The 111,515-nt window shown below is 70.7% G+C and carries 113 protein-coding genes, 4 tRNA genes and 1 other RNA gene (1 of these 118 cut by a window edge); 35 read left to right on the plus strand and 83 right to left on the minus strand.

Going from position 1 to position 111,515, the window contains the following annotated elements:
* Positions 1-1,660: the 3' portion of a maltotransferase domain-containing protein gene (locus AB0N80_RS15300; protein ID WP_363579400.1), read on the plus strand. It extends 308 nt beyond the left edge of the window; 1,660 of the gene's 1,968 nt are visible here — the last part of the coding sequence; its start codon lies off the left edge, out of view; it ends in the stop codon at positions 1,658-1,660.
* Complete coding sequence (gene glgB / locus AB0N80_RS15305) at positions 1,657-3,795, plus strand: 1,4-alpha-glucan branching protein GlgB (RefSeq protein ID WP_363579229.1); 2,139 nt, start codon at positions 1,657-1,659, stop codon at positions 3,793-3,795. The genes AB0N80_RS15300 and glgB overlap by 4 nt, the downstream gene beginning before the upstream one ends.
* A gap of 180 nt (positions 3,796-3,975) precedes the next feature.
* Here the strand turns inward: glgB and AB0N80_RS15310 are convergent, their stop codons facing one another.
* A complete protein-coding gene (locus AB0N80_RS15310) occupies positions 3,976-4,920 on the minus strand; it encodes a tetratricopeptide repeat protein (RefSeq protein ID WP_363391916.1) in 945 nt (314 codons plus the stop codon).
* Entirely contained in the window at positions 4,917-6,728 is a 1,812-nt protein-coding gene (locus AB0N80_RS15315; RefSeq protein WP_363579230.1) for a glycosyl transferase, read from the minus strand. Before AB0N80_RS15315 ends, AB0N80_RS15310 begins: the two co-directional genes overlap by 4 nt.
* Positions 6,729-6,899: 171 nt before the next feature.
* Here AB0N80_RS15315 and AB0N80_RS15320 point away from each other — a divergent pair, with 171 nt between their 5' ends.
* Positions 6,900-7,976 carry an AI-2E family transporter gene (locus tag AB0N80_RS15320; RefSeq protein WP_315995539.1) on the plus strand — a complete coding sequence of 359 codons (1,077 nt, stop codon included), beginning with the start codon at positions 6,900-6,902 and terminating at the stop codon, positions 7,974-7,976.
* Positions 7,977-7,978: 2 nt separating this feature from the next.
* Here the strand turns inward: AB0N80_RS15320 and AB0N80_RS15325 are convergent, their stop codons facing one another.
* From AB0N80_RS15325 to rpsB, 9 genes are all read right to left on the minus strand, one after another.
* Positions 7,979-8,701 carry an alpha/beta hydrolase gene (locus tag AB0N80_RS15325; RefSeq protein WP_363579232.1) on the minus strand — a complete coding sequence of 241 codons (723 nt, stop codon included), beginning with the start codon at positions 8,699-8,701 and terminating at the stop codon, positions 7,979-7,981.
* Entirely contained in the window at positions 8,701-8,988 is a 288-nt protein-coding gene (locus AB0N80_RS15330; RefSeq protein ID WP_315995537.1) for a hypothetical protein, read from the minus strand. The genes AB0N80_RS15325 and AB0N80_RS15330 overlap by 1 nt, the downstream gene beginning before the upstream one ends.
* A gap of 9 nt (positions 8,989-8,997) precedes the next feature.
* Positions 8,998-9,597: a transglycosylase SLT domain-containing protein gene (locus AB0N80_RS15335; RefSeq protein ID WP_363391924.1), complete on the minus strand. Its 600-nt coding sequence runs from the start codon at positions 9,595-9,597 to the stop codon at positions 8,998-9,000.
* 178 nt (positions 9,598-9,775) lie between these two features.
* A complete protein-coding gene (locus AB0N80_RS15340) occupies positions 9,776-10,351 on the minus strand; it encodes a DivIVA domain-containing protein (RefSeq protein WP_315995535.1) in 576 nt (191 codons plus the stop codon).
* Positions 10,348-11,394 carry a phosphatidate cytidylyltransferase gene (locus tag AB0N80_RS15345; protein ID WP_315995534.1) on the minus strand — a complete coding sequence of 349 codons (1,047 nt, stop codon included), beginning with the start codon at positions 11,392-11,394 and terminating at the stop codon, positions 10,348-10,350. The genes AB0N80_RS15340 and AB0N80_RS15345 overlap by 4 nt, the downstream gene beginning before the upstream one ends.
* Before the next feature lie 5 nt (positions 11,395-11,399).
* Positions 11,400-11,954 (minus strand): ribosome recycling factor, encoded by a 555-nt coding sequence (gene frr, locus AB0N80_RS15350; protein WP_315995533.1) that lies wholly within the window; start codon positions 11,952-11,954, stop codon positions 11,400-11,402.
* 74 nt (positions 11,955-12,028) lie between these two features.
* On the minus strand, positions 12,029-12,748 hold the full coding sequence (gene pyrH / locus AB0N80_RS15355) for a UMP kinase (protein ID WP_315995532.1): 720 nt from the start codon (positions 12,746-12,748) through the stop codon (positions 12,029-12,031).
* A gap of 131 nt (positions 12,749-12,879) precedes the next feature.
* Positions 12,880-13,707 (minus strand): translation elongation factor Ts, encoded by an 828-nt coding sequence (tsf, locus tag AB0N80_RS15360; protein WP_136585461.1) that lies wholly within the window; start codon positions 13,705-13,707, stop codon positions 12,880-12,882.
* Positions 13,708-13,862: 155 nt separating this feature from the next.
* Entirely contained in the window at positions 13,863-14,756 is an 894-nt protein-coding gene (gene rpsB / locus AB0N80_RS15365; protein WP_315995531.1) for a 30S ribosomal protein S2, read from the minus strand.
* 315 nt (positions 14,757-15,071) lie between these two features.
* Between rpsB and AB0N80_RS15370 the strand changes: the two genes are divergently transcribed.
* Entirely contained in the window at positions 15,072-15,587 is a 516-nt protein-coding gene (locus AB0N80_RS15370) for a M23 family metallopeptidase (RefSeq protein WP_363579234.1), read from the plus strand.
* 346 nt (positions 15,588-15,933) lie between these two features.
* On the opposite strand, the gene AB0N80_RS15375 is transcribed toward AB0N80_RS15370, so the two are convergent.
* Entirely contained in the window at positions 15,934-16,233 is a 300-nt protein-coding gene (locus tag AB0N80_RS15375; protein WP_315995529.1) for a hypothetical protein, read from the minus strand.
* Positions 16,234-16,255: 22 nt separating this feature from the next.
* Here AB0N80_RS15375 and AB0N80_RS15380 point away from each other — a divergent pair, with 22 nt between their 5' ends.
* Positions 16,256-16,480: a hypothetical protein gene (locus AB0N80_RS15380; protein ID WP_315995528.1), complete on the plus strand. Its 225-nt coding sequence runs from the start codon at positions 16,256-16,258 to the stop codon at positions 16,478-16,480.
* A gap of 164 nt (positions 16,481-16,644) precedes the next feature.
* Here AB0N80_RS15380 and AB0N80_RS15385 read toward each other — a convergent pair whose 3' ends face one another.
* From AB0N80_RS15385 to AB0N80_RS15425, 9 genes are all read right to left on the minus strand, one after another.
* Positions 16,645-17,661, minus strand: a complete 1,017-nt coding sequence (locus AB0N80_RS15385; protein WP_315995527.1) for a tyrosine recombinase XerC — start codon at positions 17,659-17,661, stop codon at positions 16,645-16,647.
* Positions 17,662-17,805: 144 nt separating this feature from the next.
* Positions 17,806-18,999 (minus strand): DNA-processing protein DprA, encoded by a 1,194-nt coding sequence (gene dprA / locus AB0N80_RS15390; protein ID WP_363579236.1) that lies wholly within the window; start codon positions 18,997-18,999, stop codon positions 17,806-17,808.
* A complete protein-coding gene (locus AB0N80_RS15395; protein WP_363579238.1) occupies positions 18,996-20,522 on the minus strand; it encodes a YifB family Mg chelatase-like AAA ATPase in 1,527 nt (508 codons plus the stop codon). The genes dprA and AB0N80_RS15395 overlap by 4 nt, the downstream gene beginning before the upstream one ends.
* Complete coding sequence (locus AB0N80_RS15400; protein ID WP_363579240.1) at positions 20,519-20,881, minus strand: YraN family protein; 363 nt, start codon at positions 20,879-20,881, stop codon at positions 20,519-20,521. Before AB0N80_RS15400 ends, AB0N80_RS15395 begins: the two co-directional genes overlap by 4 nt.
* 93 nt (positions 20,882-20,974) lie before the next feature.
* Positions 20,975-21,298 (minus strand): DUF2469 family protein, encoded by a 324-nt coding sequence (locus AB0N80_RS15405; protein WP_055836674.1) that lies wholly within the window; start codon positions 21,296-21,298, stop codon positions 20,975-20,977.
* A gap of 74 nt (positions 21,299-21,372) precedes the next feature.
* A complete protein-coding gene (locus tag AB0N80_RS15410) occupies positions 21,373-22,026 on the minus strand; it encodes a ribonuclease HII (RefSeq protein ID WP_315995523.1) in 654 nt (217 codons plus the stop codon).
* Complete coding sequence (gene lepB, locus AB0N80_RS15415) at positions 22,023-22,775, minus strand: signal peptidase I (protein WP_363579242.1); 753 nt, start codon at positions 22,773-22,775, stop codon at positions 22,023-22,025. The genes AB0N80_RS15410 and lepB overlap by 4 nt, the downstream gene beginning before the upstream one ends.
* A 139-nt stretch (positions 22,776-22,914) precedes the next feature.
* Positions 22,915-23,262: a 50S ribosomal protein L19 gene (gene rplS / locus AB0N80_RS15420; RefSeq protein ID WP_094736597.1), complete on the minus strand. Its 348-nt coding sequence runs from the start codon at positions 23,260-23,262 to the stop codon at positions 22,915-22,917.
* Between the two features lie 182 nt (positions 23,263-23,444).
* Positions 23,445-23,936: an MFS transporter permease gene (locus AB0N80_RS15425; protein ID WP_315995521.1), complete on the minus strand. Its 492-nt coding sequence runs from the start codon at positions 23,934-23,936 to the stop codon at positions 23,445-23,447.
* Between the two features lie 116 nt (positions 23,937-24,052).
* Here AB0N80_RS15425 and map point away from each other — a divergent pair, with 116 nt between their 5' ends.
* Entirely contained in the window at positions 24,053-24,835 is a 783-nt protein-coding gene (gene map / locus AB0N80_RS15430) for a type I methionyl aminopeptidase (protein WP_315995520.1), read from the plus strand.
* Positions 24,836-25,001: 166 nt separating this feature from the next.
* Here map and trmD read toward each other — a convergent pair whose 3' ends face one another.
* Genes trmD through rpsP form a run of 4 tightly spaced genes read right to left on the minus strand, consistent with a single transcriptional unit; the run spans position 25,002 to position 27,001 of the window.
* Complete coding sequence (gene trmD, locus AB0N80_RS15435) at positions 25,002-25,691, minus strand: tRNA (guanosine(37)-N1)-methyltransferase TrmD (protein ID WP_315995519.1); 690 nt, start codon at positions 25,689-25,691, stop codon at positions 25,002-25,004.
* 1 nt (position 25,692) lies between these two features.
* On the minus strand, positions 25,693-26,352 hold the full coding sequence (rimM, locus tag AB0N80_RS15440; protein ID WP_363579245.1) for a ribosome maturation factor RimM: 660 nt from the start codon (positions 26,350-26,352) through the stop codon (positions 25,693-25,695).
* The gene (locus AB0N80_RS15445) at positions 26,352-26,582 is read right to left on the minus strand and encodes an RNA-binding protein (RefSeq protein WP_315995517.1); all 231 of its coding nucleotides are present in this window, start codon (positions 26,580-26,582) and stop codon (positions 26,352-26,354) included. The genes rimM and AB0N80_RS15445 overlap by 1 nt, the downstream gene beginning before the upstream one ends.
* Positions 26,583-26,587: 5 nt before the next feature.
* Positions 26,588-27,001, minus strand: a complete 414-nt coding sequence (gene rpsP / locus AB0N80_RS15450; RefSeq protein WP_315995516.1) for a 30S ribosomal protein S16 — start codon at positions 26,999-27,001, stop codon at positions 26,588-26,590.
* A gap of 222 nt (positions 27,002-27,223) precedes the next feature.
* Here rpsP and AB0N80_RS15455 point away from each other — a divergent pair, with 222 nt between their 5' ends.
* A complete protein-coding gene (locus AB0N80_RS15455; RefSeq protein WP_315995515.1) occupies positions 27,224-28,387 on the plus strand; it encodes a glutamate--cysteine ligase in 1,164 nt (387 codons plus the stop codon).
* Positions 28,388-28,436: 49 nt separating this feature from the next.
* A complete protein-coding gene (locus AB0N80_RS15460; RefSeq protein ID WP_363579248.1) occupies positions 28,437-29,180 on the plus strand; it encodes an SGNH/GDSL hydrolase family protein in 744 nt (247 codons plus the stop codon).
* Positions 29,181-29,198: 18 nt separating this feature from the next.
* Here AB0N80_RS15460 and ffh read toward each other — a convergent pair whose 3' ends face one another.
* Both ffh and AB0N80_RS15470 read right to left on the minus strand, forming a co-directional pair.
* Positions 29,199-30,743 carry a signal recognition particle protein gene (ffh, locus tag AB0N80_RS15465; RefSeq protein ID WP_363579250.1) on the minus strand — a complete coding sequence of 515 codons (1,545 nt, stop codon included), beginning with the start codon at positions 30,741-30,743 and terminating at the stop codon, positions 29,199-29,201.
* 70 nt (positions 30,744-30,813) lie between these two features.
* Positions 30,814-31,359, minus strand: coding sequence for a helix-turn-helix domain-containing protein (locus tag AB0N80_RS15470; protein WP_315995512.1), 546 nt, complete (start codon positions 31,357-31,359; stop codon positions 30,814-30,816).
* A 63-nt stretch (positions 31,360-31,422) separates the two neighbouring features.
* Between AB0N80_RS15470 and lipB the strand changes: the two genes are divergently transcribed.
* Together lipB and lipA are read left to right on the plus strand one after the other, a co-directional pair.
* Positions 31,423-32,061 carry a lipoyl(octanoyl) transferase LipB gene (gene lipB / locus AB0N80_RS15475; RefSeq protein WP_315995511.1) on the plus strand — a complete coding sequence of 213 codons (639 nt, stop codon included), beginning with the start codon at positions 31,423-31,425 and terminating at the stop codon, positions 32,059-32,061.
* Positions 32,058-33,092, plus strand: a complete 1,035-nt coding sequence (lipA, locus tag AB0N80_RS15480; protein WP_315995510.1) for a lipoyl synthase — start codon at positions 32,058-32,060, stop codon at positions 33,090-33,092. The genes lipB and lipA overlap by 4 nt, the downstream gene beginning before the upstream one ends.
* Positions 33,093-33,161: 69 nt before the next feature.
* On the opposite strand, the gene AB0N80_RS15485 is transcribed toward lipA, so the two are convergent.
* The 4 genes from AB0N80_RS15485 to smc form a co-directional block, all read right to left on the minus strand.
* Complete coding sequence (locus AB0N80_RS15485) at positions 33,162-33,590, minus strand: MSMEG_6728 family protein (RefSeq protein ID WP_315995509.1); 429 nt, start codon at positions 33,588-33,590, stop codon at positions 33,162-33,164.
* A 2-nt stretch (positions 33,591-33,592) separates the two neighbouring features.
* Complete coding sequence (locus tag AB0N80_RS15490; RefSeq protein WP_315995508.1) at positions 33,593-34,093, minus strand: DUF2004 domain-containing protein; 501 nt, start codon at positions 34,091-34,093, stop codon at positions 33,593-33,595.
* Between the two features lie 73 nt (positions 34,094-34,166).
* Positions 34,167-35,039 (minus strand): signal recognition particle-docking protein FtsY, encoded by an 873-nt coding sequence (gene ftsY / locus AB0N80_RS15495; protein WP_315995507.1) that lies wholly within the window; start codon positions 35,037-35,039, stop codon positions 34,167-34,169.
* 4 nt (positions 35,040-35,043) lie between these two features.
* Positions 35,044-38,583, minus strand: coding sequence for a chromosome segregation protein SMC (gene smc, locus AB0N80_RS15500; RefSeq protein WP_363579253.1), 3,540 nt, complete (start codon positions 38,581-38,583; stop codon positions 35,044-35,046).
* A 425-nt stretch (positions 38,584-39,008) separates the two neighbouring features.
* Here smc and AB0N80_RS15505 point away from each other — a divergent pair, with 425 nt between their 5' ends.
* Both AB0N80_RS15505 and AB0N80_RS15510 read left to right on the plus strand, forming a co-directional pair.
* A complete protein-coding gene (locus AB0N80_RS15505) occupies positions 39,009-39,296 on the plus strand; it encodes a hypothetical protein (protein ID WP_315995505.1) in 288 nt (95 codons plus the stop codon).
* Between the two features lie 63 nt (positions 39,297-39,359).
* Positions 39,360-40,442 carry a GNAT family N-acetyltransferase gene (locus AB0N80_RS15510; protein ID WP_363579255.1) on the plus strand — a complete coding sequence of 361 codons (1,083 nt, stop codon included), beginning with the start codon at positions 39,360-39,362 and terminating at the stop codon, positions 40,440-40,442.
* A 75-nt stretch (positions 40,443-40,517) separates the two neighbouring features.
* On the opposite strand, the gene mutM is transcribed toward AB0N80_RS15510, so the two are convergent.
* The 6 genes from mutM to AB0N80_RS15540 all read right to left on the minus strand — a co-directional run bounded on the left by mutM (position 40,518) and on the right by AB0N80_RS15540 (position 45,708).
* Entirely contained in the window at positions 40,518-41,408 is an 891-nt protein-coding gene (gene mutM, locus AB0N80_RS15515) for a bifunctional DNA-formamidopyrimidine glycosylase/DNA-(apurinic or apyrimidinic site) lyase (RefSeq protein WP_363579257.1), read from the minus strand.
* The gene (gene rnc / locus AB0N80_RS15520) at positions 41,401-42,093 is read right to left on the minus strand and encodes a ribonuclease III (RefSeq protein ID WP_315995502.1); all 693 of its coding nucleotides are present in this window, start codon (positions 42,091-42,093) and stop codon (positions 41,401-41,403) included. The genes mutM and rnc overlap by 8 nt, the downstream gene beginning before the upstream one ends.
* A gap of 10 nt (positions 42,094-42,103) precedes the next feature.
* Positions 42,104-42,313 carry a 50S ribosomal protein L32 gene (gene rpmF, locus AB0N80_RS15525; protein ID WP_013586329.1) on the minus strand — a complete coding sequence of 70 codons (210 nt, stop codon included), beginning with the start codon at positions 42,311-42,313 and terminating at the stop codon, positions 42,104-42,106.
* A 2-nt stretch (positions 42,314-42,315) separates the two neighbouring features.
* A complete protein-coding gene (locus AB0N80_RS15530) occupies positions 42,316-42,810 on the minus strand; it encodes a DUF177 domain-containing protein (protein ID WP_315995897.1) in 495 nt (164 codons plus the stop codon).
* Between the two features lie 177 nt (positions 42,811-42,987).
* Entirely contained in the window at positions 42,988-43,485 is a 498-nt protein-coding gene (gene coaD, locus AB0N80_RS15535) for a pantetheine-phosphate adenylyltransferase (RefSeq protein ID WP_298872270.1), read from the minus strand.
* Between the two features lie 42 nt (positions 43,486-43,527).
* Positions 43,528-45,708, minus strand: a complete 2,181-nt coding sequence (locus tag AB0N80_RS15540; protein WP_315995500.1) for an ATP-dependent DNA helicase RecG — start codon at positions 45,706-45,708, stop codon at positions 43,528-43,530.
* 114 nt (positions 45,709-45,822) lie between these two features.
* On the opposite strand from AB0N80_RS15540, the gene rsmD reads away from it, so the two are divergent.
* Positions 45,823-46,386, plus strand: coding sequence for a 16S rRNA (guanine(966)-N(2))-methyltransferase RsmD (gene rsmD / locus AB0N80_RS15545; RefSeq protein ID WP_363391962.1), 564 nt, complete (start codon positions 45,823-45,825; stop codon positions 46,384-46,386).
* A gap of 110 nt (positions 46,387-46,496) precedes the next feature.
* On the opposite strand, the gene thiL is transcribed toward rsmD, so the two are convergent.
* Positions 46,497-47,501: a thiamine-phosphate kinase gene (thiL, locus tag AB0N80_RS15550; RefSeq protein ID WP_363579259.1), complete on the minus strand. Its 1,005-nt coding sequence runs from the start codon at positions 47,499-47,501 to the stop codon at positions 46,497-46,499.
* 25 nt (positions 47,502-47,526) lie between these two features.
* Between thiL and AB0N80_RS15555 the strand changes: the two genes are divergently transcribed.
* Positions 47,527-48,030, plus strand: coding sequence for a DUF3515 family protein (locus AB0N80_RS15555; protein WP_315995497.1), 504 nt, complete (start codon positions 47,527-47,529; stop codon positions 48,028-48,030).
* Positions 48,031-48,339: 309 nt separating this feature from the next.
* Here AB0N80_RS15555 and AB0N80_RS15560 read toward each other — a convergent pair whose 3' ends face one another.
* From AB0N80_RS15560 to leuC, 6 genes are all read right to left on the minus strand, one after another.
* Positions 48,340-49,425, minus strand: a complete 1,086-nt coding sequence (locus AB0N80_RS15560) for a D-alanine--D-alanine ligase family protein (protein ID WP_363579261.1) — start codon at positions 49,423-49,425, stop codon at positions 48,340-48,342.
* Positions 49,325-50,467 (minus strand): NAD(P)H-dependent glycerol-3-phosphate dehydrogenase, encoded by a 1,143-nt coding sequence (locus AB0N80_RS15565; protein WP_315995495.1) that lies wholly within the window; start codon positions 50,465-50,467, stop codon positions 49,325-49,327. Before AB0N80_RS15565 ends, AB0N80_RS15560 begins: the two co-directional genes overlap by 101 nt.
* A complete protein-coding gene (locus AB0N80_RS15570; RefSeq protein WP_315995494.1) occupies positions 50,457-51,197 on the minus strand; it encodes a lysophospholipid acyltransferase family protein in 741 nt (246 codons plus the stop codon). The genes AB0N80_RS15565 and AB0N80_RS15570 overlap by 11 nt, the downstream gene beginning before the upstream one ends.
* Positions 51,198-51,202: 5 nt before the next feature.
* Positions 51,203-52,576 (minus strand): UDP-N-acetylglucosamine 1-carboxyvinyltransferase, encoded by a 1,374-nt coding sequence (gene murA, locus AB0N80_RS15575; RefSeq protein ID WP_363391969.1) that lies wholly within the window; start codon positions 52,574-52,576, stop codon positions 51,203-51,205.
* Between the two features lie 63 nt (positions 52,577-52,639).
* Positions 52,640-53,236, minus strand: coding sequence for a 3-isopropylmalate dehydratase small subunit (leuD, locus tag AB0N80_RS15580; RefSeq protein ID WP_315995492.1), 597 nt, complete (start codon positions 53,234-53,236; stop codon positions 52,640-52,642).
* A 1-nt stretch (position 53,237) separates the two neighbouring features.
* The gene (leuC, locus tag AB0N80_RS15585) at positions 53,238-54,719 is read right to left on the minus strand and encodes a 3-isopropylmalate dehydratase large subunit (RefSeq protein ID WP_363579263.1); all 1,482 of its coding nucleotides are present in this window, start codon (positions 54,717-54,719) and stop codon (positions 53,238-53,240) included.
* A 229-nt stretch (positions 54,720-54,948) separates the two neighbouring features.
* Here leuC and AB0N80_RS15590 point away from each other — a divergent pair, with 229 nt between their 5' ends.
* Positions 54,949-56,259, plus strand: a complete 1,311-nt coding sequence (locus AB0N80_RS15590; protein WP_363579265.1) for a PLP-dependent transferase — start codon at positions 54,949-54,951, stop codon at positions 56,257-56,259.
* Positions 56,256-57,569, plus strand: coding sequence for an LLM class flavin-dependent oxidoreductase (locus AB0N80_RS15595; RefSeq protein ID WP_363579267.1), 1,314 nt, complete (start codon positions 56,256-56,258; stop codon positions 57,567-57,569). The genes AB0N80_RS15590 and AB0N80_RS15595 overlap by 4 nt, the downstream gene beginning before the upstream one ends.
* Before the next feature lie 151 nt (positions 57,570-57,720).
* Here the strand turns inward: AB0N80_RS15595 and AB0N80_RS15600 are convergent, their stop codons facing one another.
* Entirely contained in the window at positions 57,721-58,782 is a 1,062-nt protein-coding gene (locus tag AB0N80_RS15600) for a TerC/Alx family metal homeostasis membrane protein (RefSeq protein WP_363579269.1), read from the minus strand.
* A 175-nt stretch (positions 58,783-58,957) separates the two neighbouring features.
* Between AB0N80_RS15600 and AB0N80_RS15605 the strand changes: the two genes are divergently transcribed.
* Together AB0N80_RS15605 and AB0N80_RS15610 are read left to right on the plus strand one after the other, a co-directional pair.
* Positions 58,958-59,512 carry a sigma-70 family RNA polymerase sigma factor gene (locus tag AB0N80_RS15605; protein ID WP_315995487.1) on the plus strand — a complete coding sequence of 185 codons (555 nt, stop codon included), beginning with the start codon at positions 58,958-58,960 and terminating at the stop codon, positions 59,510-59,512.
* Positions 59,509-60,582, plus strand: a complete 1,074-nt coding sequence (locus AB0N80_RS15610) for a DUF4349 domain-containing protein (protein ID WP_363579272.1) — start codon at positions 59,509-59,511, stop codon at positions 60,580-60,582. The genes AB0N80_RS15605 and AB0N80_RS15610 overlap by 4 nt, the downstream gene beginning before the upstream one ends.
* Before the next feature lie 286 nt (positions 60,583-60,868).
* On the opposite strand, the gene AB0N80_RS15615 is transcribed toward AB0N80_RS15610, so the two are convergent.
* Positions 60,869-60,944 (minus strand) — tRNA-Glu (locus tag AB0N80_RS15615).
* A 187-nt stretch (positions 60,945-61,131) separates the two neighbouring features.
* On the opposite strand from AB0N80_RS15615, the gene AB0N80_RS15620 reads away from it, so the two are divergent.
* Positions 61,132-61,770, plus strand: coding sequence for an MBL fold metallo-hydrolase (locus AB0N80_RS15620; RefSeq protein WP_363579274.1), 639 nt, complete (start codon positions 61,132-61,134; stop codon positions 61,768-61,770).
* A gap of 163 nt (positions 61,771-61,933) precedes the next feature.
* Here the strand turns inward: AB0N80_RS15620 and AB0N80_RS15625 are convergent, their stop codons facing one another.
* The 9 genes from AB0N80_RS15625 to AB0N80_RS15665 form a co-directional block, all read right to left on the minus strand.
* Positions 61,934-62,203 (minus strand): HPr family phosphocarrier protein, encoded by a 270-nt coding sequence (locus tag AB0N80_RS15625; RefSeq protein WP_058623374.1) that lies wholly within the window; start codon positions 62,201-62,203, stop codon positions 61,934-61,936.
* A gap of 27 nt (positions 62,204-62,230) precedes the next feature.
* Positions 62,231-64,291 (minus strand): fructose-specific PTS transporter subunit EIIC, encoded by a 2,061-nt coding sequence (locus AB0N80_RS15630; RefSeq protein ID WP_363579276.1) that lies wholly within the window; start codon positions 64,289-64,291, stop codon positions 62,231-62,233.
* A 17-nt stretch (positions 64,292-64,308) separates the two neighbouring features.
* A complete protein-coding gene (locus tag AB0N80_RS15635; protein WP_363579278.1) occupies positions 64,309-65,274 on the minus strand; it encodes a 1-phosphofructokinase family hexose kinase in 966 nt (321 codons plus the stop codon).
* Positions 65,271-66,056 carry a DeoR/GlpR family DNA-binding transcription regulator gene (locus AB0N80_RS15640; protein ID WP_363391989.1) on the minus strand — a complete coding sequence of 262 codons (786 nt, stop codon included), beginning with the start codon at positions 66,054-66,056 and terminating at the stop codon, positions 65,271-65,273. The genes AB0N80_RS15635 and AB0N80_RS15640 overlap by 4 nt, the downstream gene beginning before the upstream one ends.
* 229 nt (positions 66,057-66,285) lie before the next feature.
* Entirely contained in the window at positions 66,286-66,750 is a 465-nt protein-coding gene (locus AB0N80_RS15645) for a hypothetical protein (RefSeq protein WP_363579280.1), read from the minus strand.
* Positions 66,751-66,754: 4 nt separating this feature from the next.
* Positions 66,755-66,958 (minus strand): hypothetical protein, encoded by a 204-nt coding sequence (locus tag AB0N80_RS15650; protein ID WP_363579282.1) that lies wholly within the window; start codon positions 66,956-66,958, stop codon positions 66,755-66,757.
* A gap of 89 nt (positions 66,959-67,047) precedes the next feature.
* Positions 67,048-67,119, minus strand: a tRNA-Gln gene (locus AB0N80_RS15655).
* A gap of 100 nt (positions 67,120-67,219) precedes the next feature.
* Positions 67,220-68,728, minus strand: a complete 1,509-nt coding sequence (gltX, locus tag AB0N80_RS15660; protein WP_363579284.1) for a glutamate--tRNA ligase — start codon at positions 68,726-68,728, stop codon at positions 67,220-67,222.
* A gap of 10 nt (positions 68,729-68,738) precedes the next feature.
* Positions 68,739-69,689 (minus strand): LysR family transcriptional regulator, encoded by a 951-nt coding sequence (locus AB0N80_RS15665; RefSeq protein ID WP_363579287.1) that lies wholly within the window; start codon positions 69,687-69,689, stop codon positions 68,739-68,741.
* Between the two features lie 80 nt (positions 69,690-69,769).
* On the opposite strand from AB0N80_RS15665, the gene AB0N80_RS15670 reads away from it, so the two are divergent.
* On the plus strand, positions 69,770-70,858 hold the full coding sequence (locus tag AB0N80_RS15670) for an aminotransferase class V-fold PLP-dependent enzyme (RefSeq protein ID WP_315995475.1): 1,089 nt from the start codon (positions 69,770-69,772) through the stop codon (positions 70,856-70,858).
* 68 nt (positions 70,859-70,926) lie between these two features.
* Here the strand turns inward: AB0N80_RS15670 and AB0N80_RS15675 are convergent, their stop codons facing one another.
* From AB0N80_RS15675 to AB0N80_RS15695, 5 genes are all read right to left on the minus strand, one after another.
* The gene (locus tag AB0N80_RS15675; RefSeq protein ID WP_363579289.1) at positions 70,927-72,168 is read right to left on the minus strand and encodes an MFS transporter; all 1,242 of its coding nucleotides are present in this window, start codon (positions 72,166-72,168) and stop codon (positions 70,927-70,929) included.
* The gene (locus AB0N80_RS15680) at positions 72,161-72,928 is read right to left on the minus strand and encodes a fumarylacetoacetate hydrolase family protein (RefSeq protein ID WP_363579291.1); all 768 of its coding nucleotides are present in this window, start codon (positions 72,926-72,928) and stop codon (positions 72,161-72,163) included. The genes AB0N80_RS15675 and AB0N80_RS15680 overlap by 8 nt, the downstream gene beginning before the upstream one ends.
* A 173-nt stretch (positions 72,929-73,101) precedes the next feature.
* The gene (locus AB0N80_RS15685; RefSeq protein WP_363392004.1) at positions 73,102-74,208 is read right to left on the minus strand and encodes a branched-chain amino acid aminotransferase; all 1,107 of its coding nucleotides are present in this window, start codon (positions 74,206-74,208) and stop codon (positions 73,102-73,104) included.
* Positions 74,209-74,262: 54 nt separating this feature from the next.
* The gene (locus AB0N80_RS15690; protein WP_363579293.1) at positions 74,263-75,312 is read right to left on the minus strand and encodes a 3-isopropylmalate dehydrogenase; all 1,050 of its coding nucleotides are present in this window, start codon (positions 75,310-75,312) and stop codon (positions 74,263-74,265) included.
* A gap of 25 nt (positions 75,313-75,337) precedes the next feature.
* Complete coding sequence (locus AB0N80_RS15695; RefSeq protein WP_363392008.1) at positions 75,338-76,861, minus strand: MFS transporter; 1,524 nt, start codon at positions 76,859-76,861, stop codon at positions 75,338-75,340.
* Between the two features lie 94 nt (positions 76,862-76,955).
* Between AB0N80_RS15695 and AB0N80_RS15700 the strand changes: the two genes are divergently transcribed.
* Positions 76,956-77,498 (plus strand): TetR/AcrR family transcriptional regulator, encoded by a 543-nt coding sequence (locus AB0N80_RS15700; RefSeq protein ID WP_315995469.1) that lies wholly within the window; start codon positions 76,956-76,958, stop codon positions 77,496-77,498.
* A gap of 92 nt (positions 77,499-77,590) precedes the next feature.
* Here the strand turns inward: AB0N80_RS15700 and serA are convergent, their stop codons facing one another.
* The 9 genes from serA to otsA all read right to left on the minus strand — a co-directional run bounded on the left by serA (position 77,591) and on the right by otsA (position 88,313).
* Positions 77,591-79,195 (minus strand): phosphoglycerate dehydrogenase, encoded by a 1,605-nt coding sequence (gene serA / locus AB0N80_RS15705; protein ID WP_363392010.1) that lies wholly within the window; start codon positions 79,193-79,195, stop codon positions 77,591-77,593.
* A gap of 381 nt (positions 79,196-79,576) precedes the next feature.
* Positions 79,577-79,915, minus strand: a complete 339-nt coding sequence (locus AB0N80_RS15710; protein WP_363579295.1) for a bacitracin resistance protein — start codon at positions 79,913-79,915, stop codon at positions 79,577-79,579.
* Positions 79,912-80,487 carry a DNA polymerase III subunit gamma/tau gene (locus tag AB0N80_RS15715; protein ID WP_363579297.1) on the minus strand — a complete coding sequence of 192 codons (576 nt, stop codon included), beginning with the start codon at positions 80,485-80,487 and terminating at the stop codon, positions 79,912-79,914. The genes AB0N80_RS15710 and AB0N80_RS15715 overlap by 4 nt, the downstream gene beginning before the upstream one ends.
* Positions 80,488-80,630: 143 nt before the next feature.
* On the minus strand, positions 80,631-81,656 hold the full coding sequence (gene ilvC, locus AB0N80_RS15720) for a ketol-acid reductoisomerase (protein ID WP_363579299.1): 1,026 nt from the start codon (positions 81,654-81,656) through the stop codon (positions 80,631-80,633).
* A 169-nt stretch (positions 81,657-81,825) separates the two neighbouring features.
* Positions 81,826-82,335: an acetolactate synthase small subunit gene (ilvN, locus tag AB0N80_RS15725; protein ID WP_315995464.1), complete on the minus strand. Its 510-nt coding sequence runs from the start codon at positions 82,333-82,335 to the stop codon at positions 81,826-81,828.
* A 1-nt stretch (position 82,336) separates the two neighbouring features.
* Complete coding sequence (locus AB0N80_RS15730) at positions 82,337-84,145, minus strand: acetolactate synthase large subunit (RefSeq protein WP_363579301.1); 1,809 nt, start codon at positions 84,143-84,145, stop codon at positions 82,337-82,339.
* Positions 84,146-84,189: 44 nt separating this feature from the next.
* Positions 84,190-85,908 (minus strand): dihydroxy-acid dehydratase, encoded by a 1,719-nt coding sequence (ilvD, locus tag AB0N80_RS15735; protein ID WP_315995462.1) that lies wholly within the window; start codon positions 85,906-85,908, stop codon positions 84,190-84,192.
* Positions 85,909-85,996: 88 nt separating this feature from the next.
* On the minus strand, positions 85,997-86,776 hold the full coding sequence (gene otsB, locus AB0N80_RS15740) for a trehalose-phosphatase (protein WP_363579303.1): 780 nt from the start codon (positions 86,774-86,776) through the stop codon (positions 85,997-85,999).
* A gap of 49 nt (positions 86,777-86,825) precedes the next feature.
* Complete coding sequence (gene otsA, locus AB0N80_RS15745; RefSeq protein ID WP_315995460.1) at positions 86,826-88,313, minus strand: alpha,alpha-trehalose-phosphate synthase (UDP-forming); 1,488 nt, start codon at positions 88,311-88,313, stop codon at positions 86,826-86,828.
* A gap of 150 nt (positions 88,314-88,463) precedes the next feature.
* Between otsA and AB0N80_RS15750 the strand changes: the two genes are divergently transcribed.
* Complete coding sequence (locus AB0N80_RS15750; protein WP_315995459.1) at positions 88,464-88,718, plus strand: hypothetical protein; 255 nt, start codon at positions 88,464-88,466, stop codon at positions 88,716-88,718.
* A gap of 62 nt (positions 88,719-88,780) precedes the next feature.
* On the opposite strand, the gene AB0N80_RS15755 is transcribed toward AB0N80_RS15750, so the two are convergent.
* From AB0N80_RS15755 to AB0N80_RS15765, 3 genes are all read right to left on the minus strand, one after another.
* Complete coding sequence (locus tag AB0N80_RS15755) at positions 88,781-89,968, minus strand: acetyl-CoA C-acetyltransferase (protein WP_363579306.1); 1,188 nt, start codon at positions 89,966-89,968, stop codon at positions 88,781-88,783.
* Entirely contained in the window at positions 89,965-90,642 is a 678-nt protein-coding gene (locus AB0N80_RS15760; protein ID WP_363392023.1) for a CoA transferase subunit B, read from the minus strand. The genes AB0N80_RS15755 and AB0N80_RS15760 overlap by 4 nt, the downstream gene beginning before the upstream one ends.
* 138 nt (positions 90,643-90,780) lie before the next feature.
* Positions 90,781-91,554 carry a CoA transferase subunit A gene (locus AB0N80_RS15765; protein WP_315995456.1) on the minus strand — a complete coding sequence of 258 codons (774 nt, stop codon included), beginning with the start codon at positions 91,552-91,554 and terminating at the stop codon, positions 90,781-90,783.
* A gap of 172 nt (positions 91,555-91,726) precedes the next feature.
* Here AB0N80_RS15765 and AB0N80_RS15770 point away from each other — a divergent pair, with 172 nt between their 5' ends.
* From AB0N80_RS15770 to AB0N80_RS15780, 3 genes are all read left to right on the plus strand, one after another.
* A complete protein-coding gene (locus AB0N80_RS15770) occupies positions 91,727-92,509 on the plus strand; it encodes an IclR family transcriptional regulator (RefSeq protein WP_363579308.1) in 783 nt (260 codons plus the stop codon).
* Positions 92,510-92,620: 111 nt separating this feature from the next.
* The gene (locus AB0N80_RS15775) at positions 92,621-93,139 is read left to right on the plus strand and encodes a MarR family transcriptional regulator (protein ID WP_315995455.1); all 519 of its coding nucleotides are present in this window, start codon (positions 92,621-92,623) and stop codon (positions 93,137-93,139) included.
* Positions 93,136-94,383 carry an MFS transporter gene (locus AB0N80_RS15780; RefSeq protein WP_363579310.1) on the plus strand — a complete coding sequence of 416 codons (1,248 nt, stop codon included), beginning with the start codon at positions 93,136-93,138 and terminating at the stop codon, positions 94,381-94,383. Before AB0N80_RS15775 ends, AB0N80_RS15780 begins: the two co-directional genes overlap by 4 nt.
* A 5-nt stretch (positions 94,384-94,388) precedes the next feature.
* Here the strand turns inward: AB0N80_RS15780 and AB0N80_RS15785 are convergent, their stop codons facing one another.
* The gene (locus tag AB0N80_RS15785) at positions 94,389-95,279 is read right to left on the minus strand and encodes an alpha/beta hydrolase (protein ID WP_363579312.1); all 891 of its coding nucleotides are present in this window, start codon (positions 95,277-95,279) and stop codon (positions 94,389-94,391) included.
* Positions 95,280-95,492: 213 nt separating this feature from the next.
* Here AB0N80_RS15785 and AB0N80_RS15790 point away from each other — a divergent pair, with 213 nt between their 5' ends.
* The gene (locus AB0N80_RS15790) at positions 95,493-95,819 is read left to right on the plus strand and encodes a hypothetical protein (protein ID WP_363579314.1); all 327 of its coding nucleotides are present in this window, start codon (positions 95,493-95,495) and stop codon (positions 95,817-95,819) included.
* Between the two features lie 14 nt (positions 95,820-95,833).
* Here AB0N80_RS15790 and AB0N80_RS15795 read toward each other — a convergent pair whose 3' ends face one another.
* Together AB0N80_RS15795 and AB0N80_RS15800 are read right to left on the minus strand one after the other, a co-directional pair.
* Complete coding sequence (locus AB0N80_RS15795; protein ID WP_363579316.1) at positions 95,834-96,418, minus strand: NUDIX hydrolase; 585 nt, start codon at positions 96,416-96,418, stop codon at positions 95,834-95,836.
* Between the two features lie 111 nt (positions 96,419-96,529).
* A tRNA-Lys gene (locus AB0N80_RS15800) sits at positions 96,530-96,605 on the minus strand.
* Positions 96,606-96,708: 103 nt separating this feature from the next.
* Between AB0N80_RS15800 and AB0N80_RS15805 the strand changes: the two genes are divergently transcribed.
* On the plus strand, positions 96,709-97,533 hold the full coding sequence (locus AB0N80_RS15805; RefSeq protein WP_363579318.1) for an inositol monophosphatase family protein: 825 nt from the start codon (positions 96,709-96,711) through the stop codon (positions 97,531-97,533).
* Complete coding sequence (locus AB0N80_RS15810; RefSeq protein WP_363579320.1) at positions 97,533-98,147, plus strand: hypothetical protein; 615 nt, start codon at positions 97,533-97,535, stop codon at positions 98,145-98,147. Before AB0N80_RS15805 ends, AB0N80_RS15810 begins: the two co-directional genes overlap by 1 nt.
* A gap of 37 nt (positions 98,148-98,184) precedes the next feature.
* Here the strand turns inward: AB0N80_RS15810 and AB0N80_RS15815 are convergent, their stop codons facing one another.
* On the minus strand, positions 98,185-98,481 hold the full coding sequence (locus tag AB0N80_RS15815; protein WP_363579322.1) for a hypothetical protein: 297 nt from the start codon (positions 98,479-98,481) through the stop codon (positions 98,185-98,187).
* A gap of 100 nt (positions 98,482-98,581) precedes the next feature.
* Between AB0N80_RS15815 and AB0N80_RS15820 the strand changes: the two genes are divergently transcribed.
* Positions 98,582-99,121, plus strand: a complete 540-nt coding sequence (locus AB0N80_RS15820; RefSeq protein ID WP_315995447.1) for a YaeQ family protein — start codon at positions 98,582-98,584, stop codon at positions 99,119-99,121.
* A 166-nt stretch (positions 99,122-99,287) separates the two neighbouring features.
* Here the strand turns inward: AB0N80_RS15820 and ssrA are convergent.
* Positions 99,288-99,657, minus strand: a transfer-messenger RNA (tmRNA) gene (gene ssrA, locus AB0N80_RS15825).
* Positions 99,658-99,906: 249 nt separating this feature from the next.
* On the opposite strand from ssrA, the gene AB0N80_RS15830 reads away from it, so the two are divergent.
* Complete coding sequence (locus AB0N80_RS15830; protein ID WP_363392036.1) at positions 99,907-100,563, plus strand: SIMPL domain-containing protein; 657 nt, start codon at positions 99,907-99,909, stop codon at positions 100,561-100,563.
* A gap of 6 nt (positions 100,564-100,569) precedes the next feature.
* Here the strand turns inward: AB0N80_RS15830 and smpB are convergent, their stop codons facing one another.
* From smpB to prfB, 4 genes are all read right to left on the minus strand, one after another.
* A complete protein-coding gene (smpB, locus tag AB0N80_RS15835; RefSeq protein ID WP_076676126.1) occupies positions 100,570-101,046 on the minus strand; it encodes an SsrA-binding protein SmpB in 477 nt (158 codons plus the stop codon).
* Positions 101,047-101,122: 76 nt separating this feature from the next.
* Positions 101,123-102,040, minus strand: a complete 918-nt coding sequence (gene ftsX, locus AB0N80_RS15840) for a permease-like cell division protein FtsX (RefSeq protein ID WP_315995445.1) — start codon at positions 102,038-102,040, stop codon at positions 101,123-101,125.
* Entirely contained in the window at positions 102,037-103,062 is a 1,026-nt protein-coding gene (gene ftsE, locus AB0N80_RS15845) for a cell division ATP-binding protein FtsE (protein ID WP_363579324.1), read from the minus strand. The genes ftsX and ftsE overlap by 4 nt, the downstream gene beginning before the upstream one ends.
* A gap of 124 nt (positions 103,063-103,186) precedes the next feature.
* A complete protein-coding gene (gene prfB / locus AB0N80_RS15850; protein WP_363579326.1) occupies positions 103,187-104,299 on the minus strand; it encodes a peptide chain release factor 2 in 1,113 nt (370 codons plus the stop codon).
* A 71-nt stretch (positions 104,300-104,370) separates the two neighbouring features.
* Here prfB and AB0N80_RS15855 point away from each other — a divergent pair, with 71 nt between their 5' ends.
* From AB0N80_RS15855 to AB0N80_RS15865, 3 genes are all read left to right on the plus strand, one after another.
* Entirely contained in the window at positions 104,371-105,603 is a 1,233-nt protein-coding gene (locus tag AB0N80_RS15855; protein ID WP_363579403.1) for an MFS transporter, read from the plus strand.
* 117 nt (positions 105,604-105,720) lie between these two features.
* Positions 105,721-106,359: a DUF1275 family protein gene (locus AB0N80_RS15860; protein ID WP_363579328.1), complete on the plus strand. Its 639-nt coding sequence runs from the start codon at positions 105,721-105,723 to the stop codon at positions 106,357-106,359.
* Between the two features lie 188 nt (positions 106,360-106,547).
* A complete protein-coding gene (locus AB0N80_RS15865; protein ID WP_363579330.1) occupies positions 106,548-108,332 on the plus strand; it encodes a M20/M25/M40 family metallo-hydrolase in 1,785 nt (594 codons plus the stop codon).
* Positions 108,333-108,393: 61 nt separating this feature from the next.
* Here AB0N80_RS15865 and AB0N80_RS15870 read toward each other — a convergent pair whose 3' ends face one another.
* Complete coding sequence (locus tag AB0N80_RS15870) at positions 108,394-109,419, minus strand: NADPH:quinone reductase (RefSeq protein ID WP_363579332.1); 1,026 nt, start codon at positions 109,417-109,419, stop codon at positions 108,394-108,396.
* A gap of 148 nt (positions 109,420-109,567) precedes the next feature.
* On the opposite strand from AB0N80_RS15870, the gene AB0N80_RS15875 reads away from it, so the two are divergent.
* Together AB0N80_RS15875 and AB0N80_RS15880 are read left to right on the plus strand one after the other, a co-directional pair.
* Positions 109,568-109,649: transfer RNA gene (locus AB0N80_RS15875), tRNA-Leu, on the plus strand.
* A 51-nt stretch (positions 109,650-109,700) separates the two neighbouring features.
* Positions 109,701-110,447 (plus strand): VTT domain-containing protein, encoded by a 747-nt coding sequence (locus AB0N80_RS15880; RefSeq protein ID WP_315995894.1) that lies wholly within the window; start codon positions 109,701-109,703, stop codon positions 110,445-110,447.
* Between the two features lie 56 nt (positions 110,448-110,503).
* On the opposite strand, the gene AB0N80_RS15885 is transcribed toward AB0N80_RS15880, so the two are convergent.
* Positions 110,504-111,355, minus strand: coding sequence for a Ku protein (locus AB0N80_RS15885; RefSeq protein ID WP_363579334.1), 852 nt, complete (start codon positions 111,353-111,355; stop codon positions 110,504-110,506).
* Positions 111,356-111,515 lie beyond the last annotated feature (160 nt).

Here is a 111,515-nt window from a genome sequence, read left to right on the forward strand (position 1 = left end):
CGACACCGCGCTCATGCGCGAGATGGGCGCCCAGCTGTTCGACCGCGCCCGTGGCGAGAAGAAGCGCCCCGGCAGCGACAAGGACCGCCTGTACGACGCCGCCCGCGCGCTGCGCGACCCGGAGGTGCACGACGACACCGCCCTGCAGATCGTGCGTGACCCCGCGATCGCCGCGCTGTTCGAGGTCCGGCCGATGATGGGACTCGTCTCGGTCGGTAAAGACGCCGAGCTGCTCGTCGAGCGCGAGCGCGCCGGTGTGGGCGCCTGGTACGAGTTCTTCCCGCGCTCGGAGGGCGCCACGCGCCGCGACGACGGGTCCGTGGTCAGCGGCACGTTCCGCACCGCCGTCGATCGCCTCCCCGGCGTGGCCGACATGGGCTTCGACGTGCTCTACCTCCCGCCGATCCACCCCATCGGCGTGACCAACCGCAAGGGTCCGAACAACACGCTCGTCACGCAGCCGGGCGACCCGGGCTCGCCGTGGGCCATCGGCGCCGCGGAGGGCGGGCACGACACGGTGCACCCCGACCTCGGCACGCTCGAGGACTTCCGCGCCTTCGTCGCCGCCGCGCGCGAGAACGGCGTCGAGGTGGCGCTCGACCTCGCGCTGCAGGCCTCGCCCGACCACCCGTGGGTCGCAGAGCACCCCGAGTGGTTCACGACGCTCCCCGACGGCTCGATCGCGTTCGCCGAGAACCCGCCCAAGAAGTATCAGGACATCTACCCGGTCAACTTCGACAACGACCCCGAGGGCATCCGCGCCGAGGTGCTGCGCATCGTGCGCCACTGGATCGCGCAGGGAGTCACCATCTTCCGCGTCGACAACCCCCACACCAAGCCGCTGCAGTTCTGGGAGTGGCTCATCGCCACGGTGAGCGCGGAAGAACCCGACGCCGTCTTCCTGGCGGAGGCGTTCACGCGTCCGGCACCCCTGCAGGGTCTGGCGATGGCCGGGTTCCAGCAGAGCTACACGTACTTCACCTGGCGCAACACGAAGGAGGAGCTCGAGGAGTTCCTCGGCGGCCTCGCCCACGAGACCGACGACTTCCTGCGGCCCAACCTCTTCGTCAACACCCCCGACATCCTCACGGAGTACCTGCAGTTCGGGGGGCGCCCGGCCTACAAGATCCGCGCCGCGATCGCCGCGACGGCCGCCCCCACCTACGGCGTCTACGCCGGGTACGAGCTCTACGAGAACATCGCGCGCCCGGGCTCCGAAGAGAACATCGACAACGAGAAGTACGAGTACAAGTTCCGCGACTGGGCGGGCGCCGAGGCGGCGGGCGACTCTCTCGCCCCCTACCTGCGCATGCTCAACGCCGCGCGCCGCGCCCATCCGGCCCTCCGTCAGCTGCGCAACCTGCAGGTGCACTGGAGCGACGACGACGCCATCCTCGTGTACTCCAAGCACCTGGATGCCGCCCTCAGCCCCACGGGCACCTCCGACACGGTGATCGTCGTCGCCAACGTCGACCCGCACTCGGCGCGCGAGACCACCGTCCACCTCGACACGACCTTGTTCGGCGTCGAACCCGGCGCGTCGTACGACGTCGAAGACCTCGTGACCGGCCAGGTCTGGACCTGGGCCGACCACAACTTCGTCCGCCTCGACGCCTTCAGCGAGCCCGTGCACATCCTGCACGTCAAGGAGAACCGATGACCTCCCTCTCCCCCGAGATCCTGGATGCCGTGGCCCACGGCTCCCACCACGACCCGCACAGCGTGCTGGGCGTGCACGAGACCGGCGACGGGTGGGTCATCCGCTCGCGGCGCCCCCTCGCCGCGACCGTCGTCGCCGAGCTCGCCGACGGTACCCCGGTTCCGCTCGAGCACGTGCGCGGGGGCATCTGGGAGGCCGCGGTCGACGCCTTCCCCGGGGCATACCTGGTACGTGCGTCGTACGACGGGTCGGAGCATGCGGCCGATGACGGCTATCGCCACGCCCCCTCCATCGGCGAGCTCGACCTGCACCTCATCACCGAGGGACGTCACGAGGAGCTGTGGCGCGTGCTCGGAGCGCACGTCCGCGAACTCGACGGGTCCTCGGGCACCGCCTTCACCGTGTGGGCGCCCGACGCCCGTGCGTTGCGCGTGATCGGCGACTTCAACGGCTGGGACGGGTCGGGCAGCGCGATGCGCTCGATGGGCGGAAGCGGCGTCTGGGAGCTCTTCATCCCCGGCGTCGGGATCGGCGCACGCTACAAGTTCGAGATCCTCACCCGCGGTGGCCAGTGGATCGAGAAGGCCGACCCGATGGCGCGCCTCGCCGAGGTCCCCCCGGCCACCGCGTCGGTCGTCACCGACTCCGCCTACGCCTGGGCCGACGACCGCTGGATCGACGAGCGCTCCCGCACCGCGCCGATCGACCGCCCGATGTCGATCTACGAGCTGCACCTCGGCTCATGGAAGCAGGGCCTCTCGTACCGCGACGCGGCCGACGAGATCATCGCCTACGTCGGCGCTCAGGGCTTCACCCACGTCGAGTTCCTTCCGCTCGCCGAGCACCCCTTCGGTGGGTCGTGGGGCTACCAGGTGTCGGGCTACTACGCCCCCACGAGCCGCTTCGGCTCCCCCGACGACCTGCGTTACCTCATCGACCGTCTTCACCAGGCCGGCATCGGCGTCATCATGGACTGGGTCCCCGGGCACTTCCCGAAAGACGACTTCGCCCTGGCCCGCTTCGACGGCGAGGCCCTCTACGAGCACCCCGACCCCCGCCGCGGCGAGCACAAGGACTGGGGCACGCTCATCTTCGACTACGGCCGCAACGAGGTGCGCAACTTCCTCGTCGCGAACGCGCTGTACTGGTTCGAGGAGTTCCACGTCGACGGTCTGCGCGTGGATGCCGTGGCATCCATGCTCTATCTCGACTACTCCCGCAACGACGGCGAATGGGCACCGAACCAATTCGGCGGTCGCGAGAACCTCGAGGCGATCCGCTTCCTGCAGGAAGTCAACGCGACGTCCTACAAGCGCTACCCCGGCATCGCCCTCATCGCCGAGGAGTCGACGAGTTTCCCCGGCGTCACCGCCCCGACGTCGCACGCCGGACTCGGTTTCGGCTTCAAGTGGAACATGGGGTGGATGAACGACTCGCTGCAGTACATCGGTCGCGATCCGATGTACCGGTCGCACCATGAGGGCGAGCTGTCGTTCTCGTTCGTCTACTCCTTCAGCGAGAACTTCGTCCTGCCCATCAGCCACGACGAGGTCGTGCACGGCAAGGGGAGCCTCTTCGGCCGCATGCCGGGAGACCACTGGCAGAAGCTCGCCAACATGCGCGCCTTCCTGGCGTACATGTGGGGCCACCCGGGCAAGCAGTTGCTCTTCATGGGCCAGGAGTTCGGCCAGATGTCGGAGTGGTCCGAGTCCCGGTCGATCGACTGGTGGATGCTCGACCAGCCCTCCCACAAGCAGCTGCACGAATTCGTCGCCGAGCTGAACCGCGTGTACAAGGATCAGGCGGCCCTCTGGTCACGCGACCACGACGGAGCGGCCTTCTCGCGTCTCGGCGCGCCCGCGTGGAACCCGAACGTGCTCGCTTTCGCCCGTCGTGACCACCACGGCAACACGATCGCGGTCGTGTGCAACTTCTCCGGCGTCCCGCTCACCGACTTCCCGCTCGACCTGCCCGAATCCGGGTCGTGGACCGAAGTGCTCAACAGCGACGCGGAGGTGTTCGGCGGTTCTGGCCAGGGCAACCTCGGCACGGTCACGACCGATAGCCGCGGGAGCGCGACCCTCACCCTCCCGCCGCTCGGGGTGCTCTGGCTGCACCACCGCGCCGGGTCCTGACCCGCGGAGTCCGACGCCCCGTCCCGATCACCGGGGCGGGGCGTTCGCGTGCCCGGGGTCCGTGACCGGCCTCCGGTGGGAGGGGACACCCGCGTGTTGATCGACGATCGCATCTCGCGCCGGCTAGGACGAACGACGGCCCGGACCCCCGAGAGGGACCGGGCCGCGTCGTCGGTCGTGTCAGAAGAGCAGGGATGCCAGTCGCGCGCGCGCCCGTACGACGCGGGCGTCGTCGTCGCCGATGATCCCGAACAGCTCGAGCAGGCGCTCGCGGACCGGGGCGCGCTCGTCGGCAGGGAGCGCCGCGAAGAGATCGAGCAGACGCCCGAATGCGTCATCGACGTGTCCGCCGACGACATCGAGGTCGGCGACGACGAACTGGGCGTCGACGCCCGTGGGATCGGCCGCCGCCGCGGCGCGCGCCGCCTGCAGGTCGGCGCCCTGCACGCGGTCGAGCAGGCGCACCTGACCGAGGCCCGCACGGGCGTCGGAGTCACGCGGATTCTCGGCGAGAGCCTTCTCGTACGCCGTGATCGCGCGGGCGTAGTCGCCCTCCTCGATCGCGGCGAACGCCTCGGCGTGCAGCGGCGGCAGCGGGGGCTCCTCTGCCGGAGCCGCATCGGCCGCCCCGGCGACGGGAACGGTGCCGGTGACGCCGTGCTGGGCGGCGAGCTGCAGCAGCTGAGCGAAGACGTCGCGCACCTGCTGCTCGGGCACCGCGCCGGTGAACAGCGGAACGGGCTGACCCGCGACGAGCGCGAGGACCATCGGAATGGACTGCGCGCGGAAGCCCTGCGCCAGCTGCGGGTTGGCGTCGACGTCGACCTTCGCCAGTACGAGGCGTCCGGCCAGTTCGGTGACGACCTTCTCGAGCACCGGGCTGAGCTGCTTGCACGGCCCGCACCACTCGGCCCACAGGTCGATGACGACGGGAACCGTGCGCGAGAGCTCGAGCACCTCGCCGAAGGTCGCGTCGGTCACATCGAAGACCAGGGGCAGGGCACCGGCCGGGGCGGCGCCCTCGGCGGGAGGGGTCGCGGGGGCCGCGGGGGCGGCGGGACGGTTGCGCAGCGACGAGAGGTCGACGGCACCGCGCATGACGGAGCCGGGGGCGGGAGTGCTCACGGGGACACCTTCGCTTCGAGGAGGCTGGAACGGTAGCCGAGCAGGCGGATCTTGTCGTCGGAGCCCTGGCTGGGCACGTAGAAGAACACCTGGTCGGAGTAGGTCGTGGTGAAGCCTGTCGCGGACTGGTCGACACCGGTCAGGGCCTTGACCGCCGGATTGTTGTCGAGCTTGATGACCGCGTCGGCGTTCGTGGGCTTCGCCGTGTCGCTCTCGTAGACATTCACGGCGACGATCGCGCCGGTGTCGAGCGTCGCGAGGGCGATGGGGGCGGCGGGCCCCGCCGAGGCGGCGAAACTGATCTCAGCCGTTCCGGCGCCGGTCTGGTTGAGCTCGTCGGTGCGCTTCGTCTTGTTGTCCTGGATCGCGGAGAGCAACAGGTCGTTCGCGGTGTCGAAGAGCGCGGCCGAGGTGCTGTTCTCGCCGTTGTTGATGATGTCGGCGTAGGCGGCGGCGACCTTCTCGGGAGCGAGGGTGAGGAACGAGGAGTCCGGCGGCACCTGCGTCGCGCCCACGTAGGGGGCGGCGAGCTCCGGCAGGTTGGTGGAGGCCTCGAGGTTCCCGACGTACGACGCCTTGTACTCGTCCCACGGCGTCTCTTGCGTCATCATCATGATCGTCGTGGTCGGGGTCGCGGCATCCGCCGACTCCACCACGGTCATGAGCGTGCGCGGCCAGGTGCCCGTCGTCTGCGGCAGCACGATCTGAACCGGCTCCGCGGGAATGGCCGGGAGCGCCGGGCGGTCGGGCAGAGCCGCACGCAGCGTGTAGTTGGTGGCGCGCTCGGCGAGCGCCGGTCCGGACAGGCGTTGGGCGGCGGCGTTCTGATCGAGCGCCGCGTCGGCCGAGGAAACAGTGCTCGACACGCGCGCGACGATCCGCTTCGCCTGCGCCTCGGTCACGGCGGGCGGGAATTGCCCCTCGGGAACGACGACCGTGGGCGTCGGGCTCGGAGTCTCGGATGCCGCCAACTGCGGCCAGGCGTCCGCCGAGCAGCCGGCGAGCAGCGCGACGGAGACGCCGAGGGCCGGGACCGCGACGAGTGCGCGCCGGCCGCGCGAGCCTGTCCCGCGGCGCGCGGGGCTCTCGCTCACGACCCCCTTGGACGCGGACGCGTCGCGAGCTGCGGCATCCGACTCGGCGATGGAGATGGGCTCCGTGACCGGCAGGGGCAATCCCTTCCGGCGCGGGCGCCGCGAACGGCGCACGTGCCGGATGCCGAGCAGGTAGAGCACGAGGCCCGCGAGCAGGGCGATACCGCCGCCGACAATGAGCGGACCCGCCCAGGGCGTCGAGTCGTCGATGGGCCACGTGACGCTGATGTTCGACGGCGCGGGAGCCGTGCCGTCGGATGCCACGAGCACGCTCATGTCGTCCGGCAGCTGCAGGGTGGTGGACAGCGACCCGGTCTGCTCGTACTCGTCCAGCCACAGGTCGTTGTCGATCGGACTCCGCCCCGCGGCGGCGTGGGAGGTGGGTGTCACGGTCGGGGCCTGATCGGCGGTCTGCACCGTCCCCTCACCGTCCACGGTCACCGCGGTGTAGTCGACGTCGGCGAGCCACGCCTTGAGGTCGGCCGTGCGCCCGTAGGAGACGAACACCGCGCCGTCGCCCTCGACGCGCAGCGTCTGGGCGCCCGGGACGCTCGTGAGCACGGAGCCGTCGATCAGCGTGTACGCCGCCGACCCCTCCGTCTGCACCGACGTGGTGGTCTCAGATGGACCCTGGAAAACCGTGCGCTGAGCGATCCCGGCACCGATCATGGCGGCGGCGATGACGAACGCCACCACGGCCCAGACGAATCTCACGCTTCACACCATCCCCACCGGCAGCTCGGGCGCCACCGAAGAATCGACGTTTCAGACTATCGGAGGGCGGCTGAAAGTTCGCGGCGAGGCTCGCGCCTCGCCGATCCCGCCCGCACGGTCACTATCCTGACGAGACGGGCGCGTGCCCGGCTGAGGCGGGAGTCGTTCGGCATGAAGATCCACAACCCCTTCCGGGTCGCACTCCTGGCGACTCTCGGAGTCGGCGTCGGCCTGCTGCTCATCGGGAGCGTGCAGAACCTCTCGACGATCCTGCTGTACGTCGGGACGGCCCTGTTCCTGTCGTTGGGCCTCGACCCCGTGGTGTCTTTCCTGGAGCGGCGCGGTCTGCCCCGCTGGGCGGCCGTCCTCGTGACGATCCTCGCGGTGCTCGGCGTCTTCGCCGGCATCATCTTCATGGTCGTGCCGATCATCGTCAGCCAGATCGCCCAGCTGATCTCCCAGGTCGAGCAGCTGCTGCAGCCGGGACGCTGGAACGAGATCGTCACGCAGGTGCAGCAGTGGGTGTCCGACTCCCTTCCCTGGCTCAAGATCGACGACGTCTGGGCCGGCATCCAGCACTGGTTCACGACCCTCGACGTCGGCTCGATCTCCACGGTCATCGGCAACAGCCTGCTCACGGGCGCCGGCGCCGTGGCAGCAGGTCTCGGCGGCGCGTTCATCGTGCTGATCCTGACCATCTACTTCACGGCATCCACTCCCTCGCTCAAGTCGGCGGTGTACCAGCTGGTCCCGGCGTCCAAGCGCGCGCGCTTCATCGAGCTCGCCGAGAAGATCACCGACTCCGTGGGTTACTACGTCATGGGGCAGGTGAGCCTGGGCGTCATCAACGGCGTGCTCAGCGCCATCTTCCTCACCATCATCAACGCGCCGTTCCCGGCCGTGCTCGCCGTGATCGCGTTCTTCTTCTCGCTCATCCCCCTGGTGGGAACGCTGACGGGCTCGACGATCATCGTGCTCACCTGCCTCATTCCGGGTCTCGGAACGCCGGGGTGGGCGATCATCGCGGCGGCGATCTACTACCTCGTCTACATGCAGATCGAGGCGTACGTCATCTCCCCGCGTATCATGAACCGCGCGGTGTCGGTGCCGGGCTCGGTCGTCGTGATCTCGGCGCTGGCCGGCGGCGCACTGCTCAACCTGCTGGGCGCCCTCATCGCGATCCCCGTGGCCGCGAGCATCCTCATCATCTACCGCGAGGTCATCATCCCGCGGCAGAACGAGCGCTGAGCTCAGCCGACGACGTCGCCGTCCCACTCGGTGGGGAGCGGAAGGGCGTCGGGGGCGACCGCGGCGACGATCTCGGTGAGCACGCGGCGCGTCTGCGTCTCGCCGACCCACAGATGCTTCCCGCCTTCGACGGCGATGAGCGTGGCATCCGGAATCGACGCGAAGCGCTCGCGGGCCTCGTCGGGTCGCAGGTAGTCGTCGAACTCGGGAACCAGCACGACCACCCGGCGCTCGTCTCCCGCCCACGCCGCGACCTCGTCGGCGGTCGCCCGATGCAGCGGGGGCGACAGCAGGATGACGCCCTCGATGTCGTGGTCGCGGCCGTACTTCAGCGCGAGCTCGGTGCCGAACGACCACCCCACCAGCCAGGGGCGGGGCAGACCGCGCTCGCGCACGAAATCCATCGCCGCCGCCACGTCGAAGCACTCGTTCGCTCCCCCGTCGAAGGCGCCGTCGCTCGTGCCGCGGGGAGACGTCGTGCCCCGGGTGTTGAACCGCAGCACCGCGAGATCGGCGAGGGCCGGCAGGCGGCCGGCCGCCTTGCGCAGGATGTGCGAGTCCATGAACCCGCCTGCCGTGGGCAGCGGGTGCAACGTCACAAGGGTCGCCACCGGCTCGCGGTCGAGGGGCAGGGCGAGCTCGCCGACGAGGGTGAGCTCATCGACCGTGTGCAGGGCGACGTCTTCCCGGCGTGCGGGCAGAAGGACGGGTCCGCGAATCTCCATCAGGCGATCCTCCAACAGTGGGTGTGCCAGTGCCGACGTGCGGCGAGATCCGCCGCGTCGCCGAGCACGCCGTCGGCGCGCCAGACGACGAGGTGGGGGGTGCCGGAAGCGACCGTGCGTCCGCATCCGGGGCAGATGTAGTCCTTGACCGCCTGCGGCCCCGAGAGCGGCTGCACGGTCCATTCCGATCCGCGCTTGACCTCGGTGCGCTTCCACCCGGCGATCAGACGATCGAGCGAGTCGTCGCCGCGACCCGGATCGGGGCGGCGCTTACGTGAGCGGGGCATGGATGCCGCTCACCACCAGTGGTTGCTCGTCCAGAACGCGTACGCGCCCGCCCAGCTGCCGTATCGGCCCGTGGCGTACCCGGTCGCCCAGCGCAGGTTGTCGACCGGGTCGTACCCGTTGCCGGGGACCTTGCTGCACGGCAGGGCCTGCACGAGACCGCACGCTCCCGAGGAGCGGTTGGTGGCGTTCGGATTCCACCCGCTCTCGCGGCTGACGATGTAGTCGACGTAGCCCATGTCGGCATCCGAGATGCCGGCGGCGGCCATCCATTCCGCGGGCGCTCCCCCGCCGGAGTAATACAGCGGCCCTCCGCCACCGCCACCGCCGTCCCCGCCGGCCGACGAACCCGAGTCGCTGCTGCGCGTCTGCGTGGGCGTCGGGGTGGGGGTCGGCTTCGGCTTGACGTACACGTTGTAGCTCGAGCGTTGCAGGTCGGGGGCCTGCTTCTCGCCCGAGGTCGACACCGCCTGCGTGTCACCGAGGCCCTCCGCGTAGAGGGTGACCGTGCGGGGCTCCTCGGCCTGCGCCGGCGAGAACGCGGCGCTCATGGGCCCGACGTAGGCGGCCGCGAACAGGACCGCCGCGCACGCGCCGAACACGCCGACCACGCCGCGACGACGGGACCAGCGTGGCGCCGAGCGGCGCGGAAGAGCGGGGGGTACCACGTCGACCGACCCGACGCCTCGACGGGCGACGCGGTCCGATGATCTACGCGAGAGTTCCGAGCCAGAAGTCACAGTGCGGCCGAGTCTACCGACGAGTCGGAACGGGTGTCATCCTGATGCCTCATCCGACGGCGAGCATGACCTCGACGACGGCGTCGAGCACCGCATCGACCTGGGTCTCGCGGTATCCACCGCGCTGCAGGCGGAATGCGACGGCGCGTACCTGGTCGGGCGTCACGGGGTCGCCCGCCGCGAGGTAGCGCGCGACGCGGTCGGCGACGACGTCGACTTCGTCGACCCGGTACCCGTAATGCAGCAGCGACACGCGCTCGAAGCGCTGTCCGCGCGGCCGACCGAGACGGTCGAGCACGACCTGGGCGGTGTCGCGCGTCTCCGCGACCCAGGCCCGCGCCCCGAGCCGGGAGAGAGCGTGCTCGCGCTCTCGTGCGGCGAAGGCGTCTTCGACCCGACCCAGGGCCGCGTCGACGGATGCCACGGCGTAGCCGCCCTTGACCAGCGGGAACGACACCGCGCGAACCTCCGACGAGCGCAGGACGCCGGGGTCGTCGGCTTCGAACGCGTCGCGCGCGCGGGCGAGGAATGCGTCGACGGCGCGCTTCTCGTAGCCCTTGGTGCGTCCCGTCGTCTCGGGGAAAGGGGTCGCGGCGACCTTGTCGTGGATCGGGGTCTCGGTCATGACACTCCCAACGGGGCGAGCAGATAGAACATCACCAGAGCGGCCGTCGCCGACGGCAGGATCGAGTCGAGGCGGTCGAGCACCCCCCCGTGTCCGGGTAGCCACGAGCTCATGTCCTTGATGCCGAGGTCGCGCTTGACCATCGACTCGCCGAGGTCGCCGACGGTCGCCGTGGCCAGCACGGTCGCGCCGAAGATGAGCCCGGCCCACCACGGGACCTGGAGCATGAACACGGCCAGAAGCGCCCCGGCGACCAGAGCCGCCACGCACGCGCCCGCGAAACCCTCCCAGGTCTTCTTCGGGCTGATGCGCGGAGCCATCGGATGCCGCCCGCCCCGACCGAATGTGAGGCCCGAGATGTACGCACCGGTGTCGGCCGCGACGGCGAGGATGAGGAACGCGAGAACCCACCACTCCCCACGCGGCTGAGCGAGCAGGATCATGGCGACGCTGGTGAGGAACGGAACGTACAGCTGCACGAACCCCGCGACGAGCACATCGCCGATGACGTCGATGCGCAGCCGTCCGTCGGCGGCGAAGAGCTGCGCCACCAGCCGCCACACGACGACCACGACGACCGCGACGAGGGTGGCGATCCAGTGCACCCAGGCGCCGAGGAAGAACCCGCTGAGCAGCAGCACGAACCCCATGACCAGCTGCGGGACGACGTCGACGCGCCGCCCGGCGACCTGCAGGGCTCGGCTGAACTCGACGACCCCCAGCACCATCGCGGCCGCGGCGAAGAGGACGAAGGCCCACTTCACGAAGATCAGCGAGGCGATCACGATCGCACCGATCCCCACGCCGATGAGCGTCGCGACGATCAGGTCGCGCCCCGTGCGCTGCTTCAGACGCTCGTTCGCCTGGTCGAACTCGGCGCGCGCGTGCGCGATGTGCTGCTCGGCATCCGATCGCATGGCACGCAGCTGCGACTCGATCGCCGTGACCCCCTCGCCCGTCGTCGGACGGCGCGTCGGATCGGCACGACGGACGTCGAGCGGGTCGACCGGCTCGGCGTCACCGGTCTCAGGGGCGTCGGGCATGCGGGTCAGACCTCGAGAAGCTCGGCCTCTTTGCGCTTGAGCGCGTCGTCGATCAGGTCGACGTGCGTGCGCGTGACGGCGTCGAGCTCCTTCTCGGCCCGAACGAGCTCGTCCTCGCCGACGTCGCTCTTCAGGGCGTCGAGGTCGTCCTTCGCCTTGCGGCGCAGGTTGCGCACCTGCACCTTCGCGTCTTCTCCCTTGCCGCGCACGATCTTGACGTACTCCTTGCGGCGGTCCTGCGTGAGTTCCGGCATGGTGACGCGGACGATCGTGCCGTCGTTGGTGGGGTTGACGCCGAGGTTCGGCATGTCGCGGATGGCCTGCTCGATGGCCTTCAACGCGGACTTGTCGTAGGGGTTGATGACGAGGGTGCGCGCCTCGGGGTTGTTCAGCGACGCGAGCTGCGCGAGAGGGGTGGGCGACCCGTAGTAGTCGACCAGGACCTTCTGGAACATCTGGGGGTTCGCGCGTCCGGTGCGGACGGTCGCGAAGTCCTCCTTCGCGGCCTCGACGGCGCGATCCATTCGCGCTCCGGCATCGGCGAGGACATCGGCGATCACGGTGACTCCATTCGTTGGACTGAGGTGCCAGTCTAGTCGCGCGCGGGCCCGGCTCCCCGGGCCCGCGCGGCGCGTCACGCGGTGACGAGGGTTCCCATCTCGTCGCCCAGCAGCGCACGGGTGACGTTGCCGGCCGGCTCCATGCCGAACACGCGCATGTCGATGCCGTTGTCCATGCAGAGGCTGAACGCCGTCGAGTCCACGACCTTGAGGCCCTTCTGCAGCGCGTCGCTGTAGGTGAGGTGGTCGAGCTTGGTGGCACTGGGGTCCACGCGCGGGTCGGCCGTGTACACGCCGTCGACGCCGTTCTTGGCGACCAGCACCTCGGTCGCACCGATCTCGAGCGCGCGCTGGGCGGCGACGGTGTCGGTGGAGAAGTACGGCAGGCCGGCGCCGGCGCCGAAGATCACGACGCGGCCCTTCTCGAGGTGACGCACGGCCCGTCGCGGGATATAGGGCTCGGCCACCTGCGTCATCGAGATCGCCGACTGCACGCGCGTGGCGGCTCCCGCCTGCTCGAGGAAGTCCTGCAGGGCCAGGGAGTTCATCACGGTGCCGAGCATGCCCATGTAGTCGGCGCGGCCGCGATCCATGCCGCGCTGGCTGAGCTCGGCGCCGCGGAAGAAGTTGCCGCCGCCGACCACGATCGCGATCTCGACCCGGTCCACCGCCTCGGCGATCTCGCGTGCGATCTGGCTGACGACGTCGGGATTGACACCCAGTTGGCCTCCGCCGAACGCCTCCCCCGACAGCTTCAGCAGAACCCGGCGGCGCTTGGTGGCTTCATCGATCACGTGTGGTGTCCTCTCGTCTTGAACAAACTATCCCCCCGCCGACGCCGACCGATACGGGCCGCGGGCAGGGAAAAGGCCCGGGATGCCATGGCATCCCGGGCCTCATGACGGGCCCTGAGCCTGTCGAAGGGTTACGCGCCGACCTTGAAGCGGGCGAAGTCGGTCAGGGTGAGACCGGCGTCGGACGCGACCTTGGCGACGGACAGCTTGTTGTCCTTCGCGTAGTCCTGGTCGAGCAGGGCGACCTGCTTGAAGAACGCGTTAACGCGTCCCTCGACGATCTTCGGCAGGGCGGCCTCGGGCTTGCCCTCGTTGCGGGAGATCTCGGTGACGATCTCGCGCTCCTTCTCGACGTCGGCCTCGGGCACGGCGTCGCGGGTGAGGTACGAGGGGTTGGCGAACGAGATGTGCTGCGCGATGGAGCGAGCGGTCTCGGCGTCGTCACCGGTGTAGGCGAGGACCACGCCGACCTGCGGGGGCAGGTCCTTGCTGGTCTTGTGCAGGTAGACCTCGAACTTGTCGCCCGAGATGGTGCGCACGCGGCGCAGTTCGACCTTCTCGCCGATGATCGCGGCCTCGTCGGAGATGAGCTGCTCGACGGTCTTGCCCTCGGCGTCGGCGGCCAGAGCGGCCTCGACCGAGTCGGCACCGGCGGCGGCCGCCGCGTCGACGACCTTGTCGGCCAGAGCGATGAAGCGCTCGTTCTTGGCGACGAAGTCGGTCTCGCAGGCGAGCTCGAGCAGCGTGACCGAGCCGGCGTTCTCGCGAGCGACCACGAGGCCCTCGCTCGTCGAACGGTCGGCGCGCTTCGCGTTGCCCTTGGCGCCCTTGAGGCGCAGGATCTCGACGGCCTTCTCGACGTCGCCGTCGGCCTCTTCGAGCGCCTTCTTGGTGTCGACCATGCCGGTGCCGAGCTGCTCGCGCAGCGCCTTGATGTCGGCGATCGTGAAGTTTGCCATGGTGTGGCGGTCTCCTTGTCGTTTGCGTTCTAGATGTGGGCCCGGCGGGGCCGTGTCGCCGCCCTCACGAGAAGGGGGCTGTCACGACCCCGCCGGATCGTAGCCTGTGCGGGTGACGCGCCGTGCACGCGGGGGTGACGGCGGCGTCGTGCGGCTTACTTGCTGTCGGTGGCCTCGGCGTCCGCGACCTCGGTCGCGGTCTCGCCCGACTCGGCGGCGACGGCCTCGTCGTGAGCCTCGGCGCCGGCGGCGTCGTCAGCCGACTCGGTCGCGGCCTCGGTGGTCTCGGCGTTGGTCTCGAGCAGCTCGCGCTCCCACTCGGCGAGAGGCTCGGCGGCCTCTTCCTCACCGGCGGGCTGGTGACGCTGGATGAGGCCCTCGGCCGCGGCGTCGGCGATGATGCGCGTGAGCAGGCTCACCGAGCGGATCGCGTCGTCGTTACCGGGGATCGGGTACTGGAACTCGTCGGGGTCGGCGTTCGTGTCGAGGATGCCGATCACGGGGATGCCGAGCTTCTTGGCCTCGTCGACCGCGAGGTGCTCGCGCTTGGCGTCGACGACCCAGATGGCCGACGGGGTCTTCTGCAGGTTGCGGATACCGCCGAGCGACTTGTGCAGCTTGTCGAGCTCGCGCTTCTTGAGCAGGAGCTCCTTCTTGGTGAAGCCGCTCTCGGCCGGGTTCTCGTAGTCGAGCTCCTCGAGCTCCTTCATGCGGGCGAGGCGCTTCGACACCGTCTGGAAGTTGGTGAGGAGGCCACCGAGCCAGCGCTGGTTGACGTAGGGCTGGCCCACGCGGGTCGCCTGCTCGGCGAGGACTTCCTGCGCCTGCTTCTTGGTGCCGACGAAGAGGATGGTGCCGCCGTGCGCGACGGTCTCCTTGACGAACTCGTACGCCTTGTCGATGTAGCCGAGCGACTGCTGCAGGTCGATGATGTGGATGCCGGAGCGCTCGGTCAGGATGAAGCGCTTGACCTTCGGGTTCCACCGGCGGGTCTGGTGTCCGAAGTGAACGCCGCTGTCGAGCAGCTGGCGGATGGTGACGACGGCCATGGTCGTACTCCTGTTTCTGGGCGCTTTCGCGCCGTGGTTGCGGTTATTCGCGCCGGACGGACCGTCCGGCGAGCCTGGTGCCCGGCGCACACCCGCCACCCGCCGGAGCGGAGGACCATGGGGTGTGGATGCCGCGCGGTGCGGCTTCTGGGAAGAAGACGCGATGCGCTGTGGGCACGCGGAGTCATCCCGACGTGCGGGATGCATCCCCCAGCATACAGGACGCCTCCTCCCCACCGCGTGCGCGCACGGGTCCGTCCCGATTCGCGCCGCGGCCGCCACGCGGAGGTGACGGGGAGGGGCAGACTCCCCGCCATGACTCCTCCTTCCGCGCGCCGACGCCTCGCTGCGATCGTCGTGATCCTGACCCTGTGCGCAGCGCTCGTCGGCATGAACGCCCCGGCTCGCGGGGACGGTGCGGCCCCCCTCGCCGAGCGCGGCTGGGTGTGGCCGGTCTCTCCGGTGAGGATCGTGCGCGGGTGGGAGGCCCCCGCGCACCCCTACGGTCCGGGCCATCGGGGCGTCGACCTCGCCGGCACGGAGGTGCGCGCTCCCGCCGACGGGGTCGTCGCCTTCGTCGGCGCGGTCGCGGGGCGCGGGGTGCTCACGATCGACCACGGCGGGGGCCTGGTGAGTTCGTTCGAGCCGGTCGTCTCGGACCTGGCGGTCGGTGAGCACGTGGCGCCGGGCCAGCCGCTCGCGATGGTCGCCGAGGGCGGGCACACCGCGCCCGCGACGGTACACCTGGGGGTCCGCCTCGACGGCGAGTACGTCAATCCGCTCCGTCTTCTCGGCGGCGTGCCACGCGCTGTGCTCCTGCCGTGCTGCTGAGCGGCGGAGGATGACTCGCGGTGTCGTTCCGGGGCGCTCCTCCCCGTGTCGGCGTCACCCCGGGCCCCTGCCTCGGGTCCCCGTCCTGCCCCGCTTCGGGCCAAGATCGGCTCACCGGCGCCCGGTCGCAGGGCGCCGCTCGGACATCCTGGTGCTCCCCCGTGTCGGGCGAGGATCGGGTTCACCGGCTGCCGTTCGGGGCGCTGCAACAGGGCTCGTGTGCTCCCCCGTGTCGGGCGAAGGTCGGCCTCACCGCTCCCGTTCGTGGGGCGCCGCCTCGGGCCCCGTCGTGCTCCCCCGTGTCGGGCGAAGATCGGCCTCACCGGCGCCCGGTCGAGGACCGGCATCACCCGATCTGATTGCCGCGACCCTCGATCGTCGTCGTTCCGATGCCCCCACCGGCGCGCACCACGTTGTCCTGCCCGCGAACGGTCACCGCCGAGATGGCACCCGCCGCCTGCATCGACGTACGGTCGCCGCTGAGGTCGACGCTTCCGATCCCGCCCGAGGATTCGACCGAGCCGTCGTTCCCCTGCACCACGACCATGTCTATTCCGGCGGCGACGACACGCGCCCGGTCGCCGGAGATCCGGAGCGTGCCGATGGACGCCCCGGAGGCGTCGACGGTGAGGGCCGACCCCGACACGGTCACTTCCGAACACGTGCCCGTGACACGCACGGATCGCTCGGAGCCCGAGATGTTCTGGCTGCCGCCGTCGCCGCACGAGAGCGCGCCGGGGTCGGCGACGGGGCTCGAGGGCTGCGGAGTGACGGTGACCAGCGGCGCGGATGTCGCATCGGCGTCCGGGGCCGGCGAGCGCGTCACGACCGAGGGCGACGGAACGGATGCCGTCGGGACGGATGCCGTCGGCGAAGCGTCCGAGGCTCCGTAACCGGGCGGGAGTCGCGTCTCGACCGGTTGGGGTTGCATCGCACACGCGGTGAGCGCACCGCAGGCGAACAACGCACCTGCGACAGCGGCGACGACTCGACGGGACGGCACGGCTCCCACGCTACGGGGTGCGGGGTCGCGCACGCCAGCCGGGGGCCGCCGGGCTCAGGCTCGAGGGTGGGCGAGACGGTACGCCTCCCGGAGCCTCTCCGCCGAGACGTGCGTGTAGATCTGAGTGGTCCCCAGACTGGCGTGGCCCAGGATCTCCTGCACGGCCCTCAGATCGGCGCCGCCGTCGAGGAGGTGTGTGGCGGCGGAGTGCCGGAGCGCGTGCGGGCCCAGCACGTCGGTCCCCAGCCGCGGACCGACGGTGCGCGACACGAGCGCATGGACGGCGCGCGGTCCCAGGCGCGACCCCTTCGCTCCGAGGAACACAGCTCGCGCGTCGCGGTCCGTGCCGTGTGCGGCGCCGCCCGAGCTGGAGCGGGCCGCCCGACCGCCATCGCCACGGGCTGCGTCGGGGCGCCCCCGGTCGCTGCGGGGGAGATCGTCGGACGCCTGCGCTTCCCTCCGGGCGCGGAGGACCGGCCGAGCCCGGACGAGGTAGGCCTGGAGGGCGCGCTCGGCCGGCAGTCCGAACGGCACGACGCGCTCCTTGTCGCCTTTTCCGCGTAGCCGGAGGGTCCGCCGTTCGTGGTCGATGTCGTCGAGGTCGAGTCCGCATGCCTCGGAGACCCGCGCCCCGGAGCCGTAGAGCAGTTCGAGAAGGGCGTGATCGCGGAGAGCGACGGCATCGCCCTGCGTCGCCGACTCGGCCACCGCGGCGAGCACCTCCGAGAGCGCGTCCTGCGTGGCCACGGCGGGGAGCGTCCGCCCGCGCTTGGGGGAGACGAGCCGTTGGGACGGATCGACGGTGACGAGGCCGGCGTCGCCCGCCCAGGCGAACATCCCGCGCACCGTCGAGGTGCGTCGAGCCGCGGTGGCTTTGCTCTTGCCCGCTTGCGAGGCGCGCCACTGCCATTCGCGAAGGTCGTCGACCCCGATCTCGGCGATCGGCGGATCGTTCAGGACGCGCACCAGGTCGTCGAGATCCGACCGATAGGCGCGGACCGTCGCGGCCGAGAGGCGGCGCACCTCCGCCAGGTGGGACAGATAGCCCTCGACCACCGCGGATGTACGCACCCTCCCACTTTGACTCCCGCCGTCGCCGAGCCGCGGGTGACGCGCGGGAAGCGCGCGAGCCGGTGCCCCGGCCCTCGGCCCGTCGCCGACGATGCGCTCCGCCCAGGACCGCCGCGCAGCAGCCGGACGCGGCGTCGCCCCCTCTCATGACCGAGTACTCCCCCGCGTCACCGAACGCCACGCGCCGTCGTCGTCGCGGACGGCACGACCCTCCAACTCCGCGAAGCCGAGCAGGACGGCGGCATCGTCACGGGCGAGTCCGCTCCGTCGTGCCACATCGTCGACCGACCTCGCCGATCGAGGCGACAGCGCGTCGAACAGCCTCGTGGTGTCATCGGTCCTGTCGGCATCGGCGGCGCGCCCACTGTCGCCCGCGGGAGCGCCGCCCGCGCCCAGCATTTCGAGGACGTCCGCCGCCGACGTCACGCACACGCCGTCGAATTCGCGCAGCACCCGATGGCATCCGGCCGACGCCGCACTCGTGATCGGACCGGGCACCGCCCCGAGCCGCCTGCCGAGCATCGCGGCGTGGCCGGCGGTGTTCAGGGATCCGCTCCGCCAGCCGGCCTCGATGACGACGACCGCGTGGGCCATCGCCGCAATGAGGCGGTTCCTCCCGAGGAACCGCCACTTCGTCGGCGCCGCTCCGCACGGGGTCTCGCTCCACACGGCCCCCGTCGCCGCGATCCGCTCCAGAAGACCCTCATGTCCGCGGGGGTACGGGCGGTCGACCCCTCCGGCGAGGAAGGCCACCGTCGTGCCACCCATCGACAGCGCACCCCGGTGGCACGCGCCGTCGATGCCGTAGGCGGCGCCGGAGATCACCACCGCACCTGCCGCCGCGAGCTCGGCGGCGAGATCGGCCGCCACACCTTCGCCGTACGCGGTCGCGGCGCGCGCGCCCACGAGAGCGACCGCGGGCGCATCCGACGGCGTCCCTCTCCCCCGTCGCCAGAGGGCGACCGGGGCGTGCGCCTCGAGATCTCCGAAGCGCGCTGGCCACGCCTCATCTCCGGGAACCACGAGGCGAGCGCCGCATCGCCGAGCCGCGTCGAGAGCGGCGTCGACCGCCGAACCCTGGAGTCTCGGCATCCATCGCGCTCGTGCCCGGTCGAGGGCGTCACCGCGGCCGTCCATCACCACACGGAGCGCTGCGGCGGCGCCGACGGCCGCGATCAGCACGCCCGCCTCGCTGTCTCCCGGCTCGACGAGCACGCTCCACACCGCGCGCGCATAGACCTCCGCCGGGTCGAGCGGTTCGTCGCCGAGGTCGACGCCCTCGCGAAGCCCGTCGAGCGCGCGGCGCGCCGACGCCTCGGACAGTTCGATGGGGATCATGAGGCGTTCGCTCCGCGCCGCAGGAAGAGCGCTCGACCGACGTCGGCTGCCTCCAAGCGGTCGTGGCCGGCGATGTCGGCGACCGTCCAGGCGACGCGCATGAGGCGGTCGTATCCGCGCAGCGTCAGGGCGCCTCGTCGCAGCGCGACGTCGAGCGGCGCGAGCACCTCGGAGCTCGGCGCAGCGGGTCCGCGCAGCCAGGTTCCGGGGACATCGGCGTTCCGCCGCCACGGCGTCTCGTCCCACCGTCGCGCGGCACGGGCGCGTGCCTCCGCCACCAGCGACCGGGCATGCGCCGTCGTCATCGTCGCGCCTGCGAAGTCGCGGCGCACCGACGAGACGCGTTGCAGGCGAAGGTCGATGTCGATGCGGTCCAGCAGCGGTCCCGACAGGCGCCGGGTGTAGCGGCGGATCGCTTGCGGGGCGCATTCGCACGTGGCTCCCGGGACGCCGTACTGCCCGCACGGACACGGATTGGTGGCCACCACCAGCTGGAACCGCGCCGGATAGGTCGCCGCCACGCCGGAGCGATGCACCTGGATCACCCCGCTCTCGAGCGGTTGCCGCAGGGCGTCCAAGACCGAGGCCGGGAATTCCCCGCCCTCGTCGAGGAACAGAACGCCCTCACTCGCCCGCGCGATCGCGCCCGGGCGGATCACTCCGGAGCCGCCCCCGATGAGCGCGGCCGCCGTCGCCCCGTGGTGGGGACTCTCGAACGGCGGTACGCGCGTCAGACGGGTCACGGTCTCGCCGGAGAGCGAGCGCACCGACGCGACGGACAGGGCCGCCTCGTCGTCGAGCGGCGGCAGGATGCCGGGCAGTCGGCGGGCCAGCATGGTCTTACCGGCCCCCGGTGGTCCGCTCATGAGGACGTGATGCCCGCCCGCGGCCGCCACCACGAGGGCCTCGACCGCCTCGCGCTGGCCCACCACGTCAGCCAGATCGAGCACGGCGTCGGCCGGTTCGGCAGATTCGGGCAGCTCGACGGCGGCCAGGTCGGGCGCCTCGCTGCTGCCCCCGTGCCAGCGCACCACGTCGGCGAGGCAGACGGCCGGGTACACCTCCATGCCGTCGACCAGTGCCGCCTCCGCCGCGTTCGCCTTCGGTACGGCGACCCGGGTCAGCCCCGCGGCGCGGGCCGCCACGACCGCGGGGAGCACCCCGGCCACGGGCCGCAGCCGACCGTCGAGTCCGAGCTCGCCGATGTGGACCGTGTCGGCGACGTGAGCGGCATCCATCCGCACGGAGGTCGCGAGGGCCGCGACGGCGATCGCGACGTCGAAGCCCGAGCCGCGCTTGGGCAGACTCGCCGGGGAGAGGTTGACGGTGATCCGCCGCTTGGGGAGGTCCAGGCCACGGTTGGCGCACGCATTGCGCACCCGCCGGCCCGCTTCGCCCAGGGCCTTGTCGGCCAGGCCGATGATCGCGAACTCGGGAGTCTGCGACGACACGTCCGCCTCGACCTCGACCAGGTCGCCGCGCAGTCCCGTCAACGCCACCGCCCACGTGCGCGCAACCGTCACAGGGCGTCCTCGAGGTGCTCGAGGCGCGCGTCGGCGGGATCGTCACCGATCAGGCCGATGACGTCGACCCGCAGACGACGCCCGCGCGCGTGCTGCGGATGCTCGGCGAGCCAGGCCATCGACAGCCGCCAGAGGCGCTCGGCCTTCCGTCGATCGACTGCCTCGAACGGGTGACCGTAGTCCTCACTGCGTCGGGTCTTGACCTCGACGATGACGAGCGTGCCGCTGCGCTCGGCCACGACGTCGATCTCCCCCTGTGGACATCGCCAATTGCGCGCCAGGATGCGGTAGCCGTCGCCGATCAGATAGGCGACCGCGCGGTCTTCTCCGGCTCTGCCGAGGTCGTCTTTCGCTGCCATGCCCGAGAGCGTGGCAGCAGGCTCATCCTCCCCGTGGAGCCCGGAGCCCTGTCGGTGGATGGATCGAGGGAAGGCCGGAGTGGGGAGGAGGCGTCAGTTGTCGAGCGACAGTTCGTCGGGCAGCTGGAAGTCGTGGCGCGAGAGCTCCTCGACGTTGACGTCCTTGAACGTCAGCACGCGCACGGACTTCACGAAGCGGTCGGCGCGGTAGATGTCCCACACCCACACGTCGGTCATCGAGATCTCGAAGTAGAAGTCGTGCTCGGTGTCGCGGCGGACGACGTTGACGTCGTTCGCGAGGTAGAACCGGCGCTCGGTCTCGATCACGTAGGTGAACTGGCGCACGACATCGCGGTACTCGCGGTACAGGGCCAGTTCGAGTTCGCGGTCGTAATCCTCGAAGACGTCGTCATCCATGGTTTTCCCATCCTAGGCGCGCGCGACGACCGCAGCCGCACGGGAGCACCCGCCCGGGCGCGTCCACCCGGGTGTCAGAACAGCGTCGGCGCCGCCGCGATGGCCCACGAATGGCGATGGTGCGTGCTCATGCCGTGCAGGGAGATGGCCTCGCGGTGATCGAGGCTCGCGTAGCCCTTGTTCCGCGCCCACCCGTACACGGGCAGGTCGTCGTGCAGCCCGGTCATGAGGGCGTCGCGCGCGACCTTCGCGATGACGGACGCCGCGGCCGCACTCGCGCAGTCGCGGTCGGCCTTGATGACCGGGCGCACCGTCAGACCCGACTCCCCCGCCGGCGTGATGTAGTCGTGATTGCCGTCGAGGATGACGACGGCCTCCTCCGGGACGACGCCGTGAGCGCGCAGGTCGGCGATCGCGCGGACCGCGGCGAGCCCGAGCGCGCGGATGATGCCGATCTCATCGACCTCGACCGAGCTCGCCCACCCGACCGCGCTGTGCTGCACGAACGCCGCCGCGCGGGAGGCGACCTCCGGCCGGCGCGCCTCGGGAACGAGCTTCGAGTCGCGCAGACCCGCCGGCACGCGCTTACGCGAGCGGGCCGGATCGACCACGGCGGCGCCGACGGCGACCGGGCCTGCGAGGGCCCCTCGGCCGACCTCGTCGCACGCGATGACGATCGCGTGCTGCTTGAGCAGTCGGCGTTCCAGGGTGAGGGTCGGCTCGATCACTGCTGCCCCGGCGCGGGGACCCCCGCGAACACCTCGTGATGGAAATCGATCAGCCCGAACCGGTCGAAGGGCCAGGTGATGACGAACGCGCGGCCGACGACGTTGTCGATCGGAACGAAGCCCTGCCCCGGCTGCGCCTGGTTGAAGCGCGAGTCGCGCGAGCTGTTGCGGTTGTCGCCGAGGACCCAGAGGGAACCGTCGGGCACGGTGACGTCGTAGGGAACGGGTTCGGGAGCCGTGGCTCCCGGCGCCAGGCGCACGTAGCTCTCGTCGAGCGGCACGCCGTTGACGGTTGTCTGCCCCAGGGCGTTGCAGCAGACGACGTGGTCGCCCGGCGTGCCGATGACGCGCTTGATGAGGTGGTCGTCGCTGTCGGGGGCCGAAAGGCCGAAGAGGGACAGCACCCAGTCCACGCCCTCCACGAACGCGGACCGCTCCGGGGCCGGGGCCGTGTCAAGCCATCCACCCGGATCGCGGAACACCACGACGTCCCCCCGGGAGTACTCGCCGAAGCGCGGGGTGAGCTCGTCGACGAGGATCCGATCCTTGATCATCAAGGTGTTCTCCATCGACGCCGACGGGATGTAGAACGATCGCACCACGAACGTCTTGACCAGGAACGACACCAGCAGCGCGATGACCACGATCACGACGAGGTCGCGCAGGAACGACCCCCAGCCTCGACGGCGGACGGCGGAACGGGATGCCGGGGACACGGCATCCGGGGTCGAGGCGGTCTGGTCGCTCATGTTTCCTTCACCGGGTTCCCGCACACCGGAGAACCGCAGCAACAAGGGTCGCACACCCGCGTGCCGCACCGTGACCGCGTCGCCGCGAAAACGCCGAACGCCCCGTGGGGAAACCCACGGGGCGTTCGAGAGAGTCGACTCAGCGGTCGCGCTTCTCCTTGATCTTGGCCTTCTTGCCACGCAGGCTGCGCAGGTAGTAGAGCTTCGCGCGACGCACGTCACCACGGGTGACGACCTCGATGTGGTCGATCACGGGGCTGTGGACCGGGAAGGTGCGCTCGACGCCGACCTGGAAGCTGACCTTGCGGACGCAGAAGGTCTCGCGCACGCCGTCGCCCGAGCGACCGATGACGACGCCCTGGAACACCTGAATACGCGAGCGGTTGCCTTCGGTGATGTTGACGTGCACCTTGACGGTGTCGCCGGGGGCGAAGACGGGGATGTCGGAGCGGAGCGAAGCCGCGTCGACGGAGTCGAGGATCTGCATGATCGTCACTTCCTGCGACCGCCACAGGTCGATCGCACGATGAAAAGGGAAAAGGTGAGGCGTGCCCGAGCCGCGGATGCGGCGGACTCCCCTGAGGCAGAGCCGGTCAGGGCACAAAGGATCATTCTGCCATGTTCCGGCGTCGCGACCAAAACGTGCGTGCGCCAGCGGCGCCGCGGCGATCACTCCGCGCGTCGCGACTCCGACACGACGATGACGTCACCGTCGACCCTCTGCTGCGGACGCTCCTGCGGCGCCGGGATGTACGCGGTGCCATCGGTCGCGTGCAGCACGGTCACGGCGCCGCGGGCCTCGTTCCACACCTGAGCGAGCGATGACCAGAACAGCACGAGCGCTCCCACGACCGACAGCACGAGGAGCGGGAAGAACACCCGCGAGTCGAACAGTCCGAGCGCGACGATGACGAGGTGCCAGAGCCCGATGCCGACCGCGTCGCGCCAGGACACCGCGCGGGATTCGCGGACGCTCCCCCGTGCGCGGACCAGCAGCGACAGCAGCAGCTGCGAGACGAAGACGGCGGGCATGGCGACGAACAGCCAGAGCAGCGCCCACCCGCTCCCGCCCGAGAAGACGATCCAGCCGACGAACAGCCACAGCGGCAGCACGACGGCGGCCGGGAACATCCAGCGGAAGAACAGACGGCGCAGCACCATGAGCCGATGCTAGGGCGCGACCATGTGCGGCACCTTTGAGAAGTCCATGGCCGCGCCCGAGCCCACGGCATCCGCATCGATCGGGGAGAATGGAAGCTCGACGAAAGGGAACCACCATGATCGAACTGCGTACGCCGGCCGAGATCGACGCGATGCGCCCCGCGGGTCGCTTCGTCGCGGAGGTGCTGGCCACGCTGCGCGACGAGACCAAGGTGGGCACCAACCTCCTGCACCTCGATCGTCGCGCGCACGACATGATCCGTTCGGCCGGGGCGGAGTCCTGCTACATCGACTACCACCCGTCGTTCGGCGCGAGCCCGTTCGGCAAGGTGCTGTGCACCTCGATCAACGACGCCGTCCTGCACGGGCTCCCCCACGACTACGTCCTGCGCGACGGAGACCTCGTCTCGCTCGACTTCGCCGCCTCCGTCGACGGGTGGGTCGCCGACTCCGCCGTATCGTTCGTGGTCGGCACGCCCCGCGACGAGGACCTCGCCCTCATCGACACCACGCAGCGCGCCCTCGCCGCGGCGATCGACGCCGCGACGGTAGGTCACAAGATCGGCGACATCTCCGCCGCCGTCGCCGCAGTGGCGCACGCCGAGGGCCTGAGCATCAACACCGACTTCGGCGGCCACGGCGTGGGGCGCACGATGCACGGCGACCCGCACGTCGCGAACGACGGCAAGGCGGGTCGCGGGTATCCCCTCCGTGACGGCCTGGTCGTCGCCCTCGAGCCGTGGTTCCTCCAGACGACCGACGAGCTCGTGACCGACCCCGACGGCTGGACGCTGCGCAGCGCCGACGGCTCCCGCGGCGCGCACTCCGAGCACACCGTCGCGATCACCGCCGCCGGCCCGATCGTGCTCACCGACCGGTCGTTCCTCGGCGTCGACTGAGTTCGTGTTCCGGATGCCGCGGCCCCGGGGTCGCGGCATCCGTCGCGTTCGGGCCGCGCAGCACCGCACGGCAATCGCGGCGTCCGCCGGTCGCGGAACGCGCCGACGTCGGGCGCGGCCAACACGAGGTGGCGGCTGGACGCCGCCGGAGCCGGAACGCGGACGCTCAGTCGGCGAGCAGATCGGGGCGACGCGTCCGCGTGCGCTCGAGCTGCTGCTCACGGCGCCAGCGCGCGACGGCGCCGTGGTTGCCGCTCAGCAGCACCGGGGGTACCTCGCGCTCGCGCCACGTCGCGGGTTTCGTGAAGGACGGGTACTCGAGCAGGCCGTCCTCGTGCGACTCCTCGACGAGGCTCTCGGGGTTGCCGACCACGCCGGGCACCAGTCGGCCGATGGCCTCGATCATCGCCATCACGGCGACCTCGCCGCCATTCAGGACGTAGTCGCCGAGCGAGAGAAGCCGTACGTCGCCGAGCTCGGACGCGTAGTCGAAGACGCGCTCGTCGATGCCCTCGTACCGGCCGCATCCGAAGACCAGGTGCGGGGCCGTGGACAGCTCGCGGGCTATCGACTGGGTGAAACGCTCGCCCGCCGGAGAGGGGAAGACGATCACGGGGCGCGGATCGGCCTCGCCGACGATGGCGTCGAGGGCCTCGCCCCACGGCTCCGGCTTCATCACCATTCCGGCGCCGCCGCCGTACGGGGTGTCGTCGACCGTTCGGTGTCGATCGTGCGTGAACGCACGGAGATCGTGCACCTGCACGTCGAGGAGACCACTCTGCCGGGCCTTGCCGAGGAGGGAGACCTCGAGCGCGTCGAAGATCGTCGGGAAGATCGACACGACGTCGATGCGCACGTCAGTCCTCGGAGTGGGTGGGAGCGTCGTCGGCGGGTGCGTCGTCGGCGGAAGCCTGCTCGGACGTCGGCTCCTGCTCGTCGTCCGGCTCCGGGGGAAGCTCTTCGAACAGCCCCGCCGGGGGCGTGACCACGACGCGGCCGCCCGCGATGTCGACCTCGGGCACGATCGCGCTCACGAAGGGGACGAGCACCTCGCGGTCGTCGCCGGACTGCTTGACGATCAGCAAGTCCTGCGCGGGGAAGTGGTCGACGCGCGCGACGCGGCCGATGACCGCCCCGTCACGGACCACGTCGAGGCCGACGAGCTGGTGGTCGTACCACGCGTCGTCCTCGGCGGGCGCCTCGGAGGTGTCCTGATCGATCCAGAGGATCGCCTTGACGAGCTCCTCCGCCGCGGTGCGGTCGTCGACGCCCTCGAAGAAGGCCACCGGGTGCGAGTTCATCCAGCGGAACTCGCGGACCGTCAGCTCGCGGCCGTGCCACGGCGAGGACTCCGGAACCTGGAGGGTGAACGTGCTCCCCGGCGCGAAGCGTCCATCGGGGTCGTCGGTGTAGAGCTCGAGCTTGAACGCGCCCTTGAGGCCGTGGGCCTTCACGAGGCGTCCGACGCGGAGCTGGGTCTTGGCGGGCTGGGCGCCCGCGGTCTCGCCGTTCGTCATCAGTCGTCGGCGACGTCGACGCGCACGCGGCGGCCGTCGGCGAGAGCCGACACCACCGTGCGAAGTGCTTTGGCGGTGCGTCCGCCGCGCCCGATCACGCGGCCCCGGTCATCGGGGTGCACGCGAACCTCCAGCACGTCGCCGCGAGGCGAGGTGCTGGAACGGATGGTGACGGCATCCGGGTGATCGACGATCCCCTTGACGACGTGTTCGAGCGCGGCAGACAGCACGGGGATTACTCGGCCGAGGTCTCGGCGGCGTCCTCAGCGGGCGCCTCGGCGGGAGCGTCGGCCTTCTTCTCGGCCTTGGGCTTGACGACCGACTTCTTCGAGGCGTCGGCCTCGAACGCGGCCTTGGGCTCGCGGACCTTGACGGTCGAAACGGCGTCCTTGTCGCCCTTGAACTTGCCCCAGTCGCCCGTGAGCTTGAGGATGGCGGCGACCTGCTCGGTGGGCTGGGCGCCGACCGACAGCCAGTACTGCGCGCGGTCCGAGTCGACCTCGATGAACGAGGGCTCCTCGGTCGGGTGGTACTTGCCGATCTCCTCGATGACGCGACCGTCGCGCTTGGTGCGCGAGTCGGCGACGACGATGCGGTAGTAGGGCGCGCGGATTTTTCCGAGGCGCTTGAGACGGATCTTGACAGCCACGATGACTCCAAATGATGAAAATGAACGAACCGAACGCCTGGAGAGTGGGGTGCACACCCGGCGGAAGCTCAAAAGGGTGGACCGACACTGGATAGAGGGTCGAGTGGCGGGTCCAGCCCTCTATTCTGCCAGACGCGCGGACCTCGCGGTGACAGGCGACACGCCGCGACACGGAGGGTAGCGGAGGATCCGCGCGTCGGGGCCCCGTGTCAGACTGACCGCATGAGGCTCCCGTTCGCTGCATCGACGCGTTCGTCCGTGGGTCTGGAGTGGGAGCTCATGCTCGCCGACCGCGAGACCGGCGACCTGGTCCCGCGCGCCCCTGAGGTCCTCGAGGAACTCGAGGAGAAGTCGGCGCTCGAGCGCTTCACGGTCACCGGGGAGCTGCTCACCAACACCGTCGAAGTGACCAGCGGCGTCGGCCACACCGTCGCCGAGGCCGTCGACGACATCGGCGACGCGATCTGCGCGCTGCGCGAGGAGACCGAGCCGCGCGGCGTCGAGCTGCTCTGCGCCGGCAGCCACCCGTTCGCGCAGTGGTACGACCAGCAGGTGACCGACAAGACGCGCTATCACACGCTCATCGAGCGGACCCAGTGGTGGGGCCGCAACATGATGATCTGGGGCATCCACGTGCACATCGGCGTCGACGACGTCGACAAGGTCATCCCCATCGTCAACGCCCTCACCGTGTTCCTCCCCCACCTGCAGGCGCTGTCGGCCTCGAGCCCGTTCTGGGCCGGCGAACGCACGGGGTACGCCTCGAACCGCGCCCTCGTCTTCCAGCAGCTCCCGACCGCGGGACTCCCCTGGCAGCTGCAGACCTGGGACGACTTCGAGGGCTACCTCGACGACATGGTGCGCACCGGCGTCATGGCGGATGCCAGCGAAGTGCGGTGGGACATCCGTCCGGCGCCGAAGTGGGGAACGGTGGAGATCCGCGCGTGCGACGGGATGTCGACGCTGCCGGAGCTCGCCGCCGTCGCGGCCCTCGCGCAGACACTGGTCGAGCACTTCTCGCGCCTGCTCGACGAGGGGCGCGAGTTGCCCGGCATCCCGCCCTGGTACGCGCGCGAGAACAAGTGGCGTGCCGCTCGCTACGGGCTCGACGCCCGGGTGATCGTCGACCGCGAGGGCACGCAGCGCCCGGTGGTGGAGCACCTGCGCGAGACCATGGAGGAGCTCGCCGAGGTGGCGCTGGAGCTGAAGTGCGCGCGCGAGTTCGCGAGCCTCGAGACCATCCTCGCCACCGGGGGCAGCTCCGCTCGACAGGTCGCGGTGGCCGACGCGGCCGACGGCGACCTGCGCGAGGTCGTGCAGCATCTCATCCGCGAGTTCCGGGGTGGCCCCACGCTGCGCGAGCACCTCGCCGCGCTGCGCGTCTAGAGGGCGGTCTCCGCGCGTGTTCATAGGCGCGCGCTCGTAGGATCGCGTCATGCATTCTGCGCGCCGCGTCCGGGCGACCTCGCTGGTGGCCCTCTGCGCGGGAGCGGTGGCCCTGCTCGCCGGGTGCGCGGCCGAACCGGTCGGTGCAGCCCCCACGCCGTCCTTGGCGGCCCCGCAGCTGCCGGCGCCGAAGGCCACCGCCTCCGTCACGCCGAGTCCCGCGATCACCCCCGCGCCGGTGCGCACCGTCGCCCTGGGCGACTCGCTCATGTCGGGTTTCGGTCTCGATCCCGCCGAGGCGTGGCCGGTCATGCTGGCCGCGCGCGGCGAGGTGGCCATGACGAACCTCGCATGTGCCGGGACGGGCTTCGTCGTGCAGGGCGACTGCGGAACCACCTACGCGGGCTTCGTCCCCGCGGTCGCCGCTCTGCAGCCTCAGCTGCTCATCGTCGAATCCTCGAGCAACGACTTCTGGGAGGATGCCGACGAGATCCGCGCCGACACCCAGGACACGGTGGCCGAACTGCACGACGCCGCCCCCGATGCGCGCATCGTCGGGCTCAGCACCATCTGGAACGACGAGGACGACGTGCCCGACGACACGGCCGTCACCTCCGACGCGTTGCGCGAAGCCGTCGACGCGGTGGGCGGGACCTATCTCGACATCGGCCAGCCGCTGCGAGGTCACCCCGAGTGGATGCAGGAGGACGACGTCCACCCCACCCCCCGCGGGCAGCGGGCGATCGAGCAGACCGTCATGTCGGCGTTGCAGGACGCCGGCATTTTGCCCTAGGGCCTCGGATCGCGCCGGTCAGCCCCGACCGAGCATCTTCTGCAGCTCGGCGAGGTCGGCCTCGCTCGGTGCGTTCTGACCGCCGAGACCGAACCCCGAACCCGTGGGGGCGGTGGTCGCCGCGATCCCGGCGTTCTCGGCCGCCCGCTTGGCGGGGTTGCCCGAGCGCGACCCCTTGGCCTTCTGCTGCTTGCCGCGCTTCGACGAGGCGCCGGGCTTTCCGCCCACCGGCCCCATGCCGGGGATGTTGGGCACGCCGCCGCGCGCGACGGTCTTCATCATCTTCGCGGCCTGGTCGAATCGCTGGACGAGCTGGTTGACGTCGGTGACGGTCATGCCCGAACCGCGCGCGATGCGCAGACGGCGCGAACCGTTGAGGATCTTGGGGTTGCGACGCTCGGCCAGCGTCATCGAGCGGATGATGGCCTCGGTGCGGTCGATCTCGCGCTCGTCGAAGTCCTCGAGCTGCTGCTTCATGTTCCCCATGCCCGGGAGCATCCCGAGCATCTTCTTCATGGAGCCCATCTTCTTCATCTGCTGCATCTGCTCGAGGAAGTCCTCGAGCGTGAAGGTCTCCGTCGCGAGCTTTTCGGCGACCTTCATCGCCTCGGCCTCGTCGAAGGCCGACTGCGCCTGCTCGATCAGGGTGAGGATGTCACCGAGGTCGAGGATGCGGGACGCCATGCGGTCGGGGTGGAAGGGCTCGACGTCGTCGAGACCCTCACCGGTCGACGCGAAGATGATCGGGCGTCCGGTCACCGAGGCGACCGAGAGGGCGGCGCCACCGCGGGCGTCACCGTCGAGCTTCGACAGCACCACGCCGGTGAAGTCGACGCCGTCCTGGAAGGCCTTGGCCGTGTTGACGGCATCCTGACCGATCATCGCGTCGATGACGAAGAGCACCTCGTCGGGCTGGGTGGCCGTGCGGATGTCGGCTGCCTGCTTCATCAGCTCGGCGTCGACGCCCAGACGTCCGGCGGTGTCGATGATGACGATGTCGTGCTGCTGACGCGTCGCGTAGGCGACGCCGTCGCGGGCGACCTTGACCGGGTCGCCGACGCCGTTACCCGGCTCGGGGGCGTAGATGGTGGCACCGGCGCGCTCGGCGACGACCTGCAGCTGGTTGACGGCGTTGGGACGCTGGAGGTCGCACGCCACGAGGAGGGGCGTGTGGCCGTCCTTCTCGAGCATCTTGGCGAGCTTGCCGGCGAAGGTCGTCTTTCCGGAGCCCTGGAGGCCGGCGAGCATGATGACGGTCGGCGGGTTCTTGGCGAACTGCAGACGGCGCTGCTGTCCGCCCAGGATGCCGATGAGCTCGTCGTTGACGATCTGCACGACCTGCTGCGCGGGGTTCAGCGCCCGGTTGACCTCGTCGCCGAGGGCGCGCTCGCGCACCGCGGCGGTGAACTCCTTGACCACGGGCAGCGCGACGTCGGCGTCGAGGAGGGCGCGGCGGATCTCGCGCACCGTCCCGTCGACATCGGCGGGCGTGAGCTGGCCCTTCTTCCGGAGGTTGCGGAAGGTCTCTGTGAGCCGGTCGGAAAGGGTGCCGAAAGTCGCCATGATGAGTCGAGTTTACGCGGCGACGGCCCGGACCGCCGCCGGGGACGGCCCGACACCGGATGCCGGCCCCTCACGCCGCGGCCAGGGCCTCCGACATCGCGTCGGTCAACGAGCGGCCGGCGGTGTGATCGGCCCATGCCCAGACGGCGGCGAGGACGGCCGCCGACAGAGCGCCCGCGCGCACCTGCGCGGCCAGGGGTGCGGCGCCCTCGCGGACCAGCCGCGCGGCGGCCTCGCGCTGCAGGCGGAACTGGCGGATCGCACGATCGCGATCCAGCTCGGCGGCGATCCCCATGGCATCCGCGTTGACGATGGCGAGTGCGAGGGCGTCCGGGGCGAGCCCGTCGCCGATCGCGGCGAGGACCTCGAGAGGGGCGCCCCCGTCGCGCAGGTCGGCGACCGCCGCGTCGACCCGTTCGTCGAAGCCCGACCACAGCACATCGCTCTTGGCGGAGAAATAGTTGAAGAAGCTCGAGCGGCTCACGCCGGCACGGCGGGTGATGTCCGAGACGGAGGTCGCGTCGTACCCCTGCTCGAGGAACAGCTCGCACGCGGCCTCCGACAGCACTTCGCGCGAGGAGGCGCGCGGTCTGCCGCTGCGGGGCTCGGGGGTCACCGCTCCAGACTATGTCGCGACCCGGGATGTATTGTTGGACTCAATCCAACATCGGAGGGGTCGATGATCGACATCCACGACGCCGGCCTCGCGCCGCACTACGTCCCGTATCTCGACGGCTGGGCACACCAGCGTCGCATCCACGCGGACGTCGTGGCCGGCACCCGCGCCGACACCCTGCTCCTGCTCGAGCACGAGGCCGTCTACACGGCGGGGAAGCGCACCGAGGCGCACGAGCGCCCCGACGACGGCACCCCCGTGGTCGACGTCGACCGCGGAGGCAAGATCACCTGGCACGGGCCGGGGCAGCTCGTGGGATACCCGATCGTTCGCCTGCCCGAGCCGATCGATGTCGTCGCGCACGTCCGGCGCCTCGAGGCGCTGCTGATCGACGCCCTCGGTGCGAACGGCGTCGACGGGTTCCGCGTGGAGGGACGCAGCGGCGTCTGGGTCCGACGCCCCCTCGGCGTCGACAAGATCGCGGCGATCGGTGTCCGCGTCGAAAAAGGAGTGACGATGCACGGCTTCGCCGTCAACTGCGACAACACCCTGGCGGGGTTCCGGCACATCGTGCCGTGCGGGATCTCGGATGCCGGCGTCACCACCGTCAGCGAGGTGCTCGGGGCCGACGTCTCCCCCGCCGACCTCGTGCCCGCCATCGAACGCGTCTTCCGCGCCGAGTACGCGGCGGTCGCCGCATGAGCGCCTGCGGGACCGGCGGCGCCGGGGCTCCGGCATCCACCGCCCCGAACGGGCGGAAGCTGCTGAGGCTCGAGGTGCGCAACGCCGAGACACCGATCGAGCGCAAGCCCGAGTGGATCAAGACCAAGGCCAAGATGGGCCCCGAGTACACCGCGCTGCAGAACCTCGTGAAGACCGAGGAGCTGCACACCGTGTGCCAGGAGGCCGGGTGCCCCAACATCTTCGAGTGCTGGGAGGATCGCGAGGCCACCTTCCTCATCGGCGGCTCGCAGTGCACGCGCCGCTGCGACTTCTGCCAGATCGACACCGGCAAACCCGCCGATTACGACCGCGACGAGCCGCGCCGCGTGGCCGAGAGCGTCACGCGCATGCAGCTGCGCTACGCCACCGTGACCGGCGTCGCGCGCGACGACCTCCCCGACGAGGGCGCCTGGCTGCACGCCGAGACGGTGCGTCGCATCCACGCCGAGAACCCCGGCACGGGAGTGGAGATCCTCGCGACCGACTTCTCGGGCAACCCCGCGCACCTCGACGAGGTGTTCTCTTCGCGCCCCGAGGTGTTCGCGCACAACGTCGAGACGGTGCCGCGCATCTTCAAGCGCATCCGTCCCGCCTTCCGGTACGACCGCTCCCTCGGGGTGCTGAGCGCCGCGCGCGATGCGGGACTCATCACGAAGTCGAACCTCATCCTCGGCATGGGCGAGGAGCCCGAGGAGGTCGTGCGGGCGCTCGAAGACCTGCACGCAGCGGGTACGGACATCATCACGATCACGCAGTACCTGCGCCCCACCCCGCGCCACCTCCCCGTCCAGCGCTGGGTGAAGCCCGCGGAGTTCGTGGAGTTCAAGGAAGAGGCGGAACGCATCGGCTTCCTCGGCGTACTGGCGGGCCCGCTGGTGCGCTCGTCGTACCGCGCGGGGCGCCTGTGGGCGCAGTCGATGGTGTCGAAGGGGCGCGAGATCCCCCCGCACCTCGCTCACCTCGCGAAGGACATCGCCTCCGCCGACGCCGGCTTCGCGCAGGCGGTGTGAGCCGACGGATGCCGGGAGCGTCCGCCCCGCAGCGGATGCCGCGGCATCCGCGAGCCGAGGCGTGACGCGTCAGACCGGCCAGACGTACGGCAGGTCGTCGGCGACGTCGCCGAACCGCGGGACGTAGAACTCCGGGTCTTTGCGGACGAGGTTGGAGCGGTGCGCGAGGTGGAACGCCTCGTCCCCGATCCAGGGCGGGAGGTCGAGATCGCTCTGCGCGGTGCCGTCGACCTCGGGTGCGAACGCCAGGATCTTCTCGCGCACCGTGTCGGCGTGGCCCTGGGCGATCCACTCGTCGGACATCACGAGACCGTAGGCGACCAAGGCCGGCAGGTGGCCGTCCCACATCTTCGCGGCCGGGTGGTGGCGCCAGCCGTGACCGGGCACGGTGAGCGCTCGGAGCAGCTGGAACGTCTCGACGCGCTGCTTGCCGAGGCGCTTCGGGTCGAGGGCGGCGGCGGAGTCGCGGAACGACGGGTACGGCAGGAAGGTCTGCACGATCAGTCGGCGCTGGTGACCGACTGCACCCGCCCGTCGGAGGCGAGGTTGACCAGGAGCACGTCGTCGGTGGCATCGGGATCGAGCGCGTACTCGAGCACCGCGAACGGGTCGGCGCCGCCGTGCTCGTCGGCGAGGATCGTCATGCTCATCAACTGCAGGGCCTTGATGACGTCGATATGGGTGTCGCCTGACGCGTCGAGGAGCAGGTCGTCGAGCTCGTCGCCCAGGGTCGCCTGCTGCTGGAGGATGTACTCGGTCACCTCGCTGGTGCGCGAGTCGAGCTCGTTGACCATGGCATTGCGGGCGGCGAGATCGACGGCCTCGAGCGACGAGATGAGCGAGGCGGCGACGTCGAGGGCCTCGGTCGACACGTCGTCCTGGTCGGGCGCGGTGAGGTCGACCGTCACGCTCTGGTCGCCGAACTCGACGTTCTCGCTCCAGAAGATCGACCCGTCGGGGCCCGACTCGAGGAGTCCGAAGAAGTCGTGCTCGATCGCCATGAGTCCCATGTAAGCATCACGCGCGGGCTTCGGGAAGGAGACCCGCCCGGAGCCGACGGTGCGGTATGGGCGCTCAGTCGACGAGCGACGCGGCGAACACGTGCGGGGTGAAACCGGTGAGATCGCCGATGCCCTCGCCCTGGCCGAGCAGCTTGACGGGAATGCCGGTGCGCTCCTGCACCGCGAGGACGAACCCGCCTCTCGCGGAACCGTCGAGCTTGGTGAGCACGAGCCCGGTGACGCCCGCGCTGTCGAGGAACGCCTGCGCCTGCATGAGCCCGTTCTGGCCCGTCGTGGCATCGAGCACCAGCAGCACCTCGCTGATGGGGGCCTGCTTCTCGACGACGCGCTTGATCTTGCCGAGCTCGTCCATGAGTCCGCCCTTGGTGTGCAGGCGCCCAGCCGTGTCGATGAGCACGATCTCGGTGGCGGTCTCCTTGGCGTGGGCGACGGTCTGGAAGGCGACGGATGCCGGATCCTGACCCTCGTGCTGCGGGCGCACGATCGTGGCTCCCCCGCGCTCGGCCCACGTCGCGAGCTGGTCGACGGCGGCGGCGCGGAACGTGTCGGCGGCTCCGACCACCACGGTACGGCCGTAGCGCTGAAGGAACTTGGCGAACTTGCCGATCGTCGTCGTCTTGCCGACGCCGTTCACGCCGACCACGAGCACGACGGCGGGACGCTCGGTGAGGCGCAGCGTGGTGTCGAACTTCGCGAAGTGCTCCTCGAGCGTCTCGCGCAGCATGCGCTGCAGATCTCGGGGATCGGTGGTGCGATAGCGGTCGACCTTCTCGCGCAGTTCGTCGATGAGGCGCTCGGTGACGTCGGGACCGAAGTCCGCGGTCAGCAGCGCCGTCTCGAGGTCGTCCCAGGTCGTCTCGTCGATGGTGGGTTTGACGAACAACCCGCGCAGCGCGCGGCCCAGCGACCAGGAGTTCTCAGCCATTGCTTCAGCTTACGGGGGCGGCCTCGTCGCGGGCGGCGGCGGGGGCAGCCGGTCGCGACGCCGCGCGGTCGCCCACGCGCTGCCCCACCACAGCCGACACCCCGTCCTGCCGCATCGAGACGCCGTACAGCGCGTCGGCGATCTCCATCGTGCGCTTCTGATGGGTGATGACGATGAGCTGGCTGCTGGCGCGCAGCTTCTCGAACACCCCGAGGAGCCGGCCGAGGTTCGCGTCGTCGAGGGCCGCCTCGACCTCGTCGAGGATGTAGAAGGGGCTCGGGCGCGCCGTGAAGATCGAGGTCAGGAACGCCACCGCCGCGAGAGAACGCTCCCCGCCGGAGAGAAGGGACAGCCGCTCGATCTTCTTGCCGACGGGCCGCACAGCCACCTCGATGCCCGTGGTCAGCGGGGAGTCGGGATCGGTGAGCGAGATGCTGCCGGAACCGCCGGGGAAGAGGATCGGGAAGATGTCGGTGAACGCCGCCCGGGTGTCCTCGAACGCGGCGACGAAGATCGTCTGCATCCGCTCGTCGAGCTCGGCGATGATCGTCTGCAGATCGGCGCGCGTCTGCTGCAGGTCGGCGAGCTGCTCGGTGAGGAAGGCGTGCCGCTGCTCCAGCGCCGCGAACTCCTCGAGCGCGAGCGGATTCACCCGGCCAAGCTGCCCGAGCTTGCGCTCCGCATCCTGGAGGCGGCGTTTCTGAGCCGCGCGGTCGAAGGCCGTCGGCTGCCCATCGCCATCTGCGGGGACACCCTGGTCGGGACCGTATTCCGAAACGAGAATGTTCTCCTCGAGCGCCAGTTCCGATCGCACGCGTTCGAGCAGGCTCGTGACGTGGAGCTTCTTCTCGTGCATCTGGAGCTCGAGACCGTGCACGTTCTCGGTCAGGCGCGCGAGGCGTTCGCGCACGGCCGCCTCCTCCGCACGGGCGCGGGTCAGCTCGTCGGTGACCGCGGCGCGCGCGGTCTCGGCCGCCGCGAGCTCCACGCGAGCCTGGCTGACCGAGCGGTCGACCGAGTCCAGGAGGGCCGGGAGCGCCCCGGCGACCTCGGCCGCCACCTCGCGCTGGGCGCGGCGGATCACGGCACGGCGGGCGGCTTCGTCGGCGGCGGCGCGTTCGCGTTCGCGCTGCTGCTCGAGCTGCACGATGCGCAGTTCACCGGCACGCACCCGCTCCCTGAGCGTTTCGATGTCGAGGCGCGCGCGCATCTCGCGCTCGCGCGCCGTCTCGACCTCGGCGGCCAGGGGCTCCCTCGCCGTTGCGTCCAGCAGCGGCCGGGGTGCGTCCAGCGCACGGGCGAGGGCGTCGTCGGCCCGTCGCGCCGCCGCCTCGGCCTCGGCCACGGCCGTCTGCGCTTGAGCGACACCGGCCGCGAGCCGGTCGCACTCCGCCATCGCCGCCTCGTGACGAACGGTGACGCGGTTCACCTTATCGGCGTGGGCCGCCAGGGCGGCATCATGCGCGCGCAGTGTCGACAGCGTCTCCTTGGTGCGCTGCCGCGCGTCGGCCAGCGCCCGCTGCTCGTCGGTGAGGGCTTCGCGGAGCGAGTCGGCGACCACCACGATCTCGTCGAGCCGTTCGGCCGCGGCGTCGCGCTCGGCCGCGAGCTCGAGACGCGAGCGCCCCGAATCCGATCCGGCCCGGAGCGTGTGCGCGGTCATCACCTCACCCGTACGCGTGACGACGGTCACGTCGTGCGGGATCCGCTCGCGCAGCGCGTGCGCGGCGGCGAGGTCGTCGACGATCACGGTCCGGCTCAGGATGCCGCGCACCCCGTCGGACGCCGTGATCACGTCCGTCGCCGGGGTCGCGCCGAGGTCGGGAGGCGACACCGCGTCCGCATCCCCGGCGATGGCGATCTCGACCAGGCCGAGGTCGGACGCCGACGCCTCGCGCGCAGCGGCGAAGGCGGATGCCGCGTCGTCGACCAGCAGGCCCTCCGCGAGCGAGCCGAGCGCCGCCGCGATGGCGGCCTCGAAGCCCGCGGTGACCTTGACGTCGTCGCTCACGAGCCCGCGCACGCCGGGCCCGCCCGCCGCGAGGAGGTCGGCAGCGGCGTTGCGCACGTCGAGGGCCCGGCCGAGGGCCGTCGTCTGGGCGGCCAGGGCGTCACGCTCGCGCTCGGCGGCGTGCAGGCGCTCACGGAGTCCGGCCACGGTCGTCTCGACCTCGTTCGCGTCGCGCTGCGCGCGCTCGTACGCGGCCGCGTGCTCCGCCGTCGACGCCTCGGGGACGACATCGGGATCCAACTCGGCCCGGGCCTCCTCCGCTTCCGCTCGACGCGCGAGCGCGGCGTCCAAAGCCCTCTGCTGCCGCTCCAGACCGCCGCGCACGGCGGTGAGAGCCGAGTTCGCGGCATCCGCCGTTCCCCGTAGAGCCTGGATCTTGAGGTCGTGCTCCGACACGAGGGCGCTCTGGGCGGCGATGTCGACGTCAAGGGCATCGAGGTCGGCCCGCGCACGGACGACAGCGCGTGCCGCATCGGCCGCGGCATCCTGGGCGTCGCCCAGACCGGATGCGATGTCGTCGATCTCGGAGCGGACGTCATCGATCGTGCGCTGCGACACCGTCGGTGTGAACCCGGACCCGTCGCTGTCGTCATCGCTCAGCAGGGTGAGGCGCTGCCCGGCGAGGGTGTAGAGGCCGCGCAGACGCTCCTGCACCTGCTGAAGGGCGAAGGCGACGCTGCGGGCCCGATCGACGGCCTCGGAACGCTGATCGTTCTCGAGGCGCTCCACGCGCCGACGCAGCCCGTCGGCCTGCTCCTGGAGCCCGAGGCGCTCGGTGTGGCGCTCGCTCTCGGCGCGGGCCGCGTCGGCCAGCTCGGTGCGCAGGCGCACGAGGTCGTCGGCGTACAGGCGCGCCTTGGCGTCGCGCACGACCGCCGCGATCGTCGCCGCCTCTCGTGCGATCTCGGCCTGCTTGCCGAGGGGCTTGAGCTGACGACGCAGCTCGCCCGCCAGGTCGCTCAGGCGCGTGAGGTTCGTCTCCATCGCCTCGAGCTTGCGGACGGTCTTCTCCTTGCGGCGACGGTGCTTGAGGATGCCGGCGGCTTCTTCGATGAAGCCTCGTCGGTCTTCGGCGGTGGCCTGGAGGACGGTGTCGAGGCGCCCCTGGCCGATGATGACGTGCATCTCGCGTCCGAGGCCGGAGTCGCTCAACAGCTCCTGCACGTCGAGCAGTCGGCAGGTCTGTCCGTTGATGGCGTACTCGCTCGCCCCGTTGCGGAACAGCGTGCGACTGATCGTCACCTCGCTGTAGTCGATGGGCAGGGCGCCGTCGCCGTTGTCGATCGTCAGCTGCACCTCGGCCCGGCCCAGCGGACCGCGCGTCGATGTGCCGGCGAAGATGACGTCCTCCATCTTGCCGCCGCGCAGCGTCTTCGCCCCCTGTTCCCCCATCACCCACGCGAGTGCGTCGACGACGTTGGACTTGCCGGAGCCGTTCGGGCCGACGATGCAGGTGACGCCCGGCTCGAGGGCGAAGGTGGTCGACTGGGCGAAGGACTTGAAGCCTTTGAGCGTGACGCTCTTCAGATGCACGTCACCCTCCCTCGATCGTCCCGGCGCTCCACGCTATCCGAACACCCCCGGAATTCCGCGGCGGCGGGCCGATCTCGACGCGCAGACGCGCCCGGGATGCGGCCGTTTCTGAGGATGAGCTTGACATTCGCTGAAAGCGTTCGCTAGCGTCGGGGGTCGCAACCGACGTCGAAAGGAGGTTCCTTCCATGATTCGCATCACCACCGGCTTCACCGCCCCCGGCTTCATCGCCGTCCCCGTGCTCTCCGCATCCGTGTCCGAAGGGGCTTCCACCGTCGGCATGCCCTCCCGACTCGGATAACCCCGTCGCGTCGAGACGTTCCCCGTCTCCGCGTCCGCGAGCCTTCCGTGCTCGCCGGACCTTCCCGGTCCCTCCACGCGCTCGTCGCGTCATCCGCTCGATTTCATCCTCACGGAGTATCCGCATGAACGCCCTGTTCACGCGCGCGCCGCAGCACGCCTCGGCCGCGCCCACCCCGACACCCACCCCGTCGACGGTCACGTTCGACACCACCGCCTACCGCCCGCTCGGCCTGCTCGACCGGCTGTCGCTGCGCCTCGGCCTCTGGCTGCTGACGCGGCACGCCGATCGAGCCCGAGCGCTCGACCACCAGGCGGTCAGCGCGTACCGCGCCCGCACGGTCCAGGCCGAGCGCGAGAAGCGCGAACGCGCCTGGCGAAGCGCTGCGGCCTTCAGCCGCCCGCCCTTCTGAGCGGTGGGGCCGACGGATGACGTCGGCCCCACCGGCATCCCCCTTCGATCCGAAAGCTGTGACATGACCACCCTTCCGGCCGGCCTCGAGCTGCGCCCCCTCCACATCCCGACCTCCCTCGACGGCCCCGATGCCGCGGACTTCCTCGACATGGTGCGTTTGCGCAACCTCGTCTATGCCGAGGTCTCCGGCCACGACGACTCCTCGATGCCCGCCGACGAACTGCTCCCCCTCTATCAGCCACGACCCGAGATGAAACGGTTCTCCTGGATCGCGGTCTTCCACGGCGAAGTCGTGGGCCGGGTGGGTCTCGACTTCCCGCAGGAAGACGGCGCCCGCACCGGGTTCTGGCTGATCGAACTGCGGCGCTCCGCCTGGAGCCACGGCATCGGCCGCGCCGCCTTCGCCGAGATCGAGCGCATCGCCCGCGACGAAGGCCGCACCATTCTGCAGGCGTGGGCGGAGCACCCCGCCGCAAACGGCCCCCGTCTCGCGGCACCCACGGGTTTCGGGGCGATACCCGAGGACCACGCGGCGCGCTTCCTGTTGGCATCCGGGTGCACCCTCGAGCAGATCGTGCGGGTGAGTCAACTCGATCTGGCCGGCGCGCGCCCGCACCTCGGAACCCTGCTGGCCGAGGCGGAGGAGGCGGCCTCGGGCTACCGCGTCGTGCAGTGGACGCTGCCCACCCCCGACGAGTTCGTCGACGGTTTCGCGTGGATGAAGTCGCGCATGGTCACCGACGCGCCCTCGGCCGATCTCGAGTTCGACGAGGAGGTGTGGGATGCCGACCGCCTCCGCCGCTACGAAGCCGGATACCTCGACGCGGGGCGGCACATGCTCGTCACCGCCGCCCAGCACATCGACAGCGGCGAGCTCGCGGCGTTCAACGAGCTCGTGATCGGGAAGGACCGCACCACGGTGACGAGCCAGGAGGACACCCTGGTCGTCGCCGCCCACCGCGGCCACCGCCTCGGCATGCTCGTCAAGTGCGCCGGGCTTCTCGCGTGGCACGACGTCGCGCCGCTGTCCCCGCGCGTCATGACGTACAACGCGGAGGAGAACCGCCCGATGCTCTCGATCAACGAACGCATCGGCTTCGCCCCCATCTCGTACGAGGGCGTGTGGAAGAAGATCCTTGCCTGATCGTGTGAGTCGCCAGAAATCGTCGCCGGGGAGCAGCCCGGAGCTACGATTCCTGGCGACTCGCGCGAGTCGTGGTCAGCGCGGGCGCTGGCAGTGCGGGCAGAAGTGGCTCGAGCGGTTCATGAACGACACGCGCACGATCGGCCGACCGCATCGCGGGCACGGCTGGCCGGTGCGCCCGTAGGCGTTGAGCGAGTGGGCGAAGTACCCCGCCTGGCCGTTGACGTTGACGTATTGCGCGTCGAAGCTCGTTCCCCCCTCGGCGAGAGCCTTCTCGAGCACCGCCTGCACCTCGCCGAGCAGGCGGTTGACCGCCCGCGTCGACAGAGCGGATGCCGGAGTCTCGGGGTGGATGCGCGCGGCCCACAGCGACTCGTCGGCGTAGATGTTGCCGATGCCACTGGCCACCGTCTGATCGAGCAGCACGCGCTTGACGCCGGATGACGTGCGCCCCAGCCGTGCGCGGAAGCGCGCGGCGTCGAAGGCCGGGTCGAGGGGATCGCGCCCGATGTGCGCGACCTGCGTGGGGACCCGAGCGAGTCCGGAACCGCGTCCCCCTGCGGCGCCGTCGGGCGTGTCGACGAGCTCGTCGATCGCGAGCGAGCCGAACGTGCGCTGGTCGGCGAAGACGACCGACAGCGGACCGTGCACGGGGTGCTCGAGCTCGATCCGGATGCGCTCGTGCCGCTCCTCGGGAGCCCCGGGAACGCGCAGGAGCATCTGCCCGCTCATGCCGAGATGCGTGACGATCGTCTCGTCGTCGGACACCGGCATCCACAGGAACTTGCCACGTCGCACGGCCGCGTCGATGCGTCGGCCGGTGAGCTCGCCTTCGAAGTGGGCCGCTCCCCCGGTGTGGCGGGTCAGGGCGCGGTCGTCGCGCACGTCGACCGATGTGATGAGCGCCCCGCGGACGGCGGGCTCGAGGCCCGCCCGTACGACCTCGACCTCGGGAAGCTCAGGCACGCGCGTCGAGTTCGCGCCAGGCGGTCAGCGCGGCGGCCATCTCCGCCTGCTTCTTGCTGGAGCCCTGGCCCGTGGTCACGACGTCGCCCACCGTGACGGTCGCGGTGAAACGACGGTCGTGGTCGGGTCCGGCGGCTTCGACGCCGTAGACGGGGGCGGTCAGACCGAGACGGGCCGCGATCTCCTGCAGGCTCGTCTTCGGGTCCATCGCGGCGCCGTAACGCTCGGGATCGGCGAGAAGCGGCTCGACCAGGCGCAGCACCATCGCGGTCGCCGCCTCGGGTCCGGCCGAGAGGAAGGCCGCGCCGATGATCGCCTCCATGGTGTCGGCGAGGATCGAGTCCTTGTCGTGCCCGCCGGTGAGGATCTCGCCACGGCCGAGACGCACGTGATCGCCGAGTGCGATGCCACGGGCGACCTCGGCCAGCGCCACGGTCGAGACGACGCTCGCACGACGCTTGGCCAGGCTGCCCTCGTCGAGGTCGGGATGCCCGGTGAACAGACGCACCGTGACGGCTTGGCCCAGCACCGAGTCGCCGAGGAACTCCAGGCGTTCGTTGTGGGCAATGCCACCGTTCTCGTAGGCGAACGAGCGGTGCGTCAGAGCAAGAGAAAGAAGCTCGGGGTCGATGTCGACCCCGAGCTTCTCGGTGAGCGCATCGCGCTCGACGTTGTTACGCGTCACGAAGTGCCGATCAGACGTCGGCGACCTTGCGGCCCTTGTACTCGAGGAAGAGCTCGGTGCCCTGCGAGTCGGTGACGACCTTCGCCTGGTGAGGGCGGCTGTAGACGACCTTGCCGTTCTCGATGGTCTTGACCAGGGCGGGGGCTTCAGCCTTCCACTGGGCGCGACGCGAACGGGTGTTGGAGCGGGAGACCTTCCGCTTCGGGGGGTTACCTGCCATGTCTAGCTCTTCTCTGTCTTGGGGGCGGCGCGGAGCGCATCGCCGTGGTCTGGGGTGTACTGCTGGAGCGCAGCCCATCGAGAATCGACGGGCGACTGCTCCGGTTCGCCGGGGCTTTCCGTCAGCCTCTCGCCCGTGTTCGGGTCGAGCCCGGGGCAATCCGGCTGACACACCGGCTGGAACGGAAGCGACAGGACAATGGCATCCCGGACCAGATTTTCAAGATCCACGTGGTCGTCTTGAACGTCGAAGTCACTCGCTTCTCCCCCAGGATACGTGAAAAGTTCCTGGAACTCGACTTCGACAGGCTCGGTGATGTCGATGAGGCAGCGTCCGCACACGCCCGTGGCGGTGGTGTCGACGGTTCCCGACACGAGGATGCCCTCGTGCACGGACTCCAGACGCACGTCGAGTTCGAGCACCTCGGCCTCGGGGACCGAGACGAGACCCTCGCCCCATTTCTCGGGGGCGGGGATGTCGAGCGAGTGCTCGCGCATCTCTCCGGGCTTGCGCTCGATGTCGCGCACGGGGAGCTGGAAAGGTCCGGGACGGTGGGTTCTCACGGTCGACAATGCTACCCGCGCGCCCCTGGGCGCGGGCCGGGCGCCGCGCGGCGAGCCCGCCTCCTGCGATGTCGCCCGCCGCGCGCGTGTCACGGATGCGGCGCCGCGACGTCAGAGGTCGCGCGCGCCCGTGTCGAGGAACCGCGCCACGGCCGCCGGCACGTACGGCGACACGTCGCCCCCGAGTCCCGCGACCTGCCGCACGAGGGAGCTCGACACGAGCGCGTGCGAGGGGTCGGGCAGCAGGAAGACGGTCTCGACGTGCGCGAGGTCGCGATTGACGATCGCCATGGGGGTCTCGTACGCCACGTCGACCTGCGAACGGATGCCTTTGACGAGCACCTTGGCGCCCACGTCGGTCGCGTAGTCGACCAGCAGGCCCATGCTCCAGGCCGCCACGATCACGTCGCCCTCGATGCCCGCCTCGCGGATGGATTGCTCGAGCAGACTCTGCCGCTGCGCGATGGGCAGCATGGCCTCTTTGCCGGGGTTGTGCACCACCAGCACGTGGAGCTGGTCGAACAGACCGGCCGCGCGTCGGATGACGTCGAGATGGCCGAGCGTGGGCGGGTCGAACGAGCCGGGGACGACGGCGATCCGGGGGTCCATTCGGCCAGCCTAGCGAGGAGCTTCCCCCGCGGGGCCGACCACTCAGGACTTCGCCAGCGCGGCGCGCTCCTCGACGCCGACGCGCCGCTCCAGGGCGGCGGCGAGGCCCGGATGCCGGGTGAGCGCCGGGTCGTCGGCGAGGACGCGCTCGCCCTCGGCGCGGGCCTCGGTGATGAGCGCGGCATCCGTGACCACGCGCAGCAGCCGCAACGAAGACCGCACCCCCGACTGCGCGCCGCCGAGCACGTCTCCCTCGCCGCGCAGCTCGAGGTCGACCTCGGCGAGGGCGAATCCGTCGAGGGTCGCGGCGACGGCCTCGACCCGCGACCGGGCGGAGGTGCCCGGAGCAGCCTCCGTCACGAGCAGGCAGAGACCCGGCAGACCGCCGCGGCCGACGCGCCCGCGCAGCTGATGCAGCTGCGAGACGCCGAAGCGATCGGCTTCGAGGATCACCATCGTCGATGCGTTGGGCACGTCGACGCCGACCTCGATCACCGTGGTGGCGACCAGCACGTCGATGTCGCCGCGCGAGAAGGCCTGCATGACGGCATCCTTCTCGTCGGAGGCCATCTTGCCGTGCAGGATCTGCACGCGGATGTCGGCGAACGACGGCAGCTGTGCGAGGAGCGCGTCGACCTGCACGACGCCCCATCGGGTGCGATTTCCCTCGCCCGCGGCGGTGGCGACCGGGGCGTCGGCGGGCTCGTCGCTCTTGCCGTCGGCGGAGACCTGCTCCGCGTCGATCGCGGGGCACACCACGAAGGCCTGCCGGCCGAGCGCCACCTCTTCGGCCACGCGGTCCCAGACCCGGGCGAACCAGCCCGGCTTCTCGGCGAGCGGAGCGACGAACGATTGGATGCCGGCACGCCCGGCCGGCATGGTGCGGATGGTCGAGACGTCGAGGTCGCCGAAGACCGTCATCGCCACGGTGCGCGGAATGGGCGTCGCCGTGAGGACGAGGGTGTGCGGAGAGTCGCCCTTGGAGCGCAGCGCCTCGCGCTGGTCGACGCCGAAGCGGTGCTGTTCGTCGACCACGACGAACCCGAGGTCGGCGAAGGTGGTGGTCGCGCTCAGCAGCGCGTGGGTGCCGACGACGATGCGCGCCTGACCGGAGGCCACCCGCAGCGCCGCCTTCCGACGCTCGGCCGCCGGCATCTGCCCGGTGAGGAGGGTGGGCATGAGCTCGGGGGCCAGCTCCGGTCCCAGCATGCGGGCGATCGAGCGCAGGTGCTGGCCCGCGAGCACCTCGGTGGGCGCGATGAGCGCGGACTGGCCGCCGGACTCGGCGACCTGGAGCATGGCGCGCAGGGCGACCAGGGTCTTGCCCGACCCGACCTCGCCCTGCACGAGCCGGTTCATCGGCCAGTCGCCGACGAGGTCGGCCGCCAGCTGCGCGCCGACGCTCTGCTGGTCGGGAGTGAGGTCGAACGGGAGGATGGCGTCGAAGCGTTCGAGAAGCCCTCCTGCGGCGGCGGGACGTCGGGCGGCGGAGAGCGCACGCACGAACTGCCGCTGCTGCAGCAGCGCGGTCTGCAGCACGAAGGCCTCCTGCATGCGCAGCGTCTCGACCGCGGGCGGGATGTCGTCGTCGCTCTCGGGGCGATGGATGCGCTCGAGCGCGGCGCGGGCGTCGAGGAGGCCGCGGCGCGCGCGCAGATCGTCGGGCAGGGGGTCGTCGATCTCGCCCAGCCCGTCGAGGACGAGCGCGATCGTCTTCTGCACGAGCGTGCTCGGGACGGAGCTCGTGGCCGGATAGATCGGAATGGGTCGCTTCGCGGTGACCTCCGCTTCGGCGCGCGCTTCGGCGATGTCGTCGAACAGCTCGTAGTCGGGGTTCGTCAGCTGCGTCTGCCGCCGGTACTCGCCCACCTTCCCCGAGAAGATCCCCCGTCGGCCGGGGGTGAGGTCTTTCAGTCGCCAGGGCTGGTTGAAGAACGTCAGCGACATACGGCCGTCGCCGTCGCTGATCACGACCTCCAGCAGCGACCCGCGGCGGTTCTGCATGCGCCGCTCGTTCGCGCTGACCACCTCGGCGACGATGGTCACCGGCTCGCCCAGCGGCAACGTCGCGATGGGCGTGAGCTCGCCCCGCCGCGCGTACCGACGCGGGTAGTGCTCGAGGAGCTCGCCGACCGTCTTGACGCCGAACGCCTTGTCGAACGCCGTCGCCGTCTTTCCGCCGACGGCGCCATCGAGGCGGGACGCGAGCGAGAGTCCGGGCATGCTCCGAGTCTAGGCAGCCCCTCGGACACGACCCGCCCGTACCTCGGGTCCGCCCGGAGCGGGCCCCTGGTCGCGGGGCCGATCCGCGGCATCCGTAAACCGTAGGCTGGAGCGGTGACGCGCATCATCTCGGGCCGCGCCGGCGGCACCGTCCTCGACGTCCCCCCGAAGGGCACGCGCCCCACCAGCGACCGGGTGCGCGAGTCCCTCTTCGGCGCTCTCGAGTCCGCGGGCGTCCTCGACGACGCCCGCGTCGCCGACCTGTACGCCGGGTCCGGCGCTCTCGGCCTCGAGAGCCTCAGTCGCGGCGCCGCGTCCGCCGACCTCGTCGAGCTCTCCGCCCCGGCGGCGGCCCTCATCCGCAAGAACGCCGACCGTCTGCGCACGGCGGGCGTCACCGCGCCCGCGCGCGTGCACCGCGCGAACGTCACGACCTACCTCGCGGCATCCGCGCAGGTCTGGGACCTGGTGTTCATCGACCCGCCCTACGACGTCTCGGAGACCGAGATCACGAGCGTGCTCGTCGCGCTCGCGCCGCGGCTCAGCCCGGAGGCGACCGTGATCGTCGAGCGTGCGAAGCGCTCCCCCGCGCCCGATTGGGTCGCCGCCGGCCTCGAGGCCGACCGCGACCGGGCGTACGGCGACACGACGATGTGGTGGGGACGCCCCGCGACCTGACGAGCGCCTCGTCGCACGGTCGACGGGAGGGCCGGAGAACGCGCGGCCCACGCCGTTCGAGCGACAGGAGCGCGCACGGTGGTCACGCCCTGCCGACGGGGACCGCGGCCTCAGCCGCGCCCCGCGTCCCAATCGCGGTACGGGTCCCACCCGCCCGGGCCCTCCCAGGCGCGCCCGTCGACCCGCACCGCGTCGTCGCCCCGGGCGACCACCGTGCCGATGCGACGGCCGTGGGGCTCGGCATCCGGGGGGAACACGACGAGGAACCCGTGGTCCTCTCCCCCGTCCAGGGCGCGCGCCGGCTCATCGCCGAGCGTGGCACTATCGATCTCGATCGTGACGTCGGAGGCGTCGGCCAGGCGCGTGGCGTCGAGGACGAGACCGTCGGAGACGTCCATCATGGCCGTCGCCCCGGATGCCGCGGCCGCCAGCGCCGCGGCCAGAGGCGGGCGCGGGGCGAGTTGGCGCGACACGGCCCGTGCGTCGAGGGGGTCGAGCGCCGCGCGGGCCTGCGGCGTCAGGGAGACGGGGGCGCCGTCGGCGTCGGTGAAACGCCGGAACAGCACCTCGAGCCCCCTCGCCGCCTCGCCGAGCTCGCCGATCACGTAGACGCCGTCGCCCACGCGGGCACCTGAACGGCGAACGGGGTCGCGCCCCTCGAGGCTGCCGAGCGCCGTCACAGCGATGGTGAGGGTGTCCGAGACGGTGAGGTCCCCACCCTCGACCGCGCAGCCGGGGGCCAGCTCGTCGCACGCCGCCGCGAGACCGTCGGCGAGGCCCTGCACGAACGACACGGGTGTCGCGTCGGGCATCGCCAGCGCGACCAGAAGAGCCACGGGGCGGGCGCCCATGGCCGCCACGTCGGCGAGGTTGACCGCTGCGGCCTTGAAACCGAGCTCGAACGGCGACGACCAGGCCAGGCGGAAGTCGGGCCCGTGCACGAGCGTGTCGGTCGTGGCGACCACGCGCCCGTCGGGCACCGAGAGCACGGCGGCGTCGTCGCCCGGGCCCACGGGCGCGGTCGAGGGCGGGAGGCGATCGAGGATGCCGCGGAGGACCTGCCCCTCGGACAGCTCGCCCACAGTTGTCTCGGGGGTGGTCTCGGCGTCGGTCACCCTCCCACGCTATTAGCCTGGAGGGGTGCCCCGCTCTCCCCGTACCCTCGCGCTGCTGACCGCTCTCGCCCTGCTCCCGGGGCTCGCGGCGTGCAGCGCGACGGTGGCGATGGAACCGGCGAAGGACGCGAACGACCCGGCGTGCGCCGACATCGTCTCGCGCCTGCCGCAGACCATCTCGGGCCAGGAACGTCGATGGACCGACGCCCAGGCCACCGGAGCGTGGGGCGACCCCGCCGCGATCCTGATGACCTGCGGGCTCGAGACGCCCGGCCCCTCGACGCTGCCGTGCCGTTCCTTCGACGGCGTCGACTGGCTCGTCGACGAGTCTCAGGCCGCCGACAACCGCTACACGCTCACGACGTTCGGTCGCACCCCCGCCCTGCAGGTCTACCTCGACTACGAGGCGGCGAGCAGCGGCGACGTCGCCCAGGCGCTCGGACCGCTGATCCGCACCTATCTGCAGCCCACCGGCTCGGTGTGCACCTCGGCGTCCGACGCCACGGCGACCCCCAGCGCCGCGCCGTAGCCCGCCCCCTTCCGACAGCGGACCCGGCCCGGGGGCCACGGCGCACCCATGAGCACCGCGGCGGTGGAACACGGCGACACGCCGCTCACCGGCATCCAGTCGCGGCGTGCCGGACCGTCGGCCCGCCGTTGTGCACGGAAGGGGACGATGCGGAGATCGGCAGAGCGCGGAATCCGGCGACGGCCCGCGGAGGGATGACGCGAGCACGACCGCGGGTCGGTTCGCAGACACGCCTCGTCCCGGCGCTCACCCCCGCCGTGTCGTCTCGACGACCCGCGGTCGTGCGCGGCCGCGGCACCCCGCGACGGGTCAGGCCTTCTCGAGCGCGGCGTCGAGCAGGTCGCTGATGAGGTCCGGGTACGCCAGGCCCGAGGCGATCCAGCACGTGGGGAACATCGAGATCGGGGTGAACCCGGGCATCGTGTTGACCTCGTTCACGTAGAACTCGGTGCCGGTGTAGAAGAAGTCCACGCGGGCCAGCCCCTGACCGCCGATCGCCTCGAAGGCCTGGGCGGCGATGCGCTGCATCTCGGCGAGCTCGCCGTCGCGAAGGTCCGCGGGGCAGACCAGGTCGACGCCGGGGGCGTCGAGGTACTTGGCCTCGAAGTCGTAGAACTCGCGGCCCGTGACGACGATCTCCCCCGCCACCGAGACCCGCACCGGCCCGCCGTCGCGCCCGGGCAGCACGCCGCACTCGACCTCGCGTCCGACGATCGCCTTCTCGACCAGCACCAGGCCGTCTTCGGCGAAGGCGGTGTCGAGGGCGGTGTCCAGGTCTTCCCAGCGCGAGACCTTCGTCACACCGACGCTGGAACCCGCCTCGTTGGGCTTGACGAACACGGGCAGGTCGAGCGCCCGCATCCGCCGCTCCCACAGCCCGCGGTCGCGGGCGAGGTCTGCGCGCGTGACGGCCACCCACGGCACGACGGGCACGCCGGCCGCGCGGAGCACCTGCTTGGTGACGTGCTTGTTCATGCCGATCGCCGACATCAGCACGCCGCCGCCGGCGTAAGGGATGCCGAGGAGCTCGAGCAGGCCCTGTACCGTGCCGTCTTCGCCGAACCGTCCGTGCAGGATCGGGAGCACCACGTCGACCTCGCCCAGCGAGCGGGTGCCGTCGGCATCCGTCACCGTCCACTCGCGCGACAGCGTCGAATCGGGCAGGCGTACCCGCGTGCCGTTGTCGCGGACCTCGGGCAGCGCGTCGGGGATCAGCGCGAACTTGTCGGGGTCGTCGTCCTCGAGCACGAAGGCGCCGTCGCGGGTGATGCCGACCGGGATCACCCGGAAGCGCTCACGGTCGATCGCCCGCAGCACCCCGCCCGCCGTGGCGGAACTGATCGAATGCTCGCTGGAGCGCCCGCCGAAGAGCACCACCACCACCGGATTGCTCATTCTGCGTCCTCTCGCCCTGCGGCTGGTCGTCGTCTGTGGTCAGGTGCGGGGCGATGTCGCGGGGATCCATCGTCCCGTCGAGCACCATCTTCACCTGCTGCACGATCGGCATGTCGACGCCGACCTGCTTCGCGAGTTGCAGCACGGGCGCGACGGATGCCAACCCCTCGGCGGTCTGCTGCATCTGCGTGACCACTTCTTTGTAGCCGTAGCCCTGGCCGAGCAGCCGCCCCGCGGTGTTGTTGCGGCTGAGCGGCGACTGGCACGTCGCGATCAGGTCGCCGAGGCCCGCGAGGCCCTGCAGGGTCTCGGGCTGCGCGCCCTGGGCGACCGCGAAGTCGGTCATCTCGACGAGCCCGCGGGTGATGATCGAGGCCTTCGTGTTCTCGCCGTAGCCCACGCCGTCGACGATGCCGATCGCGACCGCGATGAGGTTCTTCAGCACGCCGCCGAACTCGGTGCCGATGACGTCAGTGTTCACGAACGAGCGGAAGTACCGGTTGCGGGCGCGCCGGGCGACGGCCTCGGCCGTCTCGGGGCTCAGCGAGCTGATGACCGCGGCCGTCGGCTGCTCGCGCGCGATCTCGAGAGCGAGATTCGGACCGGATGCCACGGCGATGCGCGCCGGGTCGCACTCGAGCACCTGCTCGATGACCTGGCTCATGCGCAGGCCGGTCGACTTCTCGACACCCTTCATGAGCGACACGAGCGGGACGTCGGTGCGCTCCACGAGCGGGCGGATCGCGGCGAGGTTCTCGCGCAGAGACTGGCTCGGCACCGACAGGTAGATCTGCTCGGCTCCGGTCAACGCCTCCGCCAGGTCGGTCGTCGCCGTCATGGAGCGGGGCAGGTTGATGCCCGAGAGGTAGCGGCTGTTGCGCTTGGACTCGGTGATCTCGGCCGCGAGCTCCGGGCGCCGCGCCCACATGACGACCGAGGCTCCGCCGTCGGCGAGGATCTTGCCGAACGTCGTGCCCCAGCTGCCGGCACCGACGACGGCGACCTTCGGACCCGCGGCCGGCTGCAGGTTCTTACGAGTCAAGGCGGCCCGTTTCGTTCTGCCCGTGCTGAGACGGGTTCCACCGCTCGGTGGGCGCGGGAATGCCGCGGATGCCGGAGAGCATCTCCGTGATGCGGTTCATCAACGCGTCCGTCGCCCGGGTCAGCGTCGCCGGTTGGGTGGGCGCGGCGGCGTAGTCCGACATGTCCATCGCCGGTCCGAACTCCACGATCACCCGCGAACGGCGCGGGAACCGCAGCTTGCCGTAGCGCGGAAGAATCTGCTGCACACCCCACTGCGCCATCGGGATGAGGGGCAGGTCGCCCGCGAGAGCAAGCCGCACCGCTCCCGTCTTGCCGCGCATCGGCCACAGCTCGGGGTCGCGCGTGAGCGTGCCCTCGGCATAGACGATGACGCCCCGCCCGTCGCGGGCGATCTGCTCGGCGGCCTTCATGGACTGGTTGGCGCTCGTCGAGGTGCGGGGAACGGGCACCATCCCCGTCGCTTTGAGCGCCGCACCGAGGACGGGGGCGCGGAAAAGGCTCTCCTTCGCCAGGAAGCGGGGGGCTCGACCGACACGCCACACCGCGACGGCGACCACGAGGGGATCGAACTCCGAGTTGTGATTGGGGGCGAGTACGAACGCCCCCTCCCGCGGGAGGTTCTCGGCACCACGGATCTCGATGCGGGCGAAGAGCCCGGTGAGGGGCACCACGATCGCCGCGAGCGGCCAGAAGGCGCTCGGGCGGCTCTTCTCGGGGTTCGAGGCCACCGGCGTCAGCCCACGACGTCGAAGTCGGCGTGCAGAGCCGTGAGCTTCTCGAGGAACTTCTCGTACCCACGGCGGATGATGCCGATGTTGCGCACCGTCGACTCGCCCTCGGCCGCCAGCGCGGCGATGACGTAGCTGTACCCGCCGCGCAGGTCGGGGACCTCGACGTCGGCGGCGTGCAGCGGCGTGGGGCCGTTGATCACGGCCGCCTGCTCGAGGTCGCGACGCGGGACGCGACGGTCGGGGCTGTCGATGCCCTTGGGGTGCACCACGATGTCGGCGCCCATCTTGTTCAGCGCGGCGGTGAACCCGAGACGGTTCTCGTAGACGGTCTCGTGCACGGTCGAGGTGCCCGCCGCCTGCGTGAGGGCGACGATGAGCGGCTGCTGCCAGTCGGTCATGAAGCCGGGGTGCACGTCGGTCTCGACCATCACGGGCTTGAGTTCGTCGCCACGACGGAACAGGATGCCGTCTTCGCGCACGTCGAACCATCCCCCGGCCTTGCGGAAGACGTTGAGGAACGTCAGCATGTCCTGCTGACGCGCGCCCTTGGCGAAGATCTCACCGTCGGTCGCGAGGGCCGCGCAGGCCCAGGATGCGGCCTCGTTGCGGTCGAAGATCGCGCGGTGGTCGTAGCCGACGAGCTTGTCGACGCCCTCGATGAAGATGACGCGGTTGGGCTCGTACGAGATGATCGCGCCCATCTTCTGCAGCACCGCGATGAGATCCATGATCTCGGGCTCGATCGCGGCGTTGCGCAGTTCCGTCACGCCCTTCGCGCGCACGGCGGTGAGGAGCACCTGCTCCGTGGCTCCGACGCTCGGGTACGGCAGCGTGATGTTCGCGCCGTGCAGGCCGTTGGGCGCCGTGATGCGGATGCCCTCGTAGCTCTTGTCGACGACCGCGCCGAAGGCGCGGAGCGCGTCCATGTGGAAGTTGATCGGACGGTCGCCGATGCGGCATCCACCGAGATCGGGGATGAGCGCCTCACCGAGCAGGTGCAGCAGCGGGCCGCAGAAGAGGATCGGGATGCGAGATGCCCCCGCGTGCGCGTCGATCTCCTCGAAGTGCGCGGCGACGGCGCCCGAGGGGTCGAGGTGGAGTGTGCCCTCCTCGTCGCCCTCGGTGACCGTGACGCCGTGCACCTCGAGGAGCGAGCGGACGACCTTGACGTCGCTGATCATCGGCACGTCGCGCAGGGTGCTCGCGGTCTCGCCCAGGAGGGCCGCCACCATCGCCTTGGTCACGAGGTTCTTCGCGCCCTTGACCTCGACCGTCCCCCGCAGCGGGCGCCCGCCGCGGATGGCCAGGGTCTCCGCGGATTCCCAGTCCGGCTGTCCGGGGGTGCGGTCTCCGGAATCGGTGACGAGTGTGCTCATAGGGGGGTGGACCTCACTTCGTGGACGAGGGGCGGCGAATCGATCCGATCGGGTCGATCGGATTCAGCGGACCGGGAGGGTCCGCGGCCGCCATGCCTCGCGGCGCGCCTCGAACTGCGTGATCTTGTCTTCATCGCGCAGCGTGAGCCCGATGTCGTCGAGCCCTTCGAGAAGCCGCCACCTAGTGTAATCGTCGATGTCGAAGGAGACCGTGAGGTCGCCGATCATCGCCGTCTTGGCCTGCAGGTCGACGGTCATCTCGATGCCCGGCTGCGCCTCGATGGCGGCCCAGATGCGCTCCAGATCGTCTTCGGTGATCACGCCCGTGACCAGGCCCTGCTTGCCGGAGTTGCCGCGGAAGATGTCGGCGAACTTCGGGCTCAGCACGACCTGGAAACCGTAGTCGCGCAGCGCCCACACGGCGTGTTCGCGGCTGGAACCCGTTCCGAAGTCGGGGCCCGCCACCAGGATGGATGCCGAGCGGTAGGCGTCCTGGTTCAGGATGAAGTCGGGATCCTGCCGCCAGTTGGCGAACAGCGCGTCGTCGAAGCCGGTCTTGGTGACCCGCTTGAGGAACACCGCGGGGATGATCTGGTCGGTGTCGACGGCCGAGCGCTTCAGCGGGGCGGCGACACCGGTGTGCGTCGTGAACTTCTCCATGTCAGGCCTCCGCCCCGGCCGAAACGGTCTCCGCGGGGAGCGGGTCGAGATCGGCGGGGCTCGACAGCGTCCCCCGCACGGCGGTGGCCGCGGCCACGAGCGGCGACACGAGGTGCGTGCGCCCGCCCTTGCCCTGGCGTCCCTCGAAGTTGCGGTTCGAGGTGGATGCGCAGCGCTCCCCCGGCGCCAGCTGGTCGGGGTTCATGCCCAGGCACATCGAGCACCCGGCGAAGCGCCACTCCGCGCCGAACGCGATGAAGACCTTGTCGAGGCCCTCGGCCTCGGCCTCCAGACGAACCCGCGCCGACCCCGGCACGACCATCACGCGGACGTTCTCGGCCTTCGACCGGCCCTCGATGACGGAGGCGAAGGCCCGCAGGTCTTCGATGCGGCTGTTAGTGCACGAGCCCATGAAGACGGCATCCACCGGGATGTCCTTCATCGGCGTGCCCGCGGCGAGGTCCATGTATTCCAGGGCCCGTTCGGCGGCGGCGCGCTCGTTGGGATCGGCGAGGTCGGAGGGGGTCGGGACCACGTCCGACAGCGACACGCCCTGACCGGGGTTGGTGCCCCACGTGACGAAGGGCTCGAGCTCATTCGCGTCGAGGAACACCTCCGCGTCGTAGACGGCGCCCTCATCGCTGGGGAGGGTGCGCCAGTAGGCGACCGCGTCGTCCCAGTCCTGCCCCTGCGGGGCGTGCGGCTTGTCCTTGACGTAGGCGAAGGTCGTCTCGTCGGGGGCGATCATGCCGGCGCGGGCGCCCGCCTCGATCGACATGTTGCACATCGTCATGCGCCCCTCCATCGAGAGGGAGCGGATCGCGCTGCCGCGGAACTCGAGCACGTAGCCCTGGCCGCCGTTCGCGCCGATCTTGGCGATGATCGCGAGGATGATGTCCTTCGCGGTGACCCCGGGCTTCAGCTCGCCCTCGACGGTGATCGCCATCGTCTTGAAGGGCTTCAGCGGCAGGGTCTGCGTGGCGAGCACGTGCTCGACCTCGCTCGTGCCGATGCCGAACGCCATGGCGCCGAAGGCGCCGTGGGTCGAGGTGTGCGAGTCGCCGCAGACCACGGTGATTCCGGGCATGGTCAGGCCGAGCTGCGGGCCGACGACGTGGACGATCCCCTGCTCCTTGTCGCCCAGCGAGTGGATGCGCACGCCGAACTCCTCGGCGTTGCGACGGAGGGTGTCGATCTGGGTGCGACTGGTGAGGTCGGCGATCGGCTTGTCGATGTCGAGGGTCGGGGTGTTGTGATCCTCGGTGGCGATCGTCAGGTCGAGACGGCGCACCGGACGCCCCTCGGCGCGCAGACCGTCGAACGCCTGCGGGCTGGTGACCTCGTGCACGAGGTGCAGGTCGATGTAGATGAGATCGGGCTGGCCGTTCTCACCCTTGACCACGAGGTGGTCGTCCCAGACCTTCTCGGCCAGGGTGCGGGGGCGCTCCGGAACGTGGATGCCGTCGATCGATGTGCTGCTCATGGTGGCGTTTCTCCTCGGAAGGGGTGTGAGGCCCGCGACGAACTCCGCGACGAGAGAGGCCTAGGACAAGGTCTCGTCGCGGCCGCTAAGGAGGAGGCGAGCGATCCGCACCCGGTCACGATACCACCGGCCGCGACACCCCCTTCCGCGTAACACGGCGCCGCACATTTCGTCGATCCGCGCCGAGGCGTGCGAATCTGACCCGATCCCGAAGGAAGGAGCGCGCCCCATGACCGCAGGTGCCGACACCGGATTCTCGACCCGCCAGGTGCACGCGGGCTCGGCCACCGCGCCCGCCACGCCGCGGGCCACACCGATCTACCTGACCGCGGGGTTCACCTTCAGCGACCTCGACGAATCGGCCGAGCACTTCGGGACCGGCGCCGGCTTCGGGTACAGCCGCACCGGCAACCCGACCGTGCAGGCCGTCGAGGAGCGCCTGGCCTCGCTCGAGGGCGGGGATCAGGCCGTCCTCGTCTCCAGCGGCCAGGCCGCGGTGACCGTGGCCCTGCTCGCCCTTGCCGGCGCGGGCGACCATGTCGTCGTCTCGGAGCACATCTACGAGGGCACGCGCGGACTCCTGCTCGACAACCTCGCGCGGCTGGGGGTCGAGACGACCTTCGTCGACGTCTCCGATCGGGATGCCGTCCGCGAAGCCGTCACACCCCGGACGAAGGCCCTCTTCGCCGAGACCCTCTCCAACGCCCGCAACGACGTGCTAGATGTCGCCGCCGTCGCCGCGGTGGGTGCCGAGCGCGGCATCCCCCTCGTCGTCGACAGCACCTTCACCACGCCGTACCTCCTGCGCCCGATCGAGCACGGCGCGGCCGTCGTGGTGCACTCCGCGAGCAAGTTCCTGGCCGGTCAGGGGGCGGTGCTCGGCGGTGTCATCGTCGACGACGGACGCTTCGACGCCGCGGCATCCGGGCACCTCTTCCCCCACCTGGTGCAGACCGACCGGCTGGGCGGCGCGAGCTACGCCGAGAAGCACGGGCCCCGCGCGCGAGGGCAGTACATCCGCGAGAGCGTGGCGCCGCGCTTCGGACCCTCCCCCTCGCCCCTCAACGCCTTCCTCATCGGCCAGGGCATCGAGACGTTGAGCCTGCGCGTCGAGCGCCAGTCCGCGAACGCGCTGGTGGTCGCGCGGTGGCTCGAGGGGCGCCCCGAAGTGGAGCGCGTCGATTACGTCGGGCTCGAATCGCACCCCCACCACGCTCTCGGCGAGCGGTATCTCCGAGCCGGGCACGGCTCGGTCTTCACCGTGACCCTGCGCGGCGGGCTCGAAGCCGCGCGTCACCTCGTGCAGTCGGTACGCCTGATCACGCACATGACGCACCTCGGTGACGTGCGATCGCTCATCCTGCATCCGCAGAGCACCTCCCACTCCGCACGCACGGTCGCCGAGCGCGAGCGGGCCGGCGTGTTCCCGGGCACGGTGCGACTGTCGATCGGCATCGAAGACGTGGACGACATCATCGCCGACCTCGAGCAGGCGCTCGTCGGTGTGCCCTCCCTCGAGCGGAAGACGGTCGTCCTGTGAGCCGCCTGCAGCATTTCGGCTGGTTCCTGGCGCGCGGCTTCGGCCCGCACGGCTGGGGGCACCCGTACCTGCGGTGGAACCACCGATGGACCGAGCCCGGGCTCTACCAGGATTCCGCGCGCACCCTCGAGCAGGCGGGCTTCGACCTGCTGATCATCGAGGACGCGCCCTCGCTCGGCAGCGCCGACACGATCGACCTGCGCGTGCGCCACGCCTTCGGCGGCCCCAAGCACGACCCGCTGCTGCTCGCACCGTACCTCTTCGCGGCGACGCAGCACCTCGGCGTCGTCCCGACCGTCAATCCCGCGGCCTCCCTGCCCTACACCGCCGCCCGACAGTTCGCGACGCTCCAGCACCTCAGCGGGCACCGCCTGGGCCTGAACGTCGTCACCGACACCGGCAGCGCACGCCACTTCTCCACGGCTCCCCGGCTCGGGCACGATGCGGCGTACGACCGTGCCGAGGAGTGGCTCGACGGCATCCGGCAGCTCTGGCGCAGCTGGGGCGAGGGCGCCCTCGTCGTCGATGAGGAATCCGGCGTCTACGCCGACGGCACGAAAATGGATGCCACGCATCACCGCGGCGAGTACTTCGGGTTCGACGGGCCGCTGAACGCCATCCCCTTCACCGACGGCGAGCCCGCCATCGTCTCCCCCGGCGGCTCGGGCCGCGGTCTGTCGTTCGCCGGGCACAACTCGGACGTTCAGCTCGCGCTGGCGCCGCTCGACGAAGCGAGCATCCGCGCGTATCGCGGGCGCATCCACGCCGCTGCCGAGGCGGCCGGGCGCTCCGCCGCCGACATCAAGATCCTCTTCGCGATCCAACCCGTGCTCGTGTCGTCGCCGGAGGAAGCCGACCGGCTGGTGGCGGCATCCGCGGATCCCTCCGACGACGCCCTGATCGCGATCGCGCGCAAGCAGTCGAGCGACCTGGAGACCGACCTGACGGGTCTGGATCTCGACCGCCCTCTCGATCGCTCGATCTTCGGCGAGCACGTGTCGGAGGGCAGCATCCGGCGCCTCGTCGGGAAGCACGACGCCGACACCCCGCTGCGCACACTCCTCGCTGCGCACGCACGCCTCGGCCGCTTGAACGACGGCTCCGGCTTCGTGGGCACGGCCGACGAGTTCGCCGACCGCATCGAGGAGCTCGGCGAGTGGGGCAACGACGGCGTGCTCCTGTGGGGCGACCTGCACCCGGTCACGGTGCACCGGGTGCTGGACGACCTGGTGCCGATCCTCCGACGCCGCGGCATCCTCCGCGAGGAGTACGTCGACGGCGGTCTGCAGGCGAACCTGCGCGCGTTCTAGATCCCGGACGTCGGGAGGCCGGGGCCCCGACGGTGGCCGAGCTCCCGCGAGGTGGCTGAGCCTGTCGAAGCCACCGTCCCCCGCGCACGTCCGGACCCTTCGACCAGCTCAGGGTCCTCCCGGTCTCGCGCAATCCTGCTGCGCCGCCGGATCAGTCGCGCTCGGGCTGCTCCACCGTCGAGGGGGTGCCCTTCTCGTCGGCGACGACCGCCGCAGCATCCTGACGTCCATCGGCATCCGGTTCCCGGCGCGCCGCGATCAGGCTCGCGACCGTGGCCACCGCCATCGACAGGATGATCACCGCGAGCGAGACCCACGTCGAGATCTCGGGCGCCCACTCGATCGGCTCGCCGCCGTTGAGGAACGGCAGCTCGTTGACGTGCATCGCGTGCAGGATGAGCTTCACGCCGATGAAGGCGAGGATGAACGCGATGCCGTAGTGCAGGTACTTCAGGCGGTCGAGCAGGTCACCGAGCAGGAAGTACAGCTGGCGCAGACCCATGAGGGCGAAGAGGTTCGCGGTGAACACGATGAACGGGCTCTGCGTGATGCCGAAGATCGCGGGGATGGAGTCGATCGCGAAGAGCAGGTCGGTCACACCGATCGCCACGAACACGATGATCATCGGCGTGAACAGCTTCTTGCCGTTCACGCGGGTGATGACCTTCTTGCCGTCGTAGGAGTCGCTCATGGGCAGCACGCGACGCAGCGTCCGCACGATGAGGTTCTCTTTCTGCGCATCGTCGTCGTCGTCGCCCGGGAACGCCTGCCGGATCGCGGTGTAGATCAGGAACAGGCCGAAGAGGTAGAAGATCGGGCTGAAGTTCTCGATGATCGTCGCGCCGACCAGGATGAACGCCCCGCGCAGGACGAGCGCGATGATGATGCCCACCATCAGCACTTCCTGCTGGTAGCGACGCGGTACCGAGAACTGGCCCATGATCAGCACGAAGACGAAGAGGTTGTCGATCGACAGGCTGTATTCGGTGAGCCAGCCGGCGACGAACTGGCCTGCGACCTCTCCCCCGGCGACGATCCACAGGACGCCCGCGAAGATCAGCGCGAGAGTGACGTAGAAGACGACCCACAGCGTCGACTCCTTGGGCGCCGGGATATGCGGACGCTTGAGGATGATCAGCAGGTCGGCGATCAGGATGACGACCAGCACCACCAGCGTGATCGTCTGGAAGAGCGGGTCGAGCTGCAGCTCCATCGCGTGGCCTTTCTCCGGGGGAAACGCTCGAGTCTATCGAGCGCCCTTCGTCGGCCCGCGGGTTATGCAAGTACTTCTCATTGCGTGCGTAGTTGTGCGAGACGATCCGCCGCGCGCGGACACCTCTCAATGAGAGAGTGCTCGAAGAGCCTCGCCCGACCGGGAAGGGATGCCGATGACCGACGCCGTGATCGACGACAGAGCCCTCGTCGCGCGCGCCGCCGCCGGGTCGGACGTGGCCTTCCGGGAGCTGTATCGCGCCTATGTGCGGCCCGTGTACTGGGTCGCGTTCGGGCTGGTCGGCCACGCCGCGGACGCGGAGGACGTCACCCAGGAGACCTTCGTCGTCGCGTGGCGGAAGATCCCGACGCTGCGCCTGGAGGGCGATTCGCTCCTCCCGTGGCTCGCGACGATCTGCCGCCTGCAGGCGCAGAATCGCCTGCGGGCGCGTCGGCGGCACGGCAGTCACGCCGAACTCGACGCGGACATCCCCTCCATCGTCGACGTCGAAGCGCAGGTCGTGCAGGTGCAGACCGTCGCCGCCATCCTGGCCGCCGTCGACCGGTTGAGCGAGCTCGACCGCGAGATCTTCCGGCTGTGCGCGGCGGAGGGCTACGGGTACGAGGCCGCCGCCGCCTCGCTGGGCGTGTCGCACGGCACGGTGCGCAACCGCCTCTCCCGCATCCGCTCACGGATGCGCGCCACCGCGATGGAGACGGAGACACCATGAGCAGCCCCACCCTCCCCACCCTTCCCGCCGATCGTGTGGATGCCATCGAGACGGCCGTCTTCGGGCGGATCGCCGATGAGCGCGACCGTCGTCGCCGTCGTCGCGGCGGCGTGTGGACGGGCGTCGGCGCTGCCGCGGCCGTCGTCGTGGTGGCCGCCGTCGTGGGCCCCTCGCTCGGCACGACCTCGGGCCTCAGCGGTTCGTCGACCGCCGTGGGAGCAGCCGACAGGGCGCCGGAGAGCGGGACGACCGATCAGTCCGCCCAGGGCTTCGCCGGCGCGGGGGCGGGTTCCGCCCCGGTCGCCCCCGACCAGAGCGGCGCGGGAATCCGGTCGGAAGCCTCCGCGTCGACGGCCACCCCAGGGCGGGAGATCGTCGCCACGGGGTCCAGCACCGTGGCCGTCGACGACATCGGCACCGCCATCGAGGCGATCGGCGACACCGCCACCGCCGCCGGCGGCTACGTCGAATCCTCGCAACTCGGTGACGGCGGTGTCGCGATGCCCCTCGAGGGTGCCACGACCGGCGCGACGCTCTCGTCCGGGTGGATCACGGTCCGAGTGCCCGCGGACTCGCTCACCGGCGTGATGGACGGCCTCGGCGACGTGGGCGAGGTCACCGCGACCAGTGTGACCCGGTCCGACGTCACCGACCAGGCGATCGATCTGCGCGCGCGGGTGGCCGCCGGCGAGGCCTCGGTGGCCCGGCTGACCGAACTGATGGCCCAGGCCGGCTCGGTGTCCGACCTCATCGCCGCCGAGTCCGCCCTCGCGGAGCGGCAGGCTCAGCTCGACAGCGATCGGCAGGTCCTGCAGTCGCTGTCCTCCCAGGTGGCGATGTCGTCGCTGAGCGTGCAGCTGACCGCCCGCACGGCATCCGTCGCCGCCGACCCGGCCGGCTTCGGCGACGGCCTCTCCGCCGGGTGGAACGGGCTCGTCGCGACGCTGAACGGGGCGGTCATCGGTCTCGGGTTCCTGCTGCCGTGGATCGCCGTGGCCTCGATCGCCGCGGCGGTGGTGTGGGGCGCGCGCCGGATCGTCCGCCGCCGCCGCGCGGCACGCGAGAGCTGAAGGGATGCCGCGGAGCCTCCGGGCGGTGGGGCCCAACCCGCGCATGCGTCTCCTCGTCCTACCGACGTCGCCGACAACGAAGAAGAGCTCCGACCATCCGGTCGAAGCTCTTTTTCGTGTTGGTGACCCCAGCGGGATTCTCCCTCCGCCCCCTCCACGCGCCGCTTCACGGCGCGCGGAGCCTCCGGGCGGTGGGGCCCAACCCGCGCATGCGGCTCCTCGTCCTACCGAGGTCGCCGACAACGAAAAAGAGCTCCGACCATTCGGTCGAAGCTCTTTTTCGTGTTGGTGACCCCAGCGGGATTCGAACCCGCGTTACCGCCGTGAGAGGGCGGCGTACTAGGCCGCTATACGATGGGGCCGCGTCGCAACGTGTTCAAGTATGCACCACGAATGACGCGCACGCAAAATCGGGGCCGAGCCGCCGATATCCCGGGCGTGTCCGGCCACGGTACCGCGATCCGGCGGTCAACGGAAGAGGCGTTAGACGCTGTTCACCTCACGCGCCAGCGCTTGCCGCCCCCTGGCATCCGGGAGTTGGATCGGAGTATGCGCCTCACCAAACACGAACACGCCGCTCTCGTCGTCGTCGAATCCGGGCACACGCTCGTCATCGATCCCGGCAGCTTCACCTCGCCCCTCGAAGACCTGGTGGGTCTCGTCGGCGTGGTCATCACGCACGAGCACCCCGACCACTGGACCCCGGAGCACCTGACGCGACTGCAGAAGGCCCACCCCGACGTGCCGATCTACGGCCCCGAGGGCGTTCGCGACGCCGCTGCCGGGTTCGAGGTGATGGTCGTGAAACCCGGCGACCGGCTCGATCTCGGGCCGTTCCACCTCGAGTTCTTCGGCGGACGTCACGAGGTGATCCACGAGTCGATCCCCGTGGTCGACAACGTCGGCGTCCTCGTCAACGACACGCTCTACTACCCCGGCGATTCCTACGCGGTGCCGAAGCACAAGAAGGTCTCGCTCCTCGCCGCGCCGGTCGGGGCCCCTTGGCTCAAGATCGGCGACGCGATCGACTACGTCCTCGCGGTCAAGCCCGAGCGGGTGTTCGCCACCCACGACATGACCCTGTCGGTCGCCGGCAAACAGATGGGCGACGCCCGCCTGACGTGGGCGGTCGAGCAGAACGGCGGCTCCTTCGTCGATCTGAAGCCGGGCGACTCGGTCGAGGTCTGACGCCCCGAGACGGCGCGACTCCGGCAGACCAACGCCGTTTACGTCCTGAGCGACCAATTCGCGCCTGTTCAGAGTAGGTGTGTACGGCCCGCCGGGCACACAGAAACACCGGATGCCACGAGCCCTGGGGCCCGTGGCATCCGGTGTTCTGAGAAACCAGTGCTTACTGCGCGTCGAGGTCGGTCTCGAGGAGCGCGACGAGCTCGTCGAGCGCCTGCTCGGCACCCTCGCCCTCGGCCTTGAGCGTCACGACCGTGCCGTGGCCGGCGCCGAGACCCATGAGCGACAGGATGCTGCCCGCGTTGAGGTCGGGACCGCCCTGGGCGGCGATCGTGACCGGGACCTTCTTCTCCTGCACGGCCTGCACGAAGAGCTTGGCGGGGCGGGCGTGGAGGCCCGAGGCGCTGGCGATGGTGGCCTGACGTTCTGCCATGGTGAATCCTTCCGATTCGACGGGGTGTTACGCGGCGACCGTGGCTGCGGGAGCAGTCTCGGCGACGGCGGCGTCCTTGGTGCTGCGGCCGATGCCCTTGAGGGCGACGACGATCAGCGCCGTCACGACGGTACCCGCCACGATCGCGAGGGCGAAACCCCAGAAGGGGTTGATCGCGAAGAAGACGAAGATGCCGCCGTGCGGGGCGAACGACTGCGTGCCGAACAGCATGCTCAGACCACCGGTGATGGCACCGCCCACCATCGACGCGGGGATGACGCGCAGCGGGTCGGCCGCAGCGAACGGGATCGCCCCCTCGGAGATGAACGAGGCGCCGAGCAGCCACGCGGCCGCGCCGTTCTCGCGCTCGACCGGCGTGAACTTCTTGCGGGCGAGAAGCGTCGAGGCCAGGGCCATCGCGAGCGGCGGGACCATACCGGCGGCCATGACCGCGGCCATGATCAGGTACGGAGCCGTGTTGGTCTGCGTGGCGGCGGCGAGGCCCGTGGTGGCGAAGACGTAGGCGACCTTGTTGACCGGTCCACCGAGGTCGAAGCACATCATGAGGCCCAGGATCACGCCGAGCAGGATCGCACCGGCGCCCGAGGCGGCGAGCGAGTTGAGACCGTCGGTGAGGGCGGCCATGAGGGCGGCGATCGGACGACCGAGGAAGAGGATCATCAAACCCGAGGCGAAGATCGATCCTAGGAACGGCACGATGACGACGGGCATGAGGCCCCGCAACCAGCGCGGCGCGTCGAAGCGGCCGAGCCACCAGGCGATGAAGCCGGCGAGCAGACCACCGATGATGCCGCCGATGAAGCCCGCGTTCATGAGCACGGCGACGGCACCGGCCACGAAGCCGGGCGCGATACCGGGGCGATCGGCGATCGCGTAGGCGATGAAGCCCGCGAGCACGGCGACGATGAAGCCCATCGACGTCGCACCGATCATGAAGGCCACCGAGCCGAGGTATTGGCCGATCGGGCCGAGCGGCGAGGTGATGCCGTCGGTCGGGAGGTCCCACAGCGAGTTCTGGATGATGACGTTCGCGGCGTTCTGCGTCACCTGGTAGCCGCCGAGCAGGAAGCCCAGGGCGATCAGCAGACCGCCACCGGCGACGAACGGGATCATGTAGCTCACACCGGTGAGCAGCCACCGCTGGATGCGACGGCCGACCGACTGCTGGGCCGCCGGAGCGTCGGAGGCGGATGCCGTGGCGGCGCCGCCCTGCACGCGTGCGGCGTTCGGGTTCTCGGACGCGGCGAGGGCCTCGGCGATGAGCTGCTTCGGCTGTTCGATACCGCGCTTGACGCCGGCGCGGACGACCGGCTTGCCCGCGAAGCGCTGCGGCTCGCGGACGTCGACGTCGACCGCGAAGATCACGGCGTCGGCGTCGTCGATCACGCTCTGCGGGAGCGCCTTGTAGCCGCTCGAGCCCTGCGGCTCGACGACGAGCTCCACGCCGTCGGTCTCGGCACCGGCCGCGGTGAGCGCGTCGGCGGCCATGAAGGTGTGGGCGATGCCGGTGGCGCACGCGGTGACCGCGACGATCTTCTTCGTCTTGGTCGCCGTGGCGGTGCGCGCCTCGGCGCGGGTCGCGGCGGGGGCCTCGGCGGCCGGGGCGGACGCCGGCGCGGGGTTCACGGCATCCGTGATGATGCGCACGGCGTCGGACGGCGTCGTCGCTGCACGAAGACCCGACATGAAGCCGTCGTTCATGAGGCTGCGGGCGAGCTGCGACAGCACCGCGAGGTGGGCCTCGTCGGCGCCCGCCGGCGCGGCGATGAGGAACACGATGTCGGCGGGACCGTCCGGGGCGCCGAAGTCGACGCCCGGCGTGAGGCGGGCGAAGGCGAGGGTCGGTTCGGTGACCGACGCGCTCCGCGCGTGCGGGATGCCGATGCCGCCGGGCAGGCCGGTCTCGTCCTTCTGCTCGCGGGCCCACGCGTCGTCGAAGAGCTCTTGAGCGCTCGTCGCGCGGCCCTGCGCGACGACGCGCTCGGCCAGGGCGCGGATCACCGACTGCTTGTCGGTGCCCAGGGGCACGTCGAGAGTGACGAGCTCCGGAGTGATGATGTCGGACATTGTCGTGACCTCCGTGGTCAGGATGTGGCGATGGGGGTGGCGAAATCGGATACGGCGATCGGGCCCGCGGGCAGATCGGCCGGTGTCGGGGCCTGCGTCCCCGGCAGGGTCGCGGCAGCGGCGCCGTAGGCGATGCTGCGTGCGAGACGGTCGGGGGCCGAGGCCCCGTCGAGATCGGCCAGCAGATAGCCGGCGAGCGAGCTGTCGCCCGCGCCGACCGTGCTGGCGACCTGGATCTGGGGGGCGCGTCCGCGCCAGGCTCCCTCGGCCGTGAACAGCAGGGCGCCATCGGCGCCGAGGGTCACGAGAGCGGATGCCACACGGCCGGGCACGAGGGCCGTGGCACGACGCACCGCCTCGGCGAGCACGTCGACGTCGTCCGCGGCATCCTCGCCCACCAGCTCGGCGAGCTCCTCGTGGTTGGGCTTGATGAGGTCGGGGCGCGCGCTCTCGACCACGGCCGCGAGGGCCTCACCCGAGGCATCGACGGCGATGAGCGGAGCGGCGACACCCCACCGCGTGCGGACCGCGGACACGAGATCGGCGTAGAACGACGCGGGGACCCCGGGGGGCAGCGAACCGGCGAGCACGAGCCAGGTCGCGCCTTCGGCCGCCGCGACGACACCCGCCGTGAGGGCTTCGGCCTCGGCGGCGCTCAGCTCCGCGCCGGGGAGGTTGAGCTTGGTCGTCTCGCCGGCGGGGTCGGTGATGGTGAGGTTCGCGCGGGCACGACCGGCCACCTCGACGATGTCGAGGCCGATGCCGGTGTCTTCGAGCAGGACGCGATAGGGGTCGTGGGCGCCGACCGGCACGACCGCGCGGGCCGGGGCGCCGGCAGCCGTGACGACGCGCGCGACGTTGACGCCCTTGCCCCCGGCATCCTCCCGCGACGACACGGCGCGCTGGACCTCGCCCGGGACGAGGGCGTCGGACAGCACGACGGCGCGGTCGGCCGAGGGGTTGGCGGTCAGGGTGACGATCATGCGACACGCACCTCGACGTCGGCGTCGGCGAGGGCGTCGGCCAGATCGGCGGGCGGGGTCGCATCGGTGACGAGGACGTCGATCTCGTCGAGCTGGGCGAAACGCACGAGCAGTTCCTCTCCGAACTTGGCCGCATCCGCGACGAGCACGACGCGGCGGGCCGACTGGATGATGGCGGCCTTCACCGCGGCCTCGTCGGGGTCGGGCGTGCTGAGGCCGAAGCCCGCACTGAGGCCGTTCGTGCCGACGAAGGCGATGTCGGGCCGCAGCTGACCGATCGTGCGGACCGTGTGCGCGCCGACCGCGGCGGCGGTGACCCCGCGGACGCGGCCCCCGATGGTGGTCAGCGACAGGCGGTCATCGCCGGAGAGCACGTGCGCCGCTTCGAGCGAGTGCGTCACGACCTCGACGGCGCCGACACCCGCGACGAGAGCCTCGGGCAGCAGAGCGGCCACCGCGGCGGGCGTCGTCCCCGCATCGAGGAAGACCGAGCCGCGGAAGTCCGGACCCAGCAGCGAGACCGCGGTCGCGGCGATCGCGCGCTTCGCATCGCCGTGACGTTCGCGGCGCTCGGTGAGCGGGGACTCCGCCGTGCTGGCCCGACCGGCGTCGACCGCTCCGCCGTGGACGCGACGGAGGGAGCCGAGGCTCTCCAGACGGTCGAGGTCGCGACGCACGGTCTCCGTCGTCACGTCGAAGCGGCGGGCGAGATCGACGACGCTGACGCGTCCGACTTCGCGCAGTTCGCGCTCGATGAGCTGCTGGCGCTCCATTGCGTACACGGGATCTCCTTCGAAGATTCCCACACAGTACAACATGAACCCACACAGGGCAACATAATGATCGGATCCAGCGAAGATGCGCGGCGCACCGACACGGCGCCACGCGTCCTCACGGGAAAGGCGCGGCACAGCGGCGCGCGGGCGCGCGGTTCTCCACCGCTCTCCCCGCGCGACGAACGGGCGGGCCTCGAAGACCCCCGCCCGACACGAGATGACGAGCGGTCGGTGCTTAAGGCGCCACCACGGAGATCGTGAAGTCGACCTGCTTCCCGTCAGGGCCGGTGACGGTCGCAGCCGTCGTCCCGAGCGCGCGGGCGATGAACCCGGGGCGGAACACCGCGCCCTCCGAGGGTCCGCCGGCGGAGAATTCCGCGATCGTCACGTCGGCGGTGGTACCGGCCCACTCCGCCTCGGTGCCGTCGGGGACGGCGACGACGAGCGCGCTCCCGATGGCGACGCGGACATCGGTCCCCGCGAGGTCGTCAGGCGACGCGATGGCGGGCTCCGGCACCTGCTCCCCCGGCGACGCCGACGGAGAGGGCGCGGGGGCGCTTTCGGCCGGAATGACAGGGGAGGATGCCGTGGGCGCGCAGCCCGCGATGACGAGCGGCAGCCCGACCGCCACCGCGGCGACGACGCGCGGCCTCCCCCGTTCGGCGCGCGACGGCGGAGTCGCGGCGCGACGCATGATCACGCGCTCAGTCCCTCGCGCCCTCGGCGGGCGGGACCGGGATCTCGATCGAAGCGATGGGCGCGTCGACGAGCCCCAGCAGACCGGCCGGGGAGGCTTCGGGGTGCTCATCGTCGGGGAGCATCTCGGCGCGCGTCCGCTGCCGCACCGGCTCACCGGGCAGCCCGGCCCACTCGCTCGATTCCTCGGGTCGCTGTACGAAGAGTCCCATCGCACCAGTGTGGGCCCGCCGCTTCGGCGTGGGCTGGGAGAAACGGAAAAGTCCCGACGATCTCTCGACCGTCGGGACCTTTCTCGAAGCTGGGGTACCTGGACTCGAACCAAGAACAACGGAACCAGAAACCGCCGTGTTGCCAATTACACCATACCCCAAGGCGCTGAGCCGGAACTCGTGCCGAGGATCAAGCTTACGTGAGAGCCGCTCCCCTGCCAAATCCCGCCCCGCCCGCGCGCGTCGCGCGGACGAGGACGCTCAGCCCAGGTGCTGCACCAGAGCGTTCAGGCGCCGCAGCGTCTCGTCCTTCCCGAGCATCTCCATCGACTCGAACAGCGGCGGCGACACCCGCCGGCCCGTCAGGGCGACGCGCGGCGGACCGTAGGCCACGCGCGGCTTGAGTCCCAGTTCGTCGACGAGCGCCGTCGACAGCGCCGCCTGCACACCGGCGGCGGTGAAGTCGTCGACGCCCTCGAGGGCGCGGGAGCATGCCGTGAGCACCTCCGCCGCGTTCGCGGGAAGCCCCTTCAGCGCGTCCTCGGCGTACGACACGTCGGAGACGAAGAGGAAGCCGAGCATCCCCGGGACCTCGCCGAGCAGCTGCACGCGTTCCTGCACGAGGGGCGCTGCGGCGGCGATGATCGCACGGTGCTCCTCCGACGGCTCCTCCCCGATATACCCCGCGCCCGCGAGGTAGGGGACGATCCGCGCGGCGAAGTCGTCGGCATCCAGCATGCGGATGTGGTCGCCGTTGATCGCCTCGGCCTTCTTCTGATCGAAGCGTGCCGGGTTCGGGTTCACGTCGGCGATGTCGAAGGCGGCGATCATCTCGTCGAGCGAGAAGACGTCGCGATCGCTCGCGAGCGACCACCCCAGCAGCGAGAGGTAGTTGAGCAGGCCCTCGTGGATGAAGCCCTTCTCGCGCTGCAGGAACAGATCGGCCTGCGGGTCGCGCTTCGACAGCTTCTTGTTGCCCGTCTCGCCCAGCACGAGGGGCATGTGGCCGAAGCGCGGGATGAACGTCGTGACCCCGGCATCCACCAGGGCCGAGTACAGCGCGAGCTGGCGCGCCGTCGACGGCATGAGGTCTTCACCGCGGATGACGTGGGTGATGCCCATGAGCGCGTCGTCGACCGGGTTCACGAACGGGTACAGCGGCACTCCGCCGGCGCGCACGAGCACGAAGTCGGGGAACGACCCCGCCGGGAACGTCACCTCGCCGCGGATGAGGTCGACGTAGCTGAGGTCGTGATCGGGGACGCGCAGACGCCACGCGGGCTGACGCCCCTCGGCGCGGAAGGCCGCACGCTGCTCGTCGGTGAGGTCGCGGTCGAAGTTGTCGTAGCCGAGCTGCTTCGCGCGGCCGTTGGCCTCGTTACGGGCGTCGATCTCCTCCGCCGTCGAGTAGCTCTCGTACACCGCGCCGGCCGCGACGAGCTTGTCGAGCACCTCGCGATAGATCTCATGGCGCTGCGACTGCCGGTACGGCGCGTGCGGGCCGCCGACCTCGACGCCCTCGTCCCAGTCGATGTTCATCCACCGCAGCGCGTCGAGGAGCTGCTGGTAGCTCTCCTCGCTGTCGCGCGCGGCGTCGGTGTCTTCGATACGGAAGACGAGCTTGCCGCCGTTGTGCCGGGCGTAGGCCCAGTTGAACAGGACGGTGCGGATGAGACCGACGTGGGGCAGGCCCGTCGGGGACGGGCAGAAGCGGACGCGAACGTCGGCGCCGGTGGCGGTCGTGGTGCGGGGATCGGGCGTGGCAGACATCCCCTCGATCCTACCGGCGGGCGTTACCGGACCGATGGTCGGCCAGCACCTCCGCCACGACCTCGAGGGCCGCACCGACCGCGGGCACACTCTCGGCGCCGCGGGCGGTGACGACGTGCAGCGTCCGGGCTTCGGCGGCGGGGAGGCGCGGCACCGCGATCCCGGCGGGAAGGGGAAGGGATGCCACCGCCATGCGCGGCAGGATCGCCATGCCGACGCCGAGCGCGACGAGGTTCTCGACGGCGATGTAGTTGTCGGTCTCGAACGCGATGTCGGGGGTGAAGCCCGCCCGCCCGCAGGCCTCGAGCAGGTGCCCGCGGCACTGGGGGCAGCCCGCGATCCATCGCTCCCCCGCGAGCTGCGAGAGGTCGATCGGGTCGTCGGTGGCGGCCGGGTGCTCGGCGGGGACGACCACGACGGTGTCGTCGTCGCCGAGACGGCGCACCGAGAGCCCGGCGGCGGCCTGGGCGAGCTGCTCCCGGCGGTCGCCGGGGTAGCTGTAGATGAGCGCGATGTCGGCGCGATCCTCGCGCACCGCCGAGATGGCCTCGGGCGGCTCCGCCTCGACGAAGCTGATCGAGACGCCGGGGCGGCGGGCCGTGACCGCGGCGATGACGCGGGGCACGACGGTCGACGAGGCGGAGGGGAACGCCGCGATCCGCACGCGTCCGGCGCGCAGCCCCCTCAGCTCCGCGAGGTCGCCCGCGGCGGCATCGAGGGCCGTCGTCACCGTGGCCGCGTGCCGGGCGAGCACCCAGCCGGCCTCGGTGAGGCGCACCCCACGCCCGACGCGCTCGACGATGGGCATGCCCGCGCGCTGCTCGAGGCGCCGCAACTGCTGACTGACCGCGGGCTGGCTGTAGCCGAGGGCACGCGCCGCGGCGGTGATCGATCCGGTGTCGGCGATCGCTTTGACGACCCGCAGGCCGTGGGCGTCGAGGCCCTCGTCGATGTCGCTCATCCGAACACATAAGCAGGATGGATGCTTCTCATGCAACACCTGCCCTAGTGCAATAGGCGCTGACGGACGAACCTGGTTCCATGAGCAGCCTCGCCTCGCACTTCGCCGGCGGCCGCGACTACCTCGCCGCCTGCACCCTCGGCCTACCGTCGCGCGAGACGGTGCGCGCCGTCCGCGCGGATCTCGACGCCGCGGCATCCGGTCGCCCCGACGTCGTCGCGGCCTCGCAGGCAGTGGAGGACGCCCGCGCGTCGTACGCCCGCCTGGTGAGCGCGCCGCGGGGCGACGTCGCAATCGGATCGCAGACGTCGGTGCAGGTCGCGCTCATCGCCGCCTCGGTTCCCGACGGCGCCGAGGTGCTCTGCGCCGAGGGCGACTTCTCCTCGCTCGTCGCGCCCTTCGCCCACGCGGGTCGAGGCATCCGGTTGCGCACCGCTCCCCTCTCGGAGCTCGCGGCCGCTGTGTCCGCCGACACCTGGCTCGTGGCCTTCTCGCTCGTGCAGTCGGCCACCGGCGACGTGGCGGATGCCGTGGGCATCGCCGCCGCCGCCGCACGCGCGGGTGCGCGGACGCTCTGCGACCTCACGCAGGCCGCAGGGTGGCTGCCCGTCGACGCGACGATGTTCGACGCGACCGTGTGCCACGCCTACAAGTGGCTGTGCTGCCCCCGCGGCGTCTCGTTCCTCACCATCTCACCCGCGTTCGCCCACGAGATCCGACCGGTGCAGGCCGGCTGGTACTCCGGCGACGACCCGTGGTCGTCGTGTTACGGAACGGGCGGCGTGCTCGCCCCCGACGCGCGCCGCTTCGACGTCTCGCCGGCGTGGCAGGCCTTCGTCGGCGCCGCTCCCGCCCTGGCTCTGTTCGCCGATGCCGACATCACCGCGACGTACACGCACACCACGGGCCTCGCCGCGCGCTTCCGCGACGGCCTGGGCCTGGCTCACCCCGAGCGCCCCTCGGCCATCGTCACCTGGCCGGATGCCACCGGCGAAGCCCTCGCGCAGCTCACCGCCCACGGCATCACAGCGTCGGGCCGCGCGGGTCGCGCCCGGGTGGCCTTTCACGTCTTCAACGACGAGCGCGACGTCGACCGCGCCCTGCATGCGCTCGGCGTGCGCGGGATCGAGAACCTCTCGGCCTTCGACGGCCTGGTCTACGCGATCTGACCCACTCCCCGTGCGAGGTGCCGAGAATTGTCGCCTGGTAGGGCTCGAAAGCGACTATTCTCGGGGACTCACGCGCGGGTGCGGAGCGCCACGACGGCGGCGATGCAGACCACGGCCACCGGAACGAGCGCCCAGAGGGCGAGACCGCCGTACCCGACGAGGCCGAGGATCACGCCCGCGAGCACGGAGCCCGCAGCCGCGCACGCCGTCATCAGCGTGTCGCTGCGTCCCTGACGACGCGGCCGCAGCGCCACCGGCGTCGCCTCGGTGAGCAGGGCGGAGCCGGCCACCGTCGCCGCGCTCCATCCGAGGCCGAGCAGCACCAGCGCCACCAGGACGCCAGCCTGGGAGCCACCGAAAGCCGACGCGGTGGCGAGCGAAGCCGCGAGCAGCACCTGCCCGAGCACGATGACGGGGATCCGCCCCCGGCGGTCGGCCAGGATGCCGAACACCGGCGACAGCCCGTACATCCCGAACACGTGGAGGGCGATCGTCACGCCGACGGCCAGGGTGACGGCGTCCGGGGCGACGATGTGGGACAGGTGGACGGGCGTCATCGCCATGACCGACGCCATCGTCACGTGCGAGGCGGCGACCGCGAGCATCGCGAAGCGCGCGAGCGCGGGACGGTCGGCCTGCGGCACGGCAGGGGCGGATGCCGTGCTCTCACGATCGAGGCGCTGGGCGAGCAGCAGCGGATCCGGGCGCAGGACGAGCACGTAGAGCGCGAAGGCGCACGCCTGGGCCGCGAACGAGAAGAGGTACGCCCCGGTGAGGCGCGGCATCCCGATGCTCGCCCCGAGGAGTTCGCCGGGAGCGAGCAGGAGCGGACCGACCACTCCACCCACCGTGGTCGCCCAGACGACCGTGGCGAGGTCGCGGCCCCGCCGGGCGGTGGGTGCGAGATCGGTCGCGGCGAAACGCGACTGCAGGGTCGCGGCGTTGCCGGCTCCGATCAACGCGATCCCCACGAGCAGCAGGGGGAAGGCGCGCAACGCCGCCGCGGCGATGACCACCGCGATGCCCGTCAGCGCGGCGATGTTGCCGGTGGTCAGCGCGAGGCGCCTCCCCCGGCGCGCAGCGAGACGCGCGAGAGGGATCGCCGTCAACGCGGCCCCCAGCGTCACCGAGGCGGTCGCGAAGCCCGACAGCGCCTCCTGGCCCGACAGGTCGGCGGCGAGGAGGGCGCCGAGCGAGAGCGTCGCCCCGAAGGCCACGCCGGTGAGCACCTGCCCCGCCGCGAGCACGCGCACCGTACGGCGCTGCGTGGCGACGAGGTCGACACCCGCCGGCGCGGCGGTGTCAGGCATCGCGGACGGTGTTGCGCAGCAGCCCGATGCCGCCGATCTCGACCTCGACGACGTCGCCCGCACCGAAGGAGCCGATCCCGGCGGGCGTTCCCGTCAGGATCAGGTCGCCCGGAAGCAGCGTGAACACCGCGGAGGCGTAGGCGACGAGGGTCGGGATGTCGTGGATCATGTCGGAGACCGGGCCGTCCTGACGGACCTCGCCGTTCACGCGGGTCACGATCGTGGCCGATGAGACGTCGAGGTCGGTCTCGATGACCGGGCCGACGGGGCAGAAGGTGTCGAACCCCTTCGCGCGCGACCACTGGCCGTCGCTGCGCTGCAGATCGCGCGCGGTGACGTCGTTGGCGACGGTGTAGCCGAAGATGTACTCACCCGCCCGCTCGACCGGGACGTTCTTGGCGATACGGCCGATGACGACGGCGAGTTCGCCCTCGTAGTCGGTCTGCGAGCTGAGGGCCGTCGGGCGCACGATGACGTCGTTCGGGCCGATGACGGAGGTGTTCGGCTTGAGGAACATCAGGGGCTCGGCGGGCGCCTCACCCCCCATCTCGGCAGCGTGGTCGTGGTAGTTCTTACCGATGCACACGACCTTCGAGCGCGGGATGACGGGGGCCAGCAGCGTCACGTCGGAGAGGGGGATGCGCTCACCCGTGGTGTCGAACCCGGCGAACATGGGGTCACCCTCGAGCACGACGACGTGGTCGTCGTCGACGATGCCGTAGCGGAGGGCGTCCTGGTGGCTGAATCGAGCGATCTTCACCGGGCCAGCCTATCCGCGAGGTCCGATACGGGCGGGGCCCGGTCCCTTCGACAGGCTCAGGGACCTCGCTCCCGTTGCGGCTGCGACGTCGGGGGCTGAGCTTGTCGAAGTTCTCTGTGCACGCGACGAAGGGGCCCCCGGCATCCGGGAACCCCTCCATCCGACGACGCGGATCAGGCGTCGAGGCGGTACAACCAGCCGTGCTTGTCTTCCGCGCGACCGTACTGGATGTTCGTCAGCTCCTCGCGCAGTTCGAGGGCGAGCGTGCCCGAGGGCTGCTCGTCGATGAAGTCGCGTCCCTTGAGGATGCCGATCGGGGTGACCACGGCAGCGGTGCCGCACGCGAACACCTCGACGATGTCTCCGGATGCCACGCCCTCGCGCCACTCGGTCAGCGAGACGTTGCGCCCCTCGACGTGGTGGCCGCGGTCGCGCGCCAGCTGCAGAAGCGAGTCGCGCGTGATGCCCTCGAGGATCGAGTCGGACTGCGGAGTGACGATGGTGCCGTCCTTGTAGACGAAGACGACGTTCATGCCGCCGAGCTCTTCGACATTGCGATCCTGGTCGAGGAAGACGACCTGGTCGCACTCGTTCTCGTAGGCCTCGGACTGGGGAAGGAGGCTCGCGGCGTAGTTGCCGCCGGTCTTGGCCGCCCCCGTGCCGCCCTTGCCCGCGCGCGAGTAGTCCTCGCTCAGCCAGATCGAGACCGGCTGGACGCCGCCCTTGAAGTAGGCGCCGGCCGGGCTGGCGATCAGGTAGTACGCGACCTTGTGGGCGGGGCGCACCCCGAGGAACGCCTCCTTCGCGAACATGAAGGGCCGCAGGTAGAGGCTCTGGTCTTCGCCGGAGGGCACCCAGGCACCGTCGACGGCGATGAGCTCGCGCAGCGACTGGAGGAAGTAGGGAACCGGCAGTTCGGGCAGGGCAAGACGGCGGGCCGAGCGCTGCAGCCGTCGCCCGTTCTGATCGGGCCGGAAGGTGTGGACCGACCCGTCGGCGTGACGGTAGGCCTTGATGCCCTCGAAGATCTCCTGGCCGTAGTGCAGCACGGCGGCCGCGGGGTCGAGCGAGATCGGGCCGTACGGAGACACTCGGGGGCGGTGCCAGCCGCCGCGGACCGACCAGCAGATGTCGACCATGTGGTCGGTGAAGCTCTGCCCGAAGCCGGGGCTGGCGAGGATCGCGTCGCGGTCGGCGGTGCTCTTGGCCGCGAGGTTGCGCGTGACGGAGAACTCGAGCGGGTCGAGTCCGGTGTCGGGGTCGGTGTCGATCGTGGTCATCTTGATCCAAAACTCTTCGTATGCCGAGGGGCGAAGCGGGCCGGTCGGTCCAGGTTACGCCTGGACGCGCGCGGCGATCGCGTCGCCGATCTGAGCGGTGGTGCGCGAGCCCTCGCGGCGGGCGATGTCGTCCTCCACCGCGCGGGTGACGCGGGCGGATTCGTCGGTGAGCCCGAGATGATCGAGCAGCAGCGCGACGGAGAGGATCGCAGCCGTGGGGTCGGCTTTCTGGCTTCCCGCGATGTCGGGCGCCGATCCGTGCACGGGCTCGAACATCGAGGGGAACGCGCCGTCGGGGTTGATGTTGCCCGAAGCGGCGAGACCGATGCCACCGGTGACGGCGCCGGCCAGGTCGGTCAGGATGTCGCCGAAGAGGTTGTCGGTGACGATCACGTCGAAGCGGCCCGGGTTCGTGACCAGGAAGATCGTCGCCGCGTCGACGTGCAGGTAGTCTACGTCGACCCCCGGGAACTCGGATGCCACGGCATCCACGATGCGCTTCCACATGCCGCCCGCGTGGACGAGCACGTTGGTCTTGTGCACGAGCGTGAGCGTGCGGCGACGGCGCTCGGCCAGGGCGAAGGCGTACCGAACGACGCGCTCGACGCCGTAGGCCGTGTTGACCGAGGTCTCGTTGGCGACCTCGTGCGGGGTTCCGCGGCGGATGGCACCGCCGTTGCCGACGTACGGCCCCTCGGTCCCCTCGCGCACGACGACGAAGTCGATGTCGCCCGGGTCTGCCAGGGGGCCCGCGGCGCCGGGGTAGAGCTTCGACGGTCGCAGGTTGACGTAGTGGTCGAGCTCGAAGCGGAGCTTCAGCAGCAGGCCGCGTTCGATGTTCGCGTCCTTCAGGCGCGGGTCGCCGGGGACCCCGCCGACGGCGCCGAGCAGAATCGCGTCGTGGCCCGCGATCGCGGCAAGGTCGTCGTCGGTGAGCGTGTCGCCGGTCTCGAGGTAGCGCCCGGCGCCGAGCGAGAAGGGCGTCTTGTCGAAGACGACATCCGACTCGGCGGTGACGGCGTCGAGCACCTTGACGGCCTCGGCGACGACTTCGGGACCGATGCCGTCACCGGGGATGACGGCCAGCTTCACGACACGCGACATCGCTCTCCTCAGAGCTCGGGGCACGTCACTTCGTCGACGCGCCGCGGGTTCCTCCCAGGGTAGTGGCAGCGATCACCGCGGCCACGACGATCAGCCCCGCGCCGATCAAGGCCGTGATGACCACGCCGGAGTCGAAGGCGTGCGCGGCGGCGAGCCGCAGGGCGTCCGCCAGCGCCGGGTCGTCGAGGGTCTGCGACACCGCCACGGCCCCGGCGAGGGTTTCGCGGGCCGCCTGGGCCGCGGCATCCGGGAGCCCCGCCGGGAGCACCAGCTGCGCCCGATAGAAGGCCGCGAGGATGCCACCGAGCACGGCGGTGCCCAGCACCGCGCCGACCTCGTAGGCCGTCTCGGAGACGGCGCTCGCGGCACCGGCCTTGGCCGAGGGAGCGCTCGACAGGATCAACTCGTTCGACACGGTCTCGGCGGCACCGATACCGATGCCCAGCAGGCCGAACGCCACGATGAGCTGGACGAGGTCGGCGGTCGAGAGCGCGACGAGGACATACGCGACGACAGAGAACGTGAGCGCGACGGGCACGACCACGCGCGGGGCGAACCGCTTCGCGACCGGCACCACGGCGAGTCCGGAGACGATCATGAGTACGAGCCCGGGCAGGAGCGCGAAGCCCGCGACCATCGGCGACAGCCCCACGACCAGCTGCAGGTGCTGCGCGACGAAGTAGAGGAATCCGACGAGTCCGACCACGCTGAGCAGGTTCACGAGGATGGCGCCGGAGAAGGTGCCTCGACGGAACAGCGACATGTCGAGCATCGGCGTGGGCAGCGAGCGCTGACGGCGCACGAACAGCCATCCGAAGACGATGCCGACGACGAAGAGCGCCGGGGCGAGCGAAAGCGGGCCGTCGACGGCGAGCTTCTTGATGCCGTAGACGATCGGGACCATCGTCGCGAGCGAGAGCAGCACGCTGACGGGGTCGAAGCGGCCGGGGTGCGGGTCGCGACTCTCGGGCACGAAGAACGGGGCGAGGATCAGGAGGGGGATGAGCACGGGCACCGCCATGAGGAACACCGATCCCCACGAGAAGTGCTCGAGGAGGAAGCCTCCGACGATCGGCCCGAGGGCGGCGCCCGCCGAGAAACCCGACGCCCAGATGGCGATGGCGAAGCGCCGCTGATCGCGGTCGCGGAAGATGCTGCGCAGGAGCGACAGCGTCGACGGCATCAGCATGGCGCCGAAGACGCCCATGAGGGCGCGGCCGGCGATGAGCAGGGCCGCCGTGGGCGCGAAGGCCGACAGTGCGGAGACGGCCGCGAAGCCGGTCGCGCCGATCAACAGCAGACGCCGACGGCCGAACCGGTCGCCCAAGGTGCCCATCGTGACGAGCAGGCCCGCGAGCACGAGCGGGTAGACATCGATGATCCACAGCTGCTCGATGCTGGACGGCTGCAGCGACAGTGCGATCTCGGGCAGCGCGAAACTCAGCACCGTGTTGTCGACCGAGACCAGCAGCACGGGCAGCATGAGCACCGCCAGCGCGAACCACCCGCGCCACCCGGCGCGGGTCACGGTGATCTCTGAGGTGGGCATCGACGAGGTGAGCATTCTTCCGATCCGTTTCTTAACCGTCCAGCCGGTATAGTATCAGGTCCGAGGTCCCACCCGCCAGTACGATCGAGGAGTCATGAGTCGCCCCCCTCTCGCCCGCGAAGCCGTCCTCGACGCCTTCACACGGATCCTCGTCGACGAGGGCGAGCGCGCCGCGACGATGGATGCCACGGCGCGCGGCGCCGGCGTGTCGAAGGGCGGCCTGCTCTACCACTTCAACTCGAAGAGCGCTCTCGAAGCGGCACTGGTCGACCGCCTCGAGCGCCTGGCGCAGGAAGACGTCGACGAGATCGAGAAGTCCGCCGAAGGCGTCGTCGCGGCGCATCTTCGTTCGTCGCAGAACACCGGGTCCCCGCTCGATGTGACCATCCTCGCCGTCTCACGGCTCGCCCAGAACGGCAACGATGCGGCATCCGCCTCGCTTCGCCGGGTGCGCGAACTGTGGGAGGAGAGCCTCCGCGCGCACACGCGCGACGAGACGGCGCTGCAGATGGTGCTGCTGGTCAGCGACGGGCTCTACTTCAACGCGGTCCTCGACCTCAACGCCGTCCCCGGCCCGACCCTCGAGGGACCGGAGCTCGACAAGCTCATCGACGCCGTGGTGGCTGCCACCACCTGAGGCAGCCAGTCCGCAACGCGACGCGGCACCGCCCTTCGAATGAGAAAAGGGGGCCGCCGCAGCGACCCCCTCCCCCGTGATGCGTCCGGGACTCAGCCCTCGATGATCTCGATCTGCCGGAACAGATCGGCGCCGACGGACTCGCGCATCGCACCGAGGATCTCGTCGGGAACCGGCGAGTCCACCGTGAGCACCGACAGCGCGCGGCCCGTGGCATCCTGGGCCGCCACCTGGAGACCCGCGATGTTGATGCCGGCCTCACCGAGCTTCTGGCCGTAGATCGCGACGATGCCGGGGCGGTCGGCGTAGCGCATGACGATGTGGTGCTGCTCGATCGGCACCTCGATGTCGTAGCCGTTGATCGCGACGACCTTGGGCACCATGCGAGTGCCGGCGAGCGTACCGGCCACCGTGAGGGTCGAGCCGTCCGCGAGGGTGCCGCGGAGGATCGTGATGTTGCGGTACAGCGGGCTCTCGGCCTCGACGACCAAGCGCGCCTCGACGCCGCGCTGCTCGGCGAAGAGCGGGGCGTTCACGTAGGACACCGTTTCACTGACGATGCGGCTGAAGTAGCCCTTCAGCGCCGCGAGGCGGTAGACGCTCACGTCGTACTGCGCGAGCTCTCCGCGCACCTCGATGTCCAGGCTCGTGAGCGCGCTGTCGGCGAGACCGCTGAAGAACTGACCGAGCATCTCGACCAGGGCGATACCGGGACGCACGAACGGGTCGATCGCTCCCCCGGCGACGTTCACGGCATCCGGGACGAGGTCGCCCTCGAGGGCGAGCTTGACCGAACGGGCGACGGAGACGCCGGCCTTCTCCTGCGCCTCCTCCGTGCTGGCCCCGAGATGCGGGGTGACCACGACGTTCGGAAGGTCGAGGAGCTTGCGGGCGGGGCCGCCCTCGGCGGGGGGCTCGGTCGAGAAGACGTCGAGGCCGGCCCCCGCGATCTCGCCCGAGGTGAGGGCGTCGAACAGCGCCTCTTCGTCGATGAGGCCGCCGCGCGCGACGTTGATGACGTACGCGGAGTTCTTCATGCGGCGCAGCTGCTCGGCGCCGATCATGCCGGTCGTCTCGGGCGTCTTCGGCATGTGGATCGTGACGAAGTCGCTCTGCTCGAGGAGTTCGTCGAGCGAGACCAGCTGCACGCCGAGCTGCTGCGCACGCGCGGCCGTGACGTAGGGGTCGTACGCGATGACGCGCATGTCGAATCCCTGAAGGCGCGCGGCGATGAGGGCGCCGATGCGTCCGAGGCCGATAATGCCGATCGTCTTCTCGAAGAGCTCGGTGCCGGTGAAGGAGCTGCGCTTCCACAGGCCCTGCGCGAGAGAGGCATGCGCGGCGGGGATGCGGCGCGCGAGGCTCAGCACATGGCCTACGGTCAGCTCGGCGGCCGAGATGATGTTGGAGGTCGGGGCGTTCACGACCATGACACCTGCGGCGGTGGCCGACTTGATGTCGACGTTGTCGAGGCCGACCCCGGCGCGGGCGACGACCTTGAGCGAGGGAGCCGCGGCAAGCGCCTCGGCATCGATCTGGGTGGCCGAGCGCACGAGCACCGCGTGCGCGTCGGCGAGGGCCGAGAGCAGCGCGGGGCGGTCGGTCCCGTCGACGTTGCGCACGTCGAAGTCGGGGCCGAGCGCGTCGATCGTGGCGGGAGAGAGTTCTTCGGCGATGAGCACGACGGGCTTCGTCACGGATGCGTCCTTCGAAACGGTGCTGGGGACCGGCGCGCACCGCCGCGCACCGCCGGCGCGAACCGGGCGCACGACCCGTGCGGGCCGTGTGTCAGCCTAGCGCGGCCCCGCGACGGCGCCCGACCGTATGACGCCGGACGCCTCGGCCCGTCGACGACGGCGACGCACGGGCTCGCGCGGCCCCTCGGTCACGCCGCGAGGCGGCATCTCCCGGCGGCTCGGCTTCTGCCCACGGTTCGGGATGCCGGCGCGACGACGTCACGCCGCGGGCGCACGAACGGATGCCGGCACGACGACGTCACGCCGCGGGGCGCCCGATCGGACGCCGGCACGACACCGCTTCGCCGCGGGGCGCACGGCCGGAGGCCGAAGTCGCCCGCCTCAGCCCCCGTAGAGCCCGTACGACGTCGCTCCGTAGCCGACGATCGCGAGCCAGAACGCCGCCGAGAGGGTGAGACCCGCGAGCATCGTCAGGGCGAACGCCCCCGCCGCACGGCGCGCACCGATCGCGAAGGCGACCGCGAACGTGAGCAGGGGGAAGATGATCGGGAGGATGTAGACCACCCACCCGAGGGTGTTGAGACCCAGCGGACCGGTCGCCTGCGTGATGAGCAGCGCGACCGCGCTCCAGACGACGTAGGCGTAGAACAGCCCGAAGAGGCCGGCGATGGCCACGACGACCCATGTGGGCAGGACGCGCGTGCGCGTGGCGGTGCTCATGCGATTGCTCCCACCGACAGGAACGGCCAGGGGACGAGCAGCACGATTCCCACGATCAGCAGCAGGAATCGCTGCCATGTCCGCCATGCGCGGGTGAGCACCAGGACCGCCACGAACCACACGAGCGGGGCCAGCACGGCTCCCGCGGTGAGGGCGATCAGCGTGACGTCGGGGATCGGCAGCCCCAGGCTGCGCAGTCGCAGACCGGCGAGGAGCCAGCCGAGGGCGAAGAGCAGGAACGTCGCGGCGACCATGCCGATGCCCACGAGGCCGACGTTGCCCAGCGGCGCCGAGGAGTCGGCATCCGCGTCGTGGTCGTCATCGGCCGGCCCGGCGTCGGCGGGGGCGTCGTGCACCGCGGATGCCGCCACCTGCGAAGTCCGCGACGCCGACGTCGCGGCGGGCTGCAGCGGCTCCGGCTCGGCCGCCGGCTGCAGCGGCTCGGGCTCGCTCGACACGGGCTGCACGGGATCCGACGGTCGCACCTCGGTCGCGCGCTTCTCGCCGACGTCGAGGGTCGGGTCGTCGTCACCGCCCCACGAGAGGGCGTCGTCATCGCGCGGAGTGCTCACGTTCCCACGGTAGCGGGCTCTCCCTCGGCCGGGTCGCGCCCCGCCGATCACGCCGGGTGCGCGGCATCCGGAACCGAAGACGTCCCGCCGAACGGCGAACGCCCCGCGGCCGGAGCCCCGGGGCGTTCGAGACGATCGGGAGATCAGCGCGCAGCCGAGCCCTCGACGTAGTCGCTGTCCTGCTGCTTCCACGCGAAGAGGCCGCGGAGCTCCTTGCCGGTGGCCTCGATGGGGTGACCCTGCTCCTTCTCGCGGAGCTCGAGGAACTCGGGGGCGCCCTTGTCCTGGTCGGCGATGAAGCGCTCGGCGAACGCGCCCGACTGGATGTCGGCGAGGACGGCCTTCATGCTCTCCTTGACGTCGGGCGAGATGACGCGCGGGCCCGAGACGTAGTCGCCGTACTCGGCGGTGTCGGAGATCGACCAGCGCTGCTTGGCGATGCCGCCCTCCCACATGAGGTCGACGATGAGCTTGAGCTCGTGCAGCACCTCGAAGTACGCGATCTGCGGCTGGTAGCCCGCCTCGGTGAGGGTCTCGAAACCGGCCTGCACGAGGTGGCTCATGCCACCGCAGAGCACGGCCTGCTCGCCGAAGAGGTCGGTCTCGGTCTCTTCGGTGAAGGTCGTCTTGATGACGCCGGCGCGGGTGCCGCCGATGGCCTTCGCGTACGAGAGGGCGGTGTCCCAGGCCGAGCCCGAGGCGTCGCGCTCGACGGCGATGATGTCGGGGATGCCGCGGCCGGCGACGTACTCGCGACGCACGGTGTGGCCGGGGGCCTTGGGGGCGACGAGGATGACGTCCACGCCCTCGGGGGCGTCGATGTAGCCGAAGCGGATGTTGAAGCCGTGCGCGAAGGCGAGCGTCTTGCCCTCGGTGAGCTTGTCCTTGATCGAGTCGGCGAAGATCGAGCGCTGGTGCTGGTCGGGCGCGAGGATCATGATGAGGTCGGCCCACTCGGCCGCGTCGGCGACGTTCTTGACCGCGAAGCCGTCCTCCTGCGCCTTGGCGGCCGACTTGGAGCCGTCCTTGAGGGCGATGACGACCTCGACGCCCGAGTCGCGCAGGTTCTGCGCGTGGGCGTGACCCTGCGAGCCGTAGCCGACGATCGCGACCTTCTTGCCCTGGATGATCGAGAGGTCGGCGTCGTCGTCGTAGAAGATCTCTGCCATGAGGATGTTTCTCCTTGAGTCAGGTCCCTGAGCTTGTCGAAGGGACCGGGGGTTGTGGGACGTATGAAGTTCGGATGTCGGCCCCCTCGACAGGGTCGAGGACCGACGGGATTCGGAGAGTCGGACCCTTCGACAGGCTCAGGACCGCCCGGCTCGGGGACCGACGGGGTCAGCCGCGGAGGACGCGCTCGGTGATGCTCTTACCGCCACGACCGACGGCGAGAAGGCCCGACTGTGCGAGCTCCTTCACGCCGAAGGGCTCGATGGCCTTGAGGAACGCACCGACCTTGCCCGAGTCGCCCGTGATCTCGATCACGATGGCATCGGGTGCGTAGTCGACGACCGAGGCGCGGAAGAGGTTCACGACCTCGAGCACGTTGGAGCGGCTGGCGTTGTCGGCGCGCACCTTGACGAGGACGTGCTCTCGCTGGACGGATGCCGCGGGGTCGAGCTCCACGATCTTGATGACGTTGATCAGCTTGTTGAGCTGCTTCGTCACCTGCTCGAGCGGCAGGCCCTCGACGTCGACCACGACCGTGATGCGCGAGAGACCCGGCACCTCGGTCACGCCGACGGCGAGCGATTCGATGTTGAAGCCGCGGCGGGCGAAGAGCCCGGCGACGCGGGTCAGCAGACCCGGCTTGTCCTCGACGAGGAGGCTCAGAACGTGACGAGACATCTCAGTCCTCCTGCTCGTTGAAGGCGGGCGAGTGATCGCGCGCGTACTGGACGTAGCTGTTGCTGACGCCCTGCGGGACCATCGGCCACACCATGGCATCCGCACTCACGACGAAGTCGATCACGACGGGGCGGTCGTTCGTGTCCAGCGCGAGCTGGATTGCGGCGTCGATCTCGTCTTCCTTCTCGACGCGGATCGCGAGGCACCCGTACGCCTCGGCGAGCTTCACGAAGTCGGGGATGCGACGCGTGCCGTGGCCCGTGTTGAGGTCGGTGTTGGAGTGGCGGCCGTCGAAGAACAGCGTCTGCCACTGGCGCACCATGCCGAGGGAGGAGTTGTTGATGATCGCGACCTTGATCGGGATGTCGTTGATGACGCAGGTCGCGAGCTCCTGGTTGGTCATCTGGAAGCAGCCGTCACCGTCGATCGCCCACACGGCGCGATCGGGCTGGGCCACCTTGGCGCCCATGGCCGCGGGGACCGCGTAGCCCATGGTGCCGGCGCCGCCGGAGTTGAGCCACGCGTTCGGACGCTCGTACTTGATGAACTGCGCCGCCCACATCTGGTGCTGGCCGACGCCCGAGGCGTAGACGCCCTCGGGTCCGGTCATCTCGCCGATGCGCTGGATGACATGCTGCGGCGACAGGAGGCCGTCGGTGGTGGGCGTGTAGCCCAGCGGGAACTCCTCGCGGAGGCCGTTCAGGTAGGTCCACCACTCGCTGTAGTCGTGCGGGTGCTCGGCGTCGGCGGCGCGGAACGCGGCGTCCAGGTCGACGAGGACCTCTTTCAGGTCACCCACGATCGGCACGTCGGCCGTGCGGATCTTGGAGATCTCGGCGGGGTCGATGTCGACGTGCACCACCTGGGCGTTCGGCGCGAACAGCGACGCCTTGCCCGTGACGCGGTCGTCGAAGCGGGCGCCGAGCGAGACGATGAGGTCGCTCTCCTGCAGGGCGAGGACGGCGGGGACGGTGCCGTGCATGCCGGGCATGCCCAGATGCTGCTCGTGGGAGTCGGGGAACGCGCCGCGCGCCATGAGCGTGGTGACGACGGGGGCGCCCGTCGCCTCGGCGAGCACCTTCAGCTCCGCCGCCGCGTTGGCGCGGATCGCACCGCCGCCCACGTACAGCACGGGCTTCTGCGCGGTGGCGAGCAGGTGGGCCGCGGCCTGGATCTGCTTGCCGTGCGCCTTGGTGACCGGGCGGTAGCCGGGCAGGTCGATCTTGGGCGGCCAGACGAACGGCGCCTCGGCCTGCTGGGCGTCCTTCGTGATGTCGACGAGCACCGGACCGGGACGACCGGTCGATGCGATCTCGAAGGCCGCCGCGATCGCGCCGGGGATCTCCTCGGCGGTCTTCACCAGGAACGAGTGCTTCGTGATCGGCATCGTGATGCCCACGATGTCGGCCTCCTGGAAGGCATCCGTACCCATGAGGGTGGAGAACACCTGCCCGGTGATGCACACGAGCGGCACCGAGTCCATGTAGGCGTCGGCGATCGCGGTGACGAGGTTGGTCGCGCCGGGGCCCGACGTCGCGATCGCGACGCCGACCTTGCCCGAGGCCGCGGCGTAGCCCTCGGCCGCGTGACCGGCGCCCTGCTCGTGACGGACGAGGATGTGGCGGACGTGCTCGTCGTCCATGAGCGGGTCGTAGACGGGCATGATCGCTCCGCCCGGCAGGCCGAACACATCGGTGACGCCGAGCAGGTCGAGCGAGCGGACGACCGCCTGTGCACCCGTCATCACGGGCGCCGGGGCGGTGCGGGCGGGGGGCCGGGGCACGGCCGCCGTAGGGGAATCGATGGACATGGGAGTACCTCGAGAACCGTAAGAAGGTGAGAAGGGGACGGCCGTCAGCCCGTGACCGCGCCCTCCGCGGCGGAGTGCACGAGCTTGGAGTACTTGGCCAGAACGCCACGGGTATAGCGCGGGGGAAGCGGTTCCCAGCCATCACGGCGGGAACTCAGCTCGGCGTCATCGACGATCAAGTCGAGAGTGCGAGCGGCGATATCGACCCGTATCAGATCACCATCGCGCACGAAGGCGATGGGACCTGCGTCCACCGCTTCGGGAGCTATGTGGCCGATGCACAGTCCGGTTGTGCCGCCTGAGAATCGACCGTCCGTCAAGAGTAGTACATCTTTTCCGAGCCCCGCGCCCTTGATGGCCGCCGTGATGGCGAGCATCTCGCGCATGCCCGGGCCGCCCTTGGGGCCCTCGTAGCGGATGACGACGACGTCGCCGGCGGCGATCTCGCCGGCCTCGAGGGCGTCCATCGCGCCGCGCTCACGCTCGAACACGCGGGCGGGACCCTCGAACACGTTGCCGTCGAAGCCGGCCGACTTCACCACCGCGCCTTCGGGGGCCATCGAGCCGTGCAGGATCGTGATGCCGCCGGTGGCGTGGATCGGGTCGTCGAACGAGTGGATGACCTTGCCGTCGACCGGGTCGGGGTTCAGGTCGGCGAGGTTCTCGGCGAGCGTCTTGCCCGTGACGGTGAGCGCGTCGCCGTGCAGCAGACCCTCGTCGAGCATCGCCTTCATGATCACGGGGATGCCGCCGTGGCGGTCGACGTCGTTCATGACGTACTGGCCGAACGGCTTCATGTCGGCCACGTGCGGGGTGCGGTCGCCGATGCGGTTGAAGTCGTGGAGGTTCAGCTCGACCTCGGCCTCGTTCGCGATCGCGAGCAGGTGCAGCACGACGTTGGTCGAACCGCCGAGCGCCATGGCGAGGGCGATGGCGTTCTCGAACGCCTCCTTGGTGAGGATGTCGCGCGTGGTGATCCCCTGACGGAGGAGGTTGACGACGGCCTCGCCCGAGCGGTGGGCGAAGTAGTCGCGGCGACGGTCGGCGGAGGGCGGGGCGGCCGAACCGGGGAGGCTCAGTCCGAGCGCCTCGGCGACGGAGGCCATGGTGTTGGCGGTGTACATGCCACCGCACGCACCCTCGCCCGGGGCGATCGCGCACTCGATGCGCTTGAGGTCGGCCTCGCTCATCTTGCCCGCGAGACACGCGCCCACGGCCTCGAACGAGTCGATGATCGTGACGTCCTTCTCGGTGCCGTCGCTGAGCTTCACCCAGCCCGGGGCGATGGAGCCGGCGTAGAGGAAGACGCTCGACAGGTCGAGACGGGCGGATGCCATGAGCATGCCCGGGATCGACTTGTCGCAGCCTGCAAGGAGCACGGAGCCGTCGAGGCGCTCGGCCATCATGACGGTCTCGACGCTGTCGGCGATGACCTCTCGCGAGACGAGCGAGAAGTGCATGCCCTCGTGGCCCATGGAGATGCCGTCGGAGACGGAGATGGTGCCGAACTGCAGGGGGTAACCGCCGCCGGCGTGGACGCCTTCTTTGGCGCCCTGCGCGAGCCGGTCGAGGCTGAGGTTGCAGGGGGTGATCTCGTTCCAGCTCGACGCGATGCCGATCTGGGGCTTGTCCCAGTCCTCGTCGCCCATGCCGACCGCGCGGAGCATTCCGCGCGACGTGGTGGCTTCGATGCCGTCGGTGACGACGCGACTGCGGGGCTTGATGTCGAACTCGCCGGTGTTCGGATTCTGCGGTGCGGGCATTCTCGAAGTCTATTGCGAGCGGCACGCGCGCGACGCCGCCCGGGCGGTGAACGGTGGATTCATCGTCGAGGGCCGCTGCCCCCGGCGCTCACCCCGCGTGCGCGCTCCGCAATCGGGCGATCCGCTCGAGGACCGCCACGAAGGCCGCGATGTCGTCGACCCGCAGCGTCGCCGCCGTCTCTCCCCCGCCGACGCGCACGCCGAGGTCGCCCGCCCCCAGCGATCGCAGGGCGTCCTCGTCGGTGACGTCGTCGCCGGCGAAGAGCACCGCCGTGGCGCTCACGCGCTCGCGCAGGTGCGCGACGGCGGAGTCCTTGCCCTCGTGCCGGAACGAGAACTCGAGAATGTCGTGTCCGGTGCGCCGTCGCCACGACGGCGCTCGGGCGGCCAGGACGGCGTCGGTCGCCTCCCGCGCGGCGCGGGCGGCATCGGCATCCGCCGTCCGGGTGTGCAGTCCGAGCCCGAACTGCTTGGGCTCGACCCGCGCTCCGGGGAACGCGGCGACGGCGTCGCGGACCTCGGCGGTGAGGCGGTCGCGCAGCGCGCGGTCGTCGGCGTCGTCGTCCGCTTCGACGGCACCGGAGCCCGGCTCCCAGGCCTCGGCCCCGTGCGAGCCCATCAGCCACCACGGAGAGGAGTCGTCGTGCTCCGCGATGACGCGGAGATCGGCGAGCGTGCGGCCGGAGACGAGGGCCACGGTCGTCGCCGGGAGGCCCGCGAGCTCCTCGAGCACCGCGCGGGCGTCCGGCGTCATGCGCGCCGACATCGGCTCGTCGACCAGCGGCGAGAGCGTGCCGTCGAAATCGAGGGCTATCAGCAGCGTCGCGGTCGTCGCGACGGCCTCGACGGAGGCGTCGGCGGCGGTCATCCGGCATCCATCCCTTCATCGACGCGGATCGGGTCGAGCTGCGACCCCGTCATCCGGCATCCGTCTCGTCGATGGGCTCGAGTTCGGGAGCGGAGCCGTCGTCGCCGCGGGTGACCTCGGCGGCGGCCGCGGCGCTGGAGGCCTTCTCGTGGAACACCGAGAGCGCCTCGAGGAAGTCCTGCGACCAGTCCTCGACGTCGTGGTCGCGCACGCGTTTGCGCAACGCCCGCATGCGGCGGCCCTGTTCGGCGGCGGGCATCTCGAGCGCGCGCACGATGGCATCCTTCATGCCGTCGATGTCGTGCGGGTTGATGAGCAGTGCGCTGCCCATCTCGTCGGCGGCGCCGGCGAACTCGCTGAGCAGGAGCACGCCGCGGTTGTCGACGCGGCTGGCCACGTACTCCTTCGCGACGAGGTTCATGCCGTCGCGCAGCGCCGTGACGAGCATGATGTCGGCGGCCAGGAACAGCGCCACCATCTCCTCCCGCGGGTACGACTGGTGGAGGTAGCGGATCGCCGTGTGCGTGGTGGTGTCGTGGTCGCCGTTGATGCGGCCGACGGTCATCTCGATCTCGTCGCGCAGCTGCACGTAGGCGTCGACGCGCTCGCGACTGGGGCTCGCGACCTGCACGAGGGTGGCGTCCTCGACCGTCGCGCGACCGTCTTCGAGCAGTTCGCCCCACGCCTTCAGACGGTGGCGGATGCCCTTGGTGTAGTCGAGGCGGTCGACGCCGAGGAGGATCTTGCGCGGATTGCCGAGACCCTCGCGGATCTCCTTGGCGCGCTGCTGGATCTCGGGCTTCTGCGCCAGCTCGATGTAGGAGTCGGCATCGATCGAGATGGGGAACGCCTTGGCGAGCGCGACGCGCGTCGTCTCGCCCTCGGGGACCAGGATGCCGCTGGCCTTGGTCTCGTACCGCAGCTGTCGGCGCACGGCGCGGGCGAAGTTGCCCGCGTCGGCCACGCGCTGGAAACCGATGACGTCGGCGCCGAGGAGTCCCTCGAGCACCTGCTTGCGCCAGGGGAGCTGAGCGTAGAGGCCGTAGGCGGGGAACGGGATGTGGTGGAAGTAGCCGATGGTGAGGTCGGGGCGCAGCTCGCGCAGCATCTTCGGCACGAGCTGCAGCTGGTAGTCCTGCACCCACACGATGCCGCCGTCGGCGACGACCTCGGCCGCGGCCTCGGCGAAGCGCCGGTTGACCTTGACGTAGGCGTCCCACCAGGCCCGCTTGTAGGTCGGCGCCGCGATGACGTCGTGGTAGAGCGGCCAGATGGTGTCGTTCGAGAAGCCCTCGTAGTAGAGCTCGACGTCGGAGGCCGACAGGGTCACGGGGACGAGGTGCGTGCCCTCGAAGTCGAACGGCTCCACGGTGGCGTCGGCCTGACCGGCCCACCCCACCCAGGCACCCTCGGCGCGGCGCATGACGGGTTCGAGAGCGGTGACGAGCCCGCCCGGCGATCGGCGCCAGCCCTCTCCGTCGGGGGTGCGGTCGACGGGCAAGCGGTTGGCGACGACGACGAAATCGGCCTGGGTCACAGGTCCTCCTCGGGGATCGTCCTCAGGCTAACAGCGGGCTCGGTCCGCGCACGGGGGTGGACGCGATGCGATAAGCGGTGCTCAGGGCGCCCCCGGGTCGAGCGCTGTCAAGGCGCGGCATCCGATCGCCCTCCTCGATAGGTTGGGCGCATGCGGCAGTACATCTTCGGAACCGGTCTCCTCAGCGCCATCACCGGTGGCGTCACGCTCCTGCGCGGCCTCAAGAACGACGAGCCGTTCACCTGGCGCACGGCGCTGGCGTGGCTCAGCTGGGGCATCACTCTGGCGCTGGCGATCGGCGCCGTCGTGGACACCCGCCGCGCGCGCCGCGGCCGCGTCATCGCGGGCGACTCCCCCGTCTCGAAGAAGCAGGACAAGCTGTTCAAGAAGCGCCTGGGTCGCTGACCCCCTGACACCGACGGATGCCACGGCCGGAGGGTCGTGGCATCCGTCTTTCCGTCTGCGGGTCAGCGGGTGAGGATCAGCGCGTCGCCCTGGCCGCCGCCGCCGCAGAGGGCGACCGCCGCCGTGCCGCCCCCGCGGCGCACGAGATCGTGGACGGCGTGAACGACGAGGCGGTTGCCCGAGGCGCCGATCGGGTGACCGATCGCGATGCCCCCGCCGTGCGGGTTGACGACGTCGTCGGACAGCCCGAGTTCGGCCTGCGACCGCGCCACGACCGCGCCGAACGCCTCGTTGATCTCGACGAGGTCGAGATCGGAGGCCGAGAGTCCCTGCTTCTGCAGCGCCTTCTCGATCGCCCGCGCGGGCTGGGCGTGGAGGGAGTTGTCGGGGCCGGCGACCTGCCCCGCGGCGCCGACGACCGCGAGCACGTCCCAGCCGTGTTCGGCGGCGACAGCGCGCGTGGTGACGACGACCGCCGAGGCGCCGTCGGAGATCTGCGAGGCGTTGCCGGCGGTGATCGATCCCCCCTCGGCGAACGCCGGGCGCAGCTTCGCGAGCGTCTCGACCGTGGTGTCGGGGCGGATCCCCTCGTCAGCCGTGACGACGACCGGGTCTCCCTTGCGCTGCGGGATCGAGACGGGCACGATCTCGGCCTCGAACATCCCGTCGGCTTGGGCTGCGCCGGCTCGCTGGTGCGACCGCGCCGAGACGGCGTCCTGCGCCTCGCGCGTGACCTCGTAGCGGGCGTTCGCGCGCTCGGTGGACGCGCCCATGCTCTCGCTGTCGTACGCGTCGGTCAGCCCGTCGTGAGCCATGTGGTCGAGGACCTCGACGGAGCCGTAGGAGTACCCCTCGCGCGAGTTCATGAGCAGGTGCGGGGCGCGGGTCATCGATTCCATGCCGGCGGCGACCACGACGCTCGCGTCTCCGAGGCGGAGCATGCGCGCGGCGTCGATGACCGCGGTGAGCCCCGAGAGGCACACCTTGTTGATCGTGGCGCTGTGCACATTCCAGCCGATGCCCGCTGCGATCGCGGCCTGACGCGCCGCGTTCTGCCCCGCCCCGGCCTGCAGCACCTGCCCGACGAGCACCGCGTCGACGGCGTCGGCGGGGATGCCGCCGCGCTCGAGCGCCCCGCGGATCGCCGCGGCGCCGAGCTGGACAGCCGTGAGCGGCGCGAGCTGCCCCTTCAGACGACCCTGCGGGGTGCGCGCGGCGGCGACGATGACGACGTCGTTGTCGGTGGTCATGCGTTCTGCTCCTCTGTGAGCTTCTCTGTGCGCTTCTCGGTGAGTCCCACGGTCAGCGGGGGCTGGGTGGAATCCCGCACCTCGTCGACGCTCACCCCGGGGGCGAGCTCGACGAGCACGAGTCCATCCTCCGTCACGTCGATGACGGCGAGGTCGGTGATGATCCGGTCGACCACGCCGCGACCGGTCAGCGGAAGCGAGCAGGAGTCGACGATCTTGGGCGAGCCGTCCTTCGCGACGTGCTCCATCAGCACGATCACGCGGGCGGCGCCGTGCACGAGGTCCATCGCGCCGCCGGGACCCTTGACCATCTTCCCGGGGATCATCCAGTTCGCCAGGTCTCCGGATGCCGAGACCTGCATCGCCCCGAGGATCGCGGCGTCGATCTTGCCGCCTCGGATCATGCCGAAGCTCAGGGCCGAGTCGAAGAACGCGGCTCCCGGCAACGTCGTGACCGTCTCCTTGCCGGCGTTGATGAGGTCGGGGTCCACCGCGTCCTCGGTCGGGTAGGGACCCACGCCGAGGATGCCGTTCTCGGACTGCAGCACGACCGTCACCCCGTCGGGCACGTGGTTGGGGACGAGCGTGGGAAGCCCGATGCCGAGGTTGACGTACGCGCCGTCGGCGAGCTCCCGGGCGGCGCGGGCCGCCATCTCGATGCGGGACAGGGGCATCTCAGTTCTCCTCGGTGACGGTCGAGATCGGCGCGAAGCGGGGCCCCTGACCGCGAGGTCTCCGAGCCTGTCCAGGTCCCTGAGCCTCTCCAGGTCCCTGAGCCTGTTGAAGGGACCGGGGGCAGCATTTCGGCATGATCACCGGTTCCCCTCCCGGACGGTGCGCTTCTCGATGCGCTTGGGGATGTCGGGCCCGACCTCGACGATCCGATGCACGTAGACGCCGGGCAGATGCACGGCATCCGGATCGAGCTCGCCGGGTTCGACGAGGTGCTCGACCTGCACGATGCAGGTACGGCCAGCCATGGCGGCGAGGGGGTTGAAGGCCCGCGCGGCCTTGCGGAAGACGAGGTTGCCGTGGCGGTCGCCCTGGTAGGCGTGCACGAGCGAGAAATCGGTGGTGATCGCCTCTTCGAGCACGAACTCGCGCTGCTCGCCGTTCACGTCGAAGGTGCGCACGTCCTTGACCGGGGAGGCCACAGCGATACCGCCGGCCGCGTCGTAGCGGCGGGGCAGGCCGCCCTCGGCGACCTGGGTACCCACTCCGGTCTGCGTGTAGAAGGCCGCGATGCCCGAGCCGCCGGCCCGCAGCTTCTCGGCGAGCGTGCCCTGCGGAGTGAGCTCGAGTTCGAGCTCGCCCGAGAGGAACTGCCGCTCGAACTCCTTGTTCTCGCCGACGTACGACGAGGTCATCTTGCGGATGCGACCGGCGCCCAGCAAGATGCCGAGCCCCCAGTCGTCGACGCCGCAGTTGTTCGACACGACCGACAGGTCGCGGGTTCCCTGGGCGAGCAGAGCCTCGATCAGGGCGATGGGATTGCCCGAGAGACCGAAGCCGCCGACAGCGAGAGATGCTCCGTCGGGGATGTCGGCGACGGCCTCGGCAGCTGAGGCGACGGTCTTGTCGATCACGCGAACTCCTTCGTAGCGGCGTCCCTCCACCCTGCGGCGCGGGCCGGCGCCGCGGCCAGCCCGTTCTTGCCATGTGGATGCCGCCGGGCGTAGCGTCCACATCGTGGACTCCAGATCGCCCGGATCACCCGGGGAAGTCACTCCGAGGGAGCCGCGACCACATCGTGCCGCGGTGCGAGAGACCCCGGCCACCGTCCCCGGAGCCCAGGCCATCGCCCGCGCAGCGCACCTCCTGCGTCTGGTCACAGCCGCCGGCGAGGCGGGTGCCGCGGTGGCCGACCTCGCGCGCGACGCCGATCTGACACGTCCGACGACTCACCGACTGCTGAGTGCCCTGCGAGCCGAAGGTCTCGTCGACCGCGACGACGCGACCGGGCACTGGCTCCCGGGACCCGAGCTGTACCTGATGGGCAGCGTCGCGGCATCCCGCTTCGACATCACGGCGACCGCGCGCGACATCGTGCGCTCGCTGGCGGTCCGCACCGAGGAGAGCGCGTTCCTCTCGGTGCGGCGCGGCGACGAGACCGTCTGCCTCGTCCGCGAGGACGGGAGCTTCCCCATCCGCTCGTTCGTGCTGTCGGAGGGGGTGCGCTTCCCCCTGGGCGTCGCGTCGGCAGGGCTCGCGATCCTCGCGTTCCTGCCGCCCCAGGACGTGGACGCCTACCTCGAACGGCATCCGGAGCTCGTCGAACGCTGGGGAGCCTCCCACTCCCCCGCGCGGCTACGCGCGCGCGTCGCCGACACACAGGCGCGGGGCTACGCGGTCAACCCCGGCTTGATCGTCGAGGGCAGCTGGGGTGTGGGCGCCGCGGTCTTCACGCGGGCCGGCGACCCGCAATGGGCGCTGAGCCTGACGGGAGTCGAGTTCCGGTTCGGCGGCGAGCGACTCGCCGAACTCGGGCGGATCCTGCTGGCGCACGCGCACCAGTTGTCGACGCGGATCGCCGCGCGATAACAGGGCGCGCGCCGCCAGCGCTCGGCGCCCTGTCACGACGTGTGGCGCCGGCCGCGCGCGCGGAGCCCGCAATAGATACCTACGGTATATAACTGGGGTATACTTTCACCTATGACCCGGGACGACGACCTCCAGCGCCTGCTGCTCGCCGTGCATGCGCTCACGCGTGTAGCCGCCCTCGACACGAACTCCGACGCTCCCGCGGCGCAGTGGCGCACGCTGACGCTGCTGCGTGACCACGGCCCGCAGCGCCTCGGCGACCTTGCGACGCTCAGCCGCGTCACGCAGCCCGGTATGACCCGGCTGATCCGGCAGATGGATGCCGCTGGACTCGTGTCGCGTCGCAGTCACCCCGACGACTCCCGCGTGAGCGTGGTGGCGGCCACCGAGGACGGCCTCGACGCCCTCGAGCGCTGGTACGAGCTCTTCCGCGCTGCCCTCGCGCCGCACGTGGCCGACTTGTCCCCCGCGGAGTGGGAGGCCGTCAGCACGGCGGCCTCGGCTCTCTCGCGCCAGGTCGGGATGGCGCCCGTCGGGTCGAACGAACACACCGAGAAACCGAGCGACCAGGTACGCGCCTCGCGCGGTGCCGCACGTCGCTCCGAAGAAGAAAGAGAGGTGGTCCGGTGAGCGCCGGTACCGCAGCCGACCCGGTCGATAAGGCCCCGAGCGTCTGGAAACAGCCCGCACAAGTCTGGGCAGTCGCCTTCGCGTCGGTCGTGGCGTTCATGGGTATCGGGCTCGTCGATCCGATTCTTCCCGCGATCGCCGAGTCGTTGAAGGCGAGCCCGGTGCAGACCGAGCTGCTCTTCACGAGCTACCTCGTGGTGACCGGTCTCGCGATGCTCGTCACCAGCTGGATCTCCAGCCGCATCGGCGCCAAGTCCACCCTGCTGGTGGGTCTCGGGCTGATCGTGGTGTTCGCACTGTTCTGCGCCCTGAGCGGCAGCGTCGACGCCGTCATCGGCTTCCGCGCCGGGTGGGGTCTGGGCAACGCGCTCTTCATCTCCACCGCTCTCGCGACGATCGTCGGGGCCGCATCGGGCGGCACATCGTCGGCGATCATCCTGTACGAGGCGGCACTCGGCCTCGGCATCGCCGTCGGTCCGCTGCTGGGCGGCGTCCTCGGCGAGGTCAGCTGGCGCGGACCGTTCTTTGGCGTCGTCGCCCTGATGGCGATCGCGTTCATCGCGGTGGCGGTCCTTCTTCGCGGACCGAAGCCCGCGCGTACGCCCCTTCCCTTCAGCGCCCCGTTCCGCGCGCTGGGCCGCCCGGCGCTCGCGATCCTCGCGGCGACCGCCCTGTTCTACAACATCGGCTTCTTCACCCTCCTGGCGTTCTCGCCGTTCCCCCTCGGATTCGGTGCCATGGGTATCGGCCTCACCTTCTTCGGCTGGGGCGTGGGCCTCGCGATCACGAGTGTCTGGGTCGCTCCGCTGCTGCTGCGCAGGCTGCGCCTGACAAGCGTGCTGCTGATCGCGCTGCCCCTGCTGGCAATCGACCTGGTGGTCGCGGCCTTCACCGTGGCGTCGTCGACCGCCCTCGTCGTGTGCATCATCGTGGGTGGCCTCGTGCTGGGCGTGGTCAACACCGCGCTGACCGAGGCCGTGATGGAGGCCACCGACCTGCCGCGCTCGGTCGCCTCGTCGGCGTACTCCGCCGTCCGCTTCCTCGGCGGGGCCGTCGCTCCGCCGCTCGCGGCGTGGCTCTGGCACGCCTACGGCGCCGATGTGCCGTACTTCATGGCCGCCGCCTCGGTGTTCATCGCCGCTGCGTGCATCCTGTTCGGCCGTCGCCTGCTGGCCCACGTCGACGGCTCGCACCCCGACGCCGCCGATGAAGGCGCCGCCGTGCTGGTCGGAGACGCTGCGTAACACCGTCACTCCCCCGCAAGGACCTCCTGCACCACAGCCCGCGCGCCGGGTGCCGACATGACGATCGAATAGTGATCGACGGCCGGCACCCGGCGCGTCGCCGCAAGCCGGGGGAATCGGCTGCGGATGCCGTCGAGGTCGGGGTACAGCGGCGGAACCTCGCCGAGCAATCCCCGCTCAGCCGCGATCAGCCGCGTCGGGCGGCGCAGGCGTTCGAGCGCTCCCGCGATGGCCTCGCCGGCGTTCTGGTCGATGGAGTCGGCTTCGACCGTGGCGAACGTCGTCGCCGGCCGCAGCGCGGGTGATTCACCGACCAGGTCGTAGGCGAAGTAGGCGTCGAGCAGCGGGTCTTCGCGCCCTGTGAACGCGGGGTGCGCCCGCCAGAAATCACGGTACGCGCCCTCGCTCGGGAAGCGCATGTCGAGCCGCGCCGCGGTCGGTCCGAGCACGTGGCGCACCGCCTCGCGCGGTTCCATTCCACGCGGCAGGGTCAGGGGCAGCCCGCCGTCGACGAGGACGATCCGCTCGACCCGGTCGGGGTGCCGTTCGCCGAACACCAACGAGATGAACGCGCCCATCGAGTGCCCGACCACGATCGCCCGCTCGACCTCGAGGCCGTCGAGCACCTCTGCCAGGTCATCGGCGTGCTGCGCCAGCCCGATTCGCCGCGCCGACGCCGTGCTGCGCCCGCGCCCGCGCAGATCGGGGGCGATCAGCCGCGCCGAACTCTGTGCCGCGACCCACGCCCACGCCACGTGCGACGCGGTGACCCCGTGCACGAGCAGCCACGGGGTGCCCTCGGCATCCGGATGCCACTCACCGACGCGCAGGTCTCCCTCCGCGACCGCGAGGTCATGGGTGACGTACGTGGCTGGCGAGGCGCTCTCGTTCGGCATGGCGACATCGTGGCACGGGGGCCCGACACCGGGACCGAGGCACCGGCAATGCATGCGATGCCCGCAGCTGCCGACCGCGGACGGGCCGGTGACGACCTCGCGACCGGCGAGCAGTTTGCATAGGGTCGACATATGGGGGCACAACGTGAAGTCGACTTCTGAGGTCCTCACCTCGAGCGCGCTGCCCGCGTGGCCGAAGCCGGCGTTCGCCGGATGAGTACCCCGTCCCCCGTCGAACCGGGATGGTACGTCGTCGCGCCCCGCACCCAGCGATCGTGGGACGGCACCCGGTGGACGGACGACGTCATCCATCACGATCGTCCGATGACGGCGACCGCTCTCAGACAACGCACTACGCGGATGATGTGGGCGTGGGTGGCGATCGGGGTGGTGGCGTGGGTGACGTTCCTAGTGATGCTGGTCGCCTTCGGCCCCGGCGCCGCCGTCCCGCTCGCGGTACTGCCGCTGGCCGGGACCGCGGCCATCGTCGCCGTGTCGCTATCCGGCTCGCGATTGATCGCAGCTCTCCCCCCGGCGTAGCCGCTGCATTCGGATCAGCGAGCGATCTCCGCCCCCATATCCGCCACGCGCTCCTGGAGCGTGTCCCACAGCTGGTCGAACCGCGCGTTCCACGGCGTCGCGAACAGGCCCTCCTCCCACCGACGGCGCACCACGTCGAGGCCGACCCACTCCGACTCGAGCACTTCTTCCGGATCCGGCACGGGCACAGGCTCGCCGTCGACGCGCGCGACCCACAGGTCGAAGAGCGCCCGCTTCTCGATCACCCGCCCGACCAGCACGAGGTCGTCGCCGGTGACCCTCATCCCGGTCTCCTCGGCGAGCTCGCGCACCGCACCGGTGCGGCTCGTCTCGCCGCGCAGCGCGCTCCCGGCCGGGAACTCCCACGCGAGGGGGTAGTCCTTCCCCTCGGCGCGGCGGCTCATCAGCACGCGGCCGGACGATGACACGAGGCAGACAGATGCCACGACATGGAATGACCCGGCCGGCACCGGGCCGTCACCGCGTCGGTGGAGGGTGCCCGTGGGCGTGCCCTGAATGTCGGTCACGTCCCACATCTCGTCGTCGGCCATGTGTCCTCCCGCCTTCGCGCCGCTGCCCAGCGGCCAGGATTCCATCATGCCGAGAGCATTCCCTCGCGCAACGGGATTGCGACCGAACCTGACCTGACCTCCCCCGCAGACGCCGAAATCCCCTCCGCAACCGCGAGGCTGCGAAGGGGATTTCGGTGGTGGTGCACCCCCTGGGACTTGAACCCAGAACCCACTGATTAAGAGTCAGTTGCTCTGCCGATTGAGCTAGAGGTGCGTTCCGTTCGGCGGGAGATTCGCTCTCCGCGCCGAGGAATGACATTACCAGGGGTGACGCGACCACACCAAATCGAGCCAGGAGCGCCGGTTATCCTGGAGCCGTGTCCCGCATCGAAGAGCCCGCCGCGACCCTCGCGGACCTGACCGACGATCTCGCACTCGCCCTCCGCCTGGCCGACGCCGCCGACGCGGTCGCGATGCAGCGTTTCGACGCCGCCGACCTGCGCATCGACACCAAGCCCGACCGCACGCACGTCACCGAGGCCGACCTCGCCACCGAGCGCGCCATCCGGGAGATCCTGGATGCCGAGCGCCCCGCCGACGCGATCCTGGGCGAGGAGTACGGCAGCTCCGGCGACACCTCGCGGCGCTGGGTGATCGATCCGATCGACGGCACCCACAACTACATGCGCGGCATCCCCGTGTGGGCCACGCTCATCGCCCTCACCGTCGACGGCGTCCCGACCGTCGGCGTCGTCAGCCAGCCCGCGATCGGGCGCCGCTGGTGGGCGGCGACCGGCCAGGGCGCGTGGACGACCACCGCCACCGGGGAGACCCGCCGCATCCACGTCTCCGGTATCGACGACGTCGCGGCCTCGAGCATCAGCTTCCAGAGCATCGAGCAGTGGGATGACGTCGACCTCGTGCCGACGCTCGAGCGCCTCGCCCGTGCCGTGTGGCGCGACCGCGCCTACGGCGACGCCTTGCCGTACATGTGGCTCGCTGAGGGGCGGCTCGAGCTCGTCGCCGAGTTCGGCGTGAAGGAGTACGACATCGCCGCGATCGCTCCCATCGTGCGCGAAGCCGGCGGACGCTTCACCGCGTTCGACGGAGCCGACCGACTCGACGCCGAATCGTCGCTCGCGACGAACGGCGTGCTGCACGACGCCTTCCTCACCCTGCTGCACGGCGAGGGTTCACGATGATGCGCGCGACCACCCTCTCGCGGCGGCGCTCCGCCCGTGCGCGCGTGTCCGCTCTCGTCGCAGGCGGCGCCTTCGCGGCCCTCGTCCTCGCCGGGTGCGCGGCCCCCGCACCCGAGCCCGCGCCGGCCGCAGAGGCACCCTCCTCGGCCGCGCCCGCCGCCGGTGTCGAGACGCCGGCGCCGGCCGCATCGCCATCCGGTTCGGCGACCCCGCCCGCAGACCCCACGTGCGAGAACATCATCCCCCAAGCCACCGCCGACGACTTCAAGAGCCTCGGCTGGACGTCGCAGGAGGACCAGTTCCGCATGGGCGCCACGGCTCTCGACGACGGTATCCAGTGCAAGTGGGGCGACACGAAGATCGCCTCCGACCGTGTGCAGATCTTCGGCTGGGCACCCATCGACGACGCCACCGCGAAGACGGCGCAGAAAGACCTCGTCGCCGCGGGATGGAAGGTCGAGCAAGATGCCGACGGCGTCTACGTGACCGAGAACCCCGACTGGCTGAACGGACGCGGTGCCGACGGCTACGGCCTGACCTACTTCTTCGGCGACGGCTTCGTGAAGCTCGCCGATACCCGACAGAGCCTGATCCTCGTCCAGAGCCCCCGGTAGTCGACGGCGCCGACGGTCGCCGGCTCGGCGTCGCCCGTCACCGGTACGGGTTGCGCGCCTCCGCGTCGCGAGCCGCCGAGAACCCCTCGTCCCACGCGTCGCCCCGCGCCTCGACATCGCGCCACAGGGCATCGGCCTGCAGCACCCGCTGCGCGAACGCGACCCAGTCGGTCCACCCGGCCGTGATCCGTCCCGCGTCATTCCCGTCGGCGTCGATCCCGGATGCGGCGCCGGGTCCGCCGCGCTCCTGCTCGGCGGTCCACGTGGACGCGTCGGGCGTCGGGGCGAGGTGGAACGGACCGACGTCGATGCGGAGGGCGCGGGGATCTGGCATCCTTCGACGCTAGGCGGCACGGAGTCATCCGGGCAATGTCCCTCCGCGGTCGGAGTCCGGAGGCACGAGGATCCCCGCTCCTCACGTAGGCTCGACCCTCGTGGCTATCGGCGCGACCATTCACACGTTCACCGTGCAGCTCTCCGATGTCGACCGCGGCGTCTACGACGAGCTGCAGCTGCGCGTCGCGCGGCATCCGTCCGAGACCGCGCCCTACATGCTCACCCGCGTGCTCGCCTACTGCCTCGAGTTCGAAGAGGGCATCGCCTTCAGCGAGGGAGTCGCCGCGACCGACGAACCCGCCGTCCTGGTGCGCGACCTCACCGGCGCGCTTGTCGCCTGGGTGGAGGTGGGAGCACCGGATGCCGCCCGCCTGCACACCGGGAGCATGAAGGCCGAACGCGTCGCGGTCTACACCCACCGCGACCCCGAGAAGGTCGCCGCCGCGTGGGCGGGCAAGCGCATCCACCGCGGTGACGAGGTGCTGCTGCACAGTTTCGACCCCGGGTTCGTCGAGCGTCTCGCGGAGTCGATCGAGCGACGGAACACGGCCACCCTGACGCGCACCGAGGGACGCATCTACCTCGAGCTGAACGGCGCCTCGGGCGAGAGCGACATCCACACGCGCAGCGCGAGCTGAGCGGCGCCGGCAGGCGGGCCGAGCACACGGCCGGGTACGTCGCGCCCACCGGTGACGCTCACGCCGCACAGAGGCCCGCGCGGCGCTCATCGGCGTACGAGAAAGCCCCCGCCCCACCGAAACGGGCGGGAGCGAGGGCTTTCTGACGACTCATCGTGACAACGGCTCGTGGAGCTGGGGGGAATCGAACCCCCGTCCAACGCTGGGTCTCCGCGTTTTCTCCGGGCGCAGTCTGTGCAGACGTTCTGCTCGGCTCCGACCTTTGTCACAGACACCTAAGTCGACGAGCCCAGCCTGGGAAAAGTCCCGCGTGACGTCCAGACGCCGTCACGCAGCAAGACCCCTAAATGACGCCAGGATCCGTGGCGGGGTCACACACGGTCTGACGGACTATCGGGCTCGCTTACGCAGCGAGGGCGAAGTCAGTGCGCTTAGCATTGGCACTTATTGTTTTGCAGGGAGCGTTTACGAGATAACCCCACATCCTCGGCCCGCTTCTCGCGGGTTCGCAGGCGCTGTCGAAACCGATCAGCCCCGGGAACTCCGTGAAGGAGCGGCCGTTGTCACGCTGTTGAGTTGCCATGCCGGGAGCGGAAAGCACCCGAGCATCACAGTCTACAACGCATCGGGGGCTCGTGAATTCCCGGTGTCGACGACTCTCGCATCGAACCGCCCCGCGCCCGTCGCCCCGTCGCGTCGGCCCGCGAATTCCCCGCGTCGACGACTCGCGCATCGGACCGTCGCACGCCCGTCGCCCCGTCGACGCCGTCGCGTAGGCTCACCGCATGAGCGACGTCGTCATCACCGTCCGAGGCGAGAGCAACGCCCGCGTCCGCGCCGAAGAAGCGGCGGTCCGTGTCACGGTCTCGGTCGACGGGCCGTCTCGCGGCCCCGTCGTGGAGCAGGCGCAGGAGCGCGCATCGTCGGTGCAGGACGGCCTCGTCGCCCACCTGCGTTCGGGCGAGGTCTCGGAATGGTCGAGCGCCCGTGTCTCGGTCTGGTCGGACCGGCCGTGGAACGCCGAGGGGGCGCAACTCCCCCTCGTCCACCACGCGAGCGTCGAGCTCTCGGCCACGTTCATCGACGCCGGCGCCTTGTCGTGGTGGCTCGGCGACGTCACCGAGTCCGACGACGTGCAGGTCACCGCCGTCGACTGGCGCCTCTCCCCCGACACGCGCGCACGCACCGAGCGCGAGGTCGCCGCCGAGGCCGTGCACGTGGCCGTGGAGCGCGCGACCGCCTACGCCGACGCCCTGGGGCTGGCATCCGTCTCCGCCGTCGAGGTGGCGGATGCCGGGCTGCTCGCGACCCGCCCCGATTCCCCCGCGCCGATGGGCGCCCGCATGATGGCGGCTGCGTCGGCCGGAGGGTCGTCGTTCAGCCTGCAGCCGCCGGAGATCGTCGTGACCTCGGTCGTCGAGGGGCGCTTCCGCGCCGAGTGACGGGTCCTACTCGCCCAGGCGGTTCTTGGTGCGCATCGCACGCTCGGCCTCGCGCTTGTCCTCGCGCTCGCGGATGGTCTGACGCTTCTCGAACTCGCGCTTGCCCTTCGCGACCGCGATCTCGACCTTCGCGCGCCCGTCGAGGAAGTACAGGCGCAGCGGGACGAGGGTGTAGCCGCCCGCGGCGACCGCGTGCGAGAGCTTGACGATCTCCTCCTTGTGCAGCAGCAGCTTGCGCGTGCGCTTGGCGGAGTGGTTCGTCCAGTGTCCCTGCGAGTACTCGGGGATGTGCACGGCATCGAGGAACGCCTGACCGCCGTCGATGTACGCGTAGCCGTCGGTGAGGTTCGCCCGCCCCTGGCGCAGCGACTTCACCTCGGTGCCGGTCAGGACGAGACCGGCCTCGTAGGTCTTCTCGATGGCGTAGTCGTGACGCGCCTTCTTGTTCGACGCGATGAGCTTCTCACCCTGCTCACGAGGCATGGTGCCACCTCCTCATGATCATGGGCACACAGAGCCCCTCAGCCTACAGGACGCCGGAGCCCGCCGTCGCGAACGGTCAGGCGCGCAACCAGCGACGGATCGCGAAGCTCGCGCTGAGGGCGGCGAGGATCACGCCGATCACGACGATGACCGGGATGACGAACGCGACGTCGCCGATACCCACCCACGACGTGATGAAGCCGATGCGGTCGCGCAGGTACTGGTTGACACCCACGCCCACGATCGCCCACACCGCCACGCTCGCCAGCGCCGAGCCGATCAGCGCCGCCAGCACGCCCTCGACGATGAACGGCGTCTGGATGAAGCGGTTCGAGGCACCGACGAGACGCATGATCCCGAGCTCGCGGCGTCGCGCGAAGGCCGAGAGGCGGATCGTGGTGGCGATCAGCAGCACCGCCGCGATCAGCATGAGCCCGGCGATGCCGACCGCGACGTAGGTCGCGACCGTGAGCGCCTGGAACAGGGGCTCGAGGTACTGCATCTGGTTCGTGACTTCTTCGACGCCCGCCTGGCCGCTGAAGGCCTCGATGATGACGTCGGACTGGTTCTGGTCGACGAGGTTGATGCTGAAGGTCGCATTGAACTGATCCGCGGTGACGACGCCGATGATGTCGTCGGGCAGCAGGCCCTTGGCGTTCTCGAACACCTGCTCGCTGGTGGCGTAGGTGTAGTCGCGGATGAGCGGGGCGAGGGCGTCGCCGTCGAGCTTCGCCGTCACCGCGTCGATCTGCTCCTGCGTGGCGGCCTGACCGGTGGTGCAGGTGTCGACGTCCGACACGGTCGCGCACATCGACACCGCCACCTGGGCGCGGTCGGCCCAGTACGACTGCATCTTGCCGATCTGCATCTGCATGAGCATCGCCGCGCCGACGAAGGTGAGCGACACGAAGGTCACGAGGATGACCGAGATCACCATCGAGGCGTTGCGTCGCAGGCCCGTGAAGGCCTCCGAGAGGATGAGCCCGAACCTCATGACGTGGGTCCCACTTCGTCGTTGCGATCCGTCTTCGCGCCCAGACCGAGGCGGTCGGCGACGCCGAGGGCCTCGACGTCGGGGGTCGTGACGGGGATGGAGCGCGTGTTGGTGCCCGGCTCGCGCGTCTGCTCGGCGGCCGGCGTGGTCACCGCGGGGGCGGGGGTCGTGGTATCCGGGTCGGATGCGGCCGCGGGGCGGGTGACGGCCGCCGACGGCAGCGGCTCCACGGGGCTGGTCACGCTCGTCACCTCGCGCTGGACCTCGAGCACCGCGGTGAGGGCGGCCACCGCGGCGGCGCCCTTCTCGACCTCGGGCGCGAGTCGCGGGAGGCTGGAGGTGTCGCCGTAGCCGCCGTGGCGTTCGTCGCGCACCATCTCGCCGCCGCGCAGTTCGATCACGCGGCGCTGCATCTGGTCGACGAAACCGGCCTCGTGCGTGGCCATCACGACGGTCGTCCCGCCGGCGTTGATGCGCGCGAGAAGGCGCATGATGTCGATCGAGGTGCCGGGGTCGAGGTTTCCGGTCGGCTCGTCGGCGAGGAGCACCTGCGGGCGGTTGACCAACGCTCGCGCGATCGCGACGCGCTGCTGCTCGCCACCCGACAGCTCATGCGGCAGGCGCTTCTCCTTGCCGTCGAGGCCGACGAGCGCGAGCACCTCCGGCACGGCCTGCTGGATGAACCCACGCGAGGCGCCCGTGACCTGCAGTGTGAAAGCGACGTTCTGGTGCACGGTCTTGTTCGGCAGCAGGCGGAAGTCCTGGAACACCGACCCGATGTGGCGGCGGAAGTAGGGGACCTTGCGGTTCGACAGGGTGCGCAGGTCGCGGCCGAGCACGACGACGCGCCCCTCGGTGGGGGTCTCCGCCCTCAGGATGAGCTGCAGGCACGACGACTTGCCCGAGCCCGAGGCTCCGACGAGGAAGACGAACTCCCCGCGCTGCACCTCGAAGTCGACGGCGTTGAGGGCGGGCTTCGCGGTGCCGCGATACCTCTTGGTGACGTTCTCGAACCGGATCATGGCTCGACGAGCCTAAGCGCGGGCGCGAAACAGCCCGTCAGGACGCGCCGTGTCGCCAAACCGAGAGAGTCCTATGGATGCCGGGGGTACCGGCATCCATAGGACTCTCGTCGAAAGGGGATGATCAGTCGTTGTCGTCCTTGCGCTTGCGCCAGCGGATTCCGGCGGCGATCAGACCGTCGAGATCGCCGTCGAAGACGACGGCGGGGTTGCCGACCTCGTAGCCGGTGCGCAGGTCTTTCACGAGCTGCTGGCCGTAGAGGAAGTAGGAGCGCATCTGGTCGCCCCAGCTCGCGGTGATCGTGCCCGCGAGCTCCTTCTTCTTGGCGGCCTCTTCTTCGCGCTTGAGCAAGAGCAGGCGCGTCTGCAGCACGCGCATGGCGGCGGCGCGGTTCTGGATCTGCGACTTCTCGTTCTGCATCGACACGACGAGGCCGGTCGGGAGGTGCGTGATGCGCACGGCGGAGTCGGTGGTGTTGACCGACTGCCCGCCGGGGCCGGAGGAACGGAAGACGTCGACGCGGATGTCGCCCTCGGGGACCTCGACCTCGACGGCCTCTTCCATCACGGGGATGACCTCGACCGCGGCGAAGCTCGTCTGACGCTTGTCGGCGCCGCCGAACGGGCTGATGCGCGCGAGGCGGTGGGTGCCGGCCTCGACCGACAGCGTGCCGTAGGCGTAGGGGACGTCGACCTCGAAGGTGGCCGACTTGATGCCGGCGCCCTCGGCGTAGGAGGTGTCCATGACCTTGACGGGGTACTTGTGGCGCTCGGCCCAGCGCAGGTACATGCGCAGGAGCATCTCGGCGAAGTCGGTCGCGTCGTCGCCGCCCGCTCCCGAACGGATCGTGACGACCGCGGAGCGCGGGTCGTACTCCCCGTCGAGGAGCGTCTGCACCTCAAGCTGGCCGATCACGTCTTTCAGTGCCGCGAGCTCGCGACGGGCCTCGTCGGCGGAGTCCTCGTCGTCCATCTCGATCGCGAGCTCGACGAGCACCTCGAGGTCGTCGAGACGCTGCTCGATCTCCGAGACCCGCTTGAGTTCGGCCTGACGGTGGCTCAGACGGCTGGTGACCTTCTGGGCGTTCTCGACGTCGTCCCACAGGTCGGGGGCACCGGCCTCTTCGCTGAGGCGATCGATGTCGGCTTTGAGTGCGTCGACGTCGACCACGGCCTGGATATCGGCGAAGGTCGAGCGCAGCGCCTGGATGTCGGCGGTCAAATCGAGTTCGAGCATGAGACATCAAGCCTATCGTGGAGACGGTGACAGCCGACTCTCCCCGGAACGTGCTGGTGCGCTTCGCACCGATGATCTACGGCCCCACCCTTCTGTTCGCGCTCGGCGAGGGCGCGGTGATCCCCCTCATCCCCGTGATCGCCAACCGCCTCGGCGCCGACGTCGCCGTGGCCGCCCTCGTCGCCGCCGCCCTCGTCGTGGGCCAGCTGTGCGGCAACATCCCGGCGGGATGGGCCGTCGCCCGCTTCGGCGAGCGCCTCACGATGGGCGTGGCCGGGATCATCGTGCTCGCGGGTCTGACCGGGATCGTGTTCGCGCAGTCGCTGGCGTTCTTCGCCGCGGCCGTCTTCCTCATCGGGTTCTGCGCCGCGTCGTTCGCGCTCGCGCGCCACTCGTTCATGACGACCCGCGTGCCGCTGCACTTCCGGGCGCGGGCCCTGTCGCTGCTCGGCGGGACGTTCCGCCTCGGGATGTTCGTCGGCCCGTTCATCTCGGCGGCACTGCTGGGGATCTTCGGCGACGAGACGGCATCCGTGGTCTTCTTCGCGGTGTGCCAGGTCGCCACCGTCCTCCTCGTGTTCTTCGGCCCCGATCCCGAGAAGGCGGTGCCGGTGGGTGCGGGGGCGCGCCGCGTCGACGGCGACTCGCGCGACGCGGAGGACACCGGAGAACCCGTGACGGGAGCGATCCCGACAGTCGAGCGCGCCGGGGTGTTCCGCACGATGTGGCGGTTCCGCGGAGTGCTCGCGCGGCTGGGGCTCGCCGCGGCCTCGCTGTCGGCGGTGCGGTCGGCGCGGCAGGTCGTGCTGCCCCTGTGGGGCGTGTCGCTCGGACTGGATGCCGGGACGATCGCGGTGGTCGTCGGGGTGTCGGGCGCGATCGACTTCGCCCTGTTCTACGCCAGCGGCCAGGTCATGGACCGCTTCGGACGCCTGTGGGCGGCACTGCCCGCGATGATCCTGATGGGAGCGGGGTTCTTCGCCCTGTCGTTCACGCACGACCTGGACTCGGCGGCCATGTGGTACGCCATGTTCGCCGCGGTGCTCGGGGTCGGCAACGGTCTGTCCAGCGGCATCCTGCTCACCCTCGGGGCCGACATCGCACCGCCGAACGAGCCCGCGGCGTTCCTCGGCTCGTGGCGGACGCTCACGGATGCCGGCGGTGCCGTCGCCCCGCTGATCGTGTCGGCGCTCACCGCGGTGGCGACGCTGTCGATCGGCGTGGGGGCCATGGGCGTCATCGCGGTCCTCGGCGCAGCGGGGTTCATCCGCTGGGTGCCGCGATACGTGCCCCGCGTGCGCTGACGGAGGGGCCCGGCACCCCGGCGGCGGTGGATGCCGCGGATGGACGGATTTGCCGGGTACGCCGTGCCGGGACGACGATGGAGCGCCTCGATCCCTCGACCGAGGCGAGGAGGCACGGTGCAGAACGTCGGACGGGGAGCCCTCGCGCTGTCGGCCGCACTGGCGGCGGTCGCTGGCTTCGTCGACGCCGTCGGGTACCTCGACACCGGCGGACTGTTCGTGTCGTTCATGAGCGGCAACTCCACGCAGGGCGCGGTCGACGTGCCGAGCTCGCTCGCCCTGGCCCTCGTGCCGCTGGGCCTCATCGCGTCGTTCGTCGTGGGTGTCGCGGTCGGCGGCGCGGTGCGCCCGCGGTCGCGGCGCGCGCAGGCCTCGCTCATCGCGGGATCGGCCCTCGTGGTGGGGCTCGCCGCGGTGCTCGCGACCGCCGGTCCGTCCACACTGTGGCGCGCGGGCCTGCTCGCCGCGGCGATGGGAGCCCTCAACACGCTGTTCCTCGCCGAGGACCGGGCGCGCGTCGCCATCACCTACTCCACCGGCACGCTCGTGAGCCTCGGCCTGGGTCTCGCCGCCCTCGTGACCGGTCGTTCTCGCACCGCGTGGCGCCGCCCCCTGCTGCTGTGGGCGGCGCTCGTCGCGGGTGCCGTCCTGGGCGCCCTCGCGCACGACCTCGGCAGTTCCGCGGCGCTCGCGACGGCCGCTGCGACGATGCTCGTGGCAGCGGCGATCGTCGGGCGGAATCCGCGGCGCGGCTGATCGCGCGGCCGGTCGCTCGGGGTCCTCGGCCGTGTGACCCCCAGGTTTCAACCCTGTGAAGAATGCGGCCACCATTGCGTTTTTTACGAATCCCCTATGAGAATCGTCTCGCGATCGCCTTCTCTGGGCGTCGCGTCATTCCCCCTGGATGATGCGGGCATCGATGCCCGCGGAGAGGCGCATTCATCGTGCTCCGAAACACCCTGCATTCCCCTCCCTCTCGCGCTCGACGGGCGTCGGCGTTGCTGGCGACCGGCGCCCTGGTGGGCGGCGGCCTGCTGATCGCCCCGGCCGCGTTCGCCGGCCCGGCCACCCCGCCCGATGACCTCGGGGTCACGGGCGCCGACGTCATGACGCACCTGACCGAGTTGTCGGACATCAGCGAGTCGTTCGCCGCCGACGGCTACCGCGTCTGGAACGGACCCGGGTACGAGGCCGCCGCCCGCTACGCCGAGCAGGTCCTCGAGGGAACCGGCGCCTTCACCGTCTCGCGTCAGACCTTCGAAGTCCCCACCCCGGAGTTCGGCGAGGCCTCGCTCACGGTGGACGGCACCACCTACACCGGGTCGCACTTCGACCTCAGCGAGGGCATCGAGGGCGACTACACCGCGCAGCTGTCCTTGCCCTCCGACGCCGACGGCGCGCACCTCGGCTGCGAGCCCGGTGACTTCGCCGCCGTCCCGGCGGGCGCGATCGTGCTGATCCAGCGCGGCATCTGCACCTTCGAGGCGAAGATCGACAACGCCACCGCGGCCGGGGCGGGAGCGGTGTTCGTCTACAACAACGAGCGTCCCGCCGAGGAGGGCGTTTCCCCGGACGACCAGCTGACCAACGTCGCCTCGGGACCGCGCAACGAAGACGACTCCCCCGCCGCCACGCTGCCCCAGGCCAGCGGTGACGCCATCGCGGCGCTCGTCGCCGCGGCCCCTGCCGACGTTCCAGTCGAAGGGACGGCGGTCATCGAGAAGCAGTTCCTCGTGACCGAGTCCTTCAACGTGATCGCCGACAGCATCGCGGGCGACCCCGACGACACCGTCGTGATCGGCGCGCACCTCGACGGTGTGGCCGAGGGCCCCGGCGTCAACGACAACGCCTCGGGTTCGGCGGCCATCCTCGCCCTGGCCGAGAAGATCGCGGCATCCGAGACGCCCAACGACAAGCGGATCCGCCTCGCGCTCTGGAGCGCCGAGGAGGTCGGCCTGGTCGGCTCGACCGCGTACGTCGACGATCTGATCGCCAACGACCCCGCCGAGCTCGAGCGCATCTCGTCCTACCTCAACTACGACATGATCGGGTCGGAGAACTTCACCGTCGGCGTCTACGACGCGAACGAGTCGACGTACGAGGCGCCCGTCGAGATCCCCGCGGGCTCGGCGGAGATCGAGCAGATCTACACCGATTACTTCGACGCGATCGATCAGCCGTGGATCGACACCGAGTACTCGGGCCGCAGCGACTACCAGGCCTTCATCGACAACGGCATCCCCGCGGGCGGTCTGTTCTCGGGTGCCGACGACATCAAGACCGAGGAGCAGGCGCGCCTGTTCGGCGGAACGGCCGGGGTGTTCATGGACCGCAATTACCACACGATCGACGACACGCTGGCGAACGTCAATCGCGACGCGATCGACATCTTCGCGCCCGCGATCGGTCACGCCGCGTTCGCCCTCGCGTGGGACGCCGCGGTGGAGCCCTCCCCCGAGCCCACGCCGGGTGAGCCGTCGCCCGAGCCGACCACCGAGCCCACCGTCGCCCCGACGGCTGAGCCCACCGCGGCGCCGACCACGGCACCGAGCCCCGCGCCCAGCGCCACCGGGGGCCCGGCCGGAAGCGGCCCGCGCGGCGGCGACCTGGCGAACACCGGTAGCGACGTCGACGGCTCGCCGCTGCCCGCGGTCGGCGCCGGCATGCTGGCCCTGGGGCTGATCGTCGCAGCCGGCACCGTGATCGCCCGCCGTCGCACTCAGCAGTAAGCAGGCGAACGCGAACCGCCGGGGCCCGTTCGGGTCCCGGCGGTTCGTCGATGAGGGGGGCTCACTCCGCGTCGGTCACCCGGATGAGGACCTTGCCCGTGGCGCCTCCCGCGACGGCGTCATGAGCGGCGGCGGTGTCGGACAGGTCGAACCACGTCAGCGGCAGGCCGTGCGCCTCGCCCACCGGGAGGGCACCGTCGGCCACCGCGGCCGCGACGTCCTCGGCCGCTGCGGCCAGCGCGCGCTCCCCCACGGTGTACAGCAGCAGTCCCTGCCAGCGCACGTTCTTCGCGAAGCTGGGGCGGACGGGGGCGGCGAAGGTGTCACCGCCGTTGTCGGCGTAGTAGCCGATCGTGCCGTGGTTGGCGACGACCTCGACGTCGAGGGCGGCGTTGTCGGCGATGGCGACCTCGACGATGTGCTCGACCCCGTCGGGGGCGATCTCACGGATGCCGTCGGCCAGCGACGCGCTCGGGTACTGCAGCACGTGGTGCGCGCCGGCCGCGCGGGCGAGCTTCGCCTTCTCGTCGTTGCTGACGGTGGCGATGACCTTCGCGCCGGCCCAGGCGGCGAGCTGGATCGCCGCGTGCCCCACGGCGCCGGCACCGCCCTGGACGAGCACGGTACGGCCGGTGAGAGCACCGGGCGCGAGGCGCGAGGGGCCGTCCTCGTGCACGGTGAGCGCGCGATGGGCGGTCATCGCGGGCACGCCGAGGCTCGCGCCGAGTTCGAACGACGCTCCGTCGGCCAGGGGCACCGCCCGCTCGGCCGGGAGGACCGCGTACTCGGCGGCGGTGCCGGTCGGACGCTGGTGGGCGGCCAGGTAGACCCAGACCCGCTGGCCCGCCGAGAGGGTCCAGACGCCGGGGCCGACGGCATCCACGATGCCCGCTCCGTCCTGGTTCGGGGTGATCTCGTCGAACGGGAGGGGGCGGCCGGCGCTTTCACGCGCCTTCCAGTCGGTGGGGTTCACCCCCGACACCGTGATGCGCACGCGCACCTCGCCGGGGCCCGGCTCGGGCAGTGGTCGCTCGACGAGCGACAGGACGGAGGAGTCACCGGGCTGGGTATACGTGATCGCCTTCATACGGAGTCAAACCGCCTCGGCGCAGGGGCATTCCCGTGGGCGTGTCGGCGGGCCCCCGCCCCCGCGGCGGCCGCGGGTGAGATCGCGGGGGTTTGACGGCTCGTTCACATCGAGCGCGCGCGTGCGCGCGCTTAGACTGATCCCACTCGCGGGAGTGGTGAAATCGGCAGACACGCAGGATTTAGGTTCCTGTGCCTTCGGGCGTGGGGGTTCAAGTCCCCCCTTCCGCACGTTCACCGTTTCGCCAGCACCGCCTCTCCGACCCGAACGGGACCGATGTGATCCACACCACCGCCTCACTGCTCCCGTGGCTCGACCCCGCGACGATCATCGACTCGGCCGGCCCGTGGGCCCTGGCCATCGTCTGCCTCATCATCTTCGCCGAGACGGGCCTGCTCATCGGCTTCCTCCTTCCCGGCGACACGCTGCTGGTGATGGCCGGCATCCTGTCGAACCCGGTCACGCACCCCCCGCACGGCGTCTTCGGCGTCAACGTGTGGGTCACCGGGCTGCTCATCGGTCTCGCCGCGTTCCTCGGCGGTGAGGTGGGCTACGTCATCGGCCACAAGGCCGGTCCGGCGATCTTCGAGCGCAAGGACTCCGGCCTGTTCAGCCGCAAGAACGTCGAGCGCACCAACGCGTTCTTCGTGCGCTTCGGTGGTCTGACCGTCATCCTGGCGCGCTTCGTGCCGATCGTGCGCACCTTCGCCCCCATCGCCGCGGGCGTCGGCCACATGAACAAGTGGAAGTACACCCTCTACAACTTCATCGGAGCCGTGCTGTGGGGCTTCGGCCTGACGGTGTTCGGGTACGTGCTGAGCCTCATCCCCGGCGTGGGCGAGTTCGTCGCCGAGTACATCGACGTCATCCTCCTCGCGGTCGTCGTCGGCACGGTGGGCTTCGTCGTCGTCCACTACTTCCGCGAGCGCGCCGCCGCCAAGCGCGAGGGCGCGGTCACCCCCGCCGAGGCGGAGTCGCTCTCCCTCGACCCGAAGACCCTCGAAGACGGAGACCAGCCGACGCGCTGATGCCGTGGGCGCCGCCGGCGCTCTGCTGCCGCCGACGCCTCGGGCACCCGACCCCGTCACGACGCCTTCGACGTCTTCTTCTTCGCCGGAGCCTTCTTCGCGGGCGCATCCTTCTCGCCCCGCGCGGCGCGCGACCGCTCGACGCTCGCCCGCAGCGCCTCCATGAGGTCGATCACCTCGCCGCCGTCGTCGTCCTCGGACTTGCCGAAGGTGGCATCCGTGTCGAGGGCGTCGCCCTGCTCGAGCTTGGCGTCGATGAGGGTGCGCAGCTCCTCCTGGTACTCGTCGGTGAACTCCTCGGGGTCGAAGTCCTTCGAGAAGCTGTCGACCAGGGATGCCGACATCTCGAGCTCCTTCGCCGAGATGCGCACGCTCTCCTCCAGCGCCGGGAACGCGGCCTCGCGCACCTCGTCGGCCCACAGGAGCGTCTGCAGCACCAGCACATCGCCACGGACGCGCAGGGCGGCGAGCCGCGTCTTCTGCCGCAGGGAGAACCGGACGATCGCCGTGCGGTCGGTCTGCTCGAGCGTCTTGCGCAGCAGCACGTACGCCTTCGGCGACGAGGAGTCGGGCTCGAGGTAGTAGGCCTTGTCGAGGGTGAGCAGGTCGACCTGCTCGCTGGGCACGAACTCGACGACCTCGATCTCGCGGCTGCGCTCGCTCGGCAGCGACGCCAGATCGTCCTTGGTGAGGACGACCGTCTGCTCGCCGTCGTCGTACGCCTTGTCGATGTCGCTGTAGGGCACGACCTCGCCGTCGATCTCGCAGATGCGCTGGTACCGGATGCGTCCGCCGTCGGCGTTGTGCACCTGGTGCAGCGAGACGTCATGGTCTTCGGTGGCCGAGTACACCTTGACGGGCACGTTGACGAGGCCGAACGTCAGGGCGCCCTTCCAGATCGATCGCATGACCCCAGTGAACACCCGGAGGGGGACGGATGCCGAGCCCCTTGCGCCGGGGGGAGAGCCCCGGTCCCTTCGTCACGCTCAGGGACCTTCCCGCGGAGGTGGCTGAGCCCGTCGACGCCATCGGGAGGGCCGACGGGGCGCAACCCCCTCGGCATCCGGA

Origin of the sequence: Microbacterium sp. NPDC089188, from assembly GCF_040685155.1 — a bacterium.
GTDB classification, from domain to species: domain Bacteria; phylum Actinomycetota; class Actinomycetes; order Actinomycetales; family Microbacteriaceae; genus Microbacterium; species Microbacterium galbum.

Excerpts from the sequence above, each read along its gene's own strand:
- ftsE (WP_363579324.1), bottom strand. The coding sequence starts at position 103,062 with ATGATCCGGTTCGAGAACGTCACCAAGAGGTATCGCGGCACCGCGAAG.
- AB0N80_RS15620 (WP_363579274.1), top strand. The coding sequence starts at position 61,132 with ATGCGCCTCACCAAACACGAACACGCCGCTCTCGTCGTCGTCGAATCC.
- prfB (WP_363579326.1), bottom strand. The coding sequence starts at position 104,299 with ATGCTCGAACTCGATTTGACCGCCGACATCCAGGCGCTGCGCTCGACC.
- AB0N80_RS15490 (WP_315995508.1), bottom strand. The coding sequence starts at position 34,093 with ATGGCGATCGAGCACGACTTCTTCGGACTCCTCGAGTCGGGCCCCGAC.
- lipB (WP_315995511.1), top strand. The coding sequence starts at position 31,423 with ATGATCGACATCCACGACGCCGGCCTCGCGCCGCACTACGTCCCGTAT.
- AB0N80_RS15540 (WP_315995500.1), bottom strand. The coding sequence starts at position 45,708 with ATGCCCGGACTCTCGCTCGCGTCCCGCCTCGATGGCGCCGTCGGCGGA.
- rplS (WP_094736597.1), bottom strand. The coding sequence starts at position 23,262 with ATGCAGATCCTCGACTCCGTCGACGCGGCTTCGCTCCGCTCCGACATC.
- AB0N80_RS15790 (WP_363579314.1), top strand. The coding sequence starts at position 95,493 with ATGAGTACCCCGTCCCCCGTCGAACCGGGATGGTACGTCGTCGCGCCC.
- AB0N80_RS15755 (WP_363579306.1), bottom strand. The coding sequence starts at position 89,968 with ATGACCACCGACAACGACGTCGTCATCGTCGCCGCCGCGCGCACCCCG.
- AB0N80_RS15325 (WP_363579232.1), bottom strand. The coding sequence starts at position 8,701 with ATGGAGATTCGCGGACCCGTCCTTCTGCCCGCACGCCGGGAAGACGTC.
- AB0N80_RS15830 (WP_363392036.1), top strand. The coding sequence starts at position 99,907 with ATGAGCGACGTCGTCATCACCGTCCGAGGCGAGAGCAACGCCCGCGTC.
- AB0N80_RS15700 (WP_315995469.1), top strand. The coding sequence starts at position 76,956 with ATGAGTCGCCCCCCTCTCGCCCGCGAAGCCGTCCTCGACGCCTTCACA.
- AB0N80_RS15370 (WP_363579234.1), top strand. The coding sequence starts at position 15,072 with ATGACTCCTCCTTCCGCGCGCCGACGCCTCGCTGCGATCGTCGTGATC.
- dprA (WP_363579236.1), bottom strand. The coding sequence starts at position 18,999 with ATGATCCCCATCGAACTGTCCGAGGCGTCGGCGCGCCGCGCGCTCGAC.
- AB0N80_RS15815 (WP_363579322.1), bottom strand. The coding sequence starts at position 98,481 with ATGCCAGATCCCCGCGCCCTCCGCATCGACGTCGGTCCGTTCCACCTC.
- AB0N80_RS15600 (WP_363579269.1), bottom strand. The coding sequence starts at position 58,782 with ATGGAGCTGCAGCTCGACCCGCTCTTCCAGACGATCACGCTGGTGGTG.
- AB0N80_RS15460 (WP_363579248.1), top strand. The coding sequence starts at position 28,437 with ATGCATTCTGCGCGCCGCGTCCGGGCGACCTCGCTGGTGGCCCTCTGC.
- AB0N80_RS15795 (WP_363579316.1), bottom strand. The coding sequence starts at position 96,418 with ATGATGGAATCCTGGCCGCTGGGCAGCGGCGCGAAGGCGGGAGGACAC.
- lipA (WP_315995510.1), top strand. The coding sequence starts at position 32,058 with ATGAGCGCCTGCGGGACCGGCGGCGCCGGGGCTCCGGCATCCACCGCC.
- AB0N80_RS15405 (WP_055836674.1), bottom strand. The coding sequence starts at position 21,298 with ATGGATGACGACGTCTTCGAGGATTACGACCGCGAACTCGAACTGGCC.
- AB0N80_RS15775 (WP_315995455.1), top strand. The coding sequence starts at position 92,621 with ATGACCCGGGACGACGACCTCCAGCGCCTGCTGCTCGCCGTGCATGCG.
- AB0N80_RS15330 (WP_315995537.1), bottom strand. The coding sequence starts at position 8,988 with ATGCCCCGCTCACGTAAGCGCCGCCCCGATCCGGGTCGCGGCGACGAC.
- ftsX (WP_315995445.1), bottom strand. The coding sequence starts at position 102,040 with ATGAGGTTCGGGCTCATCCTCTCGGAGGCCTTCACGGGCCTGCGACGC.
- AB0N80_RS15340 (WP_315995535.1), bottom strand. The coding sequence starts at position 10,351 with ATGACCGAGACCCCGATCCACGACAAGGTCGCCGCGACCCCTTTCCCC.
- rimM (WP_363579245.1), bottom strand. The coding sequence starts at position 26,352 with ATGACGAACGGCGAGACCGCGGGCGCCCAGCCCGCCAAGACCCAGCTC.
- AB0N80_RS15710 (WP_363579295.1), bottom strand. The coding sequence starts at position 79,915 with ATGAGCACCGCCACGCGCACGCGCGTCCTGCCCACATGGGTCGTCGTG.
- map (WP_315995520.1), top strand. The coding sequence starts at position 24,053 with ATGATCGAACTGCGTACGCCGGCCGAGATCGACGCGATGCGCCCCGCG.
- murA (WP_363391969.1), bottom strand. The coding sequence starts at position 52,576 with ATGAGCACACTCGTCACCGATTCCGGAGACCGCACCCCCGGACAGCCG.
- leuC (WP_363579263.1), bottom strand. The coding sequence starts at position 54,719 with ATGAGCAGCACATCGATCGACGGCATCCACGTTCCGGAGCGCCCCCGC.
- AB0N80_RS15810 (WP_363579320.1), top strand. The coding sequence starts at position 97,533 with ATGCGCGCGACCACCCTCTCGCGGCGGCGCTCCGCCCGTGCGCGCGTG.
- glgB (WP_363579229.1), top strand. The coding sequence starts at position 1,657 with ATGACCTCCCTCTCCCCCGAGATCCTGGATGCCGTGGCCCACGGCTCC.
- AB0N80_RS15670 (WP_315995475.1), top strand. The coding sequence starts at position 69,770 with ATGAGCAGCCTCGCCTCGCACTTCGCCGGCGGCCGCGACTACCTCGCC.
- AB0N80_RS15635 (WP_363579278.1), bottom strand. The coding sequence starts at position 65,274 with ATGATCGTCACCCTGACCGCCAACCCCTCGGCCGACCGCGCCGTCGTG.
- AB0N80_RS15650 (WP_363579282.1), bottom strand. The coding sequence starts at position 66,958 with ATGGGACTCTTCGTACAGCGACCCGAGGAATCGAGCGAGTGGGCCGGG.
- AB0N80_RS15675 (WP_363579289.1), bottom strand. The coding sequence starts at position 72,168 with ATGCCTGACACCGCCGCGCCGGCGGGTGTCGACCTCGTCGCCACGCAG.
- AB0N80_RS15530 (WP_315995897.1), bottom strand. The coding sequence starts at position 42,810 with ATGCGCGAGCACTCGCTCGACATCCCCGCCCCCGAGAAATGGGGCGAG.
- AB0N80_RS15610 (WP_363579272.1), top strand. The coding sequence starts at position 59,509 with ATGAGCAGCCCCACCCTCCCCACCCTTCCCGCCGATCGTGTGGATGCC.
- rpmF (WP_013586329.1), bottom strand. The coding sequence starts at position 42,313 with ATGGCAGGTAACCCCCCGAAGCGGAAGGTCTCCCGCTCCAACACCCGT.
- AB0N80_RS15320 (WP_315995539.1), top strand. The coding sequence starts at position 6,900 with ATGAAGATCCACAACCCCTTCCGGGTCGCACTCCTGGCGACTCTCGGA.
- AB0N80_RS15885 (WP_363579334.1), bottom strand. The coding sequence starts at position 111,355 with ATGCGATCGATCTGGAAGGGCGCCCTGACGTTCGGCCTCGTCAACGTG.
- AB0N80_RS15665 (WP_363579287.1), bottom strand. The coding sequence starts at position 69,689 with ATGAGCGACATCGACGAGGGCCTCGACGCCCACGGCCTGCGGGTCGTC.
- AB0N80_RS15510 (WP_363579255.1), top strand. The coding sequence starts at position 39,360 with ATGACCACCCTTCCGGCCGGCCTCGAGCTGCGCCCCCTCCACATCCCG.
- AB0N80_RS15625 (WP_058623374.1), bottom strand. The coding sequence starts at position 62,203 with ATGGCAGAACGTCAGGCCACCATCGCCAGCGCCTCGGGCCTCCACGCC.
- AB0N80_RS15870 (WP_363579332.1), bottom strand. The coding sequence starts at position 109,419 with ATGAAGGCGATCACGTATACCCAGCCCGGTGACTCCTCCGTCCTGTCG.
- AB0N80_RS15630 (WP_363579276.1), bottom strand. The coding sequence starts at position 64,291 with ATGTCCGACATCATCACTCCGGAGCTCGTCACTCTCGACGTGCCCCTG.
- rpsB (WP_315995531.1), bottom strand. The coding sequence starts at position 14,756 with ATGGCCGTCGTCACCATCCGCCAGCTGCTCGACAGCGGCGTTCACTTC.
- ffh (WP_363579250.1), bottom strand. The coding sequence starts at position 30,743 with ATGGCGACTTTCGGCACCCTTTCCGACCGGCTCACAGAGACCTTCCGC.
- AB0N80_RS15425 (WP_315995521.1), bottom strand. The coding sequence starts at position 23,936 with ATGGTGCTGCGCCGTCTGTTCTTCCGCTGGATGTTCCCGGCCGCCGTC.
- leuD (WP_315995492.1), bottom strand. The coding sequence starts at position 53,236 with ATGGAGAAGTTCACGACGCACACCGGTGTCGCCGCCCCGCTGAAGCGC.
- AB0N80_RS15605 (WP_315995487.1), top strand. The coding sequence starts at position 58,958 with ATGACCGACGCCGTGATCGACGACAGAGCCCTCGTCGCGCGCGCCGCC.
- AB0N80_RS15590 (WP_363579265.1), top strand. The coding sequence starts at position 54,949 with ATGACCGCAGGTGCCGACACCGGATTCTCGACCCGCCAGGTGCACGCG.
- AB0N80_RS15750 (WP_315995459.1), top strand. The coding sequence starts at position 88,464 with ATGCGGCAGTACATCTTCGGAACCGGTCTCCTCAGCGCCATCACCGGT.
- AB0N80_RS15455 (WP_315995515.1), top strand. The coding sequence starts at position 27,224 with ATGAGGCTCCCGTTCGCTGCATCGACGCGTTCGTCCGTGGGTCTGGAG.
- ilvN (WP_315995464.1), bottom strand. The coding sequence starts at position 82,335 with ATGTCTCGTCACGTTCTGAGCCTCCTCGTCGAGGACAAGCCGGGTCTG.
- gltX (WP_363579284.1), bottom strand. The coding sequence starts at position 68,728 with ATGTCTGCCACGCCCGATCCCCGCACCACGACCGCCACCGGCGCCGAC.
- AB0N80_RS15690 (WP_363579293.1), bottom strand. The coding sequence starts at position 75,312 with ATGTCGCGTGTCGTGAAGCTGGCCGTCATCCCCGGTGACGGCATCGGT.
- AB0N80_RS15505 (WP_315995505.1), top strand. The coding sequence starts at position 39,009 with ATGAACGCCCTGTTCACGCGCGCGCCGCAGCACGCCTCGGCCGCGCCC.
- ilvD (WP_315995462.1), bottom strand. The coding sequence starts at position 85,908 with ATGCCCGCACCGCAGAATCCGAACACCGGCGAGTTCGACATCAAGCCC.
- smpB (WP_076676126.1), bottom strand. The coding sequence starts at position 101,046 with ATGCCTCGTGAGCAGGGTGAGAAGCTCATCGCGTCGAACAAGAAGGCG.
- ilvC (WP_363579299.1), bottom strand. The coding sequence starts at position 81,656 with ATGGCAGAGATCTTCTACGACGACGACGCCGACCTCTCGATCATCCAG.
- AB0N80_RS15760 (WP_363392023.1), bottom strand. The coding sequence starts at position 90,642 with ATGCCCCTGTCCCGCATCGAGATGGCGGCCCGCGCCGCCCGGGAGCTC.
- coaD (WP_298872270.1), bottom strand. The coding sequence starts at position 43,485 with ATGGACCCCCGGATCGCCGTCGTCCCCGGCTCGTTCGACCCGCCCACG.
- AB0N80_RS15560 (WP_363579261.1), bottom strand. The coding sequence starts at position 49,425 with ATGAGCAATCCGGTGGTGGTGGTGCTCTTCGGCGGGCGCTCCAGCGAG.
- AB0N80_RS15855 (WP_363579403.1), top strand. The coding sequence starts at position 104,371 with ATGATCTACGGCCCCACCCTTCTGTTCGCGCTCGGCGAGGGCGCGGTG.
- AB0N80_RS15685 (WP_363392004.1), bottom strand. The coding sequence starts at position 74,208 with ATGACCACGATCGACACCGACCCCGACACCGGACTCGACCCGCTCGAG.
- ftsY (WP_315995507.1), bottom strand. The coding sequence starts at position 35,039 with ATGGCTGAGAACTCCTGGTCGCTGGGCCGCGCGCTGCGCGGGTTGTTC.
- AB0N80_RS15695 (WP_363392008.1), bottom strand. The coding sequence starts at position 76,861 with ATGCCCACCTCAGAGATCACCGTGACCCGCGCCGGGTGGCGCGGGTGG.
- tsf (WP_136585461.1), bottom strand. The coding sequence starts at position 13,707 with ATGGCAAACTTCACGATCGCCGACATCAAGGCGCTGCGCGAGCAGCTC.
- AB0N80_RS15785 (WP_363579312.1), bottom strand. The coding sequence starts at position 95,279 with ATGCCGAACGAGAGCGCCTCGCCAGCCACGTACGTCACCCATGACCTC.
- AB0N80_RS15400 (WP_363579240.1), bottom strand. The coding sequence starts at position 20,881 with ATGGCAGCGAAAGACGACCTCGGCAGAGCCGGAGAAGACCGCGCGGTC.
- otsB (WP_363579303.1), bottom strand. The coding sequence starts at position 86,776 with ATGACCGCCGCCGACGCCTCCGTCGAGGCCGTCGCGACGACCGCGACG.
- AB0N80_RS15730 (WP_363579301.1), bottom strand. The coding sequence starts at position 84,145 with ATGTCCATCGATTCCCCTACGGCGGCCGTGCCCCGGCCCCCCGCCCGC.
- lepB (WP_363579242.1), bottom strand. The coding sequence starts at position 22,775 with ATGAGCGACCAGACCGCCTCGACCCCGGATGCCGTGTCCCCGGCATCC.
- AB0N80_RS15345 (WP_315995534.1), bottom strand. The coding sequence starts at position 11,394 with ATGCCCGACGCCCCTGAGACCGGTGACGCCGAGCCGGTCGACCCGCTC.